At 70.9% G+C, this 110006-nt stretch carries 113 protein-coding genes, 4 tRNA genes and 1 pseudogene (1 of these 118 running past the window's edge); 35 read left to right on the top strand and 83 right to left on the bottom strand.

Annotated features, from left to right (window positions below; genetic code table 11):
- From rpsK to ACGFMP_RS20280, 30 genes are all read right to left on the bottom strand, one after another.
- Positions 1-51 carry the 5' end (the start) of a 30S ribosomal protein S11 gene (gene rpsK / locus ACGFMP_RS20425; protein ID WP_003956432.1) on the bottom strand. The gene continues 354 nt to the left of window position 1, outside the view, so the window shows 51 of its 405 coding nt (coding positions 1-51); it begins with the start codon at positions 49-51; the stop codon falls past the left edge of the window.
- A 69-nt stretch (positions 52-120) separates the two neighbouring features.
- Positions 121-501, bottom strand: coding sequence for a 30S ribosomal protein S13 (rpsM, locus tag ACGFMP_RS20420; RefSeq protein ID WP_393674081.1), 381 nt, complete (start codon positions 499-501; stop codon positions 121-123).
- Positions 502-688: 187 nt separating this feature from the next.
- Positions 689-802, bottom strand: a complete 114-nt coding sequence (gene rpmJ, locus ACGFMP_RS20415) for a 50S ribosomal protein L36 (RefSeq protein ID WP_003956441.1) — start codon at positions 800-802, stop codon at positions 689-691.
- 29 nt (positions 803-831) lie between these two features.
- Positions 832-1053 (bottom strand): translation initiation factor IF-1, encoded by a 222-nt coding sequence (gene infA, locus ACGFMP_RS20410; RefSeq protein WP_003956442.1) that lies wholly within the window; start codon positions 1051-1053, stop codon positions 832-834.
- 131 nt (positions 1054-1184) lie between these two features.
- The gene (gene map, locus ACGFMP_RS20405) at positions 1185-2021 is read right to left on the bottom strand and encodes a type I methionyl aminopeptidase (RefSeq protein ID WP_393674080.1); all 837 of its coding nucleotides are present in this window, start codon (positions 2019-2021) and stop codon (positions 1185-1187) included.
- A gap of 141 nt (positions 2022-2162) precedes the next feature.
- Positions 2163-2816 carry an adenylate kinase gene (locus tag ACGFMP_RS20400; RefSeq protein WP_393674078.1) on the bottom strand — a complete coding sequence of 218 codons (654 nt, stop codon included), beginning with the start codon at positions 2814-2816 and terminating at the stop codon, positions 2163-2165.
- Complete coding sequence (gene secY / locus ACGFMP_RS20395; protein WP_393674076.1) at positions 2816-4132, bottom strand: preprotein translocase subunit SecY; 1317 nt, start codon at positions 4130-4132, stop codon at positions 2816-2818. The genes ACGFMP_RS20400 and secY overlap by 1 nt, the downstream gene beginning before the upstream one ends.
- 191 nt (positions 4133-4323) lie before the next feature.
- Entirely contained in the window at positions 4324-4776 is a 453-nt protein-coding gene (gene rplO, locus ACGFMP_RS20390) for a 50S ribosomal protein L15 (RefSeq protein WP_393674074.1), read from the bottom strand.
- Positions 4777-4778: 2 nt separating this feature from the next.
- The gene (gene rpmD, locus ACGFMP_RS20385; protein WP_031524772.1) at positions 4779-4961 is read right to left on the bottom strand and encodes a 50S ribosomal protein L30; all 183 of its coding nucleotides are present in this window, start codon (positions 4959-4961) and stop codon (positions 4779-4781) included.
- Positions 4961-5566: a 30S ribosomal protein S5 gene (gene rpsE / locus ACGFMP_RS20380; protein ID WP_031524774.1), complete on the bottom strand. Its 606-nt coding sequence runs from the start codon at positions 5564-5566 to the stop codon at positions 4961-4963. Before rpsE ends, rpmD begins: the two co-directional genes overlap by 1 nt.
- A 52-nt stretch (positions 5567-5618) precedes the next feature.
- Positions 5619-6002 carry a 50S ribosomal protein L18 gene (rplR, locus tag ACGFMP_RS20375; protein ID WP_393674072.1) on the bottom strand — a complete coding sequence of 128 codons (384 nt, stop codon included), beginning with the start codon at positions 6000-6002 and terminating at the stop codon, positions 5619-5621.
- Positions 6003-6004: 2 nt separating this feature from the next.
- Positions 6005-6544 carry a 50S ribosomal protein L6 gene (gene rplF / locus ACGFMP_RS20370; RefSeq protein ID WP_327289205.1) on the bottom strand — a complete coding sequence of 180 codons (540 nt, stop codon included), beginning with the start codon at positions 6542-6544 and terminating at the stop codon, positions 6005-6007.
- Between the two features lie 21 nt (positions 6545-6565).
- Positions 6566-6964 carry a 30S ribosomal protein S8 gene (rpsH, locus tag ACGFMP_RS20365; RefSeq protein WP_329182408.1) on the bottom strand — a complete coding sequence of 133 codons (399 nt, stop codon included), beginning with the start codon at positions 6962-6964 and terminating at the stop codon, positions 6566-6568.
- A 212-nt stretch (positions 6965-7176) separates the two neighbouring features.
- Positions 7177-7362, bottom strand: a complete 186-nt coding sequence (locus tag ACGFMP_RS20360; RefSeq protein WP_073492416.1) for a type Z 30S ribosomal protein S14 — start codon at positions 7360-7362, stop codon at positions 7177-7179.
- Positions 7363-7364: 2 nt separating this feature from the next.
- The gene (gene rplE, locus ACGFMP_RS20355; protein WP_251485174.1) at positions 7365-7925 is read right to left on the bottom strand and encodes a 50S ribosomal protein L5; all 561 of its coding nucleotides are present in this window, start codon (positions 7923-7925) and stop codon (positions 7365-7367) included.
- On the bottom strand, positions 7925-8248 hold the full coding sequence (gene rplX, locus ACGFMP_RS20350) for a 50S ribosomal protein L24 (RefSeq protein WP_393674069.1): 324 nt from the start codon (positions 8246-8248) through the stop codon (positions 7925-7927). The genes rplE and rplX overlap by 1 nt, the downstream gene beginning before the upstream one ends.
- A gap of 3 nt (positions 8249-8251) precedes the next feature.
- Positions 8252-8620: a 50S ribosomal protein L14 gene (rplN, locus tag ACGFMP_RS20345; protein WP_031524788.1), complete on the bottom strand. Its 369-nt coding sequence runs from the start codon at positions 8618-8620 to the stop codon at positions 8252-8254.
- Between the two features lie 118 nt (positions 8621-8738).
- Positions 8739-9026, bottom strand: a complete 288-nt coding sequence (gene rpsQ, locus ACGFMP_RS20340) for a 30S ribosomal protein S17 (protein WP_033177803.1) — start codon at positions 9024-9026, stop codon at positions 8739-8741.
- Positions 9026-9259 (bottom strand): 50S ribosomal protein L29, encoded by a 234-nt coding sequence (gene rpmC, locus ACGFMP_RS20335; RefSeq protein ID WP_033177802.1) that lies wholly within the window; start codon positions 9257-9259, stop codon positions 9026-9028. Before rpmC ends, rpsQ begins: the two co-directional genes overlap by 1 nt.
- Positions 9259-9678 carry a 50S ribosomal protein L16 gene (gene rplP / locus ACGFMP_RS20330; RefSeq protein ID WP_033177801.1) on the bottom strand — a complete coding sequence of 140 codons (420 nt, stop codon included), beginning with the start codon at positions 9676-9678 and terminating at the stop codon, positions 9259-9261. The genes rpmC and rplP overlap by 1 nt, the downstream gene beginning before the upstream one ends.
- A 5-nt stretch (positions 9679-9683) precedes the next feature.
- Positions 9684-10514, bottom strand: a complete 831-nt coding sequence (gene rpsC / locus ACGFMP_RS20325) for a 30S ribosomal protein S3 (protein ID WP_393674066.1) — start codon at positions 10512-10514, stop codon at positions 9684-9686.
- A complete protein-coding gene (rplV, locus tag ACGFMP_RS20320; protein ID WP_073492408.1) occupies positions 10514-10861 on the bottom strand; it encodes a 50S ribosomal protein L22 in 348 nt (115 codons plus the stop codon). Before rplV ends, rpsC begins: the two co-directional genes overlap by 1 nt.
- 44 nt (positions 10862-10905) lie before the next feature.
- The gene (rpsS, locus tag ACGFMP_RS20315; RefSeq protein WP_033177798.1) at positions 10906-11187 is read right to left on the bottom strand and encodes a 30S ribosomal protein S19; all 282 of its coding nucleotides are present in this window, start codon (positions 11185-11187) and stop codon (positions 10906-10908) included.
- 12 nt (positions 11188-11199) lie between these two features.
- Complete coding sequence (gene rplB / locus ACGFMP_RS20310; RefSeq protein ID WP_251485168.1) at positions 11200-12036, bottom strand: 50S ribosomal protein L2; 837 nt, start codon at positions 12034-12036, stop codon at positions 11200-11202.
- Between the two features lie 47 nt (positions 12037-12083).
- Entirely contained in the window at positions 12084-12410 is a 327-nt protein-coding gene (rplW, locus tag ACGFMP_RS20305) for a 50S ribosomal protein L23 (RefSeq protein WP_393674063.1), read from the bottom strand.
- Positions 12410-13066: a 50S ribosomal protein L4 gene (gene rplD / locus ACGFMP_RS20300; RefSeq protein ID WP_393674061.1), complete on the bottom strand. Its 657-nt coding sequence runs from the start codon at positions 13064-13066 to the stop codon at positions 12410-12412. The genes rplW and rplD overlap by 1 nt, the downstream gene beginning before the upstream one ends.
- A 4-nt stretch (positions 13067-13070) precedes the next feature.
- On the bottom strand, positions 13071-13715 hold the full coding sequence (rplC, locus tag ACGFMP_RS20295; RefSeq protein ID WP_327289212.1) for a 50S ribosomal protein L3: 645 nt from the start codon (positions 13713-13715) through the stop codon (positions 13071-13073).
- A 13-nt stretch (positions 13716-13728) separates the two neighbouring features.
- Entirely contained in the window at positions 13729-14037 is a 309-nt protein-coding gene (gene rpsJ, locus ACGFMP_RS20290; protein ID WP_014144312.1) for a 30S ribosomal protein S10, read from the bottom strand.
- A 772-nt stretch (positions 14038-14809) separates the two neighbouring features.
- Entirely contained in the window at positions 14810-15628 is an 819-nt protein-coding gene (locus tag ACGFMP_RS20285; protein WP_393674058.1) for an isocitrate lyase/phosphoenolpyruvate mutase family protein, read from the bottom strand.
- 68 nt (positions 15629-15696) lie between these two features.
- A complete protein-coding gene (locus ACGFMP_RS20280; protein WP_393674057.1) occupies positions 15697-16176 on the bottom strand; it encodes an NUDIX hydrolase in 480 nt (159 codons plus the stop codon).
- Positions 16177-16222: 46 nt separating this feature from the next.
- Between ACGFMP_RS20280 and cpt the strand changes: the two genes are divergently transcribed.
- Positions 16223-16753, top strand: coding sequence for a chloramphenicol phosphotransferase CPT (gene cpt / locus ACGFMP_RS20275; protein WP_393674055.1), 531 nt, complete (start codon positions 16223-16225; stop codon positions 16751-16753).
- 15 nt (positions 16754-16768) lie between these two features.
- On the opposite strand, the gene ACGFMP_RS20270 is transcribed toward cpt, so the two are convergent.
- Positions 16769-17344 (bottom strand): hypothetical protein, encoded by a 576-nt coding sequence (locus ACGFMP_RS20270; RefSeq protein ID WP_393674054.1) that lies wholly within the window; start codon positions 17342-17344, stop codon positions 16769-16771.
- A gap of 161 nt (positions 17345-17505) precedes the next feature.
- Between ACGFMP_RS20270 and ACGFMP_RS20265 the strand changes: the two genes are divergently transcribed.
- Positions 17506-17907 carry an SRPBCC family protein gene (locus ACGFMP_RS20265; RefSeq protein ID WP_393674053.1) on the top strand — a complete coding sequence of 134 codons (402 nt, stop codon included), beginning with the start codon at positions 17506-17508 and terminating at the stop codon, positions 17905-17907.
- A gap of 15 nt (positions 17908-17922) precedes the next feature.
- On the opposite strand, the gene ACGFMP_RS20260 is transcribed toward ACGFMP_RS20265, so the two are convergent.
- Together ACGFMP_RS20260 and ACGFMP_RS20255 are read right to left on the bottom strand one after the other, a co-directional pair.
- Complete coding sequence (locus ACGFMP_RS20260) at positions 17923-18135, bottom strand: DUF397 domain-containing protein (protein ID WP_393674051.1); 213 nt, start codon at positions 18133-18135, stop codon at positions 17923-17925.
- A complete protein-coding gene (locus ACGFMP_RS20255; RefSeq protein WP_393674049.1) occupies positions 18132-18998 on the bottom strand; it encodes a helix-turn-helix domain-containing protein in 867 nt (288 codons plus the stop codon). Before ACGFMP_RS20255 ends, ACGFMP_RS20260 begins: the two co-directional genes overlap by 4 nt.
- A 286-nt stretch (positions 18999-19284) precedes the next feature.
- On the opposite strand from ACGFMP_RS20255, the gene ACGFMP_RS20250 reads away from it, so the two are divergent.
- Genes ACGFMP_RS20250 through ACGFMP_RS20240 form a run of 3 tightly spaced genes read left to right on the top strand, consistent with a single transcriptional unit; the run spans position 19285 to position 22216 of the window.
- A complete protein-coding gene (locus ACGFMP_RS20250; RefSeq protein WP_393674297.1) occupies positions 19285-19662 on the top strand; it encodes an ATP-binding protein in 378 nt (125 codons plus the stop codon).
- 12 nt (positions 19663-19674) lie between these two features.
- On the top strand, positions 19675-20241 hold the full coding sequence (locus ACGFMP_RS20245) for a Uma2 family endonuclease (RefSeq protein ID WP_393674047.1): 567 nt from the start codon (positions 19675-19677) through the stop codon (positions 20239-20241).
- A 55-nt stretch (positions 20242-20296) separates the two neighbouring features.
- Positions 20297-22216: a hypothetical protein gene (locus ACGFMP_RS20240; RefSeq protein WP_393674045.1), complete on the top strand. Its 1920-nt coding sequence runs from the start codon at positions 20297-20299 to the stop codon at positions 22214-22216.
- Here the strand turns inward: ACGFMP_RS20240 and ACGFMP_RS20235 are convergent.
- Positions 22213-22653 (bottom strand): VOC family protein, encoded by a 441-nt coding sequence (locus ACGFMP_RS20235; RefSeq protein WP_393674043.1) that lies wholly within the window; start codon positions 22651-22653, stop codon positions 22213-22215. The two genes, ACGFMP_RS20240 and ACGFMP_RS20235, sit on opposite strands and share 4 nt — an antisense overlap.
- A 480-nt stretch (positions 22654-23133) precedes the next feature.
- On the opposite strand from ACGFMP_RS20235, the gene ACGFMP_RS20230 reads away from it, so the two are divergent.
- From ACGFMP_RS20230 to ACGFMP_RS20220, 3 genes are all read left to right on the top strand, one after another.
- A complete protein-coding gene (locus ACGFMP_RS20230; protein WP_393674041.1) occupies positions 23134-23547 on the top strand; it encodes a hypothetical protein in 414 nt (137 codons plus the stop codon).
- Positions 23548-23651: 104 nt separating this feature from the next.
- The gene (locus ACGFMP_RS20225; RefSeq protein WP_393674039.1) at positions 23652-24365 is read left to right on the top strand and encodes an ABC transporter ATP-binding protein; all 714 of its coding nucleotides are present in this window, start codon (positions 23652-23654) and stop codon (positions 24363-24365) included.
- A gap of 8 nt (positions 24366-24373) precedes the next feature.
- Entirely contained in the window at positions 24374-26599 is a 2226-nt protein-coding gene (locus tag ACGFMP_RS20220; RefSeq protein ID WP_393674038.1) for an ABC transporter permease, read from the top strand.
- Between the two features lie 72 nt (positions 26600-26671).
- Here ACGFMP_RS20220 and ACGFMP_RS20215 read toward each other — a convergent pair whose 3' ends face one another.
- Entirely contained in the window at positions 26672-27880 is a 1209-nt protein-coding gene (locus ACGFMP_RS20215; protein ID WP_393674036.1) for a GDSL-type esterase/lipase family protein, read from the bottom strand.
- 147 nt (positions 27881-28027) lie between these two features.
- Here ACGFMP_RS20215 and ACGFMP_RS20210 point away from each other — a divergent pair, with 147 nt between their 5' ends.
- From ACGFMP_RS20210 to ACGFMP_RS20195, 4 genes are all read left to right on the top strand, one after another.
- Positions 28028-28732 (top strand): ABC transporter ATP-binding protein, encoded by a 705-nt coding sequence (locus ACGFMP_RS20210; protein ID WP_393674035.1) that lies wholly within the window; start codon positions 28028-28030, stop codon positions 28730-28732.
- Positions 28729-31140, top strand: a complete 2412-nt coding sequence (locus tag ACGFMP_RS20205; RefSeq protein ID WP_393674034.1) for a hypothetical protein — start codon at positions 28729-28731, stop codon at positions 31138-31140. Before ACGFMP_RS20210 ends, ACGFMP_RS20205 begins: the two co-directional genes overlap by 4 nt.
- A gap of 167 nt (positions 31141-31307) precedes the next feature.
- Positions 31308-31775 carry a GNAT family N-acetyltransferase gene (locus ACGFMP_RS20200; RefSeq protein WP_393674033.1) on the top strand — a complete coding sequence of 156 codons (468 nt, stop codon included), beginning with the start codon at positions 31308-31310 and terminating at the stop codon, positions 31773-31775.
- Positions 31776-31825: 50 nt separating this feature from the next.
- The gene (locus ACGFMP_RS20195; RefSeq protein WP_393674031.1) at positions 31826-32332 is read left to right on the top strand and encodes a GNAT family N-acetyltransferase; all 507 of its coding nucleotides are present in this window, start codon (positions 31826-31828) and stop codon (positions 32330-32332) included.
- Positions 32333-32452: 120 nt separating this feature from the next.
- Here ACGFMP_RS20195 and tuf read toward each other — a convergent pair whose 3' ends face one another.
- The 12 genes from tuf to rplK form a co-directional block, all read right to left on the bottom strand.
- Positions 32453-33646 (bottom strand): elongation factor Tu, encoded by a 1194-nt coding sequence (tuf, locus tag ACGFMP_RS20190; protein WP_393674029.1) that lies wholly within the window; start codon positions 33644-33646, stop codon positions 32453-32455.
- 82 nt (positions 33647-33728) lie between these two features.
- On the bottom strand, positions 33729-35858 hold the full coding sequence (gene fusA / locus ACGFMP_RS20185; protein ID WP_393674028.1) for an elongation factor G: 2130 nt from the start codon (positions 35856-35858) through the stop codon (positions 33729-33731).
- Between the two features lie 38 nt (positions 35859-35896).
- Positions 35897-36367, bottom strand: coding sequence for a 30S ribosomal protein S7 (rpsG, locus tag ACGFMP_RS20180; protein WP_073492360.1), 471 nt, complete (start codon positions 36365-36367; stop codon positions 35897-35899).
- A gap of 2 nt (positions 36368-36369) precedes the next feature.
- A complete protein-coding gene (gene rpsL, locus ACGFMP_RS20175) occupies positions 36370-36741 on the bottom strand; it encodes a 30S ribosomal protein S12 (protein WP_014144289.1) in 372 nt (123 codons plus the stop codon).
- Between the two features lie 279 nt (positions 36742-37020).
- The gene (locus ACGFMP_RS20170) at positions 37021-37497 is read right to left on the bottom strand and encodes a DUF1707 and DUF4190 domain-containing protein (protein WP_393674026.1); all 477 of its coding nucleotides are present in this window, start codon (positions 37495-37497) and stop codon (positions 37021-37023) included.
- Positions 37498-37569: 72 nt separating this feature from the next.
- Positions 37570-41469 (bottom strand): DNA-directed RNA polymerase subunit beta', encoded by a 3900-nt coding sequence (locus ACGFMP_RS20165; protein ID WP_393674024.1) that lies wholly within the window; start codon positions 41467-41469, stop codon positions 37570-37572.
- A 99-nt stretch (positions 41470-41568) separates the two neighbouring features.
- On the bottom strand, positions 41569-45054 hold the full coding sequence (rpoB, locus tag ACGFMP_RS20160; protein ID WP_393674023.1) for a DNA-directed RNA polymerase subunit beta: 3486 nt from the start codon (positions 45052-45054) through the stop codon (positions 41569-41571).
- Between the two features lie 638 nt (positions 45055-45692).
- Entirely contained in the window at positions 45693-46079 is a 387-nt protein-coding gene (rplL, locus tag ACGFMP_RS20155; RefSeq protein WP_393674021.1) for a 50S ribosomal protein L7/L12, read from the bottom strand.
- Between the two features lie 137 nt (positions 46080-46216).
- Positions 46217-46753, bottom strand: coding sequence for a 50S ribosomal protein L10 (rplJ, locus tag ACGFMP_RS20150; RefSeq protein ID WP_393674020.1), 537 nt, complete (start codon positions 46751-46753; stop codon positions 46217-46219).
- 365 nt (positions 46754-47118) lie between these two features.
- The gene (locus tag ACGFMP_RS20145) at positions 47119-48033 is read right to left on the bottom strand and encodes a hypothetical protein (protein WP_393674018.1); all 915 of its coding nucleotides are present in this window, start codon (positions 48031-48033) and stop codon (positions 47119-47121) included.
- Positions 48034-48276: 243 nt separating this feature from the next.
- The gene (gene rplA / locus ACGFMP_RS20140) at positions 48277-49002 is read right to left on the bottom strand and encodes a 50S ribosomal protein L1 (RefSeq protein WP_393674016.1); all 726 of its coding nucleotides are present in this window, start codon (positions 49000-49002) and stop codon (positions 48277-48279) included.
- A 196-nt stretch (positions 49003-49198) separates the two neighbouring features.
- Positions 49199-49633 (bottom strand): 50S ribosomal protein L11, encoded by a 435-nt coding sequence (gene rplK, locus ACGFMP_RS20135; protein WP_327289243.1) that lies wholly within the window; start codon positions 49631-49633, stop codon positions 49199-49201.
- Between the two features lie 427 nt (positions 49634-50060).
- Here rplK and ACGFMP_RS20130 point away from each other — a divergent pair, with 427 nt between their 5' ends.
- Positions 50061-50804: an SGNH/GDSL hydrolase family protein gene (locus ACGFMP_RS20130; protein WP_393674014.1), complete on the top strand. Its 744-nt coding sequence runs from the start codon at positions 50061-50063 to the stop codon at positions 50802-50804.
- Between the two features lie 70 nt (positions 50805-50874).
- Here ACGFMP_RS20130 and nusG read toward each other — a convergent pair whose 3' ends face one another.
- The 3 genes from nusG to ACGFMP_RS20115 form a co-directional block, all read right to left on the bottom strand.
- On the bottom strand, positions 50875-51738 hold the full coding sequence (gene nusG, locus ACGFMP_RS20125) for a transcription termination/antitermination protein NusG (RefSeq protein ID WP_393674013.1): 864 nt from the start codon (positions 51736-51738) through the stop codon (positions 50875-50877).
- A gap of 115 nt (positions 51739-51853) precedes the next feature.
- Positions 51854-52138: a preprotein translocase subunit SecE gene (gene secE, locus ACGFMP_RS20120; protein WP_393674295.1), complete on the bottom strand. Its 285-nt coding sequence runs from the start codon at positions 52136-52138 to the stop codon at positions 51854-51856.
- A gap of 107 nt (positions 52139-52245) precedes the next feature.
- Positions 52246-52318: transfer RNA gene (locus tag ACGFMP_RS20115), tRNA-Trp, on the bottom strand.
- Positions 52319-52492: 174 nt separating this feature from the next.
- On the opposite strand from ACGFMP_RS20115, the gene ACGFMP_RS20110 reads away from it, so the two are divergent.
- Both ACGFMP_RS20110 and ACGFMP_RS20105 read left to right on the top strand, forming a co-directional pair.
- Positions 52493-53731 (top strand): pyridoxal phosphate-dependent aminotransferase, encoded by a 1239-nt coding sequence (locus tag ACGFMP_RS20110; RefSeq protein ID WP_393674011.1) that lies wholly within the window; start codon positions 52493-52495, stop codon positions 53729-53731.
- 115 nt (positions 53732-53846) lie between these two features.
- The gene (locus ACGFMP_RS20105) at positions 53847-54881 is read left to right on the top strand and encodes an adenosine deaminase (RefSeq protein ID WP_393674010.1); all 1035 of its coding nucleotides are present in this window, start codon (positions 53847-53849) and stop codon (positions 54879-54881) included.
- A gap of 768 nt (positions 54882-55649) precedes the next feature.
- Here ACGFMP_RS20105 and ACGFMP_RS20100 read toward each other — a convergent pair.
- From ACGFMP_RS20100 to ACGFMP_RS20060, 9 genes are all read right to left on the bottom strand, one after another.
- Positions 55650-57470, bottom strand: coding sequence for a helix-turn-helix domain-containing protein (locus ACGFMP_RS20100; RefSeq protein WP_393674008.1), 1821 nt, complete (start codon positions 57468-57470; stop codon positions 55650-55652).
- A 71-nt stretch (positions 57471-57541) separates the two neighbouring features.
- Positions 57542-58582 carry a UDP-N-acetylmuramate dehydrogenase gene (locus ACGFMP_RS20095; protein WP_393674006.1) on the bottom strand — a complete coding sequence of 347 codons (1041 nt, stop codon included), beginning with the start codon at positions 58580-58582 and terminating at the stop codon, positions 57542-57544.
- A gap of 469 nt (positions 58583-59051) precedes the next feature.
- Positions 59052-60491: a DHA2 family efflux MFS transporter permease subunit gene (locus tag ACGFMP_RS20090; protein WP_393674004.1), complete on the bottom strand. Its 1440-nt coding sequence runs from the start codon at positions 60489-60491 to the stop codon at positions 59052-59054.
- Between the two features lie 112 nt (positions 60492-60603).
- Positions 60604-61158, bottom strand: coding sequence for a TetR/AcrR family transcriptional regulator (locus ACGFMP_RS20085; RefSeq protein WP_393674002.1), 555 nt, complete (start codon positions 61156-61158; stop codon positions 60604-60606).
- A 105-nt stretch (positions 61159-61263) separates the two neighbouring features.
- Positions 61264-61692 carry a MaoC family dehydratase gene (locus ACGFMP_RS20080; protein ID WP_393674000.1) on the bottom strand — a complete coding sequence of 143 codons (429 nt, stop codon included), beginning with the start codon at positions 61690-61692 and terminating at the stop codon, positions 61264-61266.
- Complete coding sequence (locus ACGFMP_RS20075) at positions 61692-62159, bottom strand: MaoC family dehydratase N-terminal domain-containing protein (protein ID WP_393673998.1); 468 nt, start codon at positions 62157-62159, stop codon at positions 61692-61694. Before ACGFMP_RS20075 ends, ACGFMP_RS20080 begins: the two co-directional genes overlap by 1 nt.
- Before the next feature lie 152 nt (positions 62160-62311).
- Positions 62312-62476, bottom strand: a complete 165-nt coding sequence (gene rpmG, locus ACGFMP_RS20070; RefSeq protein ID WP_004571794.1) for a 50S ribosomal protein L33 — start codon at positions 62474-62476, stop codon at positions 62312-62314.
- 83 nt (positions 62477-62559) lie between these two features.
- Positions 62560-62632 (bottom strand) — tRNA-Met (locus tag ACGFMP_RS20065).
- 46 nt (positions 62633-62678) lie between these two features.
- Positions 62679-62751, bottom strand: a tRNA-Thr gene (locus ACGFMP_RS20060).
- A 308-nt stretch (positions 62752-63059) separates the two neighbouring features.
- Here ACGFMP_RS20060 and ACGFMP_RS20055 point away from each other — a divergent pair.
- A complete protein-coding gene (locus ACGFMP_RS20055) occupies positions 63060-64316 on the top strand; it encodes an amidohydrolase family protein (protein ID WP_393673996.1) in 1257 nt (418 codons plus the stop codon).
- Positions 64317-64441: 125 nt separating this feature from the next.
- Positions 64442-65095 (top strand): NAD(P)H-binding protein, encoded by a 654-nt coding sequence (locus tag ACGFMP_RS20050; RefSeq protein ID WP_393673994.1) that lies wholly within the window; start codon positions 64442-64444, stop codon positions 65093-65095.
- 60 nt (positions 65096-65155) lie between these two features.
- Here ACGFMP_RS20050 and ACGFMP_RS20045 read toward each other — a convergent pair whose 3' ends face one another.
- Positions 65156-65740 (bottom strand): TetR/AcrR family transcriptional regulator, encoded by a 585-nt coding sequence (locus tag ACGFMP_RS20045; RefSeq protein WP_393673992.1) that lies wholly within the window; start codon positions 65738-65740, stop codon positions 65156-65158.
- A gap of 183 nt (positions 65741-65923) precedes the next feature.
- On the opposite strand from ACGFMP_RS20045, the gene ACGFMP_RS20040 reads away from it, so the two are divergent.
- Positions 65924-66391 carry a nuclear transport factor 2 family protein gene (locus ACGFMP_RS20040; RefSeq protein ID WP_393673990.1) on the top strand — a complete coding sequence of 156 codons (468 nt, stop codon included), beginning with the start codon at positions 65924-65926 and terminating at the stop codon, positions 66389-66391.
- Positions 66392-66536: 145 nt separating this feature from the next.
- On the opposite strand, the gene ACGFMP_RS20035 is transcribed toward ACGFMP_RS20040, so the two are convergent.
- Positions 66537-67376 (bottom strand): hypothetical protein, encoded by an 840-nt coding sequence (locus ACGFMP_RS20035; RefSeq protein WP_393673989.1) that lies wholly within the window; start codon positions 67374-67376, stop codon positions 66537-66539.
- Between the two features lie 122 nt (positions 67377-67498).
- Here ACGFMP_RS20035 and ACGFMP_RS20030 point away from each other — a divergent pair, with 122 nt between their 5' ends.
- The 3 genes from ACGFMP_RS20030 to ACGFMP_RS20020 all read left to right on the top strand — a co-directional run bounded on the left by ACGFMP_RS20030 (position 67499) and on the right by ACGFMP_RS20020 (position 71849).
- A complete protein-coding gene (locus tag ACGFMP_RS20030) occupies positions 67499-67630 on the top strand; it encodes a hypothetical protein (protein WP_393673988.1) in 132 nt (43 codons plus the stop codon).
- Positions 67631-68022: 392 nt separating this feature from the next.
- Complete coding sequence (locus ACGFMP_RS20025) at positions 68023-68436, top strand: hypothetical protein (RefSeq protein WP_393673987.1); 414 nt, start codon at positions 68023-68025, stop codon at positions 68434-68436.
- A gap of 11 nt (positions 68437-68447) precedes the next feature.
- The gene (locus tag ACGFMP_RS20020) at positions 68448-71849 is read left to right on the top strand and encodes a tetratricopeptide repeat protein (protein ID WP_393673985.1); all 3402 of its coding nucleotides are present in this window, start codon (positions 68448-68450) and stop codon (positions 71847-71849) included.
- Between the two features lie 9 nt (positions 71850-71858).
- Here ACGFMP_RS20020 and ACGFMP_RS20015 read toward each other — a convergent pair whose 3' ends face one another.
- Both ACGFMP_RS20015 and ACGFMP_RS20010 read right to left on the bottom strand, forming a co-directional pair.
- Positions 71859-72047 carry a hypothetical protein gene (locus tag ACGFMP_RS20015; RefSeq protein WP_393673983.1) on the bottom strand — a complete coding sequence of 63 codons (189 nt, stop codon included), beginning with the start codon at positions 72045-72047 and terminating at the stop codon, positions 71859-71861.
- A 154-nt stretch (positions 72048-72201) separates the two neighbouring features.
- Positions 72202-72283 (bottom strand) — tRNA-Tyr (locus tag ACGFMP_RS20010).
- Between the two features lie 214 nt (positions 72284-72497).
- Here ACGFMP_RS20010 and ACGFMP_RS20005 point away from each other — a divergent pair.
- Positions 72498-72986 (top strand): YajQ family cyclic di-GMP-binding protein, encoded by a 489-nt coding sequence (locus ACGFMP_RS20005; protein WP_393673982.1) that lies wholly within the window; start codon positions 72498-72500, stop codon positions 72984-72986.
- Positions 72987-73080: 94 nt separating this feature from the next.
- Here the strand turns inward: ACGFMP_RS20005 and ACGFMP_RS20000 are convergent, their stop codons facing one another.
- From ACGFMP_RS20000 to ACGFMP_RS19935, 14 genes are all read right to left on the bottom strand, one after another.
- The gene (locus tag ACGFMP_RS20000) at positions 73081-73548 is read right to left on the bottom strand and encodes a peroxiredoxin (RefSeq protein ID WP_393673980.1); all 468 of its coding nucleotides are present in this window, start codon (positions 73546-73548) and stop codon (positions 73081-73083) included.
- 88 nt (positions 73549-73636) lie between these two features.
- On the bottom strand, positions 73637-74536 hold the full coding sequence (locus ACGFMP_RS19995) for a MarR family transcriptional regulator (protein ID WP_393673978.1): 900 nt from the start codon (positions 74534-74536) through the stop codon (positions 73637-73639).
- 197 nt (positions 74537-74733) lie between these two features.
- Positions 74734-75126: a YccF domain-containing protein gene (locus ACGFMP_RS19990; RefSeq protein ID WP_393673976.1), complete on the bottom strand. Its 393-nt coding sequence runs from the start codon at positions 75124-75126 to the stop codon at positions 74734-74736.
- The gene (gene htpX, locus ACGFMP_RS19985) at positions 75126-75983 is read right to left on the bottom strand and encodes a zinc metalloprotease HtpX (RefSeq protein ID WP_393673974.1); all 858 of its coding nucleotides are present in this window, start codon (positions 75981-75983) and stop codon (positions 75126-75128) included. Before htpX ends, ACGFMP_RS19990 begins: the two co-directional genes overlap by 1 nt.
- Positions 75984-76133: 150 nt before the next feature.
- The gene (locus tag ACGFMP_RS19980) at positions 76134-77678 is read right to left on the bottom strand and encodes an NADH-quinone oxidoreductase subunit N (protein ID WP_393673973.1); all 1545 of its coding nucleotides are present in this window, start codon (positions 77676-77678) and stop codon (positions 76134-76136) included.
- Entirely contained in the window at positions 77678-79243 is a 1566-nt protein-coding gene (locus ACGFMP_RS19975) for a NuoM family protein (RefSeq protein WP_393673971.1), read from the bottom strand. The genes ACGFMP_RS19980 and ACGFMP_RS19975 overlap by 1 nt, the downstream gene beginning before the upstream one ends.
- Before the next feature lie 6 nt (positions 79244-79249).
- Entirely contained in the window at positions 79250-81238 is a 1989-nt protein-coding gene (locus ACGFMP_RS19970) for an NADH-quinone oxidoreductase subunit L (protein ID WP_393673969.1), read from the bottom strand.
- Positions 81235-81612, bottom strand: a complete 378-nt coding sequence (gene nuoK, locus ACGFMP_RS19965; protein WP_393673967.1) for an NADH-quinone oxidoreductase subunit NuoK — start codon at positions 81610-81612, stop codon at positions 81235-81237. The genes ACGFMP_RS19970 and nuoK overlap by 4 nt, the downstream gene beginning before the upstream one ends.
- Positions 81612-82274 (bottom strand): NADH-quinone oxidoreductase subunit J, encoded by a 663-nt coding sequence (locus ACGFMP_RS19960; protein WP_393673965.1) that lies wholly within the window; start codon positions 82272-82274, stop codon positions 81612-81614. Before ACGFMP_RS19960 ends, nuoK begins: the two co-directional genes overlap by 1 nt.
- Positions 82271-82882, bottom strand: a complete 612-nt coding sequence (locus ACGFMP_RS19955) for a NuoI/complex I 23 kDa subunit family protein (protein WP_393673963.1) — start codon at positions 82880-82882, stop codon at positions 82271-82273. Before ACGFMP_RS19955 ends, ACGFMP_RS19960 begins: the two co-directional genes overlap by 4 nt.
- A 2-nt stretch (positions 82883-82884) precedes the next feature.
- Entirely contained in the window at positions 82885-83847 is a 963-nt protein-coding gene (nuoH, locus tag ACGFMP_RS19950) for an NADH-quinone oxidoreductase subunit NuoH (protein WP_393673961.1), read from the bottom strand.
- Positions 83844-85046, bottom strand: coding sequence for an NADH-quinone oxidoreductase subunit C (locus tag ACGFMP_RS19945; protein WP_393673959.1), 1203 nt, complete (start codon positions 85044-85046; stop codon positions 83844-83846). Before ACGFMP_RS19945 ends, nuoH begins: the two co-directional genes overlap by 4 nt.
- Positions 85043-85705, bottom strand: a complete 663-nt coding sequence (locus tag ACGFMP_RS19940; protein WP_393673957.1) for an NADH-quinone oxidoreductase subunit B — start codon at positions 85703-85705, stop codon at positions 85043-85045. The genes ACGFMP_RS19945 and ACGFMP_RS19940 overlap by 4 nt, the downstream gene beginning before the upstream one ends.
- Positions 85696-86097, bottom strand: coding sequence for an NADH-quinone oxidoreductase subunit A (locus ACGFMP_RS19935; RefSeq protein WP_393673955.1), 402 nt, complete (start codon positions 86095-86097; stop codon positions 85696-85698). The genes ACGFMP_RS19940 and ACGFMP_RS19935 overlap by 10 nt, the downstream gene beginning before the upstream one ends.
- Before the next feature lie 258 nt (positions 86098-86355).
- On the opposite strand from ACGFMP_RS19935, the gene ACGFMP_RS19930 reads away from it, so the two are divergent.
- Both ACGFMP_RS19930 and ACGFMP_RS19925 read left to right on the top strand, forming a co-directional pair.
- Complete coding sequence (locus ACGFMP_RS19930) at positions 86356-87576, top strand: sensor histidine kinase (protein ID WP_393673954.1); 1221 nt, start codon at positions 86356-86358, stop codon at positions 87574-87576.
- A 251-nt stretch (positions 87577-87827) separates the two neighbouring features.
- Positions 87828-89183 (top strand): sensor histidine kinase, encoded by a 1356-nt coding sequence (locus ACGFMP_RS19925; RefSeq protein ID WP_393673952.1) that lies wholly within the window; start codon positions 87828-87830, stop codon positions 89181-89183.
- 140 nt (positions 89184-89323) lie between these two features.
- Here ACGFMP_RS19925 and ACGFMP_RS19920 read toward each other — a convergent pair whose 3' ends face one another.
- Complete coding sequence (locus ACGFMP_RS19920) at positions 89324-90301, bottom strand: zinc-binding alcohol dehydrogenase family protein (protein WP_393673950.1); 978 nt, start codon at positions 90299-90301, stop codon at positions 89324-89326.
- A gap of 159 nt (positions 90302-90460) precedes the next feature.
- Here ACGFMP_RS19920 and ACGFMP_RS19915 point away from each other — a divergent pair, with 159 nt between their 5' ends.
- From ACGFMP_RS19915 to ACGFMP_RS19905, 3 genes are all read left to right on the top strand, one after another.
- A complete protein-coding gene (locus ACGFMP_RS19915; protein WP_393674293.1) occupies positions 90461-91120 on the top strand; it encodes a LuxR C-terminal-related transcriptional regulator in 660 nt (219 codons plus the stop codon).
- A 168-nt stretch (positions 91121-91288) separates the two neighbouring features.
- The gene (locus ACGFMP_RS19910) at positions 91289-93247 is read left to right on the top strand and encodes a 2-oxoacid:acceptor oxidoreductase subunit alpha (protein WP_393673948.1); all 1959 of its coding nucleotides are present in this window, start codon (positions 91289-91291) and stop codon (positions 93245-93247) included.
- Positions 93240-94304, top strand: a complete 1065-nt coding sequence (locus tag ACGFMP_RS19905; protein ID WP_393673946.1) for a 2-oxoacid:ferredoxin oxidoreductase subunit beta — start codon at positions 93240-93242, stop codon at positions 94302-94304. Before ACGFMP_RS19910 ends, ACGFMP_RS19905 begins: the two co-directional genes overlap by 8 nt.
- Positions 94305-94317: 13 nt before the next feature.
- Here ACGFMP_RS19905 and ACGFMP_RS19900 read toward each other — a convergent pair whose 3' ends face one another.
- Positions 94318-94704, bottom strand: coding sequence for a winged helix-turn-helix transcriptional regulator (locus ACGFMP_RS19900; protein ID WP_393673944.1), 387 nt, complete (start codon positions 94702-94704; stop codon positions 94318-94320).
- 78 nt (positions 94705-94782) lie between these two features.
- Between ACGFMP_RS19900 and ACGFMP_RS19895 the strand changes: the two genes are divergently transcribed.
- The 4 genes from ACGFMP_RS19895 to ACGFMP_RS19880 all read left to right on the top strand — a co-directional run bounded on the left by ACGFMP_RS19895 (position 94783) and on the right by ACGFMP_RS19880 (position 99929).
- The gene (locus tag ACGFMP_RS19895; protein WP_393673942.1) at positions 94783-95652 is read left to right on the top strand and encodes an SDR family oxidoreductase; all 870 of its coding nucleotides are present in this window, start codon (positions 94783-94785) and stop codon (positions 95650-95652) included.
- A 121-nt stretch (positions 95653-95773) separates the two neighbouring features.
- Positions 95774-96814, top strand: a complete 1041-nt coding sequence (gene rarD / locus ACGFMP_RS19890; protein WP_393673940.1) for an EamA family transporter RarD — start codon at positions 95774-95776, stop codon at positions 96812-96814.
- 238 nt (positions 96815-97052) lie between these two features.
- Complete coding sequence (locus ACGFMP_RS19885; protein ID WP_393673939.1) at positions 97053-99176, top strand: acyltransferase family protein; 2124 nt, start codon at positions 97053-97055, stop codon at positions 99174-99176.
- A 189-nt stretch (positions 99177-99365) separates the two neighbouring features.
- Positions 99366-99929, top strand: coding sequence for a flavodoxin family protein (locus ACGFMP_RS19880; protein ID WP_393673938.1), 564 nt, complete (start codon positions 99366-99368; stop codon positions 99927-99929).
- Positions 99930-100034: 105 nt separating this feature from the next.
- Here the strand turns inward: ACGFMP_RS19880 and ACGFMP_RS19875 are convergent, their stop codons facing one another.
- The 4 genes from ACGFMP_RS19875 to ACGFMP_RS19860 all read right to left on the bottom strand — a co-directional run bounded on the left by ACGFMP_RS19875 (position 100035) and on the right by ACGFMP_RS19860 (position 104837).
- Positions 100035-101015: an ABC transporter permease gene (locus ACGFMP_RS19875; RefSeq protein ID WP_393673936.1), complete on the bottom strand. Its 981-nt coding sequence runs from the start codon at positions 101013-101015 to the stop codon at positions 100035-100037.
- Positions 101002-101976 carry an ABC transporter ATP-binding protein gene (locus tag ACGFMP_RS19870; protein ID WP_393673934.1) on the bottom strand — a complete coding sequence of 325 codons (975 nt, stop codon included), beginning with the start codon at positions 101974-101976 and terminating at the stop codon, positions 101002-101004. The genes ACGFMP_RS19875 and ACGFMP_RS19870 overlap by 14 nt, the downstream gene beginning before the upstream one ends.
- Before the next feature lie 151 nt (positions 101977-102127).
- Complete coding sequence (locus ACGFMP_RS19865) at positions 102128-103351, bottom strand: outer membrane lipoprotein carrier protein LolA (RefSeq protein ID WP_393673932.1); 1224 nt, start codon at positions 103349-103351, stop codon at positions 102128-102130.
- Between the two features lie 463 nt (positions 103352-103814).
- Positions 103815-104837, bottom strand: coding sequence for a polyprenyl synthetase family protein (locus ACGFMP_RS19860; protein WP_393673930.1), 1023 nt, complete (start codon positions 104835-104837; stop codon positions 103815-103817).
- A 465-nt stretch (positions 104838-105302) separates the two neighbouring features.
- On the opposite strand from ACGFMP_RS19860, the gene egtA reads away from it, so the two are divergent.
- From egtA to egtD, 4 genes and pseudogenes are all read left to right on the top strand, one after another.
- On the top strand, positions 105303-106580 hold the full coding sequence (gene egtA, locus ACGFMP_RS19855; protein WP_393673928.1) for an ergothioneine biosynthesis glutamate--cysteine ligase EgtA: 1278 nt from the start codon (positions 105303-105305) through the stop codon (positions 106578-106580).
- A 123-nt stretch (positions 106581-106703) separates the two neighbouring features.
- The gene (gene egtB / locus ACGFMP_RS19850; RefSeq protein WP_393673927.1) at positions 106704-108023 is read left to right on the top strand and encodes an ergothioneine biosynthesis protein EgtB; all 1320 of its coding nucleotides are present in this window, start codon (positions 106704-106706) and stop codon (positions 108021-108023) included.
- Positions 108023-108628: pseudogene (gene egtC, locus ACGFMP_RS19845) on the top strand (ergothioneine biosynthesis protein EgtC); the annotation flags it as partial. The gene egtB and the pseudogene egtC, both read left to right, overlap by 1 nt.
- 261 nt (positions 108629-108889) lie before the next feature.
- Entirely contained in the window at positions 108890-109867 is a 978-nt protein-coding gene (egtD, locus tag ACGFMP_RS19840; RefSeq protein WP_393674292.1) for an L-histidine N(alpha)-methyltransferase, read from the top strand.
- The last annotated feature ends 139 nt before the right edge of the window (positions 109868-110006 follow it).

Genomic DNA, 110006 nt, shown 5'->3' with positions numbered 1-110006 from the left:
TTCCTTGCGGCGCACCTTCTTGGCTGCGCCCTGACGGCCCTTAGGAGGCATGTGTCACGTTCTCCTGGTGGAGGTGGTCGGTCCTACGAGCGAAGACCGCTGGATGGGTCCTGCTGAGGACTACTTCTTGCCCGGCTTCTTCTTGCCGGCGATGGCGCGACGCGGGCCCTTGCGGGTGCGGGCGTTGGTGTGAGTGCGCTGCCCGTGGACGGGCAGGCCGCGGCGGTGCCGAAGACCCTGGTAGCAGCCGATCTCCACCTTGCGGCGGATGTCGGCCTGCACCGAACGACGGAGGTCACCCTCGGTCGTGTAGTTGTCGTCGACCCACTTGGCGAGCTTGACGAGGTCTTCCTCGGGAAGGTCGCGCACGCGGATGTCGGGGTTCACACCGGTGTTCTTCAGGATCTCCTGGGAGCGCGAGCGCCCGATGCCGAAGACGTAGGTGAGGGCGATCTCCACGCGCTTCTCGCGCGGGAGGTCAACGCCTGAAAGGCGTGCCATGTGTGTGGCTCCTGGTGAAGTCGGAGGTCTTCCGCAGTACCGGTTCCCGGCGGCCGTGTCAGGTACCGGACGGGTCCCCGGCCTCCGCCGGGGGTGTCGTCCCCTGCGTGCGGGGGACGGGTACTGCGTATGTACGTGTGTGCGTCGCGCGAATCTCTACGGCGGTGCAGAAGGAGCAGGTCGTACGTCAGCCCTGGCGCTGCTTGTGGCGCAGGTTGTCGCAGATGACCATGACCCGGCCGTGGCGGCGGATCACCTTGCACTTGTCGCAGATCTTCTTGACGCTCGGCTTGACCTTCATGGGATGTCAGGTTCTCCGGGTCTTGAGATCTACTTGTATCGGTAGACGATCCGTCCGCGCGTCAGGTCGTACGGAGACAGCTCCACGACGACCCGGTCATCCGGAAGGATACGGATGTAGTGCATCCGCATCTTGCCGCTGATGTGCGCGAGGACCTTGTGACCGTTCTGGAGCTCCACCTTGAACATGGCGTTCGGCAGAGACTCGATCACGGTGCCCTCGATTTCGATGGCGCCTTGCTTTTTGGCCATGTCCTGCTTTCGGGATCGGCTACCTTGATCGGCTCTGGGCATGCCGGAAGACATGCGAGAGCCGACGTGTCAGTCTACGACACGGCCCCCGGAAAGACGAATCCACTGTGTATGCCCATGGTGGAAGATCGTTATGCAACGGGGTCGGGTGCGGCGGTGATGCCGTACTCGGCGAGCTTGGACCGGCCGCAGTCGGGTGCGGTGAGCACCAGCGGGCCGTCCTCGGTCAGGGCGATGGTGTGCTCCCAGTGCGAGGACCACGAGCCGTCGTCGGACTTGACCGTCCACTCGTCTTCCATGACGTGCGTGTGCGGGCTGCCGAGGGTCACCATCGGCTCGATGGCCAGGCACACCCCGGGGATCAGCTTGATGCCCCGGCCGCGCTTCTTGGTGACGTAGTTCAGCAGGTGCGGGTCCATGTGCATCTCGGTGCCGATGCCGTGGCCGCCGTAGTCCTCGACGATGCCGTACTTGCCGGACGCGGGGCGCGGCTGGCGGCGGATGTAGCCCTCGACGGCCCTGGAGATGTCCTCCAGCCGGTTGCCCTTGCGGAAGGCGGCGATGCCGGCCCACATGGACTCCTCGGTCACCCGGCTCAGCTCGATCAGCTCCGGCGCGTGGCCGGTGCCCACGAAGCAGGTGAAGGCCGCGTCGCCGTGCCAGCCGTCGACGATCGCGCCGGCGTCGATGGCGATGATGTCGCCGTCCTTGAGCACGGTCTGGCGGTCGGGGATGCCGTGGACGACCACGTCGTTGACCGAGGTGCAGATGTTGCCGGGGAAGCCTCCGTAGCCGAGGAAGTTCGGCTTGGCTCCGTGGTCGGCGATGACCTTGGCGGCGATCTCGTCCAGGTCCTTGGTCGTCGCGCCGGGCACCGCCGCGGCGCGCGTCGCCTCGTGGATCGCCGCGACGACAAGACCGGCGCGCCTCATCGTGGCGATCTGCTCCGGGGTCTTGATCTCCACCATGCGGCTGACGCCTTCCTTGCATCGGGGTGTACGGGCGCTGACGGGCCAGGCGCCCGTTCAACGATACGGCCGTGGTGCCCGTCGGGGCACCACGGCCGTTTGCCGTGCTGTGCTGCCGGCCGCGCCGTGCGGCCGCGGTCGTCAGACCTCGCGCCGCAGTGCGTCCATCGCGCGCCGCGTGACCTCGGCCACCTTGCCGAGGGCCGGGATCGTCTGCACCAGGCCCTGCTGCTTGTAGTAGTCGATGATCGGCTCGGTCTTGCTGTGGTACTCCTCCAGCCGGATCCGCACCGCTTCCTCGGTGTCGTCCGAGCGCTGGTAGAGCTCGCCGCCGCAGGTGTCGCAGACGCCTTCGGCGGCCGGCGGGTTGTACTCGACGTGGAAGACGTGCCCGCCGTCGTTGCGGCACAGCCGGCGTCCGGCGATCCGCTTGACGACCTCTTCCTCGGGGACCTCCAGGTCGAGGACCGCGTCGAGGGTGACATGCGTCTTGGCGAGGAACGCGTCCAGCGCCTGGGCCTGCCCGACGTTGCGCGGGAAGCCGTCCAGCAGGAAGCCCTGTGCCGCGTCCGGCTGGAGCAGCCGGTCCTCGGCCATGCCGATGGTGACTTCGTCCGGCACGAGCCGGCCTGCGTCCATGAATGCCTTTGCCTGCTTGCCCAGCTCGGTGCCCTGGCTGATATTGGCGCGGAACAGGTCGCCCGTGGAGATGTGCGGGATCGACAGGTTCTCGGCGAGGTACGCGGCCTGCGTCCCCTTGCCCGCGCCGGGAGGCCCGACCAGGACGATACGCATCAGCGGAGGAACCCTTCGTAGTTACGCTGCTGTAGCTGGCTCTCGATCTGCTTCACCGTCTCGAGACCGACACCCACGATGATCAGGATGCTGGTACCGCCGAGTGGGAAGTTGCCGTTGCTGCCGTTGAAGATCGCGATGGCGACCGTCGGCACGAGCGCGATGAGGCCCAGGTAGAGCGCGCCTGGCCACGTGATGCGGTTCAGCACGTAACTCAGGTATTCGGCGGTGGGACGACCGGCACGGATGCCAGGGATGAACCCACCATACTTCTTCATATTGTCGGCAACTTCTTCGGGGTTGAAGGAGATCGCGACGTAGAAGAAGGCGAAGAAGACGATCAGCAGGAAGTAGGCCGCCATGTACACCGGGTGGTCGCCCTTGGTGAAGTTGCGGCTGATCCACTGGGCCCAGCCCGCGGTCGAGCCGGAGAACTGCACGATCAGCGCCGGGATGTAGAGCAGCGACGACGCGAAGATGACCGGGATCACACCGGCCTGGTTGACCTTGAGCGGGATGTACGTGGACGTGCCGCCGTACGAGCGCCTGCCGATCATGCGCTTCGCGTACTGCACGGGGATCCGCCGTTGCGCCTGCTCGACGAAGACCACCAGGCCCACCATGGCCAGGCCGACCGCGAGGACCGCGAGGAACTCCACCCATCCGCCGGCGATCTTGCCGGACACCTTGATCGCCCACAGCGAGCTCGGGAAGCCGGCCGCGATGGAGACGAACATCAGGATCGACATGCCGTTGCCGATGCCGCGGTCGGTGACGAGCTCACCGAGCCACATGATCACCACGGTGCCGGCGGTCATCGTGGTGACCATCGTGATCGTGGTGAAGATCGACTGGTTGGGCACGATGCCGCCGGCGTTGGTGCAGCCGGAGAACAGGCTGCCGGAGCGCGCGGTGGCGACCAGTCCCGTCCCCTGCAGCACGGCCAGCGCGACCGTCAGGTACCGGGTGTACTGCGTGATCTTCGTGGTGCCCGCCTGGCCCTCCTTCTTGAGGGCCTCCAGGCGTGGGATCACCACGGTCAGCAGCTGGAGGATGATGCTCGCCGTGATGTACGGCATGATTCCCAGCGCGAAGATCGTCAGCTGGAGCAGTGCGCCACCGCTGAACATGTTCACCAGGCCGAAGAGGCTGTTGTTGCCCTTCGTCTCCTTGATGCACGCGTTGACGACGGTGTAGTCGATGCCGGGCACCGGTACATGCGCCCCGAGGCGGTAGACCACCACGATGCTCAAGGTGAACAGCAGCTTCTTGCGCAGGTCGGGCGTCCTGAACGCCCGTGCGAACGCGGTGAGCACGGTGCCTCCTGCACCCCCCGCGCCAGGGCGGAAGGACGGTTTATGAGGTTTCTGACGACAGCAGCGTCGGCCAGCCTACCGGCGACGTGGCCCCGCAAGGAATGACCAACCAGGGAAGGAAAATCACAGGAACGAACGACCGGGGATGCCCAAGAGTTTCTGGGCATCCCCGGTCGTGTTCGACATCGGGCTCAGACGAGCTCGGTGACGGTGCCGCCGGCGGCGGCGATCTTCTCCTTGGCGGACCCGGAGACCGCGTCAACGGTCACCTGGAGCGCCACGGAGACCTCGCCGGTGCCGAGCACCTTGACGAGCTGGTTCTTGCGCACCGCACCCTTGGTGACCAGGTCGGCCACCGTCACCTCGCCACCCTCGGGGTAGAGGGAAGCGAGCTTGTCCAGGTTGACGACCTGGTACTCGGTGCGGAACGGGTTCTTGAAGCCCTTGAGCTTCGGGAGGCGCATGTGGAGGGGCATCTGCCCGCCCTCGAAGCGCTCCGGAACCTGGTAGCGGGCCTTGGTGCCCTTGGTGCCACGACCGGCCGTCTTGCCCTTGGACGCCTCGCCGCGACCCACACGGGTCTTGGCGGTCTTGGCTCCGGGGGCGGGACGGAGGTTGTGGATCTTGATCGGGTTGTCACCCATGATCAGTCGACCTCCTCGACCGTGACGAGGTGGCGGACGGTGTGGACCATGCCGCGGATCTCCGGGCGGTCCTCCTTGACCACGACGTCGTGCAGGCGCTTGAGCCCGAGCGAACGCAGGGTGTCACGGTGGTTCTGCTTGCTGCCGATGTAGGACTTGGTCTGCGTGACCTTCAGGCGCGCCATCACACACCCACTCCGGCACGAGCCCGAAGCAGGGCGGCGGGCGCGACGTCCTCGATCGGCAGGCCGCGGCGGGCCGCGATCTCCTCGGGCCGCTGAAGGCCCTGGAGCGCCGCCACCGTGGCGTGCACGATGTTGATCGCGTTGTCGGAGCCGAGGCTCTTGGACAGCACGTCGTGGATGCCCGCGCACTCCAGCACGGCGCGCACCGGGCCACCGGCGATCACACCGGTACCGGGGGAAGCCGGCTTGAGCAGGACGACGCCCGCTGCCTTCTCACCCTGGATCGGGTGCGGGATGGTGCCCTGGATACGGGGGACCTTGAAGAAGTGCTTCTTGGCCTCCTCAACACCCTTGGCGATGGCGGCCGGCACCTCCTTGGCCTTGCCGTAACCGACACCCACGGTGCCGTCACCATCGCCCACCACGACCAGCGCGGTGAAGCTGAAGCGACGACCACCCTTCACAACCTTGGCGACGCGATTGATCGCGACGACACGCTCGACATAGGCGGTCTTCTCGGCCTGCTGGCCGCCGTCCCGCCGGTCCTTACGGTCCCGTCGCTCGCCGCCACCGGCACCGCTTCCGCGGCGCTGGGGTCCAGCCATTGGAATTACCTCTCGATTCTTTAGCGTTTCTCCGCTAGCAAACGGAACCGGGCTAGAACTTCAGACCGGCTTCGCGGGCGGCGTCCGCCAGGGCGGCGATGCGCCCCGCGTACTGGTTGCCGCCACGGTCGAACACGACAGCCTCGACGCCCTTGGCCTTCGCACGCTCGGCCACGAGCTGGCCGACCTGCTTCGCCTTGGCGCTCTTGTCGCCTTCGCCGCCGCGGATGGACGCGTCGAGGGTCGACGCCGACGCGAGCGTGTGGCCCGCGAGGTCGTCGATGACCTGCGCCACGATGCCCCGGTTGGACCGGGTCACGACCAGGCGCGGACGCTCGGTCGTACCGGAGATGCGCTTGCGCACCCGGATGTGGCGACGCTTGATCGCAGCACTCTTGTAGGCCTTGCCCTTGGCGATCTTCACACCGAATGCCATGGCTACTTACCCGCCTTTCCGACCTTGCGGCGGATGACTTCGCCCGCGTACTTGACGCCCTTGGCCTTGTACGGGTCGGGCTTCCGCAGCTTGCGGATGTTGGCGGCGACCTCGCCGACCTTCTGCTTGTCGATGCCCTCGACCGAGAACTTGGTGGGGTTCTCGACCTTGAAGGAGATGCCTTCGGGGGCCTCGACGAGGATCGGGTGGCTGTAGCCCAGCGCGAACTCCAGGTTGGAGCCCTTCGCCTGGACGCGGTAACCCACACCGCTGATTTCGAGCTGCTTGCTGTAGCCCGCGGTCACGCCGGTGATCATGTTCGCCACCAGCGTGCGGGACAGGCCGTGCAGGGCCTTCGAGACACGCTCGTCGTTGGGGCGGGTGACCAGCAGAGTGCCGTCCTCGCCCTTGGCGATGTCGATCGGCGCGGCGACGGTGTGGGTGAGCGAGCCCTTGGGGCCCTTCACCGCGACCGTGCGGCCGTCGATGGTGACGTCCACTCCGGCGGGAACCGAGATGGGCAGCTTGCCGATGCGCGACATTGCTATACCTCGCTTTCCCGGTTACCAGACGTAGGCGAGGACTTCCCCACCCACGCCCTTCTTCTGAGCCTGCTGGCCGGTGAGCAGACCGTGCGACGTGGAGATGATCGCCACGCCGAGGCCGCCGAGCACCTTCGGCAGGTTGGTGGACTTCGCGTAGACCCGCAGACCCGGCTTGCTGATCCGCTTGATACCCGCGATGGAGCGCTGACGCTCCGGGCCGAACTTCAGCTCGAGGACGAGGTTCTTGCCGACCTCGGCGTCCTCGACCTTCCAGCCCGTGATGTAACCCTCCTGCTGGAGGATCTCCGCGATGTGCGACTTGATCTTGCTGAACGGCATCACGACGTCGTCGTGGTACGCCGAATTCGCGTTACGCAGACGGGTCAGCATGTCTGCGATGGGGTCGGTCATGGTCATGAGGTGGCCCTGGGCCTCTCTCGCCGGGGTTTCCTGGTGCTCCATCCCTCTCCCCCGGGCGAAGCCGGGGACGGGTGCGGTGCGGTGGACCTACGGCGTAGTAAGTCGATGCGGGCGGCGGGCGCCCAACCCTTCTACCTTACGGGAAGAAAGGGCGGGGTCCCGCCGTCCATCTGCTTACCGAGAGTTCCTGGTCGAGTCCCTTACGGGACTTACCAGGAGCTCTTGGTCACGCCCGGCAGCTCGCCACGGTGGGCCATCTCACGAAGGCACACGCGGCACAGGCCGAACTTGCGGTAGACGGAGTGCGGCCGGCCACAGCGCTGGCAGCGGTTGTAACCGCGCACAGCGAACTTGGGCTTGCGAGCGGCCTTAGCGATCAGAGCCTTCTTCGCCACGGTCAGTTCTCCTTGAACGGGAAGCCGAGGTGACGAAGGAGGGCACGACCCTCGTCGTCGTTGGTCGCCGTGGTGACCACGGTGATGTCCATGCCCCGGACCCGGTCGATCTTGTCCTGGTCGATCTCGTGGAACATGACCTGCTCCGTGAGACCGAAGGTGTAGTTGCCCCGGCCGTCGAACTGCTTGGGGGACAGACCGCGGAAGTCGCGGATACGCGGCAGCGCGAGCGACAGCAGACGGTCGAGGAACTCCCACATGCGGTCGCCGCGAAGCGTGACGTGGGCACCGATCGGCTGGCCCTCACGCAGCTTGAACTGCGCGATGGACTTACGGGCCTTGGTGACCTGCGGCTTCTGACCGGTGATCGTGGCGAGGTCGCGGATGGCGCCCTCGATCAGCTTGGAGTCGCGGGCGGCGTCGCCCACACCCATGTTGACCACGATCTTGGTGAGACCGGGGATCTGCATGACGTTCTCGTAGGAGAACTGGTCACGCATCTTGCCCGCGATCTCCTCGCGGTAGCGCGCCTTGAGACGCGGTGAAGTGGTGGTGGCAGTCATCAGATGTCCTCACCGGTCCGCTTGGCAACGCGGATCTTGTTGCCCTCGTCGTCGAAGCGGTAGCCGACGCGGGTCACGACCTTCTTGCCGTCCTTCTCAACAACCAGCTGCACGTTGCTGACGTGGACGGGCGCCTCGGTGGTGATGATGCCGCCGGTCTTCGAACCGCGGTCGGTCGCGCCGGCCTTGGTGTGCTTCTTGACCCGGTTGACACCCTCGACGAGGACGCGGTCCTGAGCCGGGAAGGCCACGATGACCTTGCCCTGCTTGCCCTTGTCCTTACCGGTGATGACCTGGACCAGGTCGCCCTTCTTGATCTTCATCGGTTACAGCACCTCCGGCGCGAGCGAGACGATCTTCATGAACTTCTTCTCGCGCAGCTCGCGGCCCACCGGGCCGAAGATACGGGTGCCGCGGGGGTCGCCGTCGTTCTTGAGGATGACGGCGGCGTTCTCGTCGAACCGGATGTACGAGCCGTCGGCACGACGGCGCTCCTTGACGGTCCGGACGATGACCGCCTTGACGACCTCGCCCTTCTTCACGTTGCCACCGGGGATCGCGTCCTTGACGGTGGCGACGATGACGTCACCGATTCCCGCGTAGCGGCGACCCGAGCCACCGAGAACACGGATGCAAAGGATCTCCTTGGCACCAGTGTTGTCGGCGACACGAAGTCGCGACTCCTGCTGGATCACGTCTATCTCCTGTTTGTCGCGTCGGTTCCCGGCGGGGGGCCGCGCCTTGCGGTGCGGCCCCGCCGCCGAGCCTGACGGAACGGTCCTGAGCGGATACCCGCTCAGGGATTACTGGGCCTTACTTGGCCTTCTCAAGGATCTCCACGACGCGCCACCGCTTCGTGGCAGAGGTCGGCCGGGTCTCCATGAGGAGGACACGGTCGCCGATGCCCGCGGCGTTCTGCTCGTCGTGCGCCTTCAGCTTGTTGGTGCGGCGGATGACCTTGCCGTACAGGGCGTGCTTGACACGGTCCTCGACGGCCACGACAACGGTCTTGTCCATCTTGTCGCTGACCACGAGGCCCTCACGGGTCTTGCGGAAGCCGCGCTGCTCGGTGCTGGTCTCAGTCACATTCTTCTCGCTCATCAGGCGCTCTCCACCGTCTCCACCGTCTCGATGCCCAGCTCGCGCTCACGCATGAGGGTGTAGATCCGGGCGATGTCCTTGCGGACGACCCTGAGCCGGCTGTTGTTCTCAAGCTGTCCTGTGGCCGCCTGGAAGCGGAGGTTGAACAGCTCCTCCTTGGCCTCACGCAGCTTGCCGACGAGCTCCTCGTCGCCGAGCTGGCGCAGCTCGGTCGCCTTGGTACCGGCCGCCATCACGACTCACCTGCCTCGCGCCGCACGATGCGGCACTTCATCGGAAGCTTGTGCGCGGCGCGGGTGAGCGCCTCGCGGGCAACCTTCTCGTTCGGGAAGGACAGCTCGAACATCACCCGACCGGGCTTGACGTTCGCGATCCACCACTCGGGGGAACCCTTACCGGAACCCATGCGGGTCTCGGCCGGCTTCTTGGTGAGCGGACGGTCCGGGTAGATGTTGATCCAGACCTTGCCGCCACGCTTGATGTGCCGGGTGATGGAGATACGAGCGGACTCGATCTGCCGGTTGGTCACATACGCGGGGGTGACGGCCTGCAGGCCGTACTCGCCGAACGCCAGCTCCGTGCCGCCCTTGGCCATGCCACGGCGGGTGGGGTGGTGCTGCTTGCGGTGCTTGACCCTACGGGGGATCAGCATGGTACTTAGCCTTCCGTTCCGGGGGTCTCCGCGGCCGGGGCCTCAGCGACGGGCGCGTCGGCCTTGGGGGCCTGCGCACCTTCCGTCTGAGGACGACGGCCACCACGGCCACCGCGCTCGCCACCGCGGCGCTGCGGACGCTCGTTGCCACCACCGCGGGCGGGACGGTTGCCCGCCCTGGCGGCCGCGTTGTCGGCACGGACTTCGGCGATGTTCTTGACGTCGCCCTTGTAGATCCAGACCTTCACGCCGATCCGGCCGAAGGTGGTCTTGGCCTCGAAGAAGCCGTAGTCCACGTTCGCCCGCAGCGTGTGCAGCGGGACGCGGCCCTCTCGGTAGAACTCCGAGCGGGACATCTCGGCGCCGCCGAGACGGCCGCCGCACTGGATCTTGATGCCCTTGGCGCCGGCCTTCAGCGTGCCCTGCATGCTCTTGCGCATGGCACGGCGGAAGGAGACGCGGGAGGACAGCTGCTCGGCGACGGCCTGGGCCACCAGCTGAGCGTCCATCTCGGGGTTCTTGACCTCGAGGATGTTCAGCTGGACCTGCTTGCCGGTCAGCTTCTCCAGGTCGCCGCGGATACGGTCGGCCTCCGCGCCGCGGCGGCCGATGACGATGCCCGGCCGGGCGGTGTGGATGTCGACGCGGACGCGGTCGCGGGTGCGCTCGATCTCCACCTTGGAGATGCCGGCCCGCTCCATGCCCTGCGTCATCATCTTGCGGATGGCGACGTCTTCCTTGACGTAGTCCTTGTACAGCTTGTCGGCGTACCACCGGGACTTGAAGTCCGTGGTGATGCCGAGCCGGAACCCGTAAGGGTTAACCTTCTGGCCCATTACCGGGTCCCTTCCTTGCTGGCGACGACCACGGTGATGTGGCTGGTCCGCTTGCGGATCCGGTAGGCACGGCCCTGGGCGCGCGGCCGGAACCGCTTCAGGGTCGGGCCCTCGTCCACGTACGCCTCGCTGATGTACAGCGACTCGGCGTCCGTGTGGTCGTAGTTGTGCGCGGCGTTGGCGATGGCGCTGTCGAGCACCTTGCCGACCGGCTCGCTCGCGGCCTGCGGGGTGAAACGCAGGACCGCCTGAGCCTCCGTGGCATTCATGCCACGGATGAGGTCCACCACACGGCGGGCCTTCATGGGCGTGACGCGGATGTACCGCGCCTGGGCCCTGGCTTCCATGGTCGTCCCTTCAGTGTCTGTCTTCGTCACGGTTTTCAGCCCGCTCAGCGACGCCGCGACTTGCGGTCGTCCTTCTCGTGCCCGCGGAAGGTGCGGGTCGGTGCGAACTCGCCGAGCTTGTGGCCGACCATCGACTCAGTGACAAACACCGGGACGTGCTTACGGCCGTCGTGCACCGCGATCGTGTGGCCCAGCATCGCCGGGATGATCATCGAGCGGCGGGACCAGGTCTTGATGACGTTCTTGGTGCCTGCTTCGTTCTGGACGTCCACCTTCTTGATCAGGTGGTCGTCGACGAAGGGCCCCTTCTTGAGACTGCGCGGCATCTAAACCCGCTCCTAGCGCTTCTTGTTCGTCTTGCGGCGGCGGACGATGTACTTGCTCGATGCCTTCTTCGGCGAGCGAGTACGACCTTCCTTCTGACCCCACGGGGAGACCGGGTGGCGACCACCGGAGGTCTTGCCCTCACCACCACCGTGCGGGTGGTCCACCGGGTTCATGGCGACACCGCGGACGGTCGGGCGTACGCCCTTCCAGCGCATACGGCCGGCCTTGCCCCAGTTGATGTTCGACTGCTCGGCGTTGCCGACCTCGCCGATGGTGGCGCGGCAGCGGACGTCGACCATCCGGACCTCGCCGGACGGCATGCGAAGGGTGGCCATGTTGCCTTCCTTCGCCAGCAGCTGGACCGAAGCGCCCGCGGAGCGGGAGATCTTCGCGCCGCCACCGGGCCGGAGCTCGATCGCGTGGATCGTGGTACCGACCGGGATGTTGCGCAGCGGCAGGTTGTTGCCCGGCTTGATGTCGGCGTTGGCGCCGTTCTCGATCCGGTCGCCCTGCTGCAGCTTCGCGGGGGCGAGGATGTAGCGCTTCTCGCCGTCCGCGTAGTGCAGCAGCGCGATGCGCGCGGTGCGGTTGGGGTCGTACTCGATGTGCGCGACCTTGGCGGGCACGCCGTCCTTGTCGTGCCGACGGAAGTCGATGACACGGTAGGCGCGCTTGTGGCCACCACCCTGGTGGCGAACGGTCACACGACCGGCGTTGTTACGGCCGCCCTTGCTGTGCAGAGGGCGGACCAGCGACTTCTCCGGCGTGGACCGCGTGATCTCGACAAAGTCGGCGACGCTGGAGCCACGACGGCCCGGGGTCGTCGGCTTGTACTTGCGGATACCCATTTCTCAGTCCTCGGATGATTCCGGACTTCTGAACGGCCAGTCCCCCGTTAGGAGACCGGGCCGCCGAAGATGTCGATTCGGTCGCCCTCGGCGAGGGTCACGATGGCGCGCTTGGTGTTGGCCCGCTTGCCGAAACCGGTGCGGGTGCGCTTGCGCTTGCCCTGCCGGTTGATCGTGTTGACCCCGGTGACCTTGACCTGGAAGACCGTCTCGACGGCCTGCTTGATCTGGGTCTTGTTGGCGCGCGGGTCGACGACGAAGGTGTACTTGTTGTCGTCCAGCAGCGCGTAGCTCTTCTCGGAGACCACGGGCTTGATCAGCAGGTCACGGGGGTCCGTGAAGGTCTTGCTGGTGATCTCGGTGTGCTCGGCCATCAGGCGTCGCTCCCTTCCAGCTCGGCATCCTCGACACCGGCGCCGGTGAAGCGGTCGAACGCGCCCTTGGTGAAGACCACGTCGTCCGAGACGAGCACGTCGTACGTGTTCAGCTGACCGGCCTCCAGGATGTGGACCTGGGGCAGGTTGCGTGCGGACAGCCAGCCGGCCTCGTCGGCCCGCTCGATGACCAGGAGCACGTTCTTGCGCTCGCTGATCTTCCCGAAGAGCGTCTTCGCGGCCTTGGTCGACGGCGACTCGCCCTCGATCACGCCGGTGACGACGTGGATGCGGTTGTGGCGCGCCCGGTCGGTCAGGGCACCGCGCAGGGCGGCCTTGACCATCTTCTTCGGGGTGCGCTGCGAGTAGTCCCGCGGCGTCGGACCGTGCACGACGCCACCGCCGGCGAACTGCGGCGCGCGGGTCGAGCCCTGGCGGGCGCGGCCCGTGCCCTTCTGGCGGTACGGCTTGCGGCCACCACCACGGACCTCGCCACGCGTCTTGACCTTGTGCGTGCCCTGACGGGCGGCGGCCAGCTGCGCGACGACGACCTGGTGGATCAGCGGGATGCTGACCTTGGCGTCGAAGATCTCTGCCGGGAGCTCTACGGTCCCGGTCGTGTCGCCCGCGGGCGACAGGATGTCAATGGTGCTCATATCCTCAAGCCCCCTTGGCCGCGGTGCGGACCAGGACGAGGCCGCCGTTCGGGCCCGGGATCGCGCCCTTGATGAGCAGCAGTCCCTTCTCCGCGTCAACGGCGTGGACGGTCAGGTTCTGAGTGGTGACCCGCTCGTTGCCCATACGGCCCGCCATGCGCATGCCCTTGAAGACACGCCCAGGGGTGGCGCAGCCGCCGATGGAACCCGGCGAGCGGTGCTTGCGCTGGACGCCGTGGCCGGCGCCGAGGCCCTTGAAGTTGTGACGCTTCATGACACCGGCGAAGCCCTTGCCCTTGCTCTTGCCGGTCACGTCGACCTTGATACCGGCCTCGAACACCTCGGCGGTGATCTCCTGGCCGAGCGTGTACTCGGCCGCGTCGGCGGTACGCAGCTCCACGAGGTGGCGGCGCGGGGTGACGTCGGCCTTGGCGAAGTGGCCCTTGAGGGGCTTGTTCACCTTGCGAGGGTCGATCTCGCCGAAGGCGATCTGGACCGACTCGTAGCCGTCGGCGTCATTCGTACGGACCTGGGTCACGACGTTCGGGCCGGCCTTGACCACGGTCACCGGGACGACACGGTTGTTCTCGTCCCAGACCTGGGTCATGCCGAGCTTCTCGCCCAGGATGCCCTTGATCTGCTTGGTCATCTTTCCGCGCCTCTCAGAGCTTGATCTCGATGTCGACGCCGGCCGGAAGGTCCAGGCGCATCAGCGAGTCAACGGTCTTGGGCGTCGGGTCGAGGATGTCGATCAGGCGCTTGTGCGTGCGCATCTCGAAGTGCTCGCGCGAGTCCTTGTACTTGTGCGGCGACTTGATGACGCAGTACACGTTCTTCTCAGTGGGCAGCGGCACCGGGCCCGCGACCTGCGCACCAGTACGCGTCACCGTCTCGACGATCTTCTTCGCCGAGGAGTCGATGACTTCGTGGTCGTAGGCCTTGAGCCGGATGCGGATCTTCTGTCCCGCCATGGCTACTCCGTAGTCCTTGTCTCTATTCAGCTCCGGCATCCGCTTGCTCCGACCCACGCGGTCGGGCGTGTCGCGCCCCTCGCCATGATTTTCCGCATGCGGAATTCCCTGACCAGGGGGTTGCGTGGGAGATAACACCCACCGGATGCCTGGTCGGAGCCGCACTGACACTTCCCGGAAGATTCCCGTACGTCCGCCCCAGCGCTGCCCACCTGGGCAGTTAGGGCGACGAGTACCGTGGGACTCGCTTCCGGTCCTCCCGACGGGAGGCGCGCAGCATCGGCGCTCGACCGAGCAACTTGGGTAGTCTGCCATACGGCCTGCGGCCCGCGCCAATCGAGCCGGGTAGCTTACCCCTCTGCTCCTGCCGCGCAAACGCAGTCCCCATCCCGGGCCCGCCCTCTCGGGGCACCCTTGCCCCACGAGCCTCCCGGGGGTCGTGGGTACCCCCAGCCCCTTGGCGGTTGCCCCCCTCGGCAAGGGGCGCCCCCCACGGCCGTCACGTGGCGACGAACCGCACCACCCCAGGGGCGCGGGGAACTGCGCGACAAGCCCCCACCGGGGGCGCGGGTCGTCACCGGCCCGAAGGGGCTGATCGGTCCGATCCGGACCACCGGCCGGTGGGTGGTTGCTCGCGCCGTTCCCCGCGCCCCTAAGTGGTTGCCGCTTTCCGCAAGGACGCCGCTGGGGGGCACCCCCTTGCGGAAGGGGAGCCGCACACGCCCCGTGGCCGGGGATGGGTGCCGGCCGAGGCAATCGGCGGAGGAGCTGGTCAGCGGGTCGGGGACAGGAGTGCGTTCAGCTCCGGGTAGGCGATGGCGTCCGCCAGGGCACCGTAGCTGCCGCTCGCGGCAAGTTCGCGAGCGGCATTGCGGGCGACGGCGTACGCGGCCTCCGCCACGGCCGACCCGAGGCTGACCCGGGCCGCACCGGCGGCGCCCATCTCGGCGACGGTCGGGGCGCCCGGCCCCGCCAGCACGTTCAGCGGCACGCTGATGCCCTCGGCGAGCGCCGCGACCACGCCGGTGTCGGTCACACCGGGGACGAAGATGCCGTCCGCGCCGGCGTCGACATACCGGCGCGCCCTGGACAGGGTCTCCCCGAGCCGGGCGTCCGCCTCCCCGACCCCCCGCAGATACGTGTCGATCCTGGCGTTGACGAAGAGGCCGGCGCCCGCCTGGTCGGCGGCATGGCGGGCGGCGGCGAGCCGCACGGCGAACTCTTCCGGCGCCCTGGCCCCGTCCTCGATGTTCACGCCGACGGCACCGGCCGCGAGCACCCCGGCGACGGTCTCGGCGACGCCGTCCGCGTCCTGCCCGTAGCCGCCCTCGATGTCGGCGGTCACCGGCACGGCGACGGCGGCGGCTATGGCGGAGATCAGCGCCAGCGCCCTGTCCCGGGTGAGCGCGTCACCGTCGGGGGCGCCAAGCGACCAGGCGACGCCGGCGCTCGTGGTGGCGATCGCGGGTGCGCCCGCGGATTCGATGACGCGGGCGCTGGCGACGTCCCACGCGTTGGTGAGCGCGAGCGGCGCCGAGGGCGTGTGCAGGGAGCGGAAGAGACGCGCTTTGTCCGACTGTCCAGTGATCATGCGAGCAGTCAAACACCGCCCCGTGGCCGTCTTCTGGCGAGAATCCGACATCCACGTCGACCCGGCCGTCAGCCCGTGACGTACCCGAGGTCCACCGGCGTCACGGGCGCCCCCTCGGCGCGTACGGTCGCGAGCAGGGCGGGCAGCTGCGGCGGCCACAGCGCCTCGGTGGCCGCGGCCAGCTCGTCCGGCGACCACCAGCGCCCGCGCTGGATGCGGTCGGCCGCGTGGGACTCCGCGAGGTCGCCGACCGGATCCCGCCGGGGCCCGTACGCCAGGAAGATGTGCTCATGCTGGCGCACCTTCACCCCGACCCGGGTGAAATCGTGCTCCCACAGGCACAGCAGGGGCCCCAGGTCGAGGTCGGCCCAGCCGGTCTCCTCGCGCAGCTCCCTCAGCGCCGCCTGCTCCGGTGTCTCGCCCGGGTCCATGCCCCCGCCGGGCATCGCCCAGTGGATCCCGGCCTCCTCGTTGTCGTAGCGGAACATGTAGACGGCGCCCGCCGGGTCGAGCACCGCGACCCGTGCCGCCTGCCTGGGTATACGCATCGGACCAGCCTGCCAGAGCCGTCACGGCGCCCGTAGTGTGTCCGCAATGACGACTCAGGTGATCGTTCTGAACGGCGGTTCCAGTTCGGGCAAGACCTCGCTGGCCCGCAGCCTCCAGGCGGTCCTGCCGGAGCCGTGGCTGGCTTTCAGCGTGGACGACTTCGTGGACGCCCTGCCCGCCTCGCTCAAGGACTCCGACGCCGGGATCGCCTTCGGCTCCGACGGGGGCGTGTCCGTGGGCCCCGCCTTCCGCACCCTGGACGCCGCCTGGACCGCCGGTGTCGCCGCGATGGCCCGCGCGGGCGCCCACGTCATCGTGGACGACGTCTTCCTCGGCGGCCCCGACTCCCAGGCCCGCTGGCGGCAGGCCCTGGGCGACCTGCCCGTGCTGTGGGTGGGCGTCCGCTGCGACCCCGACGTCGCCGAGGCCCGCGAGGCCGCCCGCGGCGACCGCACCGCCGGTATGGCCGCGCTCCAGGCCGACCTGGTGCACCGGGGCGTGAGCTACGACCTGGAGGTCGACACCACCTCCGCCGACCCCGCGGAGTGCGCCGGGGTCATCGCCGTGCGGGTGTAGGCGCTCCCGCTGCCCCTACGAGGTCCCGATATCGGACACCTTCGTGCAGGTGAGACGGCCCGTGACGGTCACGTGGCCGCCGGAAGTGTCCGTCGCGTCGAGTTCGGCGCCGGCGGCGGTGACCGTCCACACACCGCCCTGCTTCCCGGCGGACAGGCCCTTGGCCCCGATGCCGATGAAGATCCGGTTGTCCGGGGTGATCAGCACGGCCGTGCCCGTCGGCCCGATGTTCACGCTGAATGACGGCGTGGTGGAGTCGTCGTCCCCGTCGGGCGCGGTCGCCGAGAGGAGCTTGCCCGCGTGGGTGGTGCAGCCGACGTTCATGGTCACGTCGAAGCCGCCGCTGGACGCGCCGGTGTAGTCCACACGGCCGTGTGTGCCGCCGGAGCCGGCGCTCGCACTCGCGCTCGCGGTGTCGGACGCGGTCGGCGTCGCGGACGCGGGCCCGGACGCGATCGGTGCGCCCGGCGCCGACGTATCCACCGTGACCGTCACCGTCTTGTCATCGTCGGACGAGGAGCATCCGGTCAGCCCGGCCACCACCGCAACCGGCAGCAGTAAACGCGCCAACACCCCTGCGGAAAACCGCACTTGTCCCCCTCGATCACCTACCGCGTCGCGTACGACGGCACGCTATACGACCCCCCGCCCCCGGCCTGACCAGCCGCGGCCCGCGGCTCCTCGTGAGCGGCTGCGGGCGATGACCGGTTCGTTCAAGAGCGGACCGGCCCGCAGCGGCTAGCGTCGGTCCCATGACCGACACCACGCGGGAGTCCCGCCACGTCAGCGTCCGGATCGCCGTGCCGATGGAGGACGTCTACGCCTATGCCTCGGACCCGGCCAACCTGCCCGCCTGGGCGCACGGCCTCAGCGGCTCGATCATGCGGTCGGGCGACGAATGGGTCGCGGAGTCCCCGATGGGCCGCGTCACCGTCGCCTTCACCCCGCACAACGCCCTGGGCGTCCTCGACCACGACGTGACCCTGCCGACGGGCGAGACCGTCCACAACCCGGTCCGCGTCCTGCGCGACGGGCCCGGCAGCGAGGTCGTCTTCACACTGCGCCGCCGCCCGGACATGACCGACGCGGACTTCGAGCGCGACGCCGCCACGGTCACGGCCGACCTGGACCGCCTCAGGCAGCTCCTGGAATGACCGGCCGCGCTCCCGTCAGACGTCGTACGTGCTCGCGTACGCCAGGAAGGAGGCCCAAGCCTCCGTGCTGAAGCTGAACCGAGCGCCCTCCGGGTCCTTGGAGTCCCGCACGAGGATCGCCCCGGAGGACGCGGCGACCTCGACGCAGTCGTTGTTGTTGCTGCCGCTGTAACTGCTCTTGGTCCACTCGGGCGCGGAACTTCCTCCAGCGGATGGCTTGAGGCTCATATTTGTCCCCGCACTTTCTCGATGAAGGCCAGCGACTCACGCGGCGTGAGGGCCTGGGCTCGGATGATGCCATAACGGAGCTCCAAGATCTGAACCTCCTTGGGCTCCGAAACGAGGCGTCCGACGAGTTGGCCTTCGACGTGGCCCAGCGTCGTACCTTCCTTGAGCTTGAGGACCTGGAGTTCACCACCCATCCCGGCGTGGTCCTCGCGGTCCGTCGGCATCACCTGGATCTCCACGTTGCGCAACTCCCCGAGTTCCAGCAGGCGGTCAAGCTGGCGGCGCAGCACCGCCCGGCCTCCGATGGGCCGCCGCAACGTGACCTCCTCCTGGACGAAGGTGAGTGTGGCTAGCGGCATCCGGCCGAATATCGCCTGCCGGGCCATCCGCGCTGACACGTATCGCTCCAGGTCGTCAGCAGCCATCGCCGGACGCCTGACGGCGAACAGCGCGTTCGTGTACTCCTCGCTCTGGAGCAGGCCGTGGATGTTGTGGTTGCCGTATGCGCCCAACTCGACGGCGTCGGCCTCCAGCTTGGTGAGGTCCCGAACCTTCTTCGGGTACCGCGCTTCCGCCACGTCCGGCTTCATGGCCGCAAGTTTGCCGCCCGCCTTCAGGACGCGATCCGCGTTGTCGAGGAAGACCGGCTTCGGGACGCGGACGCCCCGCTCCACCTTGGAGACCATCTCCTCGCCGTAGCCGATCGCGGCGCCGAATTCGGCCTGTGTCAGGCTCGCGGCCTCGCGCCACGCCTTGATCTGGCGGCCTACCGTCTTCATGACGCCCGTGGAGTCGTCCTCCAGGCCTGAGTCCCAGTCCGGCCCGTCGGAGCCGTCCGTCGTGTGGTCCCTGCTGTCGACCATGCCGACCCCCGTCGAGTCGATGCGTAGGTAATGCGTAGTTCGCGGCATACAGAGTATGCACGGACATTTGTGCGCGTCAGGTGAATCGACGGAACGTCACCCGTTCCGGTCCGTACGGACCCGTACACGCACGTACAACCGGCGGCCGGGCGGGCCGCGTACCCGGACACCGGGTCACAGGGCGGGCAGACTCGCTGGTCACGGGGGTGTGGGCGCGGCCACTCTCGGTGAGGTGAGCCATGACATCCGTACCCCCGAACTCGCCGCCCCCGCACGGCGGTTCAGCATGCAACTGCCCTGCACCCGCCGCGGGGCCCAGCGGGCGCGCCTGCTGGCCGTCGCCCAACTCGGCGGGTGGGAGCTGCCGTACGACACCGCCGCGCAGATCGTGGCCGAACTCGCCGCGAACGCCGCGGTGCACGGCCGCGTGCCCGGCCGGAATTTCCGGCTGACGCTGGACGCCGAGGTGCCGGGCCGCCTCCGTATCGAGGTGAGCGACGCCCGCGGCGAACGCCTCCCGGCGATCCCCCGCGACGCCGGGACCGACGCCGAGTCCGGGCGCGGCCTGCTGATGGTCGCCGCCCTGGCCACCCGCTGGGGGGTGACGTCGGGCCCCTTCCCGTCCAAGACGGTGTGGGCCGAGGTCGACCTCAGCCGGGAATGACGAGGAGGCGCCATGGCGATGAGAAAGCGCTCCTACCTGGCGATGCGCGCCATCGTCGAGCGGATGCAGCCCGCCGTCCCCGGCAAACTGGAGATCACCAGGGAAGGGATCGTCCACGACAGGGTGTCCCCCAGCGCGGCGCATGAGCTGACCGCGGCCCGGGTCAGCCGCCGGCTGGAGAAGGTCATGCCGGAGGGCCTGCTCGCCCACACGGGCACGCCCGACGTGGAGGACGTCCACGAGGGCGTGATGCGGCACCCGGACGTCATGGTCATCGCGGAGGCCGACATGGAGGTCGAGGGGTCCTTCGACCCCGGCAGCCTGCTCGCGGCCGTCGAGGTGGTGTCCCGGTCCGACCCGGACAACGACTGGGTCGGCAAGATGCAGGACTACCCCTTGCTGGGCATCCCGGTCTACGTCCTCTTCGACCCGCGTACCGGCGAGGGGGCTGTTCTGTCCGACACCCACTCGACGCCGAACGGCCCGCGGTACGCGACCCGTACGGACTTCGTGTACGGCGAGGACGTCACGATCGGCGAGTGGACGATCTCCACGGACAATCTGCCGCGGTACCGCTGAACCAGGCGTCGTCCTACAGTCGGTGGCATCCGACCGTCGGTCACGGAGGCAGGCCATGCGATCACCGGACGAACTGGACCGCGTCGACTGGCACGCACTGACCCACGCCTACGGCCCTGCGGACAATGTGCCGGGCAACATCAGGGCGCTCTACTGGGGCGGCGAGGAGGCCGCGGAGGAGGCGATGGGCGAGCTGTGGAGCACCATCCGCCACCAGAACCCGGCCTTCACCGCGTCCGCGCCCGCCGTGCCCTTCCTCGTGCACGCGCTGGTCCACGTCGGGGCCAGGCGCGCCGACCTGCTGATGCTGCTCGCGACACTCGCCGACCACTACCCCGAGGACGTCCACTCTCCTTACTGGACGGGCAGTCCTGTCGAGGCGACATGCGCCGAGGTGTGCCGGGAGCTGCCGCAGCTGCTGCCCTGCCTGCGCGATCCCGAGCGCGGCGTGCGCCGGGCGGCGATGCGGGTGGTCGCCGCGGTGGCCGACCTGTTGCCGGCGCCGCGGCGGGAGGCCCTGGCAGCGGAGGCCGACGCGCTGTACGCCGGTGATCCCGTACCGGCGGTGCGGGCCGACGCGATGGTCCTGCGGGTCCGGCTGGGCGGGGCCTCGGCTCCGCTCGACAGCCCGCTGCCCGAGGTCCGGCTCGCCGCCGCCATGGTCGCCGCCGAGCGGTCGGGGCCGCCCTACCCGCCCGAGGTGATCGAGGTGCTGGCCACCGAGGGCGCCGACCGCGGCCAGGAGGACGAGGACTTCGACGCGGACTTCGACGCGGAGGACTTCGACGTCGAGGACGACGACTTCCCGTGGCCGGGGGGCGCCGGCGGCGGGCAGGGTGAGGTCACCGACCTGCTCCTGCAGGACCCGGACGCCGCCCTGTCCGTCGCCGCCCGCTGGATCGCGGAGGGCGACCTGGGCGCCCACGGGTCCTGGCTGGCCGAGGAGGTCGCCAACAAGTGGCGTGACCGGGAGCCCGCGGTCATCGACCTGATGCTCGCGTCGCTGCCGCACCAGGACGGCGAAGGGGCGCTCGCCAACCGCCTCGACGGCATCGGCCGCTGGATCGCGCTGCACCCGCAGCCCGGCACGGGCCTGCGGGACACGCTGTACGGGTACGCCCTGCGCGCCACGTCGCTGTCCGCCCGGCCCGCGCTGCTCGCCCTGGTGCGCGCCCGTGATCCGCGCGCACTCGACCTGCTGCGCGACAACCCGTACCCCTCGACCCTGCGCGCGGCGTCGGCCCACTTCCCGGGCGCCGCCGACCGGCTCCTGCCCGTGATCCGCCGCGAGCTGGCGAAGGAGCCGGACGGGAGCGAGGTCGTCGCCCTCATCGAAGCGCTCGGCGGCCTCGGTACCGAGGCGATACGCGCGGCCGCGCCCGAATTGGTCGCGTGCCTGCGGTCCGGAAGCGGCGCCATCACCGCCTCCCGCCACATCGGCCTCGCCGGCCTACGGACGCCGGAGATCGAGTCCCTGCTGCTGAGCGGCATGGGGCACCGCGACGCGAAGACCCGCGCGGCGGCGGCCCTCGCCCGCTACCGGCTGACCGGCGACGCGGGGCCGACCCTGGACGTCTTCGCGGCCCTGCTCTCCTCCCCCGGCGAGGCCCCCTGGCACCTCTCCGCCCTGGAAGCCCTCGGTCCCGCCGCGGCCCGGCTCCTCCCCCTCGTCGAGCCGCTGCTGACCGAGTCCTACGAGCCGACGCGGGTCGGCGCCGCCGAGGCCTGCTACTGGCTCACCGGCTCCCCCGACCGCAGCGTCCCGCTCCTCACCGCCGCGGTCGACGCCACCCCGCTCGGCCTGCGCGCCCTGAAGTCCCTCGCCGCCATCGCCCCGGTGTCCCCGCTCCTGCACCCCGCCCTCCAGGAGTTCGCGACCTCCCCGCACCGCCTCATCGGGCCCGAACTGTTCGAAGAGGTCCACCCCGACGAGCAGCTCCGCACCCTGGCCCACCGCCTGCTCGCGCTCGGCTAGCCGATCCGCTCGGCCAGGGCGACGATGATCCCCGAGGGGCCGCGGAGGTCGCAGAGCCGGTAGGCGTTCTCGTACTGCGCCACCTCGCCGAGGAGTTCGGCGCCATGGCCGCGCAGGCGGGCGATCGTGTCGTCGATGTCGTCGACGGCGAACATGACCCGGTGCAGGCCCAGGGTGTGGGGCGGCGGGTTGAGCGGTCCCGTGGTGATCGCCTCGGGGTTGTGGAATTTCGTCAGCTCCAGCTTCCCGTGGCCGTCCGGGGTGCGCATCATCGCGATGGCGGTGCGGACGCCGTCCAGGCCGGTCATCCGGTCCGCCACGATTCCCTCGATCTGCCCTTCGCCCTCCATCTCCATGCCGAGCTCGGTGAAGAAGGCGACGGCGGCCTTCAGGTCGTCGACGACGATGCCTACGTTGTCCATCCGCTCGATTGCCACGGGGTGCTCCTTCTTCGTCACTCGGTCCGTTCCGGATACTGCTACCCCTGGGACGGAGCCGGTGCCGCATTCTCGACACCCGGACGGGGCGACCTCGCGGCCGCCGCAGGCTCGGCGACGGCCGCACCACCCCGCCGACGAAGTGGAACCCGGCGCGCGCCCGGCGTGAAAGCCGGGACCTCAACCCGCCCCGGCGCCGGAAAGAACCCACCATCCGGAAACGGAATCCCTGCCCGTGAACTGACGGTAAATCAGATGTTAACGGCTCCCAAAAACCGCCTTCCCTCAGCGGCTGACGCAGCCTAAGATCCTGAGTTGCCACGAGCCGGAGCACTACGAGCGTCAAAGTATTTTCGTCAGGTGACACATTTCCGTCACCTGATCCGGTGGACGCCCGATCCGACTCAAAGCGGCCCATTTGGCTGCGGCCGGCTGTCGCCGATCGCAGCTGCAGAGCAGCACAATCGAACGGGAGAGAACGTGCAGACGGTCAAAAGGTTTGGGACGATCGCGGCAAGCGTCGCCATCGCGGGAGCCCTGCTGGGCAGCGGTGCCACAGCTCACGCCAACGCCGGAGAGAACGTGACCTCCGTGTACGGCATGAAGTGCTCGGGCAGCGCGTATTCCTACTGGGTGTACAGCTTCAGCCTGCTGAGCAACAACAACGAGAACGTCGGCGTCAGGGACGGCTGCTCCGACGGCAACGGCGTCTACTCGCTCTACGACCGCGTCAACGACCACGGCCTGCGGCTCGACGACACCAACGGCTACGGGACGACCGTGTACAGCGGCAACAGCACCAGCAACTACGTCCAGAAGGTGACGGGCTGCCTCAACATCTACCTGACCCCGGACCAGTGCGGCCCGGACGACCGCCCGGGCGACGGCCGCTGACATCGTGAACCTCGGGGGCGGAGGCCTTCCGCGCTCCGCCCCCGAACGCTCCTTCGCGCCGTGATGGCGGAGGCCGCCGCAAGAACTACCTGAAAGCGCGTCAAATGACCGATCTCGACACTGGGCTTCCCCCCGTATCCGCATCCGTACTGAAAGTGCGGGACCTTCACTTCACCATACGAAAGCGCTCGCTTTTCAATGGCCTGAATCTCAGTGTCAGCCCCGGTGAATCGGTGGCGATCACCGGGCCGAGCGGCTCGGGTAAAAGCACCCTGCTGTCGTCGATCCTCGGACTGGTCAAGCCGGACAGCGGAAGCATTCTTGTCGCGGGCACCGACGTCACGAAACTTCGGCGCTCACAACTGGCAAAACTGCGGAGTGAAACCATCGGCGCCGTCTTCCAATTCGGCGAACTGCTCCCTGAACTCAGCCCCCTCGACAATGTGGCCCTGGCGGCGCTGCTGTCACGGTCGGACCGCCGGGGGAGCTTCGAGCGGGCGCAAGCCCTCCTCGATGAGCTGGGTGTACCACGGGCGACCACGACGCAGGAGCTCTCCGGCGGCGAGCACCAGCGCACCGCCGTGGCCCGCGCGCTCATCAACTCACCCAGACTCCTGCTGGCCGACGAACCCACCGGCGCCCTGGACCCGGATACGGCGGAACGCACCGCCGAACTGCTCTTCGACCTTCCCCGGCGTCACCGCTGCGGACTGCTGCTCGTCACGCACGACAGGCACGTGGCGGCGAAGGCCGACAGGATCCTGCATCTGGAAGGGGCCGCGCTGGTCCCCGCCGGCGGGCGGGCGACGGTGGCATGAAAAAGGTGATGAGAGGCGGCCTCCGGCGGCGCCTGCTGTCCATAGGGCGCGAAGCGGGGCGTCGTTCGGAAGCGGCGCCCGCCCGGTTCGCGGCCCTCGCCGTGTCGACCTTCGTCCTGGCGCTCTGCATGAGTGCTCTCGTCTTCGCACACGCCGCCTACCACGGCAAGGAGGTGCGGCGAGAGGCGAGAACCCCGGTTCGCCAGGCCCAGGGGGTCGACGCCAGGCAATCCACCGCGTGGCTCGTCGGCACGGACGACCTCAAGGGCCGGCGGGGCTTCACCATCGTGTACATCCAGCCGCACACGGCCGATGCCCCACTCCCTCCCGGAGTGAGCCACTGGCCGAAACCGGGCGAGGCCGTGCTCTCGCCGGGGCTGCTCGCGGCCGGCGCGCACGAGGGAATCGCCGACCGCTACGGACGGCTCGCCGGGACCATCGGACGGGAAGGCCTCGAAGACCGTGGCGAGTGGCTCGCCTACATCCGCCCCGTGGTGGACATGAAGGTCGAGCGGCCCGTCGAGCTGGTCACCGGGTTCGGTCCCGAGGCCGGCACACCCAACGACGGCCTGCAGCCAGGCACGGCACGCGACGACGACAAGCCGCAGTGGATGTTCATGGCCCTCCTCCTGGGCCTCCTGCTCCTTCCGGGCCTCGTCCTGCTGTTCGTCGGCATCTACGCGGGAGCCCACGGCCGTGACCGCAGAAGTGCGCTGACGGACGCGCTGGGAGGGATGCGGCGTGACCGCGCCCTGCTCGCCATCGGCGAGACGGCACTGCCCACACTCCTCGGCGCCGTCCTGTCCGTCCCGGCCATCGCCGCGATCATGCTCAACGACGTCAAGGTCCCCTACGTCGGCTACGCGCTCGCCTCCGCGGACCTGCGCCCATACGCCGGGGTCGCCCTGCTGGCCCCCCTTGCCGCGCTGGTCATCGCACTCGGCTCGGCGGTCCTCGCGGACCTGATGTCGGGCCGGGCGCGCGGGAACAGATTCCGCGCGATGCCCCGAGGAGTGTGGCAGCGCCGCATCGCGGTGCTGTGTCCGCTGGCGATCCTGCTCGCGGCCCGCGGGCCGGAAATGGCCGGCCAGAACACCGAGCACCGGGTGTGGATCACCTGGATCGGCCTCGCGCTCGTCGTGCTCACCATGCCCGCGGGGGTCGCCGCGATCGTCGTCGGGCTGGGGCGGGTCCTTGAGCGAAAAGGCCGCGAGCGGGGGTGGGCCGGCGCTCTGATCGGCGGCCGCCGGATCAGTTCCCACCCGGCGGCCACGGCCCGGCTGATCACGGGTGTCGTCGTCGCGCTCATCGTCTTCACCCAGGCCATCGCCTGGCAGGGGCTTTTCGGAACATACAACTCGCAGATCGAGAAGGTCCTCAGCGACGCCGACCGGAGCATTTCCGAGATCGGCCCCAGGGGAACGGTGTCCGTCACCGAAGTCGAGGCCTTTCTCCAGCAGCTGCCCGCGGGAGACGCGCCGATCGTGGTGACCGCGCCCAGCGGGGAGAACGGCGGCCCGATCGGTGTGCGGGGCGGCTGTCCCGCCTTGCAGAGCCTCCATCTGCCGTGTCCTGCCACCGCGGTCCGCGTCGACCAGGTGCTGGATCGCCGGATGCAGCAGCTGATCCGCTGGGACGGACTGGGCGGCACGTACCTGGAGGTCACGCGCGCCGACCAAGCCGGGGTCGCCCGGCAGTCGGAGCTCACGGACCAGACCAGCACCCTGGTGGTGATCGGGACCGGCGCCCGCGGCCCCTCCGCTGCCGCGCTCAAGGAACTCTCCTTCAGGACCTTCCCCCGTGGCGCCCAGGTTCGCTTCCCCGGGGAGGAGTGGCTGACCAACAGCGTCCCCGACCGCGACCAGGGCCGATGGGTGCGGTTGTGGGGTGTGGTGGGCATCGGGATCCTGGTGCTGGCCATCGGCGTGAGCGGAATGGCCGAATTCCTGCGAAACGGCCGTGCGCTGGCTCCTTTGACGGTCCTGACCGGGGGGCATCGCGTCTTCAGCAGCAGTGCCGCCTGGGCGATCACCGCGCCGCTCGCCGTCGCCGGACTCCTGGGCACGCTGGTCGGCTCCTGGCTCGCCAGACCGGTGTCGAGACCGGGCAGCACCACGTACATTCCGGCGGAGCTGATGGCGTCGACTGTCGCCGTGGTCCTGGCCATGGCAGCCGCGCTCGGCCTGTGGGCGGCCGGCGTCGCCTGGAAACAGGCGCACACCTGGCGGGCATGACAAGCGGCTGCCGTCGCGCGAAGGAACGGCACCGCGCCGCCCCCGCGGTCCTGAGGGCGGCGCGGCCGGGAGTCAGGGTGTCGCGCAGGTCGCGGTCGGAGTCGGGGTCGGGGAACCGGAGGCCAGGAAGCCGAAGGTCGTCGAGGCTCCGGCAGCGAGGGTGCCGTTGTAGGACGCGCTGTGGATGACGACGGTGCCGTCGGGGTTGGTGACGGCGGTGCCGTTCCACACCTGGGTGACCTGGACGCCGGAGAGCGTGACCGTCCAGCTCGTCAGGGCCTTCACCGCGGTGACGGTCACCCCGGCCTGGAAGCCGCCCTGCCAGGAGTTGCTGACGCTCAGCGCCGCCGTGCAGGCCGCACCGCCGGTGCCGCCGGTACCGCCGGTGGACCCGGAGGTCGTGCCGGTGGACGTGCCCGTCGAGGTGCCGGTGGACGTACCGGTGGACGTCCCGGTGGACGTGCCCGTCGAAGTGCCGGTGGAGGTGCCGGTGGACGTGCCCGTCGAGGTGCCGGAACCCGGCGTCAGCAGCGCCGCCAGCGGCGGATACCAGCGGGCGGCCATCTTCGCGATGCCCGCGTCGTTCGGGTGGACGCCGTCCCCGGTGTCCGTCGCGTCGTTGAAGCCGGTCCACTGGTCAACCACGGTCACCGGTGACTGCGCGGTGCTGACGGACTGCGCCCAGGCCGGAATCTGCGCGTCGAAGTCGATCACGCGCTGCGCGCACTCCCCACAGGTCGGCGGGTTCATCGGGATGATCTCGGCGACCAGCACCTTCATGTTCGGGTTGCTCGTCCGCATCTGGCCGACCATCTTCGTGAAGGCGGCCAGGATCTGCGCCGGGGCGATGTTGCTCCAGACGTCGTTCGTGCCGAGGTGCATCAGCACGATGTCCGGCGATGTCGCGGACAGCCAGGCCGGCAGCTGGTTCTGGTTGGCGATGTTCGTGGCCAGGATGCCGCCGTGGCCCTCGTTGTCACCGTCGTAGGACACCCCGCAGCCCTGCGGCGGGAGGGTGCCGACGAAGTCGATGTTCGTGTAGCCCGCGTTCTGGAGCTGGTTCCAGAGCAGGGCGCGCCAGCAGCCGGGCGAGCCGGTGATCGAGTCGCCGAGCGGCATGATCCGTACGGGGGCCGCGGCGGCCGCCGCCGGGGCCGGGGCGGCACTGGCGGAGCGGGCGCCGCCGACCGCCACGAGGGCGCCGATGGCCAGCAGCAGCAAGGCGAGCAGTAATCTCGACGCCCGCAGCGCGGGCCGGGCGAGGGGGAATTCGCGGGACATGACCGGGTCCTTCCGGGTGGGGGAAGCTCCGATGTATGGGAGCGCTCCCATAGGCGTATCGACCGAGGCACCCACGCGTCAAGACGCGTACCGCACTAGGGTCGGCCGGACACACCCCTGCACACGTCAGAACGTCACGGAGGCGCGATGCGCGCGACAACCAACGGCACCGCGCTGCTCCGGCTGCGCAAGGTCAGCCGTACATACGGCTCGCGCCGCGCCCTGCACCCCCTCGACCTGGACCTCAAGGCCGGCCAGTGCGTCGCCCTCTACGGGCAGAACGGCTCCGGCAAGTCCACGCTGCTGCGGATAGCCGGCGGCCGGGACGCCCCCACCAGCGGCGACGCGCTCTTCGCCGGGCGCGCGGTCAGCGAGGACGACCCGGAGGTGAGGGCCAGGGTCGCCGTCGTCGGCGACACCGTCGCCTGCTACCCGGACCTCACCGTCCGCGAGCACCTGGAGCTGGTCACCGTCGCGCACGCCGTGGACGACGCCGACGCCTGGATCGACCAGGTGCTCGCCGACCGCCGGCTGTCCGACCACGCCCGCGCACTGCCTGGCTCGCTCTCCTCCGGCCAGCTCCAGTCCCTGCTGCTGGCCGCGGCCCTCGTACGCCCGCGCGACCTGCTCATCCTCGACGAGCCGGAACAGCGCCTCGACCCGGCGGCCAGGCGCCGCCTCGCCGACCTCCTGGTCGCGGAGAAGGCCGATGGCGTCGCCGTCCTGCTCGCCACCCACCAGCCGGACCTGGCCGAGGCAGTCGCCGACCGGATGATCGCCCTGGCCGACGGCCAGGTCATCGCCGACGGGCCGCCCTCGGCGGTGCTCCGCGAGCTGGGCGTCCGCGCATGAAGGACGGCCTGCGGCCCGCACCGACCGCCAACCCCACCCCCTCCGACCCGGTCGGCCCCGCCCCCACCGACCCGGTCGGCCCCGCCCCCACCGACCCGGGCACCCCCGGTCACCCCGCCACCGACACTGCACCCACCGCACCCGGCGAGGGCGGCGCGGTCGCCGAGCCGTTCGGCCCCGCGCCCACCGGCCCGGACACAACGCCCGCCACCAGCGCCCCGGCGCCCACCGCCACCGAGCCGGGCGGGGACGGTCTTCCCGCCACCGACGCGGCACCAGCTGCCCCCGGCCAGAGCGACACCCCTACCGAGCCGTTCGGCCCCGCGCCCACCGGCCCGGACACAACGCCCGCCACCAGCGCCCCGGCGCCCACCGCCACCGAGCCGGGCGGGGACGGTCTTCCCGCCACCGACGCGGCACCAGCTGCCACCGGCCAGAGCGACACCCCTACCGAGCCAGTCGCCCCCGCGCCCACCGGCCCGGACACGACGCCCACCACCGACGCCCCGGGCACCCCCGGGCACCCCGCCACCGACGCGGCACCCACCGCCCCCGGCGAGGGCGGCGCGGTCGCCGAGCCGTTCGGCCCCGCGCCCGCCGACCCGGGCGCCCCCGGGCACCCCGCCACCGACGCGGCACCCGCCGCCCCCGGCGAGGGCGGCGGCGCCCTCGGCGCCATGGGGCGGGCCGGGGCGGATGAGGCCGCCGTCCCCAGCGGGAGCGACGTCGTCGTCGATGAGGACGAGGACGAGGATGTTCCCTGGTCGGAGGAGGATGACGACCGCACCGACGAGACGCTGGCCTGGTTGCGGCGGAAGCGGCGGGCGCATCGGCGGGCCAGGGGGCGGGAGCTGGCCGTCCTCGTCTACACCGTGCTCATCGCGGTGGCCGGCTACGGCTCCAGCTTCGCCGTCAGCTTCCTGCGCGGCCTGGAGGACGGTTCCGGCTACGCCGACGCGGCCCGCGACCTGCGGGCCGCGATGCCCGCGCTCTTCGCCCTGCTCACCGTCGGCACCGCCGTCCTGGCCGCGCGTGACGCGCTGTGGCGCGGGCCCGTGGTCGTACCGGGCCCTGCCGTGGGGTGGCTGCTGGCGCAGCCGGTGCGGCGCGGCCGGGTGCTGCGCCCGTGGTTCCGGCTGTCCGCGGGCCTCGCGCTGATCCCCGGCGTGCTGGCCGGTGTCGCCGGCGCCTCGGTGCTGCGGGTGACGGGGCTGGCTCCGCTCGGCACCGCGATACTGGCCGCGCTGCCGGCGGCCCTGTGCCTGCCGCTGCTGGGCGTGGCGCTCGGCATGGCGGTGGAGCGGCACCCCGGGGCGGCCCGTGCGGTACGGCGGTGGACCGCCCCCGCCGTGCTGCTGCTGGCCGCGCTCGTCGCCCAGACCGTACTGGCCACCAATGGCCACCGCTCCCCCGCGGTCGAGCAGGTCGAGCTGTGGAGCGGCCCGTGGGGCTGGGCGGGACAGCCCGTGGTGGACGCGATCGGCGGCACCGCACCGGCCTGGCCCGCCGCCGTCGCCCTCCTCGCCGCCGCCACCGCGGCCGCGCTGGCAGTGGCCTACCGCGACGCGGCCCTCGTCCCCACCGCCCGGCTGCGCGAGCGCGCCGCCACCGCGACGACCGTCTCCTCCGTCGCCTGGTCGCTCGAACTGCGCGCCGCCAAGCTGGCGATCATGGACGCGGGCGGCGGCACACCGGTGCGCCAGGTGCGGCTCCGGCCGCCGCGCGGCCGCTACGGGCGGCACCTGGTCGTCACCTGGCGCGACCTGCTGACGCTGCTGCGCACCCCCGGCAGGCTCGGCAAGGCCGCGCTGTGGACGGCGGCCGGCGCCGCCGTCGCCGGCCTCGGCGCCGACCTCGGCGGCGAGCGCCGCTGGGTCGGCTTGGTCATCGGCCTGCTGCTCGGCTACCTCGCGGTCGGCGCCCTCGCGGAGCCCGCCCGGCTGGAGACGGACGACATACGGCGGGCCGCCTGGGCCCCGTACCGCTTCCGTACCCTGATGCTCCACCACGGGGTGGTGCCCGCCCTGCTCGGCGCGCTGCTCGGCCTGCTGGCCGCCGTCCCCTACGCGCTCTCCGGGCACACCTGGACGCTGCTCCTGCTGCCGCTGTGCGCGCCGCCCTTCACCGCGGCCGCGCTGGTCTCGGCAAGCCGCGGCCCGGCCCGCACGCAGCTGCTCTTCCTCGGCGGCGGCTCACCGGTCGGCGGCCCCGGGCCCTTCCTCTACGTCGCCTGGTACGCGGCGGGCCCGCTCGTGGCGCTGACCACCCTGACGCTCGCCCTGGCGCCCGTGCTGCGCCACGGCGGCACCGGCTCGTCGGTGGCGCAGGCGGCATGCGTCTGCGTCCTCCTGACGGGGCTCCTGCTGCTGCTGACGACCCGCATGGCGGACCGCCTGGTCCGCCACTGAGCGCGGGGACCACCGCCCGTGGCGCCCGGTACCGCGAAACCCGGCAGCACACCCCGCGACTTTGTCGTATCGTCCATCGGCACGGGGCGGCGGGCTGATCCACCGGGATGCGCGGGACCGGCCCCGGTCCCGGAGTCCCCGACCCAGCCACAGGAGCCACCGTCCACATGATCTCCCTGCGCGACGTGCGTGACAGCGACCTTCCGATCTTCTGGGAACACCTGTCGGACCCGGCCGCCCAGCACGTGGCGGCCGTCACCAGGCCTTACCACTACGACAGGGCCCGGTTCGACATCCACTGGGCCCGCGTCATGTCCGACCCGGGCGTCCTGATCCGCACGGTGCTCGCCGACGACGAGGTGGTCGGCCACGCCGGGGTGTACGGACCGCAGGAGGAGCGCGAGGTCACGTACTGGATCGACCGGGCGCACTGGGGCCGGGGTGTCGCCACCGCGGCGCTCGCGGCGCTGGTCGACCTCGACCCCACCCGCCCGATGTACGCCCACGCGGTGGCCGACAACGCGGGCTCGATCCGTGTCCTGGAGAAGTGCGGCTTCGTCCTCTGCGGACGCGACAGGGGCTTCGCCCAGGCCCGCGACGCCGAGGTCGACGAAGTCCTGCTCACCCTGCGCTGACGCCTGCGGGAGCACCCCGCCCTGCATGAGGGGTAGGGCACAGTGGGCCCATGGACGTGTACAAGACGATGGCGACGCATCTGGAGACCGCCCGGCTGACGCTGCGGCCGTGGACCGACGCGGACGCCGGGGATCTTCGGGAGCTGTTCGGGGAGCGCGGCACCGGCATGCCGGACATGGCGGAGGCCAAGCGGGACGTCGAGGTGCTGCGGGAGCGCACCGAGTCCTCGGGCATCGCGCTGCTGCCCGTGCAGCGCCGGGCCGAGGGCGACTTCATCGGCTACTGCGGCCTGGTCATCGGCCGGTCCACCCTGGAGGAGCCGGAGATCGCCTACGAGCTCTTCCGCCGCGTCCACGGCTTCGGCTATGCCACCGAGGCGGGGCAGGCGGTGGTGGAGGCCGCCGCGGCGACCGGCAGGGAACGGCTGTGGGCGACCGTACGGACGTGGAACACGGCGTCCTTCCGCGTACTGGACAAGCTCGGCTTCACCCGCGACCGCGTCACCGAGGACGAGCGCGGCGAGCTCGTATGGCTGACCCGCACGCTCGCCGGCTAGCACCCGCGGCTCTCACCGGCCGGGCCGGCGCCCGGCCCGGAAGGCGCCCGCCGGAAACGGAAAGGTCCCGCACCACCCGAGGGGGGTGCGGGACCTTTCCGTGTGGAACCGGGTGCCGAGTTACTTGTTGATCTTCGTAACCTGGCCGGCGCCGACCGTCCGGCCACCCTCACGGATGGCGAACTTCAGGCCCTCCTCCATGGCGATCGGCTGGATCAGCGCGACCGTCATGGCGGTGTTGTCGCCCGGCATGACCATTTCGGTGCCCTCGGGGAGGGTCACGACGCCGGTCACGTCGGTGGTCCGGAAGTAGAACTGCGGACGGTAGTTGTTGAAGAAGGGGGTGTGACGACCACCCTCGTCCTTCGACAGGATGTAGGCCTGGGCCTCGAAGTCCGTGTGCGGCGTGACCGAACCGGGCTTGATGATGACCTGGCCGCGCTCGACATCCTCGCGCTTGATGCCACGGAGGAGCAGACCGACGTTCTCACCGGCCTGGCCCTCGTCGAGCAGCTTGCGGAACATCTCGATACCGGTGACCGTGGTGGTGGTCTTCTCGGTCTTGATGCCGATGATGTCGACGGTCTCGTTGACCTTGAGGATGCCACGCTCGATACGACCGGTGACGACGGTGCCACGACCGGTGATCGTGAAGACGTCCTCGATCGGCATCAGGAACGGCTTCTCGACGTCACGCGCGGGAGTCGGGATCGCCTCGTCCACGGCCTTCATGAGGCCGAGGAGCTTCTCGCCCCACTCCTTGTCGCCCTCGAGCGCCTTGAGCGCCGAGACCCGCACGACCGGAAGGTCGTCACCCGGGAACTCGTACTCGGAGAGCAGCTCGCGGACCTCGAGCTCGACGAGCTCGAGGATCTCCTCGTCGTCCACCATGTCGGCCTTGTTCAGGGCGACGACGATGTACGGGACACCGACCTGGCGGGCCAGGAGCACGTGCTCCTTGGTCTGCGGCATCGGGCCGTCGGTCGCGGCGACCACCAGGATCGCGCCGTCCATCTGGGCGGCACCGGTGATCATGTTCTTGATGTAGTCCGCGTGACCGGGGCAGTCGACGTGGGCGTAGTGACGCGACTCGGTCTGGTACTCGACGTGCGCGATGGAGATGGTGATACCGCGCTGGCGCTCCTCAGGAGCCTTGTCGATCTGGTCGAAGGCCGAGGCCTCGTTCAGGTCCGGGTACGCGTCGTGCAGCACCTTGGTGATCGCCGCGGTAAGGGTCGTCTTACCGTGGTCGATGTGACCGATGGTGCCGATGTTGACGTGCGGCTTAGTCCGCTCGAACTTCGCCTTCGCCACTGGGTTCCTCCTGGGGGTGGATCTGTACGCCTTGCTTCATCGGCGCCAGGTGATCTTTGCTGGAACGCAAGCCTACGGCGGGTTATTCGCCCTTGGCCTTCGCGATGATCTCCTCGGCGACGTTCCGCGGAACCTCGGCGTAGGAGTCGAACTGCATGGAGTAGCTGGCCCGGCCCGAGGTCTTGGACCGCAGGTCACCGACGTAGCCGAACATCTCCGACAGCGGAACCAGGCCCTTGACGACCCGGGCACCGCTGCGCTCCTCCATGGCCTGGATCTGGCCACGGCGGGAGTTGAGGTCGCCGATGACGTCACCCATGTAGTCCTCGGGCGTGGTGACCTCGACGGCCATCATCGGTTCGAGAAGCACAGGGCTCGCCTTGCGGGCGCCCTCCTTGAACGCCTGCGAACCGGCGATCTTGAACGCCAGCTCGGAGGAGTCGACCTCGTGGTAGCCACCGTCGAGAAGGGTGATGCGGACACCCACCATCTCGTAGCCCGCGAGGATGCCGAACTTCATGGCCTCCTGCGCACCGGCGTCCACCGACGGGATGTACTCGCGGGGGATGCGGCCACCGGTGACCTTGTTGACGAACTCGTAGGTCGCGTCGCCGCCTTCCAGCGGCTCCATCATGATCTGCACCTTGGCGAACTGACCGGTACCACCGGTCTGCTTCTTGTGGGTGTAGTCGATGCGCTCGACCGTCTTGCGGATGGTCTCGCGGTACGCGACCTGCGGCTTGCCGACGTTGGCCTCGACCCGGAACTCCCGGCGCATCCGGTCGACCAGCACCTCGAGGTGCAGTTCGCCCATGCCGCCGATGATGGTCTGGCCGGTCTCCTCGTCCGAGTGGACTTGGAAGGAGGGGTCCTCCTCCGAGAGACGCTGGATGGCGACACCCAGCTTCTCCTGGTCACCCTTGGACTTGGGCTCGATGGCGACCTGGATCACCGGCGCCGGGAAGTCCATGGACTCCAGGATCACCGGGTTCTTGTCGTCGCACAGCGTCTCACCGGTGGTGGTCTGCTTCAGGCCCATGACGGCGATGATGTCGCCGGCGCCCACCGAGTCGATCTCCTCACGCTTGTTCGCGTGCATGCGGTAGATCTTGCCGATGCGCTCCTTCTTGCCCTTCACCGAGTTCAGCACCGCTGAACCGGCCTCGAGGCGGCCCGAGTAGACCCGGACGAAGGTGAGCTTGCCCAGGTGCGGGTCGCTCATGATCTTGAACGCCAGGCCGGAGAACGGCTCGTCGTCCGACGGGCGGCGCGTGACGATCTCCTCGGCGTTGCCGACGGCGTGGCCTTCGATGGCCTCGACGTCCAGCGGCGAGGGGAGGTAGCGCACGACCGCGTCGAGCAGGGGCTGGACGCCCTTGTTCTTGAACGCGGTGCCGCAGAACACCGGGGTGACGGTGACGGAGTCCTTGCCGCCCTTGGACGCCAGGGTGATCCGGCGGATGGCCGCGATCAGCTGCTCCTGGGTGGGCTCCTGGCCCTCCAGGTACAGCTCCATCATGTCGTCGTCGTTCTCCGCGACGGCTTCGAGCAGCTTGCCGCGCCACTCGTCGGCCGCCTCGGTGTGCGTGGCCGGGATGTCGACGACGTCGTACATCTCGCCCTTGGTCGCTTCGAGGGACCAGACCAGCGCCTTCATCTGGACGAGGTCGACGACACCCTTGAAGTCGGCCTCGGCACCGATCGGCAGCTGCATGACCAGCGGAACCGCACCGAGGCGGTCCACGATCATGTCGACGCAGCGGTGGAACTCCGCGCCGGTACGGTCCAGCTTGTTCACGAAGCAGATACGGGGCACGCCGTAGCGGTCGGCCTGCCGCCACACCGTCTCGGACTGCGGCTCCACACCGGCGACACCGTCGAACACGGTGACGGCACCGTCGAGGACGCGGAGCGAACGCTCCACCTCGACGGTGAAGTCCACGTGGCCCGGGGTGTCGATGATGTTGATGGTGTGGTCGACATCGTCGAGCGGCCAGTGACAGGTCGTCGCGGCGGACGTGATCGTGATACCGCGCTCCTGCTCCTGCTCCATCCAGTCCATCGTGGCAGCGCCGTCGTGGACTTCACCGATCTTGTAGGAGACACCGGTGTAGAACAGGATCCGCTCGGTGGTCGTCGTCTTGCCCGCGTCGATGTGGGCCATGATCCCGATGTTGCGGACCCTGGCCAGGTCAAGCGAAGTGGTGGCCATGTGGCTCAGTCTTCTCTCGGTTTCGATGGGGGTGGTGACTACCAGCGGTAGTGCGCGAAGGCCTTGTTGGACTCGGCCATCTTGTGCGTGTCCTCGCGGCGCTTCACGGAGGCGCCGAGGCCATTGCTGGCGTCGAGGATCTCGTTCATGAGGCGCTCGGTCATGGTCTTCTCGCGACGGGCGCGGGAGTACCCGACCATCCAGCGCAGCGCCAGGGTGTTCTGGCGGCCCGGACGGACCTCGACCGGCACCTGGTAGGTCGCACCGCCGACGCGGCGGGACTTGACCTCGAGGGTCGGCTTGATGTTCTCCAGAGCGCGCTTGAGCGTGATGACCGGGTCGGCGCCGGCCTTCTCGCGCACGCCTTCCAGAGCGCCGTACACGATGCGCTCGGCAGTGGAGCGCTTACCGTGCAGGAGGATCTTGTTGACGAGAGACGTCACCAGCGGGGAGCCGTAAACCGGGTCGATGATGACCGGGCGCTTCGGGGCGGGGCCCTTACGAGGCATTCTTACTTCTCCTTCTTGGCGCCGTAGCGGCTGCGAGCCTGCTTACGGTTCTTGACGCCCTGCGTGTCGAGGGAGCCGCGGATGATCTTGTAGCGAACACCCGGCAGGTCCTTCACACGACCGCCACGCACGAGCACGATCGAGTGCTCCTGCAGGTTGTGGCCCTCGCCCGGGATGTAAGCGGTGACCTCGATACCACTGGTAAGGCGCACACGGGCGACCTTGCGCAGGGCCGAGTTCGGCTTCTTCGGGGTGGTCGTGTACACACGCGTGCAAACGCCACGACGCTGGGGGGATCCCTTGAGCGCGGGCGTCTTGTTCTTCTCGACCTTGTCCTGCCGGCCCTTTCGGACCAGCTGCTGGATCGTAGGCACCGTTTCTCCGGTTTCTGTGTGCCGATCTCGATAAAACTAACCTGGGGACCGACCCACGCGGTCGGGTGTGTCGCGGACCCCGCACGTCCCCGTCCGTGAGGTGGGGAAGTGCGTGTGTTCGGGTGTCGCGGCCTCGGTGCCCCCACGCGGTCACAAGGCACGCGCGAGAACCCGGGCACACCCCAGGCACAAGGTCAGAGCCTACCTACCGCATCGGCTGCGGTCAAAACACATGCATACGGGCGGGATTCCCGCTGCTCACGGCCACATCTCGGCCACTCACGGTCCTGGCGAGAAGGCGATGAACGCGACGATCAGCATCACGAACGCCACGACTTCCACATACCCCAGGATCAGCCCGGCGAGCGCCAGGCCGTCCCCGTCCTGCCCGGTCTGCCGGATCCGGTTCCTCGCCACATGGCCCAGCACGATCGCCGGAAGCGACGTCATACCCCCGGTGAACGGAGCCGCAATTCCGCACACCAGCGACGCGATGGCCTGCCCGTTGGTCCCCGGCGGCACCGCGGTCATCGGCATGTAGGGAGCCGGGATGTACGGCGGCGCCTGCGGCAGGAAGGCCGGCGGCACCACAGCTCTCGGAATGTCCGCCGTGACCTCGTCCAACTCGCCGTACGTCCGGGCCTGGTAGGCGAGCCCGACACGGTCCTCGTACTCCGGCTGCGTGAGCCGCCCCTCGGTGAAAGCGTCCTTGAGGACGTTCACCGCTCTCTCCCGATCCGCATCCCCGGCCAGCATGTCTCCATGATGCCGCAGAGCGGCCGCCCCGTAACGGAGCGACCGCTCTGTGACCAGCTTGGGACGTAACTATCAGCCGTTGTACGGGCCGTAGTCGTAGTCCTCCAGCGGGACGGCCTGGCCGGAGCCGGTGCCGAACGGGCTGTAGTCGATGTCGTCGTAGCCGACGGCCGAGTACATCGCGGCCTTGGCCTCCTCGGTCGGCTCCACCCGGATGTTGCGGTAGCGGGAAAGACCCGTACCGGCCGGGATGAGCTTGCCGATGATGACGTTCTCCTTCAGGCCCAGCAGCGAGTCCGACTTGGCGTGGATCGCCGCGTCGGTCAGCACCCGGGTGGTCTCCTGGAAGGACGCCGCCGACAGCCACGACTCGGTGGCCAGCGACGCCTTGGTGATACCCATCAGCTGCGGACGACCCGAGGCCGGGTGACCGCCCTCGGAGACGACCCGCCGGTTCTCGGTCTCGAACCGGCCCCGCTCGACCAGCTCGCCGGGCAGCAGCTCGGCGTCGCCGGACTCGATGATCGTCACCCGGCGCAGCATCTGCCGGATGATGATCTCGATGTGCTTGTCGTGGATCGACACACCCTGCGAGTTGTAGACCTTCTGCACCTCGGCGACCAGGTGGATCTGCACCTGGCGCTGGCCCAGGATCCGCAGCACGTCGTGCGGGTTGGTCGCACCGTAGGTGAGCTTCTGGCCGACCTCGACGTGGTCGCCCTCGCCCACCTGCAGCTTGACGCGCTTGGAGATCGGGTAGGCCAGCTCCTCGGAGCCGTCGTCAGGGGTGACGACGAGCTTCTTGGTCTTCTCGGTCTCCTCGATCCGCACCCGGCCTGCCGCCTCGGAGATCGGGGCGACACCCTTCGGGACACGGGCCTCGAACAGCTCGACCACACGCGGCAGACCCTGCGTGATGTCGTCACCTGCCACACCACCGGTGTGGAAGGTACGCATGGTCAGCTGGGTGCCGGGCTCACCGATCGACTGGGCGGCGATGATGCCGACCGCCTCGCCGATGTCCACCAGCTTGCCGGTGGCCAGCGAACGCCCGTAGCAGTACGCGCACGTACCGACCGCGGACTCGCAGGTGAGGATCGAACGGGTCTTGACCTCTTCGACCCCGTGCCGCACGAGCTGGTCGATCAGCACATCGCCCAGGTCGACGTTGGCCGGCGCGATGACCTTGCCGTCCACCACGACGTCCTCGGCGAGCATCCGCGCGTACACGCTGGTCTCGACGTCGTCCGTCTTGCGGAGCGTGCCGTCCTGGCCGCGCTCTGCGATCCGCAGCTTCAGACCGCGCTCGGTGCCGCAGTCCTCCTCACGGATGATCACGTCCTGCGAGACGTCCACCAGACGACGGGTCAGGTAACCCGAGTCGGCGGTACGCAGCGCGGTGTCGGCCAGACCCTTACGGGCACCGTGGGTGGAGATGAAGTACTCCAGCACGGACAGGCCCTCACGGAAGGACGCCTTGATCGGCCGCGGGATGGTCTCGTTCTTGGCGTTCGAGACCAGACCGCGCATACCCGCGATCTGACGCATCTGCATCATGTTTCCGCGGGCGCCCGAGTCGACCATCATGAAGATCGGGTTGGTCTTCGGGAAGTTGGCGTTCATCGCCGCGGCAACCTCGTTGGTCGCCTTGGTCCAGATGTTGATCAGCTCGTCCGAGCGCTCCTGCTTGGTGATCAGGCCGCGCTCGTACTGCTTCTGGACCTTCTCGTCCTGTGCCTCGTAGGACGCGATGATGGCCTTCTTCGCCTCCGGCACCACGATGTCGGTGACCGACACGGTGACACCGGAACGGGTCGCCCAGTGGAAGCCCGCCGCCTTCAGGTTGTCGAGCGTCGCCGCCACGATCACCTTCGGGTAGCGCTCGGCGAGGTCGTTGACGATCTCGGAGAGCTGCTTCTTGCCGACCGCGTAGTCCACGAACGGGTAGTCCTCGGGCAGCAGCTCGTTGAAGAGCGCGCGGCCCAGGGTCGTCCGCAGCCGGAAGCTGTCGCCGAGCTGGTAGGGCTGCTCGCCCTCGCCGGGCTCCGGCGGCAGCCAGCCGCGCGGCGGGACGGTGCCCACCGGGAAGCGGATGTCGACCTGCGCCTGCATCGCCAGCTCACGGTTGTCGAACGCCATGATCGCCTCGGCGGTGGCGCCGAACGCCCGGCCCTCTCCGGTGACCGCGCGCTCCTCGGAGTCCGTGGTCAGGAAGAACAGGCCGAGCACCATGTCCTGGGTCGGCATGGTGACCGGGCGGCCGTCGGCCGGCTTCAGGATGTTGTTCGAGGACAGCATCAGGATGCGGGCCTCGGCCTGCGCCTCCGCGGACAGCGGCAGGTGCACGGCCATCTGGTCGCCGTCGAAGTCCGCGTTGAAGGCGGTGCAGACCAGCGGGTGGATCTGGATGGCCTTGCCCTCGACCAGCTGCGGCTCGAAGGCCTGGATACCCAGGCGGTGCAGGGTCGGCGCACGGTTCAGCAGCACCGGGTGCTCGGCGATGACCTCTTCCAGCACGTCGTAGACGACCGTGCGGCCGCGCTCGACCATGCGCTTGGCCGACTTGATGTTCTGCGCGTGGTTCAGGTCCACCAGGCGCTTCATCACGAACGGCTTGAAGAGCTCCAGCGCCATGGCCTTGGGCAGGCCGCACTGGTGCAGCTTGAGCTGCGGGCCGACGACGATCACCGAACGGGCGGAGTAGTCGACTCGCTTGCCGAGCAGGTTCTGACGGAAGCGGCCCTGCTTGCCCTTGAGCATGTCGGACAGCGACTTCAGCGGGCGGTTGCCGGGTCCGGTGACCGGGCGGCCGCGCCGGCCGTTGTCGAAGAGCGCGTCCACGGCCTCCTGGAGCATGCGCTTCTCGTTGTTCACGATGATCTCGGGCGCGCCGAGGTCGAGAAGCCGCTTCAGGCGGTTGTTGCGGTTGATCACGCGGCGGTACAGGTCGTTCAGGTCGGAGGTCGCGAAGCGGCCACCGTCCAGCTGCACCATCGGACGCAGGTCCGGCGGGATCACCGGGACGCAGTCCAGCACCATGCCGTTGGGCTTGTTGGTGGTCTGCAGGAACGCCGAGACGACCTTGAGGCGCTTGAGCGCACGGGTCTTCTTCTGGCCCTTGCCGGTACGGATGATCTCGCGGAGGCGCTCGGCCTCCTGGTCCAGGTCGAAGGACTCCAGGCGCTTCTGCAGCGCCGCGGCACCCATCGAGCCCTGGAAGTACGTGCCGAAGCGGTCGCGCAGCTCGCGGTAGAGCAGCTCGTCGCCCTCCAGGTCCTGGACCTTGAGGTTCTTGAACCGGGCCCAGACCTCGTCGAGGCGGTCGATCTCGCGCTGCGCGCGGTCGCGCAGCTGCTTCATCTCACGCTCGGCGCCCTCACGGACCTTGCGGCGGACGTCGGCCTTGGCGCCCTCGTTCTCCAGCTCGCCGAGGTCGGCTTCCAGCTTCTTCTGCCGGCCCTCGACGTCGGCGTCGCGGCGCTGCTCGACCTGCTGGCGCTCCACGGAGACCTGCGCCTCCAGGGAGGGCAGATCACGGGTGCGGCGCTCGTCGTCGACCCACGTGATCATGTAGGCCGCGAAGTAGATGACCTTCTCGAGGTCCTTCGGGGCGAGGTCGAGCAGGTATCCCAGCCGGGACGGGACACCCTTGAAGTACCAGATGTGGGTGACGGGAGCGGCAAGCTCGATGTGGCCCATCCGCTCACGACGCACCTTGGCGCGAGTGACCTCGACGCCGCAGCGCTCGCAGATGATGCCCTTGAAGCGGACCCGCTTGTACTTGCCGCAGTAGCACTCCCAGTCCCGGGTGGGGCCGAAGATCTTCTCGCAGAAGAGCCCGTCCTTTTCCGGCTTGAGGGTGCGGTAGTTGATGGTCTCCGGCTTCTTCACTTCGCCGTGCGACCAGGTCCGGATGTCGTCCGCGGTGGCGAGGCCGATCCGCAGCTCATCGAAGAAGTTGACGTCGAGCACTGTGTCGTCAATCCCTCTCAGGGTTGATTCTCAAATGGTCTGAACGGGTCGTGGGGGCCGCCCGGGCTCCCCTTCCAAAGGGGTCCGGGCGGCGACCCGTCAGACCTCTTCGACGCTGCTCGGCTCGCGCCGGGACAGGTCGATTCCGAGCTCTTCCGCGGCGCGGAACACGTCCTCGTCGGTGTCGCGCATCTCGATGGACATACCGTCCGAGGACAGCACCTCCACGTTGAGGCAGAGCGACTGCATTTCCTTGATGAGCACCTTGAAGGACTCGGGAATGCCGGGCTCGGGGATGTTCTCGCCCTTGACGATGGCCTCGTAGACCTTCACGCGGCCGAGTACGTCGTCGGACTTGATGGTCAGCAGCTCCTGGAGCGCGTATGCGGCGCCGTACGCTTCCAGCGCCCACACCTCCATCTCGCCGAATCGCTGCCCGCCGAACTGCGCCTTACCACCCAGCGGCTGCTGGGTGATCATCGAGTACGGTCCGGTGGACCGGGCGTGCAGCTTGTCGTCCACCAGGTGGTGGAGCTTCAGGATGTACATGTAACCGATCGAGATCGGCTCGGGGAACGGCTCGCCGGAGCGGCCGTCGAAGAGCCGGGCCTTGCCGGACGGCAGGACCATGCGGTCGCCGTCGCGGTTCGGGACCGTGGACTCGAACAGTCCGCGGATCTCGTCCTCACGGGCGCCGTCGAAGACCGGCGTCGCCACGTTGGTGCCGGGCTCGACCCGGTGGGCGTCGATCGCCTCCAGGCGGCGCGCCCACTCGTCGGCGACACCGGAGACGTCCCAGCCCTGCTTGGCGAGCCAGCCGAGGTGGATCTCCAGCACCTGTCCCGGGTTCATCCGGGACGGGACACCGAGCGGGTTGAGGATGATGTCGACCGGGCTGCCGTCCTCCAGGAACGGCATGTCCTCGACGGGGAGGATCTTGGAGATGACGCCCTTGTTGCCGTGGCGTCCGGCCAGCTTGTCGCCGTCGGTGATCTTGCGCTTCTGCGCCACGTACACGCGCACCAGCTGGTTCACACCGGGGGGCAGCTCGTCGCCCTCCTCGCGGTCGAAGACCCGGACGCCGATGATCTTGCCGACCTCGCCGTGCGGGACCTTGAGCGAGGTGTCGCGGACCTCACGGGCCTTCTCGCCGAAGATCGCGCGCAGCAGCCGCTCCTCCGGGGTCAGCTCGGTCTCGCCCTTCGGGGTGACCTTGCCGACCAGGATGTCGCCGGCGACCACGTCGGCGCCGATCCGGATGATGCCGCGCTCGTCGAGGTCCGCCAGCACCTCCTCGGAGACGTTCGGGATGTCCCGGGTGATCTCCTCGGGGCCCAGCTTGGTGTCACGGGCGTCGACCTCGTGCTCCTCGATGTGGATCGAGGACAGGACGTCGTCCTGCACGAGGCGCTGCGACAGGATGATCGCGTCCTCGTAGTTGTGGCCTTCCCACGGCATGAACGCGACCAGCAGGTTCTTGCCGAGGGCCATCTCGCCCTCCTGCGTGGAGGGGCCGTCGACCAGGACCTGGGTGGCGACGACGCGGTCGCCCTCGTTCACCACGACCTTCTGGTTGAAGGAGGTGCCCTGGTTGGAGCGGGAGAACTTGGCCACCCGGTAGGTGGTGTACGTGCCGTCGTCGTTGGTCACCGTGACGTAGTCGGCGGAGACCTCCTGGACCACACCGTCCTTCTCGGCCTTGATGACGTCGCCGGCGTCGACCGCGCAGCGGTACTCCATGCCGGTGCCGACCAGCGGCGCCTCGGCCTTGATCAGCGGCACGGCCTGGCGCATCATGTTCGCGCCCATGAGGGCACGGTTGGCGTCGTCGTGCTCGAGGAACGGGATCATCGCGGTCGCGACCGACACCATCTGGCGCGGCGAGACGTCCATGTAGTCGACGTCGTCACCGGGGATGTAGTCGATCTCGCCGCCGCGGCGGCGGACCAGCACGCGGGACTCGGCGTACCGCATGTCCTCGGACAGCGGCGCGTTGGCCTGCGCGATGACGAAGCGGTCTTCCTCGTCCGCGGTCAGGTAGTCGACGTCGTCGGTGACGACACCGTCGACGACCTTGCGGTACGGCGTCTCGATGAAGCCGAACGCGTTGACCCGGCCGTAGGAGGCCAGCGAGCCGATCAGACCGATGTTCGGGCCTTCGGGCGTCTCGATCGGGCACATGCGGCCGTAGTGCGAGGGGTGCACGTCACGGACCTCGAAGCCGGCCCGCTCACGGGACAGGCCACCGGGGCCGAGCGCGTTCAGACGGCGCTTGTGGGTCAGGCCCGACAGCGGGTTCGTCTGGTCCATGAACTGCGACAGCTGGCTGGTGCCGAAGAACTCCTTGATGGAGGCGACGACCGGCCGGATGTTGATCAGGGTCTGCGGCGTGATCGCCTCGACGTCCTGGGTGGTCATGCGCTCGCGCACGACCCGCTCCATACGGGCGAGACCCGTACGGACCTGGTTCTGGATCAGCTCGCCGACGTTGCGGATGCGGCGGTTGCCGAAGTGGTCGATGTCGTCGACCTCGACCATGATCGAGCGGCCGGACTCGCCGACCGTCTCGGTCTCACCGGCGTGCAGCTTCACCAGGTACTTGATCGTGGCGAGGATGTCGTCGGTGGTCAGCACGCCGGCGTCCAGCGGCTCGTCCGCGCCGAGCTTCTTGTTGACCTTGTAGCGGCCGACCTTGGCGAGGTCGTAGCGCTTCGGGTTGAAGTAGAGGTTCTCCAGCAGGGTCTGGGCGGCCTCCTTGGTCGGCGGCTCGCCCGGACGCAGCTTGCGGTAGATGTCGAGCAGTGCGTCGTCCTGGCCCTGGGTGTGGTCCTTCTCCAGGGTGGCGCGCATCGACTCGTACTCGCCGAACTCCTCGAGGATCTGCTCGGTGCTCCAGCCGAGCGCCTTGAGCAGCACCGTGACCGACTGCTTGCGCTTGCGGTCGATGCGGACACCGACCATGTCGCGCTTGTCGATCTCCATCTCCAGCCAGGCACCCCGGGACGGGATGATCTTGGCGGAGAAGATGTCCTTGTCGGACGTCTTGTCGATCGAGGAGTCGAAGTAGACACCCGGCGAGCGGACCAGCTGCGAGACGACGACACGCTCGGTGCCGTTGATGCAGAAGGTGCCCTTGTTGGTCATCAGCGGGAAGTCGCCCATGAAGACCGTCTGGGACTTGATCTCGCCGGTCTCGTTGTTGGTGAACTCGGCGGTGACGAAGAGCGGCGCACCGTAGGTGAAGTCGCGCTCCTTGCACTCGTCGAGCGAGTTCTTCGGCGGCTCGAAGCGGTGGTCACGGAAAGTGAGCGACATCGACCCGGAGAAGTCCTCGATCGGGGAGATCTCCTCGAAGATCTCCTCCAGACCTGACTTCCTGGGGACATCCTGCCCACTGTCCAGGGCCGCCTCGACCCGAGCCTTCCACGCGGCATTGCCGAGCAGCCAGTCAAAGCTCTCGGTCTGGAGCGCGAGGAGGTTCGGAACTTCGAGCGGTTCACGGATCTTCGCGAAAGAGATGCGCAGCGGGGCGGTGCTGGCGCCGTTGTTCGAATTGGTGGTCGAGGCGTTGCGCGAGGCGGCCAAGAGGGGGTCCTTCCGAGGGCTCGGACTCACTACGCGCGTACCGGTCCGCCCCTGAGGACCAGAAGAAAACCCTGATGACGGGCCTCTTCAGCAGTGCTCAGACGTGGGCATGCTCCTGGTGACGGGCCAGGCAGCAGCTAACAGGCAGCGCAAAGGGTCAGTGTAGCCACTTGGCACACTGATGTCCAGAGCCATGATTCGGAGTACCGAATCGTCGCCCCCTCTGCCCGTCTCGCGGGTCCCAGCCTCGGAATCTGGAACCCCATCCGTCAACCCTGCCGTCGTGCTGCATAGCCATGCATTCCCGCATCGCCGCCGATCCATGCATCGGACCCGGACCGAAGTCCCGGGCGATGTCGTGACCGATGTCGCGGCGCGTCCTGAGAATTGCGCGCCGCGTGCCATACGTCAAGGCCCCAGCCCCGTGGACATGTTCGCAGACGTGCTCTCAGCAGGAGAGATCACCTTACCGGGCCGGTACGACAACGCCGGCACGGCCCGCCGGAGGCGCACGAACGACCGAGGGCGGCCACCCTTTCGGGTGGCCGCCCTGCGGCGTGTGGAGCACTGGCTCCGGGGTCCTGCTGCTGTCACAGGGCGTGGCCGAAACCGCGCCGTGCAACGGGTGTCACAAGGAGTTACTTGACCTCGACCGAGGCACCGGCGGCCTTGAGCGCGTCGGCACCCTTGTCCGCGGCCTCCTTGGCGACCTTCTCCAGGACGGGCTTGGGGGCGCCGTCCACGAGGTCCTTGGCTTCCTTCAGGCCGAGCGAGGTCAGCTCACGCACGACCTTGATGACCTGGATCTTCTTGTCACCGGCGGCGGTGAGGATGACGTCGAACTCGTCCTGCTCCTCCGGCGCGTCCGCGACGACACCCGGGCCCGCGGGGCCGGCAACGGCGACGGGGGCGGCGGCGGTGACGTCGAACTTCTCCTCGAAGGCCTTCACGAACTCGGCGAGCTCGATGAGGGTGAGGGTCTCGAACTGGGCGAGCAGTTCGTCCTGGCTGAGCTTGGTCGCCATGAGGGCGGTCCTTCCACTAAATCGGCAGGTGCCGGATGTACAAGTCGGCGGGCGTACGGTCGGCCCGCGTCGGCCGGTGCCCTGCGGCACCGACCTGCGACCGGTGCCTTGCGGCGCCGGTCATCGTGCGAGCCGAATTACTCGGCACCGCCCTGCTCGGCCTCGGCCTTCTTGGCACGAAGCGCCTCCGCGGTGCGGACGAACTTCGCGGGGAGCGCCTGGAAGAGCGCGGCAGCCTGGGACTGCTTGCCCTTCATGGCACCCGCCAGCTTGGCGAGCAGAACCTCGCGGGACTCGAGGTCCGCAAGCTTCTTGATCTCGTCGGCGGACAGCGCCTTGCCGTCAAGGACACCGCCCTTGATGACGAGGTTCGGGTTGTCCTTGGCGAAGTCGCGCAGACCCTTCGCCGCCTCGACCGGGTCACCGGTCACGAAGGCGACAGCAGACGGACCCGCGAACAGGTCGTCGAGCTGGTTGATCCCGGCCTCGTTGGCCGCGATCTTGGTCAGCGTGTTCTTCACCACGGCGTACGTGGCGTTCTCACCGAGCGAACGGCGCAGCGTCTTGAGCTGCGCCACGGTGAGACCGCGGTACTCGGTCAGCACAGCGGCGTTCGAGGAGCGGAACTGATCCGTCAACTCGGCAACCGCGGCAGCCTTGTCAGGCCTCGCCATGAGTCTCGGCCTCCTTCCGGGGTGATTGCGGACCGCACGGAATTGAAGGAGGCGACGTGGCAATGACAAACGCCCCGGCGCAGGCGCACGGGGCGTGACTCCACGGAGTTTCCTCCGGAGTTCATCCACGAATCACCTGCGCGGGCCGTCCGCGTGCTGCGGATCCTTCGGTCACCCCACCCGTTTCCGGACACGGTGACGACCAGCGGTCTTTGGCTTCCCGGGAAGCGTACGGGACCGCGGCCCCGCGGAGCAAATCGCCCGCGGGGCCGCGGTCCCGCACCCGCCTGTCCTGTGGCCAGACCGTCCTGTGGCCGGGCAGGCGCCGGTTCATGAGCCGGGAGATCGGCTCATCGACCGGGAGGTCAGTTCATGAGCTGCGTGACGTCGACGGTGTCGAACGCCGACGGCGCCTTGACGTTCACCGCGGTGCCGAAGTCCGAGTAGTAGGTCCTGGTCTTCATCACCCCGGCCTTCGTGGAGGCCGTGACGACCGCCTCGACCGGCAGGTTGTCCTGCGACACCCACAGGTCGACCGTCTCCGTGGTGACCCCGCTCTTGGCGAGCATGTCGCGCAGCTGCGCCTGGTCCGCGGCGCTCAGGTTCGGCAGCGTCTTCCCGGTGATCTCGGTCAGGTCGACGGTGCCCGTGTAGTGCGTGGTCCGCACGCCCCTGACGGTCTCCGTGCCGACGGTCCTGGTGTCGGGCGACGCCAGGGCGGCGTCCACGCTCTTGACCGGGTTGTTGTTCTGGATCGTGTCCTTGAGGTACGTGCCCGAGGTGCCGGTGAACTTGGCCAGATCGGCGTAGGTGTACTTGATCCAGTGCTTGCCGTTGAGCTGCGGGGCCATCGCGGGCCCCATGTTCACGAAGTACGCGTCCGGCAGGTAGCGCGCGTTCATGCTGGTCGGCGCGCCGGCCTCGCGCAGCGAGTCGGCCACGGCGCCGCCGGTGTAGGTGATCGTCATGTCACCCACGAGACCGCTCCCCCAGTCCAGGGCGCCCTTGGTGTTCATCGACATCGAGGTGCCGACCGAGATCGTCGAGTCGACCTTCGCCGAGTGGACGCCCGTGGCGGTCTTCTTCACCAGGTCCAGCGCGGTGATCGCGTGCGCCGCCCCTGACAGCGGTGCGGACGCCTTCCCGGAGCCCGTGGCCACCGGCACCGACGTCTTCTCGTCGCCCCCCGACGCCGACGAGCCGAGCGGCCCGCAGGCCGCCAGTGCGAGCAGTGACACCGCGGCGAGGGCCGCGGACGTCACGCTCTTCGTTCCACGCATGATCTGTCCCCCCTTATGGGGACACCACGTCCCCTGAAACCAGCGGAACACTAACCCACCCCCCTGACAAGACCGCAGGGCGGGTTGTACCAGGACCCTTACGGACCCGCTACGGACTCCGGGTGCACAGGGGTGCGCGGGGCGGGTGCGGACCGGGCAGGGGCGCCTACCGGCCCGGATGCGAAACGCCCCGCACCCCCGGGTGGACCGGGAGTGCGGGGCGTGGGGTTTCGCGCCCGGGCGTCAGATCGACGCCGGGTCCTCCTCGACCAGGAGGTTGCGGGTGCGGTTGGGGTCGATCTGGATGCCGGGGCCCATGGTGGTGGACACGGCCGCCTTCTTGACGTAGCGCCCCTTGGCGGCGGACGGCTTCAGACGCAGGATCTCGTCCAGGGCCGCCGCGTAGTTCTCCACCAGGCGGGTCTCGTCGAAGGAGACCTTGCCGATGATGAAGTGCAGGTTGGAGTGCTTGTCGACGCGGAACTCGATCTTGCCGCCCTTGATCTCGGTGACCGCCTTCGCCACGTCGGGCGTCACGGTGCCGGTCTTCGGGTTCGGCATCAGACCACGCGGGCCGAGGACGCGGCCGAGGCGGCCGACCTTGCCCATGAGGTCCGGGGTGGCGACGACGGCGTCGAAGTCCAGCCGGCCCTTCGCCACCTCGTCGATCAGTTCGTCGGAGCCGACGATGTCGGCTCCCGCGGCTTCCGCGGCCGCAGCACGGTCACCGGTCGCGAAGACCAGGACCCGGGCGGTCTTGCCGGTGCCGTGCGGAAGGTTCACGGTGCCACGGACCATCTGGTCGGCCTTGCGCGGGTCCACACCCAGGCGGAAGGCGACCTCGACGGTCGAGTCGAACTTGGTGGTCGCGGTCTCCCTGGCGAGACGGACAGCCTCCAGGGGCGCGTACAGGCGCTCCTGGTCGATCTTGGCGTCCGCAGCGCGGAGAGACTTGCTGCGCTTGCTCACGGTTCTGCTCCTACGGTCTTGAATGGAGTCGTGGTGCGGGCCGAGCAGGCCCTGCCACAGCTGTGCTTCTCAGACGGGCGTCAGCCGATGCCCTTATCGCTCGGGCGTCAGCCCTTGCCGTTTTCGCTCGGGCTTCCTGCTCACTCGCTTCGCGGACGGCCTCGTTCCTCGGCCGGCCACTGCGCGAGCTCGGGCGTCAGCCCTCGACGGTGATGCCCATCGAGCGCGCGGTGCCCGCGATGATCTTCTCGGCGGCGTCGAGGTCGTTCGCGTTCAGGTCGGGGAGCTTCGTCGTGGCGATCTCCCGCACCTGGGCGCGGCTGAGCTTGGCGACCTTCTTGACGTGCGGCTCGCCGGAGCCCTTGTCGACACCCGCGGCCTTGAGGATCAGCTTGGCCGCCGGCGGGGTCTTGGTGATGAAGGTGAAGGAGCGGTCGTCGTAGACCGTGATCTCCACCGGGATCACCATGCCGCGCTGCGACTCGGTCGCCGCGTTGTAGGCCTTGCAGAACTCCATGATGTTCACGCCGTGCTGGCCCAGCGCGGGGCCGACCGGCGGCGCCGGGTTGGCCGCGCCGGCGTTGATCTGGAGCTTGATCAGCCCCGTGATCTTCTTCTTCTTGGGAGGCATTGCTCTCTCCGGGTCCTGTTGAGAGTTTTTTCGTGCCTGCGAGCAGGCATACCGCACCACGATAGCCGGTAACGTCCCCGGCCCTGAAATCCGCGGGCCCCGACCCCTCTCCGAGGGCCCTCGGGGTCTTTCACCGCACCCCGTCGTCACCATGTGTGAGCACTCGATTACACGGGCATCTACCGTACGGGCGGGCCGAGTTGGCGTGGCCTTTGGTCACACGAGTCGTTGTCCGGCTCAACCGCTGCACCTGCACCAGCCCATGCGGTAGCTGAAATTCCGGTCTACGCGGGAAGAATTCTTGGCATGAACACTTCCCGTGGCTACCTACCGGCTGGTACCAAGTGGGTGCAGCGTTCCCCCACTTGGAGGTTCCGTGAGACTGACCAGGCCTTTAGTCGCCCTCGCCGCACTCGCGTTCGCCCTCGTGGCGGCTCTGGTGCTGACCGGACCCGCACAAGCCGCAGGACCGGCGTACGTCGCGCTCGGTGACTCGTACTCGGCCGGGAACGGCGCCGGCAACTACATCAGCTCCAGCGGCAACTGCCACCGCAGCAACAGCGCCTACCCGGCGCTGTGGGCCGGCGCCCACAGCCCGTCCTCCTTCACCTTCGCCGCCTGTTCCGGTGCGGTGACCAGCGACGTGACCGGCAGCCAGCTCGGCGGGCTCAACTCGTCCACCGGCCTGGTCACCGTCACCATCGGCGGCAATGACGCGGGCTTCTCCGACGTCATCACCACCTGCGTGACCGGCTCCGACAGCACCTGCGTCAACCGGGTCAACACCGCCGAGGCCTTCGTCAGGAACACCCTGCCCGGGCGCCTCGACACCGTCTACAACGCCATCCACGCCAAGGCGCCCAACGCCCGGGTCGTCGTCCTCGGCTACCCGGACATGTACACCCTCAACGTCTTCTGCATCGGCATGAGCGCCACCAAGCACCAGAAGATCGACGAGGCAGCCGACGTCCTCGACTCCACCACGGCCTCGGTCGCCGCCGCCCACGGCTTCGTCTTCGGCGACGTCCGCTCCACCTTCAAGGGCCACGAACTCTGCTCCGGCGACGACTACCTGCACTCCCTGGTCATCTCACCGAGCTGGGAGTCCTACCACCCCACCGCCACCGGCCACTCCGCCGGCTACCTCCCCGTCCTGAACGCCAACGACTGACCCGCACGCGCGAGAGAGCCCCTGCTCAGCGGGAAACCGCTGGTCAGGGGCTCTCTCGGAAGCTGCGGAACTAGTTCTTCTGGATCTGGTCGAAGCTGAGCTCGACCGGGGTCTCGCGGCCGAAGATCTCGACCAGGCCCTTGACCTTCTTGGAGTCGGGATTGATCTCGTTGATCGTGGCCTGCAAGGTCGCGAAGGGGCCGTCGGTGACGGTGACCGAGTCGCCGACCTCGAAGTCCAGGACCTGGACCTCGACCTTGCGGGGCTGGGCGGTGCCCTCCGCGATGGCGGCGGCCTCGGCCGCGGCCTCGACCTCGGGGGCGAGCATCTTGACGATCTCGTCCAGGGTCAGCGGATACGGGTCGTACGCATTGCCGACGAAGCCGGTGACACCGGGGGTGTTCCGGACGACGCCCCAGGACTCGTTCGTCAGGTCCATGCGGACCAGGACGTAGCCGGGGAGCTTGTTCTGCCGGATGGTCTTGCGGTCGCCGTTCTTGATCTGAACGACTTCCTCCTGCGGGACCTCGGCCTGGTAGATGTACTCCTCGACGTTCAGCGAGACGGCACGCTGCTCCAGGTTGGACTTCACCCGGTTCTCGTAGCCCGCGTACGTGTGGATGACGTACCACTCGCCGGGCAGGGTGCGCAGCTCCTCGCGGAACGCGGCCACCGCGTCGACGGGGGTCAGCGGCGCCGCGGCCTCGTCGGAATCCTCCTCCGAGGCGTCCTCCTCGGACTCCCCGCCCTCTGCGGACTCCTCCGACTCGGACTCCGAATCCCCGTGGACGGCGGCCTGCTCGGCGGATTCGCCCTCGGCCAGGTCGGCGGCAACCGCCTGGTCGACGTCTCCGTCGGCGGCCTCGACGATGTCGAGCGCGGTTTCGGCGCCCTCGACGGACTCGTCGGCGTCGTACACGTTCGGGTCAGACACGGTGACTGCTTCTTCCTGACTTCAGAGGTGGCACTGCGGGCGGGGCGGCCAGCGGCCAGCGCCCTCCGCGCGGACTGGGGGAACCCAGCCGAAGACGGCCCAGCCGGAAGGCGACTCAGCCGAAAACGGAGGAAATAAGCTTCCCGAAGCCCCAGTCAACCACGGCCACGAATCCGATGACGACCACAACGAAGACAATCACCACAGTGGTGTACGTGGTGAGGTCGTTGCGGCTGGGCCAGACGACCTTGCGGAGCTCCGCGATGATCTGGCGGTAGAAAAGCGCGAGGCGACCCAGCGGGCCCTTCTTGCCGCGCTTGCCTCCGCGGCGGGGCTTCCGGTCGGAGTCCTTGTCGTCCTGAGTCGCGTCAGGCTCAGGGACCTCGATGGAGTCCGTGATCTCAGTCACTCGTCCTCACCTGACTCCGGGTCGTGGCCGTGCCGCGCCCGTCGCGCGGTACGGCGAGTGCTTACCTGCCTGCCCACGTCCAGGTCGGACGTGTGGAGCAGGGCCGGAGGGACTTGAACCCCCAACCGCTGGTTTTGGAGACCAGTGCTCTACCAATTGAGCTACGACCCTTCGACAGACACTCCCAACGTACCGCAGGCGACATCGCCGGGAGGGCCATCGACGGTTGAGTGTACGTGCTCGGACGCTCCCCGTCGAACGGCTGGCACCGGATCGCCTCCGAACGTGTCCATTCGGGTTCAAACCCCGGTGCCGGGCGGGGTATGCGTCTGGGAGCATGCAGTCATGACCGCAGCCACTCCCCCTGTACCGCCTGCTACCGACCGGCGGGTGTCGGCCCGTATCGGTTCGATCTCCGAGTCCGCCACCCTCGCCGTGGACGCCAAGGCCAAGGCCCTCAAGGCCGCCGGGCGCCCCGTGATCGGCTTCGGCGCCGGTGAGCCCGACTTCCCGACCCCCGGCTACATCGTCGACGCCGCCGTCGAGGCCTGCCGCAACCCGAAGTACCACCGCTACACCCCGGCCGGCGGGCTGCCGGAGCTCAAGGCGGCCATCGCCGCCAAGACGCTCCGCGACTCGGGCTACGAGGTGGACGCCTCGCAGGTGCTGGTCACCAACGGCGGCAAGCAGGCCATCTACGAGGCCTTCGCCGCGGTGCTCGACCCGGGCGACGAGGTCATCGTGCCCGCCCCCTACTGGACCACCTACCCCGAGTCGATCCGGCTCGCCGGCGGCGTCCCGGTCGACGTCGTCGCCGACGAGACCACCGGCTACCGGGTCACGGTCGAGCAGCTGGAGGCGGCCCGCACCGAGCGGACGAAGGTGCTGCTCTTCGTCTCGCCGTCCAACCCCACCGGCGCGGTCTACAGCGAGGCCGAGTCCGAGGCGATCGGCCGCTGGGCCGTCGACCACGGCCTGTGGGTGCTCACCGACGAGATCTACGAGCACCTCGTCTACGGCGACGCCACCTTCACCTCGCTGCCGGCGCTCGTCCCCGAGCTGCGCGACAAGTGCATCGTCGTCAACGGAGTGGCCAAGACGTACGCCATGACCGGCTGGCGGGTCGGGTGGATCGTCGGCCCCAAGGACATCGTGAAGGCCGCGACGAACCTCCAGTCGCACGCCACCTCGAACGTCAACAACGTGGCCCAGGCCGCGGCACTGGCCGCCGTCACCGGCGACCTCGACGCGGTCGCCGAGATGCGCACCGCCTTCGACCGCCGCCGCCAGACCATCGTGCGGATGCTCAACGAGATCGACGGCGTCGTCTGCCCCACCCCCGAAGGCGCCTTCTACGTCTACCCCTCGGTGAAGGCCCTGCTCGGCAAGGAGATCCGCGGCAAGCGCCCGGCCACCTCCGTCGAGCTCGCCGCCCTCATCCTCGACGAGGCCGAGGTCGCCGTCGTCCCCGGCGAGGCCTTCGGCACCCCCGGGTACCTGCGGCTCAGCTACGCGCTCGGCGACGAGGACCTGGTCGAAGGCGTCTCGCGGATGCAGAAGCTGCTCGGCGAGGCCACGGACTGACCTGCGGTTCCGCGGCCCGCGCGACGCCCGGCCCGCATCCGTTTACGTGTGCGGGCAAGCCCCCGTTCGGAGAAAATGGTTCCGGGCGGGGGCTCGCGTATAGCAGGATCTTGGAATGGCACGCGAAGTACGTACGGGGCCGGGCCGGGACATCCGGCTCCTACCCAAGGCACACCTCCATCTGCACTTCACCGGCTCCATGCGCCCGGCCACCCTCATGGAACTGGCCGACAAACACGGCGTCCACCTCCCCGAGGCGCTGACCTCGGACGAGCCCCCCAAGCTGCGGGCCACCGACGAACGCGGCTGGTTCCGCTTCCAGCGGCTCTACGACGCCGCCCGCTCCTGCCTGCGCACCCCGGACGACATCCACCGGCTGGTGCGCGAAGCCGCCCAGGAGGACGCCGCCGACGGCTCCGGCTGGCTGGAGATCCAGGTCGACCCGACCTCCTACGCGCCCAGGCTCGGCGGGCTCATCCCGACCATGGAGATCATCCTCGACGCGGTCCACAGCGCCTCCCGCGACACCGGGGTCGGCATGGCCCTCGTGGTCGCCGCGAACCGCATGAAGCACCCCCTGGACGCCCGCACCCTGGCCAGGCTCGCCGTCCGGTACGCCGACCAGGGCGTCGTCGGCTTCGGGCTGTCCAACGACGAACGCCGGGGCCTCGCACGCGACTTCGACCGCGCCTTCGCCATCGCCCGCGACGGCGGCCTGCTCGCCGCCCCGCACGGCGGCGAGCTCGCGGGGCCCGCCAGCGTCCGCGACTGCCTCGACGACCTGCACGCGCAGCGCGTCGGTCACGGGGTGCGCGCCGCCGAGGACCCCAAGCTGGTCCGCCGGCTCGCCGAATCCGGTGTCACCTGCGAGGTCTGCCCGGCCTCCAACGTCGCCCTCGGCGTCTACGACAAGCCCGAGGATGTGCCGCTGCGGCTCCTCTACGACGCCGGCGTCCCCATGGCCCTCGGCGCCGACGACCCCCTGCTCTTCGGCTCCCGCCTCGCCGCGCAGTACGAGATCGCCCGCGACGTGCACGGCTTCACCGACCAGGAGCTCGCCGAGCTGGCCCGGCAGTCGGTGCTCGGCTCCCGGGCGCCGGACGATGTGCGCCGGCGGATGCTCGACGGGATCGACGCCTGGGCGCAGTGACCCTCGGGGGCACCCCCCGTGGTCTCGCCCGCCCCCCGTCCGGGCGAGACCCCCGGAGAGCAAGGAATCACGCGGAGCGGTTCCGGCGCACCTGCCCGGGTGCACACCGGGGGCGGTGCGGCGCTCCCGATGCACAGCGGCTGCCCTGTGGGACGTGGGGAGCCGGGGCCGCCGGGCGGGCGGCCGCATCGTCCTTGCGGTGGGTGGGGCTGCTGCCCGGACGCCGGTCACGGGCGGGGCCCTCCGGTGGGTGGGCCTACTGCCCGGTGGCGTGCGCCGCGCAGGGTGCTCTTCGCTGCGCGGGGCAGCTGCCCCGACGCCTGGTCACGGACGGGGCCCTCCGGTGGGTGGGCCTACTGCCCGGTGGCGTGCGCCGCGCAGGGTGCTCTTCGGTGCGCGGGGCAGCTGCCCCGACGCCTGGTCACGGACGGGGCCCTCCGGTGGGTGGGCCTACTGCCCGGTGGCGTGGGCCGCGCAGGGTGCTCTTCGCTGCGCGGGGCAGCTGCCCCGACGCCTGGTCACGGGCGGGGCCCTCCGGCGGGCAAGGGACCTGCCCGGTGGCGTGGGCCGCGCAGGGTGCTCTTCGCTGCGCGGGGCTGCTGCCCTGGGGCCTGGTCACGGACGGGGCCCTCCGGTGGGTGGGCCTACTGCCCGGTGGCGTGGGCCGCGCAGGGTGCTCTTCGGTGCGCGGGGCTGCTGCCCTGGGGCCTGGTCACGGGCGGGGCCCTCCGGCGGGCAAGGCGGCGACTCCGCGCGGTTTCGGGGGTGTTACTCCAGGGGCAGGGAACGGGCCATGTGCGCCGCCAGCGCGAGGTCGTGGACCCCGCACAACCCGTTCGCGGACTCCTGGGTCCGGCCCGCGGCCGGGTCAGGGTGCGAGATCAGCGGCTGCCGCACCTGCGCCTCCGCGCGCCTCAGGCGGGTCGCCACCGTCTTGGGGTGCACTCCGAGGCGGGCGGCCGCGCTCGGCGTGTGCTGGCCCGCCTCGATCCACGCGACGACCGTCGTCAGCAGGTCCTCGTCCAGCCGCGCCAGGTACTCCTCGGCCCAACGCCGTGGCCCGGCGTCCGCCAGCAGCTCCTCGAAATCCGGAGCGGGCCGCGGGTCCCGCTCCGAGCCCCCGCCCCCGGCCAGCGCGTCCACACGCAGCGCCACGTCCAGCCGGATCCGGTGGGCCAGCCGGCCGAGGTCCAGCCCCAGTGCCTCCCCCACCGTCTCCGCCCGCTGCCGCACCGTGTTGCGGTGGAAGCCGGCAAGCCGCGCAGCCCCGATCGGGCCGTACGCCAGCCACAGCCGCATCCCGTCGAGCCACTCGGCGCGCCGACCCGGCGGCCAGCCGTCGAACGGGGCCAGCACCTCCGCGGCCCACCGCCTCGCCGGCACCGCGGGCAGCAGCCGCACCAGCTCGACGTCGGGCGTGAAGACCGCGAAGCCGTCGGGGCTCGACCCGGCCGCGGCCAGCGCCCGCGTCGCCTCGCCGTGCGCGTCCGCGAGCCCGTCCAGCGGCACCGGCCGGCTCGCCCCGAGCCTGAAGCCCTCCCGGCCGGTGACCAGGCCGCGCAGCAGCGTCTCCGTGGGGGCGTCGGGCGTCGCGACGATGATCACCTGGTGCTCGTCGACCGGGCAGCCGACGACGAGGCCGGCATCCCCCAGGTGGTAGTGGCACGCCGACACCAGCGTGTCGCGGTGCGCCGCCCTGCCGCCGACGACGTAGACCCGCGCCTCCTGCGCCGTCAGCACCGCCGGGCTCATCGCCAGCGGGTGCGCCGCCCGCCGCGCCGCCAGCACCTGCCCCGCCATCAGCATCTGCAGCACCGACGCGCGGATCGGGGCGCGCTCGGCGTCGGCCGCTGCCCGCAGCCGCAGCCACGACGACAGCAGCAGCTCCGCCCTCGTCACCGCCTCGGTGACCGGCTGCGGCCAGCCGGCGGTACGCGCACGCGCCACAGCCAGCACGTGGTACGGCGGCACCGGGCCGAGCGCGTAGAGCCGTACGTTCCACTCGCCCACATCCGCGGCCGCGGCCTGCGTCGTGCCCTCGGCCAGTGCGGTGACCCGGTCGGCGGGCAGCGTCAGGCCGCCGGCGAGCGGGGGCGGCGGCCGGTGCGGGGCGAGCAATACGGCCTGGCCGCCGGTCATCCGCGCCAGCCAGCCCAGGATCCCGGCCGCGGTGCCGGGCGCCGCCTCCAGCTGCGTCGCGTACTCCAGCAGGTCCAGGAGGCGGCGGCCCGCGGCCGCCTCCTCGTCGGCCAGCAGCTGGGCGAGGCGCGGCACCGTACAGGTCTCCCGGTCGGTCAGCAGCACCGGCAGCCGGTGCCGGCCGGCCGCCTCCAGGACCTGCGGCGGTGCCGGTTCGCCCACCGCGAGCGCCGCGGCCCCGGCCCGCGCGAGGGCGCGGATGTCCGCGTCCTGCGCGGCAGGCGTCGTCATCACGGCCAGCACGTCGCGCCAGCCGCGGTCGCGGGCAGGGGTGATCGCCGGGTCGGCAGGCCAGACCCCCGCGACGGGCCGATCCCCCTCGCCGGCCACCCGCCCGGTGCGGCGGAGCCGGTCGGGGGCCGAACCGATCAGCGTGTCAAGGGTGAGCACGGGGTCTCCCGCGGGGCGCCGGGGGTCGTATCTCGTATCACCGAGGAGAACAGGAAAAGCCGGGCATGACGCTAGAGCTGCACACCGACCATCACCGGCTCGTTCACGAGGGTCACTCCGAAGGCCGCCCTCACCCCGTCGCGGACCTCGCGGGCCAGGGCCAGCAGGTCCTCGGTGGTGGCCTCGCCGCGATTGGTCAGCGCCAGCGTGTGCTTGCCGGAGATCCGGGCCGGGCCGGTGCCGTAGCCCTTGGTGAAGCCGGCCTTGTCGATCAGCCAGGCCGCGGACGTCTTCGTACGCTCACCGTCCGCGGGGAAGGCCGGCGGGGCCGCGTCCGGGCCGAGGCGGTCGTGCACGCGGTCCGTGAACGCGGCGAACTCCGCGGCGCTCAGCACCGGATTGGTGAAGAAGGAGCCGGCGGACCAGGTGTCGTGGTCGGCCTCGTCCAGCACCATGCCCTTGCCCGCGCGCAGCGAGAGCACGGTCGCGGCGGCCTTCTCCAGCGGCACCCGCTCGCCGGCCTCCACGCCGAGGGCGCGGGCGGTCTCCGCGTACTTCAGCGGGGCGGACATCCCGCCGGCGTCCTCGAGTGCGAAGCGGACGCGCAGGACGACGTAGCGGGACGGGTCCTCCTTGAAGCGGCTGCTGCGGTAGGAGAAGGCGCAGGCCTCGTTGGGGAGGGTGACCGTCTCGGCGGTCCTGCGGTCGTAGGCGAGGACGTCGGTGACGGTGCTTGACACTTCCTGGCCGTAGGCGCCGACGTTCTGGATCGGGGTGGCGCCGGCTGAGCCGGGGATGCCGGCCAGGCACTCGATGCCGGCCAGGCCCGCGCGCACGGTCGCGGCGACGGCCTCGCTCCAGGGCTCGCCGGCGGCGAGTTCGAGGGCGGTGCCGTTGAGGATCACGCCCTGGGTGGCGATGCGGATCGCGGTGCCGTCGAAGCCCTTGTCCGCGATGACGAGGTTGCTGCCGCCGCCGATGAGGAGGACGGGCTCGCCGCGGGAGTCGGCCTCGCGGACGGCGGCGATGAGGTCGGCGTCGGTGCGGGCCGTGACCAGGCGGGATGCGGGGCCGCCGAGGCGGAAGGTTGTGTACGGGGCGAGAGGGTGCACGGGGTCAGCCTAGGGGGGCGGGGGGCGGGGGTTCCGGAGGAGGGGGGCGAAATTAGCATATTTACGGCGCGGCACCCTCTTGCTTGGTTCGGCAGCCTCTTCCGAGCGCCACAAATATACGAACAATTTCGCCCCCCTCCTCCTCCACCCCCACCCCCCTCCTGCTCCACCCCCACCCCCTCCGTCGGGCGACAGCCGGGATCCGCTGCCCTCAGGGCGCCTACACGGCAAAAGGGCCCCCTCTGTCGGGGTGACAGCCAGGACCCGCTGTCCTCAGGGCGCCTACACGGGAAAGGGCCCCCTCCGTCGGGCGACAGCCAGGATCCGCTGCCCTGGCGGCGCCTACACGGCAAAAGGGCCCCCTCCGTCGGGCGACAGCCAGGACCCGCTGCCCTGAGGGCGCCTGCACGGCAGAAGGGGCGGGTGGCCGGGGTGGGAACCCGGACACCCACCCCTGAGGGGGTGCTGGTCAGGCCACCGGCTGGAGCCTCGGCGCTTCCGCCGCGTCCGGCTTCGGGGTCCTGCGGGAGGGCGCCTTCGGCAGCAGGAGGGCCGCCGCGAAGGCCGCGGCCAGGATCGCGGCGCCCACCCAGAGTGCGGGCAGCAGGCCGTCGACGAACGCCGCTCCAGACCCGTAGCCGCCCTGGGCCGCGAAGATCGAGCCGAGTACGGCGATCCCGAGCGCGCCCCCGACCTCACGCAGCGCGTTGTTGGCTCCGGACGCGATCCCCTGCTCCGCGGGGATGACGCTGGACATGACCAGGCTGGTCGCGGGGGCCACGAAGAGCGCCATGCCGGCTCCCGAGATCACGAGCGCGGGCAGCTGTGCCAGGTAGGACACGTCGGGCGACATGATCAGCGCGAACCACCCGAGGCCGATGGCCTGGAGCGCCAGTCCTGCGGCGACGACCGGCTTGGCGCCGATGCGGTCGGAGAGGATGCCGGCGATCGGCGCGACGATCATCGGCATGCCGGTCCAGGGCAGCATGCGCAGCCCGGCCTCGGTCGGGGTGTAGCCGAGCACGGTCTGGAGGAACTGGCTGAGCAGGAAGATCGACCCGAACATCCCGGTGAACATCAGCGAGCTGGCGACGTTGATGGCGGTGAAGCCGCGGCCGCGGAAGAGCCGCATGGGCAGCATGGGCTGCCGGGCCGTCATGCCGTGCCGGACGAAGGCCAGGACCAGGGCGGCGCCGCCGATCAGGCCGGTGAGGACGCGGACGCTGCTCCAGCCGTGGGAGGTGGCGTTGACCAGGGCGAAGACGATGCCGAAGAGTCCGAGGCTGATCAGTACGGTGCCGCGGCCGTCGAGGCGTGCGCCGGGTGCGGTGGACTCGGCCAGCCGCAGGCGGGCCAGCGGGATGAGGAGCAGGCCGATCGGGACGTTCAGCCAGAAGATCCACTGCCAGGAGATGTGCTCGGTGAGGCTGCCGCCGATCAGCGGTCCCGAGGCGATGGCCAGGCCGTTGACGGCGCCCCAGATGCCGAAGGCGGTTCCGCGGCGCTCCGGGGGCACCGCCGCGCTGAGCAGGGTGAGGGTGAGCGGCATCATGATGGCCGCGCCGACGCCCTGGACGGCCCGGAAGGCGATGAGTTCGTTGATGCCGGGCGCGAGGGCCGCGGCAGCCGAGGCGCCGGTGAAGATCGTCAGGCCGGTGATGAAGAGCTTGCGGCGGCCGAACCTGTCGCCGAGCGAGGCTCCGAACATGAGCAGGACGGCGAAGGTGAGCGTGTAGGCGTTCACCGTCCATTCGAGGTCGGACAGGGCGCCGCCGAGGTCCTTCCTGATGGAGGGCAGCGCGGTGGTGACGACGAGGTTGTCCAGGGCCGCCATGAATCCCGCGACGCTGGTGATCACCAGCGCCCAGGCCGCGGTGGCGGGCCTCCGAGTTGCGGTGGTCTTGTCCATTGCCATGCTCTCCTTAACTCCCCTGTCGGGAGGCATTCACCATGGTTAGTTATTGATGACTAACTTCTGCGGGCAAAAAAACGGCCGGCCACCAGGGCGGGCCGGCACGCGCTCACTCCGGACGTGCGGTCTCGTAGAACCCCTCCCAGACTCGGTGACCTGCGGGAAAACCCAGCGCCACCAGGGTGTTCACGAGCATTCCGTAGGCGAGGAAGGTCGTGGTCTCGTCGACGTCCGCGGCGAACTCCAGCTGGACGGTGTCCCACAGGGCCAGCCAGGACTCGCGTACCGCCTCACCGAATGCCTTGTCCCCCGACGCTTCGGCGGAGGCCACCGCGACGTAGGTCTGCATCTGCATCAGCAGCCGGTCGGGGTCCTCGTGGATCATGCGCTGGTAGGCGACCGCCATGCTGCCGAGCTTCTCGTCCGGCGCCACACCGTCCGCCGCCTCCTCGAAGAGCCGGCGGGTGCCCTCGATGCAGTACCGGGAAGCGGCAAGGAAGATGGCCTGCTTGTTCGGGAAGAGGCGGAAGAGGTACGGCTGCGAGACACCCACGCGGCGGGCGATCGCCTCGGTGGAGGTGCCCTCGTAACCGCCGCGGGCGAACTCGCTCATCGCCGCGCGGATGACGCTCTCGCGTCGCTCGTCTGCGCTCATCCTGACCATGGGCATGAAGTTAGTGGCCAATCACTACCTTGTCAACCGCTGCGGAACCGAGCGCGGCGAGGACCCGTCCGGCCACGGGCCGGCGGTCCTCGCCGCGGGGGTGTTTCAGCGGAGCCTGACCACCGCACGGGACATGCCGAGCACCTTCTGACCTGCCGACATCGCGATCAGGTCGACCCGGACCCGGTTGTCCTCCAGCTTCGCGGCCACCTTCGCGGTGACCTCGATCAGCGCGCCCTCGTCGTCGTTCGGCACCACGACCGGCTTGGTGAAGCGGACACCGTATTCGACGACCGCGCCCGGGTCGCCGACCCAGTCGGTCACCACGCGGGCCGCGGACGCCATCGTGAACATGCCGTGCGCGATCACGTCGGGCAGCCCGACCGAGCGGGCGAACTTCTCGTTCCAGTGGATCGGGTTGAAGTCGCCGGACGCGCCCGCGTACTGCACCAGCGTCGCCCTGCTCACGGGGAAGCTCCGCGGGGGCAGCTCGGTGCCGACCTCGACCTCGTCGTACGCCACCGTCGCCGTCATCACGCGTCTCCGTCCTGCGCCGGGTCGGCCGCACGGGCGACCAGCTTGGTCCAGGCGGTCACCACGTGCTCGCCCGACTCGTCGTGGACCTCGCCGCGGACGTCGAGGATGTCGTTGCCCGCCATGGACTTGACCGACTCGATCGTGGACGTGACGGTGAGCCGGTCGCCGGCCCGCACCGGGCGCGTGTACGCGAACTTCTGGTCGCCGTGCACCACCCGGCTGTAGTCGAGCCCGAGCTCCGGGTCGGCGATGACCACTCCGGCCGCCTTGTACGTGATCGCGAACGCGAAGGTCGGCGGCGCGATCACATCCGGGTGGCCGAGAGCCTTGGCGGCCTCCGGGTCCGTGTACGCCGGATTCGGGTCGCCGATCGCCTCGGCGAACTCGCGGATCTTCTCCCGGCCCACCTCGTAGGCGGGGGTGGGCGGATAACTCCGCCCGACGAAGGACTGGTCCAGAGCCATCGGCACCTCGGGTGTGCGGAAGGTGGGCAAGTGGGCAAGTGGCAGTGGATGATCACCAGGTCGGGGAAAGCACCGCGAGGCCGTCCCCGATGCTTCCGGGGACGGCCTCGCGGTTACGGCCTGATACTGCTGCTGTTGTGGCGCAGGGGGCGTCAGCGCGTCTCGCGGTGCGCGGTGTGCGCGTTGCAACGCGGGCAGTGCTTCTTCATCTCAAGGCGGTCCGGGTCGTTACGCCGGTTCTTCTTGGTGATGTAGTTCCGCTCCTTGCACTCCACGCAGGCCAGCGTGATCTTCGGGCGGACGTCGGTGGCGGCCACGTGAGTGCTCCTTGACGAACGGGTATATGAACACAGGAAGAGTAGCCGATCGAGGGACCGATCCCGCAATCGGCTACGCAGAGTAGCGGCGACCGGACTTGAACCGGTGACACAGCGATTATGAGCCGCTTGCTCTACCGACTGAGCTACGCCGCTGCGACGAACCGACCCCCGCCGAAACGGCGGGGAACCGATCCATCAGAGCCCCAATACGGAATCGAACCGTAGACCTTCTCCTTACCATGGAGACGCTCTACCGACTGAGCTATTGGGGCGAGCGAGGAAGACATTACACGCTCCGCTGCGATACGTGAAATCCGTATCCGGCCGGGCACATCGGGCTCAGCGGACACCCGGACCCGGGTCACATCAGTACGACTAATGCACTCCTCCCGGGTGTCCCGCCGCCGCCTACCGGACCTGCGAGCGGCCGACCCCTAGGCTCGACCATGCGTGACCATCCCGTGATTCCCGTGGTCCCCGGCTGGTCGCATCCCGTACCCCGAGTCCAGCCTCCACCGCCTCCACGCCCGCCCCGCTCCCCCTTCCCGGGCGGGAGGCACCCCAGCCCCGGAGGAGCGTGATGACCGACAGCCCGCGCGGCACCGCCGCCGAGACCGCCACCCTGCTGCTGTGCGGCGCCCGCCTCACCGACGGGCGCACCGTCGACGTCCGGCTGAGCGGTGCGCGGATCGAGGCGGTCGGCACCGCGGGCAGCCTCGCCGCGCCGGTCCCCGCGGGGCGCCAGGGCACCGGGGCCCGGATCGACCTGCGCGGCTATCTGCTGCTACCCGCCCCCGCGGAACCGCACGCCCATCTCGACCTCGCCCTGACCGCCGCCACCGCGGGACCGCCCGCGAGCGACATCGCCGACGTCCAGCGCCGCGCCACCGAGGCCGCGCTGCTCCAACTCGGCCACGGCGCCACGGCCGTACGCAGCCATGTGCGCGTCGGCGACGTCCACGGGCTGCGGGCCCTCGAAGCGGTGCTCCAGGCCAGGCGGGCGCTGCGCGGCCTCGTCGACGTCCATGCCGTCGCCGTACCGCGGCTGCTCACCGGGACCGCGGGCGCCGACGGGCTCGACGTGCTGCGGGACGCGCTGAAGATGGGCGCGTCCGCGGTCGGCGGCTGCCCCGACCTCGACCCGGACCCCAGCGGGCACGCCGAGGCCGTCATCGCGCTGGCCGGCGAGTTCGGTGTGCCGGTCGACCTGCACACCGCCGCGGACGACCCGGCCCGCCTCGCCCGGCTCGCCGCCATGGCCGGCGGCCTGCGCCCCGGCGTCACCCTCGGCCCCTGCCACGGCCTCGGCACCCTGCCGCCGGACGCGGCCAGGTCCGCCGCCGAACGGCTCGCCGCCGCCGGGATCTCCGTCGTCACCCTCCCGCAGGGCGGCTGCGGGGGCCTGGAGACGGTCCGCCGCGGCGCCGCAGGGCTGCACGCCCCCGTACGCCTGCTGCGCCGCGCCGGAGTCCCCGTCGCCGCCGGCAGCGGCGCCCTCGCCGACCTCGCCAACCCCGTCGGCCGCGGCGACCCCTTGGAGGCCGCCTTCCTGCTGGCCTCCTACGGCGAATGCGACGCGATGCGGTCCTACGAGCTGATCAGCGGCAGCGCCCGCGCCGTCATCGGGCTGCCCGAGGTCCGCGTCGAGGCCGGCTTCCCGGCCGAACTCCTCGCCGTACGCGGGGACACCGTCGAGGGCGTCCTCGCCCTCGCCTACAGCCGGATCGTCATCCACCACGGCCGGGTCGTCTCCCGCACCAGCGCCGTCCGCGAGTACTGCGACACCTCCGCCGACCCCGCGCTCGACCTCCCGCGCCAGTCCCACCGGGAGGCGTAGCCGGCAGGCGTGGTCGGCACGCGTGGTCGGCACGCGTGGTCGGCAGGCGTGGTCGGCAGGCGTAGTCCGCAGGCGCGGCGGCGCGTCCTCGCCCCGCGGCAGGACCGACGACGTACGGTCGGGGCATGCGCACCGTAATTGCCGGCGGACACGGTCAGATCGCCCTGCGCCTGGAGCGCCTCATCTCCGCCCGGGGCGACTCGGCAGTCGGCCTCATCAGGAATCCCGCCCAGGCAGACGACCTCCGCGAGGCCGGCGCCGAGCCGGTCGTGCTCGACCTGGAGTCGGCGACCGCCGACGACGTCGCCGCGGCGCTGGCCGGCGCGCACGCCGCCGTGTTCGCTGCGGGCGCGGGCCCCGGCAGCAGCGTGGAGCGCAAGCAGACCGTCGACCGCGACGCGGCCGTGCTGCTCGCGGACGCCGCCGAGCGCGCGGGCGTGCGCCGCTTCCTGGTGGTGTCCTCGATGGGCGCGGACGCCAAAGCCGAAGGCAAGGACCCGGTGTTCACCGCGTATCTGCGGGCGAAGGGCGCGGCGGACGACGCGATCCGCGCGCGTACCGCGCTGGACTGGACGATCCTGCGCCCCGGCGCGCTGACGGACGACGCGGGCACCGGCCGGGTGCTGCTCTCGGACCGCACGGGCCGCGGCCCCGTACCCCGGGACGACGTCGCCGCGGTGCTGCTCGCCCTGCTCGACGCACCGGCGGCCGCCGGGCGCACGCTGGAGCTGATCTCCGGTGACACCGACATCGCCGCGGCGGTCGGGCAACTCGCCTGACCCGGCCGAGCGCCCGCGGTCCCGGGTCGCCACCCGCGGGACGGGTCACACGCGGCGGCGTCAGGCGGGCGGTTCGAAGCCCTGCCGCATGATGCGCAGCAGCCGTCGGGCGTGGTCCGCGTCCGTCGCTGTCATGGCGGCGCCGCTGACCAGCGCGAGCAGATCGCCGACGGCGATGCCGGTGCGTACGGCCCCGGCGGCGCGGGCCCGCGCGAGCAGCCCGTCCGCGGTCGATCGCATCGACCCGTGCCAGCGCTCGAAGAGTTCGCTGCGCGGCTGTTCCGGGCCTTCGGTGACCGCGAGCGCCAGCGCGCGCTTGGTCGCGACGTGCACGACGAAGTCGTCCAGCCACGCGAAGAGCGCGTCACCCGGCGGGTGCAGGTCCGACAGGGCGGCCGCGCCCCGGCACAGCTCGGCGACCTCGTCCGCGTAGACGGCCACCAGCAGGTCGGCGCGGGTCGGGAAGTGCCGGTAGAGGGTGGCGTTGCCGAGCCCCGCCTGCCGCGCGACCTCGTCGAGGGCGACGTCCGGGCCGTACTCCGCGAAGAGCTCTTTCGCGGCGGCGAGCAGGAGTTCCGCGTTGCGTGCCGCATCCGCCCGCCGGGGGCGCCGGGGTGCGGGTGGCGGTCCGCCGACCTTGGTCATGGGGGCTCCGGGTGCTGAAAGGACCTGCGGTGGAAGGGCGTTGCCGTGGGGTGGTGATGCCGGGCGAGGGATGCGCGTCGCGAAGAGGGTTGTCCTGGAGGGGGTGTTGTGAAGTGGGGACCTCCCCGTTACGGTACCGAGCATAAACGGGGAACTCCCCGTCTTTACTCCGAGGGGGAACCGATGGCCCTGACCCACGAGGACCGGACGGCTGTCACCGAACTGATCTCGATGCACGGCCACCTGGTCGACAGCGGGCGCTTCGACCGCATGGGCGAACTCTTCACCGAGGACGCGATCTACGACGTCGGCGACCTCGGCGGTCCGCAACTGCGGGGCCTCGCCGCCGCCCGCGACGCGGCACTCGCCCTGGGCGACGGCAACCCGCTCGGCCACCACGTCACCAACATCGTGCTGACCGAACTCGGCGACGGGCAGATCCGCGCGCTCTCCAAGGGCATCGGCGTCACCACGGAGGGCACCTGCGGCACCGTCACCTACGACGACACCGTCTCCCGGACGGAGGACGGCTGGCGCATCACACACCGCAGGGTCCTGGCGCATCGCGCCCCCCTGGGGGCCGATCGGCGCCCTGACGCGGCCGGGGCCGGAGTCGACCTGCCCTCGGCGGGGGCGGCCGCCGCGGGCTGAGGCGGAGGAGCGGGACCGGCTCCCTTTGCGGCGGGGCCGCCCGTGCGGGCGGGGCCGGTTCCCCTCGCGGCGGGGCCGCCCGTGCGGGCGGGGCCGGTTCCCCTCGCGGCGGGGCCGTCCGTGCGGGCGGGGACCGGCTCCGGGGTCAGGCCGGGAGGAGGGCCAGCGAGCCGGACAGCACCTGGAGGGAGACCCGGTGGGCCGCGGTGTCGTCCCGCGGCACCTGCACGCTGACGTTGGCCGAAGTCGCGTCCGAGGTGACCGCGTAGCCGGTGCCGTGGGCCGGCAGCCGCAGCGTCATCGAGGCGGACGTGGCCTGCACCGACAGCGCCCCGGGGGCGCCGGAGAAGCCGATGTCGGCGCTGCCCGAGGTGACGCGGACATGCGCGTTCGGGGACCGCAGCGCCACCGCGGTGAGCCGGTCGGACGCGGTCGTGACATCCAGCGGGCCGCCGATGCCGGACAGGTCGGTCTCCCCCGAGGTCTGGCGCAACCACAACCCCGTACTGGTCGGCAGACGCAGCGTCAGGTCGCCCGCGCACGGCTCGGGGAGGCCCGGGTCGTCACCGCACACCACGGTCAGGGTGCGCTGGCCCGACTCCGAGCCGATCTTCGTACGCACCCCCTGATCCCTGCCGTCCGCACCGCGGAAGGTACCGCTGACCGTGTGGGCGTCGCCGTCGGCACTGACGTGGATCCGGCCGGAGACGCCGTCCAGTACCACGGTGTCGACGTCGCCCGCGTGAAGGTCCCCCGCATGGAGGTCGCCGCCGTCCCGGTGAGCCGGGGGGAAGTCGGAGCCGCCGCTGTCGCACCCGGCGAGTACGAGCCCGAGGGCGGCGGCGAGCACGATCCTCAGCGGAACGCCTGCGGTGGTGCGGCGCAGTGTCCGTCCGGCCGGTCGCGGGGTAACGGCAGCGGTGTCCATGGCCGCCGTCTGCCCCGCCGCCGCGGCACGAACCCGCTCGGGCTGGTTGACGGACACACATTCGGGTGATCCGCCCGGCGTGTCGCGACACGCGGCGGCCTTGTGGATTCACCGTGAGAATCAGGCGGATGGTCTGCCACGACAGGGTGGGACATCCGCGGCGTGGTGGGAGGTGTGCCGTGATCTCGAACGGGTTGTGGCGGACGGTGCTGCGGGCGATCGAATCCCAGGAGATGACAGCCCGGCTGATCGCCATTCTGATCACGATGGGTGCCTGCGCGGCCCTCTTCGCGTGGCTCTGGCGGGCGTGACACCGTTTCTGCGGCTTGCCGGTGGCGTATCGGATGCCCCTGCCGGGTGGCCTTCACCGGGCGCCAGCTCCGGACGGCGGTTCCGGCTGGTGGTTCCGGCTGAGGGTTCCGGGCGGCCTTTCGGGCGGCACCGGCTCGTCGGCGGTGCCCGGACGGCCGCTCAACGTCCGGCGCCGCGGCCCCGGATGGACCCCCGTCGGCGCGGCGACGTCAGGCCGACTCCCTGCACCGCGCCCAGCGCGCCATGCCGTACCGACCGGGCCGCCTTCGGGGCGTACTCGGTCGGGGCGCCGGTCGGTGCGACGGGCACCCGGGCGCCGCGGGTGGAGGACTACGATGATTGGCCCTGGTCGGGCACGAGTTGGGGGATGGCGATGTTGGCGGAAGCCTTGATGGTTCTGGCGTCGACGGGCGGGGGCGCCGTGGTGCAGGCGGCCGGTACGGACGCGTGGCAGGGGTTCCGCGGCCGCGTGGCCCGGCTGGTCGGCCGGGGCGACGCGGCGCGGGAACAGGTGGAGCTGGAACGCCTCGACCGGACACTCGCCGAGGTGGAGGCCGCCGGTGACGGCCAGGAGAGGGAGCGGCTGAGGGTGGCCCACGCGGCCGCCTGGCAGGCGCGGTTCGAGGCGCTCTTCGAGGAGACGGCGGAGCCGGACCGCGAGCGGATCGCGGCGGAGTTGGAGTCCCTGGTCTCGGAAATCGCCGCGGCGGGCGAGGCCGCTCACGTGCACAACGACTTCCGGAACGCGACGTTCCAGGGGCCGGTGCTGGGCAGCGGCACCCAGAACAACCACTACCACCGGTAAGGCGGGCGGCGATGGGGGGCAAGGGCAAGGCCAGAGGGGGCGGGCGCGCCAAGAGCAGGAAGGGGCCGACGAGGCCGGCCGGCCCCGGTGGCCGCGCGGGCGTCGCGCCGCACAACGACTTCCGGAACGGCCAATTCGCCGGGCCCGCCCAGGGAAGCGGCACGCAGCACAACACCTTCGTCCAGCAGTACGCGCCCGTCCCGACGGCCTTGGCGTCCCTGCCGCCGCTGCCACCCGAGTTCACCGGCCGCGACGACGACCTCGCCTTCCTCCTCGACGTCCTCGACCCGCTGCACACCGACCGCCCGGCCGTCGCGGTCCTGGCCGGGCTGGCGGGGGTGGGCAAGACGACTCTGGTCCATGCGGCCGGCCACGCCGCGCAGGCACGGGGCTGGTTCACCGGCGTACTGCTCGTCGGGCTGCGCGGATACGACCCGAGCCCGGCCCAGCCCGAGAACATCCTCGACGCCCTGCTCCGCTCACTCGGGGTGGACGCCGAGCACATCCCGCCGACCGCGGCCGAGCGGGAGGCCCTCTACCGCTCGCAACTCGACGCCCGAGGACGGGCCGGCGAGCGGCTGCTGGTGATCGCCGACAACGCGTCCAGCGCCGAGCAGGTGCGGCCGCTGCTGCCGCCCGGCCGGCACGGGCTGCTGGTGACCTCCCGCCGCTCGCTGCCAGGGCTGGGCCGCCTGCGCACCCTCAACCTCCTCCAGCCAGGCGACGCGGTGGCCCTCCTGGACGCCGCCTTGCGCAATGCCAACCCCGACGACTCCCGGGTGACGGACGACCCCGACGCGGCGGAAAGGGTGGCCTTGGCCTGTGGCTGCCTGCCGCTCGCCCTGCAGATCACGGCCGCCCTGCTGGCGACCGACCCCGGCCAGCCGCTCTCCGAGCGGGCGGACCGGATCACCGGCGGGGAGCGGCGGCTGGAAGGCCTTGACGACGGGGAGCGCAGCCTGCGTGCCGCCTTCGACCAGTCCTTCGACCGTCTGCCGCCCCAGCAGGCCGAGCTCTTCGCCCTGCTGTCCCTGAACCCGGGACCCGACATCTCCACGAAGGCGGCGGCCGCGCTGTCCGGCCAGCCCGAGGGGAACACGGACCAGCTCTTGGGCCAACTGGCCATCGCGCACTTCATCCAGCGCAGCGCCACCCGCGGCCGCTGGCAGATGCACGACCTGCTCAGGGACTACGCGGTCGAGCAGGCAGCCGCCCGCATCGCCGAATCCCGTCCGGCGCGCCGCCGCCACGACCAGGCCCGCGCCCGCCTCACCGTCTACTACGTCCGCAAGGTCCAGGCCGCGGACACCCACCTGAACTACTCGGGCGAGGTGGCCGCGTCGCCGGTCTTCGACAGCCGCTCGCAGGCACTGGACTGGCTGGATGCCGAGCGCTCCAATCTCATCGGCATCACACACGCCGAGCGGACCAACTCGGTGGCGATGCACCTGGCGTCCAGTCTCGGCCGCTATCTGGAATTCCGCAGGCAGCTCCACGACCAGGTGGCACTCCAGTCCCTGGCCCTTGACATCTGCCGCGCCACGGGCGACCACCGCAACGAGCCCGCCACCTGGAACAACTTCGGCAATGCCCTACGTACGGTGCGGCGGTTCGACGAAGCCATCGCCGCGCACAAAACCGCCCAGAAACTCTTCAGGCAGAACAACGACCCTCACGGCGAGGCCATCGCCTGGAACGCCCTCGGCAATGCCCTTCGCGACACGCGGCGCTTCGAGGAGGCCATCACCGCCCACGAAACGGCCCGCACCCTGTTCTTGAAGGACGACAACCCGCACGGCGAATCAGCGGCCTGGAACAACCTCGGCAACACCCTCCAGGAAGCGCGACGCTTCGAGGAGGCCATCACCGCCCACAGGAGAGCGCTCGAGCTCTACCAGCAGCACAACAACCCCCACGGCGAAGCCGCCACCTGGGACAACCTCGGCAACACCCTCCAGGAGACACGGCAGCTCGACGAGGCCATCAGCGCCCACGAGACCGCGTTGCGCCTCCACCGGCAGCACAACAACCCCGATGGTGAGGCCTCCGCCTGGAACAACCTCGGCGACACCCTGCAACAGGCACGGCGCTTCGAAGAAGCCATCACCGCACACAAGACCGCACTCGACCTCCACCAGCGGCACAAGAACGCCCATGGCGAGGCCGTCACCTGGAACAACCTGGGCAATACCCTGCAACGGGCGCGGCGCACCAAGGAGGCCGTGGCCGCCCACAGGGAGGCGCTCGCCCTCTCCCAGCGGGACAACAATCCCCACAGTGAGGCCATCGCCTGGAACAACCTCGGCAACACCCTGCTCGAATCGCGGCGCTTCGAAGAAGCCATCACCGCACACAAGACCGCACTCGACCTCCACCGGCAGCACAACGACCCCCGCGGTGAGGCCATCGCCTGGAACAACCTCGGCGCCGTGCTGAGGGAGGCGCGGCGCTTCGACGAGGCCGTCACCGCGCACAAGACCGCACTCGACCTCTTCGAACGTCACAACGACCCCCACGGCGAGGGCGCCACCTGGGACAACCTCGGCGACACCCTTCAGCAGGCACGGCGCTTCGAAGAAGCCATCACCGCGCACAAGAAGTCCATCGCCGTTTTCGAGCGTCACAACGACCCCTATGGCGGGGCCGCCACCTGGAACAACCTCGGCTACACCCTGCAACACGCACGGCGCTTCGAAGAAGCCATCACCGCACACGAGACCGCACTCGACCTCCACCGGCAACACAACAACCCCCGTGGCGAAGCTTCCGCTTGGGACCATCTCGCCAATGCCCTGCGCGAGGCCGGGCGCGTCGACGAGGCCATCACCGCACACGAGACCGCGATCGACCTCCACCGGCAACACCACGACCCCCACAGCGAGGCCATCGCCCGGAACAACCTCGCCACCTCGCTGAGGGATGCACAACGCTTCGACGAGGCCATCACCGCACACGAAGCCGCCCTCGCCCTCTTCGAGCAGCACAACGACCCCCGTAGCAAGGGCGTGACCTGGAACAACCTCGGCAACACCCTTCACGAAGCGCGACGCTTCGAAGAGGCGGTCGCCGCCCACGAGCAGTCCCTCGCCCTCCACCAGCAGCACGACACTCCCCACAACGAGGCCGTCGCCTGGAACAACCTCGGCACAGCCCTGCGGGAGCTGGGGCGCTTCGAGGAGGCGATCCCGATGGGCGAGCGCGCCGTCACGATGCTCGACGAAGCCAGGGACCCGTTGCGGACGGGCGAGGCGCTGGCGGAACTCGCCACCACCCTGGCCGCAGCCGACGCCGACCCCGAAAGGGTGCGGACCCTCTGGCTGCGTTCCGCGGCCGAGTACGAGCAGGCCGGGGCCGCCGACGAGGCGGCCGCCTCCCGTGAGAAGGCCCGCGCGGATCGCGACGACTGCCGGTGAGGCGCGTCGCTACCTCTTCAGGGCCCGGTAGCGCTTCATGAGCGCCGTGATCTTGGCAGGGTCGGCCCCACCGTTGAGTTCCGTCAGAAGGTCGTCAGGACACAGCTCGTACAGATCCCCCCACCAGCGGCGGCCACTGTTGTCCCAGACGCGATAGCCGCCGGGCACGCCCCGCGCGACATACCGTCTCCTGCTCATCTCGCCCCCCTGCCGGCTGCTGCCACAGCTCGGCGCATACAACGCGGCCGTGGTCGGTGGGTTCCGCCGGCGCCGCGGACAGCGCATCGCCCACCTCTGCCGAAACAAAAAGGCCCTGACCTGCATCGCTGCAGGCCAGGGACCTTTTTCCATGTGGCGGCACGTGGATTCGAACCACGGTAGGCTAAGCCGACGGATTTACAGTCCGCTCCCATTGGCCGCTCGGGCATACCGCCATGGAGTGCCGCCCTGGACGTGCTCCGCTGTTCGCGGTGGTCCGTGGCGACGACGTAAACGATACCCGATGCGCAGGGGTGGTCCGCCACCGGATTGATCAGCGCGCTGGGGGGTGTGCGGTGGCTAGGCTGGTGGGTCACGGGCCGGCGACGGGCCGTGGAAGTGATGGACCGATGGAACGCCGATGGAACACAGTCAAGGAGCCCACTGAACATGGCCGACTCCAGTTTCGACATCGTCTCGAAGGTCGAGCGGCAGGAGGTCGACAACGCCCTCAACCAGGCCGCGAAGGAGATCTCGCAGCGCTACGACTTCAAGAACGTCGGGGCGTCGATCGCGTGGTCGGGCGAGAAGATCCTGATGGAGGCGAACTCCGAGGAGCGCGTGAAGGCGATCCTGGACGTCTTCGAGACGAAGCTGGTCAAGCGCGGGATCTCGCTCAAGGCGCTGGACGCCGGCGAGCCGCAGCTGTCCGGCAAGGAGTACAAGATCTTCGCGTCGATCGAGGAAGGCATCTCGCAGGAGAACGCCAAGAAGGTCGCGAAGATCATCCGCGATGAGGGGCCGAAGGGCGTGAAGGCCCAGGTGCAGGGTGACGAGCTGCGGGTCAGCTCGAAGAGCAGGGACGACCTCCAGGCGGTGCAGGCGCTGCTCAAGGGCAAGGACCTGGACTTCGCCCTGCAGTACGTCAACTACCGCTGAGCGCTCGGCACCGCGCGGAGGGCCGTCGGGGCGCCAGGCACCCGGGCGGCCCTCCGGCATGCGGCAGGCGGGCGGCCCGGGGCGTCAGCGCGGCTCAGTGCGCGGCCTGGAGTTCCTTCACGACGGCGAGCGCGTCGTCGATGTGGCCGCCGATGTTCATCATCGAGGAGAAGGCGTGCCGGATGACGCCCTCCCGGTCGATGACGAAGGTGGTGCGGCCGGGCACCACGCCGGCCAGGGTGGCGGCGCCGTACTGCTTGCGCACGGCCCGGCCCGCGTCCGACAGCAGCGTGAAGGGCAGTTCGTGCTGCCCGGCGAACTTCTCGTGCGACGCGACGGAGTCGGAGCTGATGCCGATGACCACGGCTCCGGCGTCCGTGAAGCTCTCGTAGCTGTCGCGGAAGCTGCACGCCTCGGCGGTGCAGCCGCGGGTGTTGTCCTTGGGGTAGAAGTAGAGCACCACGACGCTCCCGCCGAGGACGTCGCTGAGGGTGACGGGTTCGCCCGCCTGGTTGGGAAGCGTGAAGTCCGGTGCCTTGTCGCCTGCTTGCAGGGTGCCCACGGCCATCTCCTCGACGTCTCGGCAGCGTTGCCGGTCGGTCCTCATCCTCGTACACCGCTGGGCGCAGCCGCCGTCAGGGGCCCTTCGCTCAGTCGTCGGCCCGCAGCAGGGCGGCCAGCAGGCCCGCGAGCTCGGCCCGGCCGTCGGCGCCGAGGGCGGTGGCGGTCTCGGCTTCCGCGGCCTCCACGACGTGGCGGGTGGCGAGCAGGGCGGCCCGGCCGGGTTCGGTGATCCGCAGGGCGTAGCGGCGGCGGTCCTGCGGGTCGCGGTCGCGGGCGACCCGGCCGGCCCGCTCCAGGTCGTCCACCACCTGGAGCACCGCCTGCTCGCTGATGGCCAGCCGCCGGGCGAGCAGCTGCTGCGAGCAGGCGGCGTCGGCGAGTACGGCCAGTGCGCCGAAGTGCCTGGCCTGGAGTCCGCTGCCGGTGAGCGCCGCCTCGATGCGGTGGCGTACGAGGTGGTGTGCCTGGGTGATCAGCGAACCGGTGCGGCCGGGGGCGCCGGGGCCGGGCGCGGGACGGGACAGCAGCGCGGACAGCAGGGCGTCGAGGCGGTCGCGCTCGGCTGCGGACAGGTCGGCGGTGAGCTGGTCGTCGGCGGCGCTGACGGCGGGGTCCATGGCCTTGACCGCGGCCCTGCCGCCCGCGGTGAGCGCCAGGACGTAGGAGCGCCGGTCGTCGGGGTTGCGCGCCCTGGTGACCTGGCCTGCCGCCTCGAAGCGGTCGATCAGCTTGACCATGGTGGTGCGGTTGATGCCGAGCCGGTCGCCGAGGTCCTGCTGCGAGTAGGCGGCGCCGGGTTCGCCGAGCGCGTCGAGCACGTGGAAGTCGCGTGCGCTGCCCGCACCGTCGGCGGCCTCGTCGAAGGTGGGTGCGAGCCGGTTGGCGAGGACGTGGGCGCGACGCAGCAGATACGCGGCGTAGCCGGTGAGACCGGGGGGCAGTTGCGCGCCCGCGGTCCGCGTGATGAGCGCGTCGACGTCAGACAACCGTGCACCTCCGCGCCAGACACTAGCAGGGCACGGCCGTCTGACCAGGGGCTGGACGTGACCGTCCCGCCCTGGCCCGGCAGGCGCGACGGGTGTGGCGCGGGAGACTGGGCGGGCTGTGGCGGCGGGCCCGGCCCGCCTCCGTACGGCTCACCCGATGCGGCTGGCGGCAGCCCGCCGGCGGCGACCGCGGTGGCTCAGCGGACCCCGAAGGGCTGGTCGCTGGGGACGATCTCGCGGCCCAGCGGCATCAGCGACAGCGGGATGAGCTTGAAGTTCGGGATCGCGAGCGGGATGCCGATGATCGTGATGGCCAGCGCGATGCCGGTCACGATGTGTCCCAGGGCCAGCCACCAGCCGGCCAGGACCAGCCACAGCACATTGCCGACCAGGGATCCGGCGCCGGCGTCCCGGCGCTCCACCGTGGTGTAGCCGAAGGGCCAGAGCGCGTACACACCGATGCGGAAGGCCGCGATGCCGAAGGGGATTCCGATGATGGTGATGCACAGGATGAGCCCGGCCAGGAAGTAGCCCAGGCACATCCACAAACCGCACAGCACCAGCCAGATGATGTTCAGAACAGTTCTCATCAGGGACGCCCTGCCATCCGTTCGAGGCGGGTGATGCGCTCAGCCATCGGGGGGTGGGTCGAGAACAGCTTGGACGCGTCACCCGGGCGGAAAGGGTTTGCGATCATCATATGGCTGGCGGTCTCCAAGCGCGGCTCGGGCGGCAGCGGCAGCTGCTTCGTCCCCGCGTCGAGCTTGCGCAGGGCGGAGGCCAGGGCCAGCGGGTCGCCGGTCAGGCGGGCGCCGGAGGCGTCGGCCTCGTACTCCCTGGAGCGGGAGACGGCGAGCTGGATCAGGGACGCGGCGATCGGGCCGAGGATCATCATCAGCAGCAGGCCGAGGATGCCGGGGCCCTCGTCGTCGTCGGAGCGGCCGACCGGGATGAGCCAGGCGAAATTGACCAGGAAGACGACGACGGAGGCGAGGGTGCCCGCCACCGACGAGATGAGGATGTCGCGGTTGTAGACATGGCTCAGCTCATGGCCGATGACCCCGCGCAGCTCGCGCTCGTCGAGGATGCCCATGATGCCCTCGGTGCAGCAGACCGCGGCGTTGCGCGGGTTGCGCCCGGTGGCGAAGGCGTTGGGCGCCTCGGTCGGCGAGATGTACAGCCGGGGCATCGGCTGCCTTGCGGCCGTCGAAAGCTCGCGCACGATGCGGTAGAGCGCGGGTGCCTCGATCTCGCTCACCGGCCGGGCGCGCATCGCGCGTAGCGCCAGCTTGTCGCTGTTCCAGTACGCGTACGCGTTCGTGCCCAGGGCGATGACGAGCGCCACGATGAGCCCGGTCCGGCCGAAGAAGCTGCCGATGACCAGGATGAGTGCGGACAGACCGCCAAGGAGTACGGCGGTCTTCAACCCGTTGTGCCGGCGGTGCACGTGCGCCCTCCAGATTCTGCGAAGTGCCCGGGGATCCTTCCCCCCAAGCAAAACCTCCTGCTCTGCTCAACGCCAGCGGGGCGCCGCCAGTTCCCTTGTGCGTACCGCCGGGTACGGACAGCTACCGGCCCTGGAGGCGCCGCGGGCGGGTCAGAGCAGGGTGCCCTGGGCGTACCGCAGGATCAGCTGCGGGGCGCCTGACAGGGCGATTCCGGCCAGCGCGGTCAGAGCGACGGCCAGGGTGAGCCCGACCGGGGTCCCGGCCTCGGCGGCCGCGGCGGCGGAGGCCTGCGGGGCGGGTACGCCTGTGCCGGTGCGTTCACCGGTCCGCTCGCCTGCCGGGGTGAAGAGCAAGGCCGTCCAGCGCAGGTAGTAGACGAGGGCGATGACGACGTTCACGGCCATGATCACCGCGAGCCAGCCGTGCTGGGTGCCGACCGCGGAGGAGAAGACGGCCACCTTCGCGAACAGCCCGATCACGCCGGGCGGCAGCCCCGCCAGGCACAGCAGGAAGAAGGCCAGCGCGAGCGCGGCGGCGGGGCGGGACGCGTACAGGCCCCGGTAGTCGGCGAGGCGGCTGTGCGGGGCGGTGCGCTCCACCAGGGCGACCACCGCGAAGGCGCCGAGGTTGACCACGCCGTACATCAGCGCGTAGGCCACGGTGGTGCCGATCTCGTGGGCCGGGCGGTCGGCGGACGCGGCCGCGGCGAGCGGGACCAGCAGGTAGCCCGCCTGGCCGACCGAGGACCAGGCCAGCAGCCGCACCGCGCCGCGTGGCGCGCCGGGCCGCTGCCGCAGGGCGCCGACATTCCCCACGGTCATCGTGAGCGCGGCCAGCACCCCGATCGCCGGGCCCCACACACCGGTGTACGGGCGGAAGGCGACGACGGTGACCAGGATCAGCCCGGAGAAACCGGCCGCCTTGCCGACGACCGACAGGTACGCGGCGACCGGCAGGGGCGCGCCCGCGTAGGTGTCAGGCACCCAGAAGTGGAAGGGGGCGACGGCCAGCTTGAAGGCGAAGCCGACCAGGGTGAGGGCGACCCCGGCCCTGGCCAGGGTGTGCAGCTGGCCGGGGGTGTGGGTGAGGCCGTCGGCGACGGCGGCCAGGTGCAGGGTGCCGGTGGCGGCGTAGACGAAGCTGATGCCGAGCAGCGAGACGGCGGTGGCGGTCACCGAGGTCAGGAAGAACTTGAGGGCGGCCTCGCTGGACAGCCGGTCGTCGCGGCGCAGGCCGACCAGCGCGAAGGCGGGCAGCGTCGTCACCTCCAGGGCGACGATCAGCGTGGCCAGGTCGCGGGAGGCGGGCAGCAGCGCGGCGCCCGCGGCCGAGGACAGCAGCAGGAACCAGTACTCGCCGGCCGGGACGCGTTCCAGGGTGCCGATGGACAGCAGCGCGGTGAGCAGGGCCCCGCCCAGCACCAGGGCCTGGACGACCAGGGTGAAGTGGTCGGCCGCGTACGAGCAGCCGCCGGTGCCCGCCCCGGCCTGGCAGAAGGTGCTGCGGTGTCCGGCACGCAGCGGGATCAGGGTGAGGGCGGCGGCCAGCAGGCCCGCGGCGGTGACCCAGCCGAGCAGCGGCTTGCGCTCCTGCGGCAGGAACAGGTCGGCGACCAGGACGGCCACGGCCAGCGCGGCCGGGATGACGACGGGGGTGACCGCCACCCAGTCGACGGGCTGCACGAGGGACGACATCAGTGGCCTCCGAGCAGGGAGCGTACGGCCGGGTCGGTGAGCCCGAGCAGGGCGGCGGGCCACAGGCCCGCCAGGACGGTGAGGGCCGCCAGCGGTGTCCAGGCGGCGAACTCGTAGCCCCTGACGTCGGCGAGCGCGGGTCGCAGCTCGGCGGTGTCGTGGTCGCCCATGCAGACCCGGCGGACCACGGTCAGCAGGTAGCCGGCGGTCAGCAGGGTGCCGAAGGCGGCGACGGCGGTGAAGGTGAGGTAGGCGGGGCGGCTCAGGCCCGCGCCGGGCTCGAAGGAGCCGAACATCGCCAGCATCTCGCCCCAGAACCCGGCGAGGCCCGGCAGCCCGAGCGAGGCGACCGCGGCGAAGGCGAGCAGGCCGCCGAGGCGTGGGGCGCGGCCGTAGAGGGCTGCCCCGGTGCGGCCGGCGAGCTGGTCGAGGTCGCTGGAGCCGTAGCGGTCCTTGACCGCGCCGACCAGGAAGAAGAGCAGGCCGGTGATCAGGCCGTGGGCGATGTTGGCGAAGAGCGCGCCGTTGACGCCTGTGGGGTTCATGGAGGCGATGCCGAGCAGCACGAAGCCCATGTGGCCGACCGAGGAGTAGGCGATGAGCCGCTTGAGGTCGCCGCCGTTGCCCTGGCGGGCCAGCGCGAGGCAGGCGAGGGAGCCGTAGACGATGCCGACGACGGCGAAGGCGGCCAGGTAGGGGGCGAAGGTCCGCATGCCGCCGGGCGCGTCGGGCAGCACGATCCTGACCAGGCCGTAGGTGCCCATCTTCAGCAGCACGCCGGCCAGCAGCACGGAGCCGACGGTGGGTGCGGCGGTGTGGGCGTCGGGGAGCCAGCTGTGCAGCGGCCACATCGGGGCCTTGATCGCGAGGCCGATCCCGATGGCGAGGACGGCGATCAGCTGCGTGGAGTGACTGAGGTGTGACCCGTTGTCAGTGGCGAGTGTCACCATGTCGAATGTGCCCGCTTTGATCCCGATGAGGAGCAGGCCGAGCAGCATGATCACGGAGCCGAGGAGGGTGTAGACGATGAAGCGCAGGGCCGATCGTTCCCGGTCGCCGCCGCCCCAGCGGGCGATGAGGAAGTACATCGGGATGAGGACCATCTCGAAGGCCAGGAAGAAGAGCATCAGGTCGAGCACGGCGAAGGTGGCCAGCGTGCCCGCTTCCAGCAGGAGCAGCAGCGCGACGAAGCCCTTGGCCGAGCCGCCGGCCGGCAGGTGGAAATAGGAGTAGAGCGCGCACAGGAAGGTCAGCAGCGCGGTCAGTACCAGGAGGGGGAGGGAGATGCCGTCGATGCCGAGGTGGAGGTGGATCCTCAGCGCGGGGATCCAGTCGAGGTCGGTGCTCGCCTGCATCCTCGCCGGGTGGTCGTGGTCGAAGCCCGCGGCCAGGACGATCGACAGGATCAGGACGGCGCCGGTCACGGTCACGCCGTGCCGCAGTACGGCCTGGTCCGGGCCGCGGCCGCGCAGACCGGGCGGCGGCGGGAGCAGGGCGCCGGCCGCGCCGAGCAGCGGCAGCACCACGATCGCCGCGAGGACGTACTGGAGGGCGGTGTCGTTCACTGGTTCTCAGCCTCCGACGGCGACGAGGACGGCGAGCACCACGGCGCCGGCCAGCAGCGCGCTGAGGTAGGTCTGGACGTTTCCGTTCTGGGCCCTGCGGACGGCCGCGCCGAGCAGCCGCGGGGTGCCCCCGGCGGCGCGGACGTAGGTCTCGATGACCTCGCGGTCCAGGAAGCGCACCAGGCTCGCGGCGGCGAGCACCGGGCGGACGAAGAGCGCGCTGTAGACCGCGTCGAGGCGGAAGCCGTGTGCGGCGAGCGGGTGCAGCGGGCCGAGCAGCAGCCGGCCCGGGTCGCCGGGGTCGTCGGCCGCGGCGATGTCGCCGTAGATCTCCTGGTGGGTGGCGATGGCCTCGGCCTCGACGAGGGCGGGTTCCTCGTCGGGGTCGGCGGTGACCACGGCCCCGACGGGTACGGCCCGGCGGGTCGCGGCGGTCGCGGACCAGGCGCCGTAGGTGACCAGCACGCCGACCAGGGCGAGTCCTGCGCCGAGGACCGAGGTGACCAGGGTCGGGCCGAGCGGGGCGCCGCCGAACCAGTCGGGCAGCTCGCGGTAGGTGAGGCCGCCGAAGGCGAGGGTGGGGACGGCCAGCACCCACAGCACGCTGGTCATCACGACCGGCTGCCTGCCGTGGTCGGGGGCCTCGGGGCCGCTGCCGCGGAAGGCCAGCAGGAAGAGCCGGGTCGCGTAGCCGGCGGTGAGCAGGGCCGCCGCCAGTCCCGCGACCAGCACCGTCCAGCCGACTGCGGACGGCACGTGCGCGGTGTCGCCTGAGGCGGCGTGCTCGGCGGCCCGCAGGACGGACTCCTTGGAGAAGAAGCCGGACAGCGGGGGGAGCGCGGCGAGGGCGGCGAGCGCCAGGCCCATGGTCCACATGGCGTCGGGGACGCGCTTGCCGAGCGAGCCCATCCGGGACATCGCGGTGAGCGAGTTGGTGCCGGCGGCGTGGATGACGACGCCCGCGCCCAGGAAGAGCAGGGCCTTGAAGGCACCGTGCGAGAGGAGGTGGAAGACGGCGGCGTCGCGGTTGCCGACGGCCAGGGCGCCGGCCATGTAGCCGAGCTGGCCGATGGTGGAGTAGGCCAGCACGCGTTTGATGTCGTCCTGCGCGAGGGCGGCGAGCGCGGAGCCGACCATCGTCACGGCGGCCATCGCGCCGAGCACGGCGAGCGCGGCGGCCGACGCGGTGAAGACCGGCAGCAGCCTGGCCACCAGGTAGATGCCGGCCGCGACCATGGTGGCCGCGTGGATCAGCGCGGACACCGGGGTGGGGCCGGCCATCGCGTCGGGCAGCCAGGTGTGCAGCGGGAACTGCGCGGACTTGCCCGCGACCCCGGCGAGCAGCAGCAGCGCGGTCACGGTCGGGTGGTGCAGCTGCCCGTGGGCGGCGGCGGCCAGGATGCCGTCGATGCGGAAGGTGTGCGCGTCGGTGGCGAGCGCGAACACCCCGATCAGGAAGGGGACGTCGCCGAGCTTGGTGACCAGGAACGCCTTGATCGAGGCGGCGCGGGCGGTCTCGGTCTCCCAGTAGTGCCCGACGAGGAAGTAGGAGCAGATGCCCATCACCTCCCAGCCGACGAGCAGCACCATCAGGTCGCCGGTGTAGACGACCAGCAGCATCGCGGAGGTGAAGAGCGAGACCAGGGCGGCGTACGACGGGTAGCGCGGGTCGTGGCGCAGGTAGGAGACCGAGTAGAGCTGCACGCAGGTGGCGACCAGCCCGACCAGGACGGCGACCAGCACCGAGAAGCCGTCCAGGTGCAGGGACAGGTCGATCGGCACGGACCCGGTGACGGTCAGCCGGTGCGAGGCGTCGGTGGGCGCGCCGGTGCCCTGCCGGGCGGCGGTGATCGCGGCGAGCACGAAGGCGGCCGCGGTGGGCAGCACGGCCAGCGGGCGCACGAAGCCGGGCGAGCGCCGGCCGAGCAGGAGTCCTGCGGCGCCGCCCAGGAAGGGCAGGAGGGGGACGAGCGCGGCAAGGGCGGTCAGGGTCACGCGGTGGCCTCGGCCTTCTCGTCATCGGCCGCCGCGGCGGGCGTGGCGTCGGGTGCGTCCGGTCCGTGCGGTTCCGCGAGGCCGGTGAGCCGGTCGATGTCGGAGCTGCCGCGGTGGCGGAAGACCAGCAGCACGATCGCCAGGCCGAGGCCGATCTCCGCGGCGGCGATGGTGATGGTGAAGAGGGTCAGCGCCTGCCCGGCGTGCAGCGAGTCGCGCAGCCAGACGTCGAAGGCGACCAGGTTGAGGTTGACGGCGTTGAGCATCAGCTCGACGGACATCAGGACGAGGATCGCGTTGCGGCGGGCGAGCACGCCGTAGAGGCCGACGCAGAACAGGAGGACGGCGAGGACTGCGGGATAGGCGAGGTGCATCAGCTGTGCTCCTTGCCGGCGGCGGGGGCAGGGCCGGGGACGTCGGCGGGGGCGGTGGCCGGAAGCTCGGCCGGGGCGGCGGGGCCGCCGGTGCGGGCGCCCGCCGGGCCGGCCGGGCCGCCGGTGTCGCGGCGGGACAGCACGATCGCGCCGACCAGCGCGGCGAGCAGCAGCACCGACAGCGCCTCGAAGGGCAGCACCCAGTGCCGGAAGAGGCTCTCGCCGGTGGCCCGGGAGGAGCCCTGGACGACACCGTGCAGGTTGATCCAGGTGGTGCGGAAGGCGTCCACGACCACCCACACCAGGGCAGCGGCGGCGGCCACCGCGACCGCCAGGGCGACCCACCGGTTCTCCGAGTCGGCGTCAGGGGACCGGCCGATGGGCGCCTTGGTCAGCATCAGGCCGAAAAGCAGCAGGACGACGACTGAGCCCACGTAGATCAGCACCTGCACCCAGGCGATGAACTCGGCGGTGAGCAGCAGGTATTCGACGGCCAGGCCGCCGAGCGCGACGACCAGCCACAGGGCGGCGTGCACCAGCTGCCTGGTGGTGACGGTCAGCAGGGCCGCGCCGAGGGTGGCGAGGCCGATGAGCACGAAGGTGATCTCCACGCCGGTCGGGGACAGGAAGCCGGGGTGGTGGGCGGCGGCGCTGAGGTTCACGCGTCACCCTTCCCCTGCTCGTCGCTCCGGTCGTCGCCCTGCTCGCCGGTCGTGTCGTCACGCCGGGCCGCCGCGGCGGCAGCGGCAGCCTTCTCCGCCGTCTTGCGTGCCGCTGCGACCTCCTTGGGCTCCTCCGCCGCGGGGTCGAGCGCGGGCGGCGCGGGCACCGTCCACATCCAGTCGCGCAGCTTGTCGCGTTCGTGGGTGAGGTCGAGGATGTCCGTTTCCGCGTACTCGAACTCCGGTGACCAGAAAAGCGCGTCGAAGGGGCACACCTCGATACAGATACCGCAGTACATGCACAGGGAGAAGTCGATGGCGAAGCGGTCCAGGACGTTCCGGCTGCGCTCCCGCCCGCCGGGCGCGGCCGGCGGCGCGGTCTCCTTGTGGGAGTCGATGTAGATGCACCAGTCCGGGCACTCGCGCGCGCACAGCATGCACACCGTGCAGTTCTCCTCGAACAGCGCGATCACGCCGCGGCTGCGCGGCGGGAGTTCGGGCTGCGCGTCGGGGTACTGGGCGGTGACCGTGCGCTTGGTCATGGTCCGCAGGGTGACGGCCAGGCCTTTGGCGAGTCCTGATCCGGGAATGCCGGAGAAAGGTGCCATGGCTACGAGATCACCACCTTGACGACGCCGGTCAGGGCGATCTGGGCGAGGGACAGCGGGATGAGCACGGTCCAGGCGAGCTTCTGCAACTGGTCCTCGCGCAGCCGCGGGTAGCTCACCCGCAGCCAGATCACGACGAAGGCCAGCAGCGCGGTCTTGACCAGCGTCCACACCCACCCGGCGCTGCCCGCCCACGGACCGTGCCAGCCGCCGAGGAAGAGCACCGTGGTCAGCGCGCACAGCACGACGATTCCGGCGTACTCGGCGAGCAGGAACAGCGCGAAGCGCAGCCCGGTGTACTCGGTGTAGGCGCCGAAGATGATCTCGGAGTCGGCGACCGGCATGTCGAAGGGCGGGCGCTGGAGTTCGGCGAGTCCCGCGGTGAAGAAGACGAGGCCGCCGATGAGCTGCCAGGGCGTCCACCACCAGTGGTAGCCGTCCACGATGCCGGGCAGCGACAGGGTGCCGGCCGCCATCGCCACCGAGGCGGCGGTCAGCAGCATCGGCAGCTCGTAGGCCATCAGCTGGGCGGCCGTCCGCAAGCCGCCGAGCAGGGAGAACTTGTTCGCCGACGCCCAGCCGGCCATCAGCGAGCCGAGCACGCCGACGCCCATCACGGCCAGCACGAAGATCAGCCCGGCGTCGATGGTCTGCCCGACGAAGCCGTCGGGGCCTACCGGGATCGCGATGAGCACCAGCAGATACGGCAGCAGCGCCACGGCCGGCGCGAGCTGGAAGATCCGGCGGTCGGCGTCGGCCGGGACGATGTCCTCTTTCTGGGCGAACTTCACCCCGTCGGCGACGAGCTGCGCCCAGCCGTGGAAGCCGCCGGCGTACATGGGGCCGAGCCGGCCCTGCATGTGCGCCATGACCTTGTGCTCGGTCTGGCCGACCAGCAGCGGGAGGACCAGGAAGGCGACCAGGACGGCGACCAGCCGCAGGATGGTGTCGAGCCAGTCGTTCATGCGGGGTCGCCTCCTTCCGCGGGGGGTTCACTCGGGGGTTGCTTCCTGGCCTCGCCCTGCCCGCCGGGTTCCGCGGCGGGCGGGCCCTCGGGGCGGTCGGCGTCCTTGGGAGCCGGGGCGTCTTTGAGAGTTGCGGCTTCCTTCGGGGCTGGGGCTTCCTCCGGGGCTGGGCCGTCCTTGGGAGCCGGGCCGTCCTTCGGGGCCGGGCCGTCCTTGGGAGCCGGGGCGTCCTTGGGGGCCGGGGCGTCCTTGGGGGCCGGGGCATCCTTCGGAGCCGGGGCATCCTTCGGAGCCGGGGCATCCTTCGGAGCCGGGCCGTCCTTGGGGGCCGGGGCGTCCTTGGGAGCTGGGCCGTCCTTCGGGGCCGGGGCGTCCTTGGGAGCTGGGGCGTCCTTCGGAGCCGGGGCATCCTCCGGAGCTGGGGCTTCTTCCGGAGCTGGGGCTTCTTCCGGGGCCGGGGCGTCCTTCGGGCTCTCGGGTGCGGCGGCCGGGCGCTGCCAGGGCGCGTCCGGGGTCTGGCTCGCCGAGCCCTCGGTCACGCTGCGGGTGCGCCGGGCCGGGCGTTCGCCCGGGGCGGCGGCGCCGCGGGCGGCGCGTGCCGGGCGGGCCGGGGCCGGGGGCAGCTGGCCCTTGAGCGGGCCCCACTCGTTCGGGTCCGGCACCCCCGGCGGCAGCATCTGCCGCCGCTTGGGGCCGCCGTCGTGCGACTCGCCTGGCTCCTTCGCGCCCGGCCACGCCTTCGCGACCCGGGCTGCGAGCACGAAGTCCTTGCGCAGCGGGTGCCCCTCGAACTCCTCGGGCAGCAGCAGCGGCAGCAGCCCGGGGTGCCCGGTGAAGCGGACGCCGAACATCTCGTACGTCTCCCGCTCGTGCCAGCCCGCGCCCGGGTACAGGCCGGTCGCGGTGGGCAGGGCGGGGGCGTCGTGCCCGACGGTCGTACGCAGCAGCAGCCGCCGTACGCCGCCGGCGCCGGCCGCGCCCAGGGCCACCACGTGCGCGCACACGCGGAAGCCGGTGCCCGGCTCGTCGACCGCGCTGAGCCAGTCGAAGAAGGTGCAGCCCAGCTCGTCGCGCGCGGTGGCCAGCGCCGCCACCCACGACCCGGGCGGCACATCGACGGTCAGCAGGTCGTAGGCCTCCTCGGCGGCGGCGCCCTCCCCGAAGAGTTCCGCGGCCTCGCGCGGCAGCCATCCGGTCACGGCGTGTCCCCCGGGCCGGAGCCGGCGGCGGGCGCGGGCGGCGGGGTGACGAGGCCGCTGGTCAGGGCCCGCACCGACGGCTTGGCGGCCGTCGCCGACCCGTAGCGCTCGCCCAGCGACTCGCGGGCGATCTTCTCCTGGAGCTTGAGGATGCCCTGGAGCAGCGCCTCGGGCCGCGGCGGGCAGCCGGGGACGTAGACGTCGACCGGGATGATCTGGTCGACGCCCTTGGTCACGGAGTACGAGTCCCAGTACGGACCGCCGCAGTTGGAGCAGGCCCCGAAGGAGATGACGTACTTCGGCTCCGGCATCTGCTCGTAGAGCCGCTTGACGGCCGGCGCCATCTTGTCCGTCACCGTGCCGGACACGATCATCAGGTCGGCCTGCCGCGGGCCGGGCGCGAAGGGGATCACGCCGAGCCGGATGAAGTCGTGCCGGGACATGGACGCGGCGATGAACTCGATGGCGCAGCAGGCGAGCCCGAAGTTGAAGACCCACAGGCTGTAGCGGCGGCCCCAGTTCAGGACGACCTTCATCGGCTCGGGTGCCAGCCGGGCCAGCGGGCCGAGCCGGCGCGGCTGGGGAAGCAGTTCGGGGGGAGCGACGGAGGCGCCGCCCTCGGCGGCCGGTGCCGCCGCTGCGGCCGGGGTCAGGTCCATTCCAGGACGCCCTTCTTCCAGGCGTAGAGCAGCCCGACCGCGAGGAAGCCGATGAAGACGAACATCTCCACCAGCGTCGTACCCCCGAAGCCGGGTGCGGCGAAGACCGTCGCCCAGGGGAAGAGGAAGATCGCGTCGACCGCGAAGATCACGTAGAGGAACGAGTACACGTAGTACCGGATCTGGGTGTGCGCCCAGTCCCCGCCGACCGGGTCGACCCCGCACTCGTAGGTGAGCATCTTCTCCGGCGTCGGCACGACCGGCCGCAGCAGGCGGCCGGAGGCGAAGGCGACGGACACGAAGAGCACTCCGACGACCGCGACCAGGCCGACGACCGAGTAGCCGTGGAAATAGTCCACGTCCGTCCGCCCCTCGTTGACTCGTCCACTCATCGACCGGTGGTGTCCAGTGATCCGGTTGGATCTTTAGCCGATCTATACGGAGGGAGTCTAGGCCCTGGCCTGACCGGCTCCGGCCGAGGTGTCCCTCCAGCCGGACGGCCCCCTTCCGTACCGCCCGCCCCCGGCCCGCGCGCGGCCGTCGTCCGGCACATGCGCGGCCCGCGCGCGACCCACCTGGGGATAACCCCACCCCGCTCCGGCCCACTCACCCCATGGCGCCGGAACCCGTTTCCCCGGCAGGCTGGGACCATGAACGCCTCGCCGCCCTCCGCATACCGCGCCACCCCGGCCACGGCGGCCGACTCGGCCGACCAGGCCGACAGCGCCGCACTGCCGCCGCCGCGTTTCGCCTTCGACGGCGTGACGTGGAGGGAGATCCTCAACCTGCTGCTCAATCTCCCGATGTCGATCATCGGCTTCGTCTACGTCGTCACGGCGCTGACGCTCGGCGCGGGGCTCTCGGTCACCGTGATCGGCCTGCCGCTGCTCGCGTTCGGCCTGCTCGGCTGCCGGGTGCTCGGCACCGTGGAGCGGGCAAGGGCGAGGGCGCTGCTGGGGGTGCGGGTGGACGAGCCGCGCACACTGGGGCCCGGCACCCTCGGCTTCCTGCCGTGGTTGTGGGTGACCCTGAAGGATCCGGTGGCCTGGCGGCACGCGCTGTATCTGGCGATCCGGCTGCCGTGGGGCATCATCACCTTCACCGTGACGCTGACCTCGCTCTTCGTGGCCTGGCCTGTGCTGCCTTTCCTCTCCCGCGGGATGTCCGCGGTGGACCGGGCACTGGTGCGCGGGCTGCTGCAGCCGTCCGACGAGCTGGAGCGGCGGATCGCGGAGCTGGAGTCCGACCGGGGTGTGGTGGTCGACACCGCGGCCGCCGACCTGCGCCGCATCGAGCGCGACCTGCACGACGGCGCGCAGGCCCGACTCGTCGCCCTGGCCATGGACCTCGGCCTGGCCAAGGAGAAACTCCTCGAAGACCCCGAGGCCGCCGCCCGCATGGTCGACGAAGCACACGGCGAGGTCAAGGTCGCCCTCCAGGAACTCCGCGACCTCGCCCGCGGCATCCACCCCGCCATCCTCACCGACCGCGGACTCGACGCCGCCCTCTCCTCCGTCGCCACCCGCTGCACCGTCCCCGTCACCGTCACCGTCGACCTCCCCGCCCGACCGGCGGAGGCGATCGAGGGCATCGCCTACTTCACCGTCTCCGAACTCCTGCAGAACGTCAGCAAGCACAGCGGCGCCCCGCGCGCTTCCGTGGACGTGTGGCGCACCACGGACCGGCTGATGATCCAGGTGCGCGACGAAGGCCACGGGGGCGCGGACGTGTCCGCGGGCTCCGGCCTGGCGGGCCTGGCGGAGCGGCTGGACTCCGTCGACGGCCTCTTCGTGGTCAGCTCCCCGGCGGGCGGGCCGACCGTCGTCACGGCCGAGCTCCCCTGGCGGGACCGCGACTTCCGGCGGCCGTAAAAGCGGTCGTGGCGCCGCCGTGGTGCGGCCGTGGTGCGGCCCTGGCGCGGTGGCCGCGCCCGTCGCCGTGCCGGTCGCGGCTCCCCCCCCGAGCACGGCGCTCGGGGGCGGAAGCGCGTCGCGGCACGATGCGACCGCCTGTCCCGGGCGGCCTCGCGGGGGCCGGGTGGGGGCCGGGTGGGGATAGCCCCACCCCGAAGAGGCCGATCCGCACCATGGGGTGACCGGCCGGGAAAGCCCAGAGTGGACGTATGACGAGCAGTGCGGAAAGGACGGTCCCGACCATGGCGTACGGCTACCAGCACGAGGAGCGGGCGGCGCGCCACCGCCTGCCTGCCGCGGTACGCGCACCCTTCGAGGCCAGGACGTGGCGCGAGTTCGGCTACGCGCTGCTGAACCTGCCGATGGCCATCACCGGCTTCGTGTGGACCGTCACGATGCTCTCGCTCAGCGCGGGCCTGCTGATCACCTTCGTCGGCCTGCCGCTGCTGGTGCTGACCCTCGGCGGCTGCCGGGCCATCGGCCGGGTCGAGCGCGCCAGGGCCCGCACCCTGCTGCTGCTCGACGTGGACGAGCCAGGGCCGACCCGCGCCAAGAGCCGCGGCTTCCTGGCCAGGGCCGGCGCCCAGCTCGGCAGCGGCGTCAACTGGCGGCACGTCGTCTACACGCTGCTGCACTTCCCGTGGGGCATCGTCACCTTCTCGGTCTCCCTCAGCCTGTTCACCTACGGGTGGGGGCTGCTGACCTACCCGCTGTGGCGGTGGGTCTTCCCGGTCTACTTCGGGGAGGACGGCCTGCAGGTCTACGGCAGCGGCGACGGTCACCACGGCTGGTGGCTGCACACCCCGGCCGACATGCTGCTGAGCGTGGTCGTCGGCGGGACCCTGGTGCTGAGCACGCCCTGGGTGATCCGCGGTATGGCCCACGTGGACCGGATCCTGGTCCTCGGCCTGCTCGGCCCCTCCCGCCTCGACGACCGGGTGACCGAGCTGGAGTCCGACCGGGGTGTGGTGGTCGACACCGCGGCCGCCGACCTGCGCCGCATCGAGCGCGACCTGCACGACGGCGCACAGGCCCGACTCGTCGCCCTGGCCATGGACCTCGGCCTGGCCAAGGAGAAACTCCTCGAAGACCCCGAGGCCGCCGCCCGCATGGTCGACGAAGCACACGGCGAGGTCAAGGTCGCCCTCCAGGAACTCCGCGACCTCGCCCGCGGCATCCACCCCGCCATCCTCACCGACCGCGGACTCGACGCCGCCCTCTCCTCCGTCGCCACCCGCTGCACCGTCCCCGTCACCGTCACCGTCGACCTCCCCGCCCGACCGGTGCCGGCCATCGAGGGCATCGCCTACTTCACCGTCTCCGAACTCCTGCAGAACGTCAGCAAGCACAGCGGCGCGGGACGTGCCTCGGTCGACGTGTGGCAGGTCGAGGACCGGATGATGGTGCACGTGTCGGACAACGGGCGCGGCGGCGCCTCCCTGTCGGCCGGCTCCGGGCTGGCGGGGCTGGCCGAGCGCCTCGACTCGGTGGACGGCGTCCTGGTCGTCGACTCGCCGCCCGGCGGCCCGACCCGGATCACGGCCGAGCTGCCCTGGCGGGCGTGACCCGTATCCCCCTGGCCCGCTCCCCCGGCCGCCCCGCGCGCCCCCGTCCGGTCCACCGGGCGGGGGCGCCGTGTCGCCGGGCCGTCCCTGGGGCGCCGTGTCACCGGGCGGTCCCCGGGCAGGCGCGGTCCTGCCGGCTCTCAGCCGAGCTGCGGGTCCACCGCGATCAGGGTCTTGCCCACGTTGCGGCCGGCCTGCATCGCGATGAGCGCTTCGGCCGCCCGCGGCAGGGGCAGTTCGGCCGTGACGTCCAGCCGGATCGCGCCCGACGCGAGCAGCGCGAAGGCCGACAGCGCGTGGCCGCGGACCGTGCGGGGGGCGCGGCGGGCGAGGTCGCCGATGTTGTAGCCGGTCAGGGAGCGGTTGCTCTTCCAGAACGGCAGCACGGGCAGTGTGAGGTCCGGCTCCCGCGCCGCCTCGCCGTAGACGGCCAGCCGGCCGAAGGGCGCCAGCAGGGCGAGGCTGGCGAGCCTGGTCCTGCCGCCGATCGGGTCGAGTACGACGTCGAGGTCGCGCAGCCGTTCGGCGAAGTCGTCCCGCAGGTGGACGGCGTCGTAGCCGAAGCGCTTGGCGTACGCGGCCTTCTCCGGCGAACCCACCGTCCCGTGGACGGCGGCGGCGCCGAGTGCGCGGGCGATCTGCGCCGCGGCCGATCCGACCCCGCCGGCCGCCGCGTGGATCAGCACGGTGTCGCCGGCCCGCAGCCGGGCCGCGCCGGTCAGCACTCCGTAGGCGGTGGTGAGGACGAGGGCGGCGCCGCCGCCGTCACGCGGGGATATGCCGTCGAGCGGGAAGACGAACTCGGCCGGGGCGACGGCGTATTCGGCGTAGCCGCCGCCGTCGGGCAGGTAGGCGGCGACCGGGTCGCCGACCGCGAGGCCGCTGACGCCGGGGCCGAGGGCGGCGATCTCGCCGGAGACCTCGAGTCCCGGCACGTCGATGCCGCGGGCCCCCTGCGGTGGGCCGAAGTCGCCGAGCACGTGCTGGAGTTCGCCGTAGTTGACACCGGCGTACGCGACCCGGACCAGCACCTGCCCCGGTCCGGCCGCCGGGGTCGGCAGCTCCAACTGCCGCAGGACCTCGGGGCCGCCGTTGACATCGAATCCGACCGCGTGCACGCGTGCTCCTCTCGCTGGCCGCCGCGAACCGTCGCGGCGCCCACCCGGCTGCCGGGCGCAACCTTGCCCATGGCAACCGTATTCCCCATTCACCCGCCGATGCTGGGATGCTGGGCGGGTCAGTCGGACACGGGGGAGCGCGGAACGGTGGAGGACAAGGTGCGAGTGGTCATCGCCGAGGATTCGGTACTGCTGCGGGATGGCCTGACGCGGCTGCTGACCGATCGCGGCCACGACGTGGTGGCCGGCGTCGGCGACGCCGTGGGACTGATCAAGGCGGTCGACGAGCTCGCGAGCCAGGGCGCCGCACCCGACGTGGTGGTCGCCGACGTACGGATGCCGCCCACCCATACGGACGAGGGCGTCCGCGCCGCGGTGCAGCTGCGCCGGGACCACCCGGAGGTGGGGGTGCTGGTGCTGTCTCAGTATGTGGAAGAGCAGTACGCGACCGAGCTGATCGCGGGCAGCAGCCGCGGGGTCGGATACCTGCTCAAGGACCGGGTCGCGGACGTCCGCGAATTCGTGGACGCCGTGGTCAGGGTGGCCGAGGGCGGTACAGCCCTGGACCCCGAGGTGGTCGCGCAGCTGCTGGGCCGCAGCCGCAAGCAGCATGTACTCGCCAATCTCACTCCGCGAGAACGCGAGGTGCTCGGCCTGATGGCGGAGGGGCGGACGAACTCGGCCGTCGCCAGGCAGCTGGTGGTGAGCGACGGAGCGGTGGAGAAGCACGTCAGCAACATCTTCCTCAAGCTGGGACTGGCCCCGAGTGACGGGGATCACCGTCGGGTCCTGGCCGTCCTCACCTACCTCAACTCCTGAGGTACACGGCCTTCGCGCGGCCGTACGTCTCGGATGACGAGACGTCGTCTCACGATGCAGGACAATCGGCGGTACGCGCGCCTTCCAGTTACCGGTACGTCCGGGGAAGGCGACCCTTACCGCCGTACGATGACCGGTGAGCCGCCGCCTCGAAGGAGGTCCGTTTCAGTGACCAGCCAGGTCAGCAGCCCCATCACCGCGGGCACCGCGGAAGAGCCGTCCGTCGTCGTCGACGTTCTCGGTGACCAGCGCAAACCGGCCAAGGAGACCAGGCGCCTCGACCGCGTGATCATCCGGTTCGCCGGTGACTCCGGCGACGGTATGCAGCTCACCGGCGACCGCTTCACGTCGGAGACGGCGTCGTTCGGCAACGACCTGTCGACGCTGCCGAACTTCCCGGCGGAGATCAGGGCGCCCGCAGGGACGCTGCCGGGGGTGTCGTCCTTCCAGCTGCACTTCGCGGACCACGACATCCTCACGCCGGGTGACGCCCCCGACGTGCTGGTCGCGATGAACCCGGCCGCCCTGAAGGCGAACCTGGGCGACCTGCCGCGGGGCGCGGAGATCATCGTGAACACCGACGAGTTCTCCCGGCGCGCGATGGCCAAGGTCGGCTGGTCGGCGAACCCGCTGGAGGACGGCTCGCTGTCCGCCTTCGCGGTCCACCCGGTCCCGCTGACCACGCTGACCCTGGAGGCGCTGAAGGACTCGGGGCTGGCGCGCAAGGACGCCGAGCGGGCGAAGAACATGTTCGCGCTGGGCCTGCTGTCCTGGATGTACCACCGTCCGACGGCGGGCACCGAGGCGTTCCTGGCGAAGAAGTTCGCGAAGAAGCCCGATATCGCCGCGGCCAACGTGGCGGCCTTTCGCGCCGGCTGGAATTTCGGCGAGACCACCGAGGACTTCGCGGTCTCCTACGAGGTCGCGCCCGCGTCGGCGGCATTCCCCGCCGGCACCTACCGCAACATCTCGGGAAACCTGGCGCTGTCCTACGGGTTGATCGCCGCGTCCAAGCAGTCGGGGCTGCCGTTGTACCTGGGGTCGTATCCCATCACCCCGGCGTCGGACATCCTGCACGAGCTCTCGCGGCACAAGAACTTCGGCGTGCGCACCTTCCAGGCCGAGGACGAGATCGCCGCGATCGGGGCGGCGCTGGGCGCCGCGTTCGGCGGGGCGCTTGCGGTCACGACGACGTCGGGGCCCGGGGTGGCGCTGAAGTCCGAGACGATCGGCCTCGCGGTGTCGCTGGAACTGCCGCTGCTGGTGATCGACATCCAGCGCGGCGGCCCGTCGACCGGGCTGCCGACGAAGACCGAGCAGGCCGACCTGCTCCAGGCGATGTACGGGCGCAACGGCGAGGCCCCGGTGCCGGTGATCGCACCGGCCACCGCGGCCGACTGCTTCACCGCCGCGCTGGAGGCGGCCAGGATCGCGCTGACCTACCGCACCCCGGTCCTGCTGCTCTCCGACGGCTACCTGGCCAACGGCTCCGAGCCGTGGCGCATCCCGCAGACCGGTGAACTGCCCGACCTGCGGGTCGAGTTCGCCTCCGGCCCGAACCACACCAAGGCCGACGGCACCGAGGAGTTCTGGCCCTACCTGCGGGACCCCGAGACGCTGGCGCGCCCGTGGGCGGTGCCGGGCACCCCCGGGCTGGAACACCGGATCGGCGGCATCGAGAAGCAGGACGGGACGGGGAACATCTCCTACGACCCGGCCAACCACGACCTGATGGTCCGCACCCGGCAGGCGAAGATCGACGGCATCGCGGTGCCCGACCTGGTGGTGGACGACCCGTCGGGGACGGCCCGCACCCTGGTCCTGGGCTGGGGGTCGACCTACGGGCCGATCACCGCGGCCGCGCGCCGGATCCGCGCCGCGGGCGGGCAGGTCGCGCAGGCGCACCTGCGCCACCTGAACCCCTTCCCGGCGAATCTCGGCGAGGTGCTCAAGAGCTACGAGCGGGTGGTCGTGCCGGAGATGAACCTCGGCCAGCTCGCGCACCTGCTCCGGGCGAAGTACCTGGTCGACGCCCGGTCCTTCACGCAGGTGACGGGACTGCCGTTCAAGGCCGAGCAGCTCGCGGCCGCGGTCATGGCGATCATGGAGGAGAACGCGGATGTCTGAGGCGCTGGCACTGGTCCCCAAGGCGGCCGCCAAGCAGAGCATGAAGGACTTCAAGTCCGACCAGGAAGTACGCTGGTGCCCCGGCTGCGGGGACTACGCCGTGCTGGCCGCGGTCCAGTCCTTCATGCCGGAGCTGGGGCTGGCCCGGGAGAACGTGGTGTTCATCTCCGGGATCGGCTGCTCCTCGCGCTTCCCGTACTACATGAACACCTACGGGATGCACTCCATCCACGGCCGCGCCCCGGCCATCGCGACCGGCCTCGCCACCTCGCGGCGGGATCTGTCGGTGTGGGTCGTCACCGGTGACGGCGACGCGCTGTCGATCGGCGGAAACCACCTGATCCACGCGCTGCGCCGGAACGTGAACCTGAAGATCCTGCTGTTCAACAACCGGATCTACGGGCTGACCAAGGGGCAGTACTCCCCGACGTCGGAGACCGGGAAGATCACCAAGTCCACGCCGATGGGGTCGCTCGACGCCCCCTTCAACCCGGTGTCGCTGGCGATCGGCGCGGAGGCGGGCTTCGTGGCCCGCACGATCGACTCGGATCGCAAGCACCTCCAGTCGGTGCTGCGGGCCGCCGCCGACCACCCCGGCACGGCACTGGTCGAGATCTACCAGAACTGCAACATCTTCAACGACGGCGCCTTCGACGCGCTCAAGGACAACGCCACCGCCCAGGAGGCGGTCATCCGCCTCGAGCACGGGCAGCCGATCCGCTTCGGCGCCCCGGCCGCCGACGGCCTCGGCTCCAAGGGCGTCATCCGCGACCCCTCGACCGGCGACCTGGTGGTCGTCGAGGTCACCGACGACGTCGCGAGCCGTGTCCTGGTGCACGACGCGCACACCGCCAACCCGACGACGGCCTTCGCGCTGTCCCGCCTCGCCGACCCCGACACCCTGCACCACACCCCCATCGGGGTGCTGCGCAGCGCCCGGCGCCCGGTCTACGACACGGACATGGCCGACCAGCTCGACCAGGCCGTGGCCCAGCAGGGCGAAGGCGACCTGGCCTCGCTCCTCGCCGGCACCGACACCTGGACGGTGCCCGAGTAGCGGCGGCGGCGCCTCAGACGGAGACCGAAGGCGCCGCGCCACGCTCGGCGTCGTACGCCGACTGCGCCGCGGCCACCGCCTCGACGCGGGAGGAGGTCCAGGCAGCCAGTGCCCGGACCTTCCCCGCGGCCTCCTGCCCGAGCGCCGTGAGGTCGTAGTCGACGTGCGGCGGTATGACGGGGCGCGCGCGGCGGCGGACGAAGCCGTCCCGCTCCAGGGTCCGCAGCGTCTGCGTCAGCATCTTCTCGCTCACGTCGCCGATGCCGTCCCGCAGCTCGCTGAAGCGCAGCGTGCCTGCGTCATGCAGCGCGGCGAGCACCAGCACGCCCCAGCGACTGGTGACATGTTCCAGAATGGCCCGCTCAGGGCAGCTCACCTTCACGTCTGTACCGTACTTCAAGGTGGGTACTTTCCATAAGTTAGTGCCCCGGATACGGTGGTCACGACCGCAGGAACACACTCCACCGGGAGACCCACCGTGAGCATCGTCGTCACCGGAGCCACCGGCCAGCTCGGCCGCCTCGTCATCGCAGACCTGCTGGAGCGCGGGGTCGCCCCCGCCGGGATCGCCGCGGTGGCGCGGGACGAGGGGAAGGCCGCGGATCTCGCCGCCGCCGGCGTGGAAGTGCGGATCGCGGACTACGACCGGCCCGAGACCCTCAAGGGCGCCTTCGCCGCCGGCGACCGGGTGCTGATGATCTCCGCGAACGAGGTCGGCCGCCGCGTCCCCCAGCACACCGCCGTGGTCGACGCGGCCGCGGAGGCGGGCGTGGCGCTGCTGGTGTACACCGGCGTCCTCGGCGGCCCGGCCGCCGACTTCCTCCTCGCCGACGAGCACAAGGCCACCGAGGAGCACATCCTCGCCTCGGGGCTGCCCTACGTCTTCCTCCGCAACGGCTGGTACACCGAGGTCTACACGGCGAACCTGCCCGCGGTCCTCGAACACGGCGTGGTGATCGGCAACGTGGGCGACGGCCGGGTCGCCACCGCGGCGCGGGCGGACTACGCGGCCGCCGCGGCGGCGGCGGTCTCGGGCGAGGGCCACGAGAACCGGGTGTACGAGCTGAGTGGCGACGTCGCCTGGAGCTTCCCCGAGTACGCGGCCCTCATCACGGAGCTGTCGGGCCGCGAGGTCGCCTACAGCGACGTGAGCGCGGAGGAGCGGCAGGAGATCCTGGTCGGCGTCGGGGTGCCGGCGGACTTCGTCGCGGTACTCGTCGACCTGGACCAGGCCATCGGGCGCGGCCTGCTGGCCGGCACCAGCGGTGAGCTGGCCCGGCTGATCGGCCGCCCGACCACGCCGCTGCGCGAGACGGTCGCGGAGGAGCTGCGCAGGCTGCGCGCGTAGCCCCGGGGGCGGGCGTCAGGACCAATCCGCGATACGGGCCTGGCAGCGCGGCGGCCTGACCGCTACCGTCGGACTGCCATCCGTACCCGCACCGCGTACGGCGGCGTGGGGAGGACGGGCGATGGGCGACAAGCGCGCAGGACTTGCGTACGGTTTCGCGGCCTACGGGCTGTGGGGCCTGTTCCCGCTCTACTGGCCGCTGCTCGAACCCGCGGGGGCGATGGAGATCCTGGCCCACCGGATGGTGTGGTCGCTGGTGGTGGTGTCCGTCCTGCTGCTGGCGCTGCGCCGGTGGGCGTGGATCGCCGAGCTGATACGGCAGCCGCGCCGGCTCGCCCTGATCGCGGTCGCCGCGACCGTGGTCTCGGTCAACTGGGGCATGTACATCTGGGCGGTCAACGCCGGCCACGTCGTCGAGACCTCGCTCGGCTACTTCATCAACCCGCTGGTCACCATCGCACTGGCCGTCCTCGTGCTGAACGAGCGGCTGCGGCCCGTGCAGTGGACCGCGGTCGGCATCGGCTGCGCGGCCGTCGCCGTCCTGGCCTTCGGCTACGGGCGACTGCCCTGGATCGCGCTGACCCTGGCGCTGTCCTTCGGCACCTACGGCCTGGTCAAGAAGAAGATCGCCATGGGCGGCCTGGAGTCGCTGGCCGCCGAGACCTCCGTGCAGTTCCTGCCCGCCTTCGCCTTCCTGCTGGTCCTCGGCTCGCGCGGCGACTCGACCTTCACCCACCACGGCCCCGGCCACGCCGGCCTGCTGGCCCTTTCCGGCCTGGTCACCGCGGTGCCCCTGGTCTGCTTCGGCATGTCGGCCAACCGCCTGCCGCTGTCCACCCTCGGGCTGCTCCAGTATCTGGCCCCGGTCTTCCAGTTCCTGATCGGCATCCTCCACTTCCACGAGACGATGTCCACCGAGCAGTGGGCGGGCTTCCTGCTGGTCTGGGCGGCCCTCGCCCTGCTGACGGTCGACGCCATACGCAACGCCCGCCGCACCAGGGCCGACCTGGCGTCCGCCGCCGCGTCCGCCGCTGTCGCCGCCGGTGCCGGTGCCGGTGCCGGTGCCGTCACTCAAGCCGCTGCCGGCGCCGAGGCCGGTCCTGACGTCGCTGCCGCCGCTTCCCTCGACTATTCGGCTGACGGAGTACGGGATTCCGCGTGATGTGGAATTCATTCCCGCGCGGAACATTGAATTCTCGCATTGACGTGCGATACGACCGTCGGACATAATCCCTCAGCGTCAGTGAAACACACCCAGCCCGCATCGGGTTGTGGCCACGGAACCGACCTCCCCGATTCCGTTCACCCGGAATTCACATCCGGTATTCCCCACGTATCGGCGTCATTTCCTGGGCTGCGCATTCCCACCGGGACCAGGGCAGGACGCGAGGAAAAGCACAGTGACGACTCCCTCCCGCGTGTCCTCGCGCGGGATTCCGGCCCCCCGGCGCGGCGGCCGGCAGGCGGTGACCCGATCCGGGGCGCACCCGGTGCGGCTCGACATCCAGGGGCTCCGGGCGGTCGCGGTGTCGCTCGTCGTCCTCGCGCACGCCGGGGTGGGCGCGGTCGGCGGTGGGTACATCGGGGTCGACGTCTTCTTCGTCGTCTCCGGTTTCCTCATCACCTCCCTGCTGCTGCGCGAGTTGTCCGGAACCGGCCGAATATCGATCCGCGCCTTCTACGCCCGCCGCACACTGCGGCTGCTGCCCGCCTCGACGCTCGTCGTCCTCGCCACGCTCGCCGGCTCCTGGCTCTTCCTGTCGAAGATCCGCTTCGAGGAGTACGCGGGCGACGCGCTGAGCAGCGCCCTGTACACGGTGAACTTCCGGCTGGCCGCGGGCGGCACCGACTACCTCAACGAGACCAGTCCCCCCTCGCCCTTCCAGCACTTCTGGTCGCTGGCCGTCGAGGAGCAGTTCTACCTGGTCTGGCCGCTGCTCCTGCTGCTCGGCTGGCGTGCGGGCCGCCGCCGGGTGCTTCCCGCGGTGCTGCTCACCGCCCTGTGCCTGGTGTCCTTCCGGCTGAACCTCACGCTCACGCACGACTCGCCGTCCTGGGGGTACTTCGCGTCGCACCCCCGCTTCTGGGAACTCGGCGCGGGGGCACTGCTCGCCCTCGGCGCCGGGCACCTGGACCGGCTGCCCGCCCCGCTCTGCGCGGCCATGACCTGGACCGGCCTGGCCTGCGTCCTGGCGGCTGCCCTCGGCTACAGCAGCGACACCCGCTTCCCCGGGCCCTTCGCGCTGCTGCCGGTGTCCGGGGCCGTCCTGGTGCTGGCCGGCGGCTGCTCGCCCGATCCCTACGGCGCCGGGTGGCTGCTCGCCAGACGGCCGGTCGCCGGGCTCGGCGGGCTGTCCTACGGCTGGTATCTGTGGCACTGGCCGCTGCTCGTCATCGGGCCCGAGGCGCTGGGCATGACCGCGGGCGTCGGACCGGCCCTGCTGCTGTGCGCGGTCGCCCTGGCCGCGGCCTGGGCGACGCTGCGCCTGGTGGAGAACCCGGTGCGCTTCCACCCGGCCTTCCGCGGCCGGCCGGGACGCGCGCTGCGGCTCGGCGGCGGCCTGTCGGCGGGCGCCGCCGCCATCGCGCTGACCGCGTCGCTCTTCCCACCGGCCATCGAGGCCGGACGCCCGGCGCCCGACCTGAGGCAGCAGATCACCGTGGCGGCGGACCCGCTGCGGCAGCTGGACCGGCTCCTGGAGACGTCAGGCAGCGTCCTGCCCGGCAACCTCACACCGGCCCTCGACCGGATCCGGCCCGTACGCTCGGCGGTCTACCGCGACGGCTGCCACGTGGACTATCAGGGCACGCAGCCGCCACCCGGCTGCGTCTACGGCGACCCCGCCGCGTCCACGGCCGTCGTGCTCTTCGGCGACTCCCACGCGGCCCAGTGGTTCCCCGCGCTCGACCGGCTGGCGCGGGAGCGCCACTGGAAGCTGGTGTCGCTGACGAAGGCGTCCTGCAAGACCGCAGCCGTGACGATCGTCTACCACGGCGGCCCCTACACGGCCTGCGACGTGTGGCGGGAGCGGGCGATGGCCCGGATCGACAGCCTGCACCCCGCACTGGTGCTCGTGTCGTCCTCGGACGCGGGCGACCCCGTCCACCCGGCGGCCGACCTCCTGCGGCAGTGGACCGACGGGTACCGCTCCGTCTACGAAAGGCTCGGGAATTCAGGGGCCCGTGTCGCCGCGCTGCTGGACACGCCCTGGCCGACATCGGACGCCGTCGACTGCGCGGCGAACCACCCGACGCGACTCGGGCAGTGCGCCAACCACCTGCCCGGGGCCGTCCACGACCCGACCCGGCAGCAGGCGGCCGGGGACGCGGCGAGGTCGGCCGGCGCCTCGGTGATCGACCCCGTGCCCTGGTTGTGCACCCGCGCCGGCAGCTGCCCGATCCTGCTGGGCAACACCCTGGTCTACCGCGACGACAGCCACCTGTCCGAAGGCTGCGCCGACGCCCTCGCCCCGCTACTCGGCCACCGCCTGACCGAACTCTTCGGGCCGGACCTTCGCCCCTGACCGTCGCTGTCGGCCGGCCGCCGCAGGCCGAGGCGTCGACCGGCCGCATGAACCGGCCCAAGGCCCGAGCCCGCGGCCCGGCCCCGGAGGACCGCCCCGGCGGCCGGGGCGCCGGTCCCCACCTCCCGAGGCGCCGCCGGCACCGGCCTCGACTTGACTCCAGGATTGATGCGCGCGCAATATATGCACATGCATGACTTCTCGGGGCGACGATTCCTCTTCCTGCTCGGCAGCACCCGCACGGGTGGGAACACCGAATCACTCGCGCAGCAGGCAGCCGACCAGCTGCCCTCCCATGTGGAGCAGCACTGGGTGCGGCTCGCGGACATGCGGCTGCCGGACTTCGCCGACCTGCGGCACGACGGCGACGGCTCGTATCCGGCGCCCACCGGCCACGCCCGTACCCTGCTGGACGCCACGCTCGACGCGACCGACCTGGTCATCGCCTCGCCGCTGTACTGGTATTCGGTCTCGACGCCGACCAAGCAATACCTCGACCACTGGTCCGGCTGGATGCGCGTCCCCGGACTGGACTTCCGGGCCCGGATGGCCGGCCGCACCCTGTGGGGCGTCACCGCCCTCGCGGGCGCCGACCACACGGACGCCGACCCGCTGGTCGGCACCCTCGCGAAAACCGCCCGCTACATGCGGATGGACTTCCGCGGAGTGCTGCTGGCCAGCGGGAGCCGGCCCGGCCAGATCAGCGCCGACGAGGATGCGGCACTGCGCGCGAAGACTTTCTTCACGCCGTGAAATCCCGGCCCTACGGGGCCGCCTCGGGCGCGGGTCCCTCGCGGGGGGAGGGACCCGCCCCGGCGCCCCGGCCCGACGAGGCGCCAGGGCGGGACGGGCGCCCGATTACGCCGTCACGTCGCGGGTGGTGAAGCGCGCCCAGGCGGCCGAGCCGAAGACGGCCGCGTAGACCAGCTGGAGGGCGAGATTCTTGAGGATGCCGCTCCAGATGACGGGTGCGCGCATGACATCGGCGAAGCTCAGCCAGTAGTGCGGGAAGAGGTAGGGCTGGAGCGCGTGCAGCTGCGGGATGTTGTTGATGATCTGGATGGTGATCAGCAGCCCGACCGTGGCGGCCATCGCACTGATGCCGCTGTCGGTGAGGGTCGAGATGAACAGCCCCAGCGCGCCGAGGCCGATGAGCGAGGCCGCGACCAGCAACGCGATCAGCAGGCCGCGCAGGATGCCGTCGGACAGCGGGACGGTGTTGCCGGACAGCAGGGTCACGTCGCCGACTGGGAAGAGCGTGAAGCCGACGATGACCGCGGACAGCACCACCACCAGGGTCGCGGCGACGCAGAAGGTCAGCACCGAGGCGTACTTGGCGAGCAGCAGGCGGGTGCGGCCGGCCGGGGCGACCAGCAGATAGCGCAGGGTGCCGGTGCTGGCCTCACCCGCGAGGGAGTCGCCGGCGACCACGCCGATGGACATCGGGAGGAAGAAGGGCAGCGTCGCGGCGAGCGAGGCGAAGGCGAGGAACAGGCCGTTGTTGCTGATCTGTTCGAGGAATGCCGGGCCGCCGCCGTCATTGCCGCCGACCGAGCCGCCGCCGCGGGTCTCGATCCGCACCGCGATACCGACCAGCACCGGCACCCCGGCGAGCACCCCGAGCAGTGCAAGGGTCCTGGCCCGGCGGAAGACGATCAGCAGCTCGGACCCGAAAAGGCCGAGCGACCACACCGCCCGGGCCCGCCGGGATTCGGGCGGAGCCGGGACGCGCGCCCGGTCGTGGCGCGCTGCGGGGGCGGTCCGCTCCCCCTCGTCGTGCGCGCCGGCAACCGTCCCGGTGTCCGCACCGGTGCCTGCGGAGGTCTCAGCCCGCGACATCGAAACCCTCCCCTGTCAGTGCCACGAACGCGTCCTCGAGCGAGGCCCGCTGTATCCCGAAGCCGCGCACCCGCACACCGGCCGCGACCAGTGCGGCGTTCAGCTCCGCCAGGTCGGGCGGTTCGGCCGGCAGCTCGCCGGTCACCACACCGCTGTGCGGATCGGTGTCCAGCTCCGTCACCCCATGCCCGGTCAGCACCCGGACGGCCTCGGCCGGGTCGGGAGTGGTGACCGCCAGCCGGCCGCGGGTGCCCGCGGACAGGTCGGCGACCGGCCCCTGGGTGATCAGCCGGCCGCGGGCCATCACGGCGGCATGGGTGCAGACCTGCTCGATCTCGTCCAGCAGGTGCGAGGAGAGGAAGACGGTGGTGCCGTCCTCCGCCAGCTCCCTGACCAGGGCCCGGATCTCCCGCATGCCCTGCGGGTCGAGGCCGTTGGTCGGCTCGTCCAGCACCAGCAGCTCGCGCGGCTGGAGCAGTGCGGAGGCCAGTCCGAGCCGCTGCTTCATGCCGAGCGAATACGCCTTGGCCTTCTTCGCCGCCGCCGCGGTCAGCCCGACCCGGTCGAGCGCAGAGCCCACCCGGGCCCTGCGGGTCCGCGGATCGGCCGTCGGGTCGGCGGCGTCGTAGCGCAGCAGATTGTCCCGGCCGGACAGGAAGCCGTAGAGCGCGGGCCCCTCGATCAGTGCGCCGACCTTCGGCAGCACGGCACGGGTGGAGCGCGGCATGGGCCGCCCCAGCACGCGGGCGGTGCCCGCGGTCGGCTCGATCAGGCCCATCAGCATCCGGATCGTGGTCGTCTTGCCCGAGCCGTTCGGCCCGAGGAAGCCGAACACGCTGCCGCGCGGCACCCGCAGGTCGAGGCCGTCCACGGCGAGCGTGCCCCGATACTGCTTGGCCAGGCCGCGGGTCTCGATCACCACGTCGGGCGTCGGACCGTCCGCGTCGGGCGGCTGTCCCATCGCTCTCCTTCGTCAGCGGGGCGGAATCGGCGCGGGACCGGCCCGGGAATCCGGCAGGAGTCGGCCGGGCGGCGGCCCACCCGGGCGGCCGGACCGGACCGGCCCGGCCGCCCGGGTGCGGTGGCCCCGCCGGGTGGCGGGGCCACCGGTGTCATCGCGCGGCGCTGTTCGCGGCCGCGGTCAGCGCGGACTGGTCGACCGCACCGGCGTAGATCGAGCCGTCCTGCGTCAGCAGCACATTGACCAGCCGGGTGTGGAAGAGGGTGCCGGAGCCGAAGGCGCCGCTGACCTGCTTGCCGAAGCCGCCGAGCATGTCCGCGGGGCCGCCCTTGTGATTCTTGTGACCGTCGGACGGCAGCGCGCCCTTGCTCTTGAAGACCGCCACGGTGTCCCAGCCGGAACCGCTGTAGCTGGGTTCGCCGAGGCCGGACATCGGGGCGTGCGAGCTGTCCTTGCTGGCCTTGTCGCTCTCCTCGGTCACCTTCACTCCCTTGGGCGGGGTGAAGGTGAAGGTGCTCGCGGCCGGCTTGCCGAAACTCACCTTGGTGTAGGCGGCCTCGAAGGCCGCCTTGCCGTTGCCCTTGGGCTGCAGCGTGAACTTCAGCGGCACCCCGGTCTTGGAGTCGACCGCGATCCTTATCGAGTCGATCGTGGTGTCCGGCGCGTTCTGCGGGCGGATCAGCAGCACGTAGGCGCTGCGCCCTGCCACCCTGGCGGTGCCGTCTGCGGTGAACGACGCGGTGCCGTCGGACGCCTTGATGATCTGCTCGGCGGCGGCCTGCGGCGTCGAGGGGAAGTCGTCGGGCAGCTGCCGGTGGGACTGGGCCTTGGCGTCCCTGGCCGGCAGCGTGGAGTGATACGCCTCGTTGGACGAGCTGTCATACGCCCACACCTGGGAGCCGTTGTGGATCACGCTGTACTCGGCGGCGGGCTCGATGATCGAGACCTTCTGCCGGTCCTGGCCGTCGGCCGCGACATGCAGGGTGTGGCTGCCGATCAGCAACTGGGTGAACTGGCGCTGCGGGTCGGCCCGCGAACCGTCGGGCGAGCCGAACGCAGGCGGCGCCGCCGCGCCGCCGAACATGCCGCTCGCGGTGCCCCCCGACAGGGCCGAGGGCAGGCCCAGGTCGGTGCTGATCTTGACCGTGCCGTCCACGGTCTGGGTGTCGGAGGCGGCGATCCTGGTCAGGATCTGCTGGGCGGTGAGGGATGGCAGAGACGGGTCGCCGCTGTCCGCGAGCGCTGGGACCAGTCCGATGGTCGCGGCGGTCACGCCCACGACCGCCACAGGGACGGCATAGCGCAGTGCCTTGCGCCTGCGCTGCCCTCCCTCGGGCTCGTGCGCCTCCGGCTGTGCCGGTTGGATCAGTGCCATTGCGTCTTTACCTCCGTCGTCAGCGGCGGTTCGCTGTCCTGCACTCGTCCACTCCCCCGGCCATTGTCGCCCGGTCCGCCCCGAAGTGGTGTGTATCCATCCCACCAAATCGGCCGCTCCGCCACATCAGCCCCGGGGGCCAACTCCGTGTACGCCTGCGGGATGACACTCCCGCGTCCCGTACACGTTCCGGAGTAGCGCCCCTGACCCTCTCTCAGGGGCGCCCGACCCGGCGGTGAAAGCCGGGGACGGCGGCGGCCGGCGAAGGACGGCAGCGGCGGTCGGCGCGGGCCGTACGGCATCGGCGGCCAGGCGCCGCGTGCTCAGCAACGCCCGGTGCGCAGGCAGCGCCTGCTCAGCCCGCCCGGTGCACCACGGCGTCGCACAGTCCGGCCAGCGCGCAGGCAGCACCTGCTCAGCCCGCCCGGGGGCGCAGGCGGCGAGTGCGCCGCCCGCCGCGTGCTCAGCCCGCCCGGTGCACCACGGCGTCGCACAGCCCGGCCAGCGCCTGCTTGGCCGGCCCCTCGGGCAGCGGCGCCAGCGCGGCCCGCGCCTCCGCGGCGTACCGCAGCGAGTCCTGCCGCGCCTGGTCGAGCGCCGGGTGGGCCCGCAGCAGGCCCAGCGCCTCGGCGTGCAGCGTGTCGTTCGTGAGGTCGCCGTCGAGCAGCTCGATCAGCCGCCGGTCGTCGGCCGAGACGGCGCCGCCGGCCTGCGCGTAGCGCTTGCGCACGTGCAGCACCGGCAGCGTGGGGATGCCCTCGCGCAGGTCGGTGCCCGGGGTCTTGCCCGACTCGTGGCTGTCGCTTGCGATGTCGAGGACGTCGTCGGCGAGCTGGAAGGCGATGCCGATGCGCTCGCCGTACTGGGTCAGCGTGTGCACCACGGACTCGTCCGCGCCCGACATCATCGCGCCGAACCGCCCGGAGACCGCCATCAGGGAGCTGGTCTTGCCGGCCAGCACCTCCAGGTAGTGGTCCAGCGGGTCGCGCCCGTCGCGCGGGCCGACCGTCTCCAGGATCTGCCCGGTGACCAGGCGTTCGAAGGACTCGGCCTGCACCCGGACGGCCTCGGGGCCGAGGTCGGCGAGGATGTGCGAGGCGCGGGAGAAGAGGAAGTCGCCGGTCAGCACGGCGACCGAATTCCCCCAGCGGGTGTTGGCGCTGGGCACGCCGCGGCGGGCGTCGGCCTCGTCCATGACGTCGTCGTGGTAGAGCGTGGCCAGGTGGGTGAGTTCGACGACCACAGCGGACGGCACCACGCCGGGGGCGAACGGGTCGCCGAACTGGGCGCCGAGCATGACCAGGAGTGGCCGGAAGCGCTTACCGCCCGCCTGCAGCAGATGCCGCGCGGCGTCCGTGATGAAGGGGACGTCGCTCTTGGTGGCCTCCATGAGGCCCTGTTCCACCGCCGCGAGTCCTGCGCCGATGTCGGCGTCCAGAGCGGGGTCCCACACGCTCAGCCCGAAGGGTGGCCCGACGACGTTCACGAGGGGTGCTCCTGTCGCTGATCTGGCTTCTGGCGGGGTGCTGGGACGGCGCTTCGCGGGCGGCTCCGCTGGCGCTGACGTGGTGCTCGGCTCGTATTGCGTACACGGGCAGCGTAGCCGGTCGGCTGTGGATCACCGCCGGGGCATCGCCCTACGCCAAGCCGCGGGGAGGCCGCGGCAGGACAGCGGCGGGGACGGCACGGCGGACCGTACGGGAGGCCGTGCACCATCACTCCGCGTATGATCCTGATCACGGTGATTCAGGGTGCTATGGCCCGCCCGTCGCATGGACGCCGGGTGCCGTCAGCCAGACCTGGGAACGTTCATGAATACGTAAGACCATCTCGTCACAGGGCCAACTAAAATTGCGGCAGCAACATGTGACATGTCCTCGCATCGGGGTAGACCGCAAAGGGAAAAAATCCCGCGGAAATCTCCGAAGGAGAGCGAACAGGAGGTGGATCGATGACAGCCGACCTGCTGGAGGACGAAGCGGAAGCCCACGTTCGGGGCGTCTGTTTCAAGACCGGACCGCCCGCACGCACCGGGGTGGAACTGGAGTGGTTGGTGCATGACCGCTCGGATCCCCGAATAGTGATGACGGCCGACCGGCTGGACGCGGCACTCGCGCCGGTCGAAGTGCCCGGTGCGATGCCCCGGGGCAGCAGAATCACCCGCGAACCGGGTGGCCAGGTGGAGCTGAGCTCCCCGCCCGCCGATTCGCTCACCGAATGTGTCGAGGCGATGGCCGCCGATGTCGCGGCCCTGCGCGAGGCGATGGACCGGGCCGGCCTGGTCCTCACCGGCCGCGGCCTCGACCCCTACAGGACCCCGCCCAGGCTCCTGGACGACCCCCGCTACGCGGCGATGGAGGGCTTCTTCGACCGCGAGGGGCCATGGGGGCGCACCATGATGCGCCGCACCGCGTCCCTCCAGGTCAACCTGGACAGCGGGGACGACTCCCGGTCCGTCACCGGCTACCGGCGGCGCTGGGAGCTCGCGCACCGGATCGGCCCGGTCCTGGTGGCGGCCTTCGCCAATTCGCCGCTCAGCGACGGGCGCCCGACCGGCTGGGTCTCCACCCGGCAGGCGACCTGGGCGGCCATGGACCCGGGGCGCACCCGCGCACCCGGCCACGACCAGGAGCCGCGCGCCGCCTGGGCGCGCTACGCGCTGGACGCGCGGGTGCTGTGCGTCCGCGGGGCCGCGGACGCCGAAGGCGCCCGTGGGGCCGCAGGCGCCGCCGACTGGAGCGCGCCCCCGGGCCTCACTTTCCGCGGCTGGCTGCGCGGCGCCGTCCCCGGCCTGCGCCGGCCGACAACCGACGACCTGGACTACCACCTCAGTACGCTCTTCCCGCCGGTGCGGCCGCGCGGCTGGCTGGAGCTGCGGATGACCGACGCCCAGGACGGCGACGGCTGGGTGGTCCCGACCGTGCTCACGGCGACCCTGCTGGACGATCCGGTCGCCGCCGACGCCGCGTTCGCGGCCACGGAATCCCTGTGCCCGGACGGGCAGCCGCTCCCGCCCGACGAGGTCTGGCGGCGAGCCGCCAGGGTCGGCCCGGCCGACCCCGACCTCGGCAAGGCCGTCCGCTCCTGCTTCACCGTGGCGGAGAGCGCGCTGGCGCGCTCCGACGCTCCCGCGGCGCTGCGCGCGGCGGTCGCCGGATTCGCCGAGCGGTACGCGGACCGCGGCCGATGTCCCGCACACGACCAGTTGGACGCGCTGTCACGCGTCTGACCTTCCGGAAGGTATGTCGTGACAAACCCTCGCACCACCAGTACCAGCAGTACGGCCCCGACGGCTACCACTCCAGCCACTCAGGGCACACCTGCCGCTTCCGCCACCCGGTCACCGTCCGGCATGGCGCTCGCGGCCCTCGAAGCGGCCCGGCGGCGGACGGAGACGCTCACCGACAGTGTCGACGAGCACGACCTGACCGCCCAGCACTCCCCCCTGATGTCCCCGCTGGTGTGGGACCTCGCCCACATCGGCAACCAGGAGGAGCTGTGGCTGGTCCGTGAGGCCGGCGGGCGTCCGGGACTGCGCCCCGACCTCGACCACGTCTACGACGCGTTCCGTACGCCGCGCGCCGACCGCCCCGCCCTGCCGCTGCTCGGCCCGGCCGAGGCCCGCGCCTACCTCGCCGCGGTGCGCGAGCAGACCACGGAAGTGCTCGGCACCGTCGACACCAGCCCCGACCAGCCGGAACGCCTGCTCGCCAACGCCTTCGTCTTCGGCATGCTCGCCCAGCACGAGCAGCAGCACGACGAGACGATGCTCGCCACCCACCAGCTCCGCACCGGCCCACCGGTGCTGGACGCGCCGGAGCCGCCGCCCGCGCCCGCCGACGCGGCGCTGCTGCCCGCCGAGGTCCGCATACCCGGCGGCCCCTTCACCATGGGCACCAGCACCGAGCCGTGGGCGCTGGACAACGAGCTGCCCGCGCACACCGTGGACGTGCCCGGCTTCTGGCTGGACACCGTGCCGGTCACCAACGGCGCGTACGCCGAGTTCATCGCCGCGGGCGGCTACGACGACCCGGCCTGGTGGACCCCCGAGGGCTGGCGGCACGTCCACGAGGCCGGCCTGGTCGCGCCGCTGTTCTGGGAGCCGGACGGCGAGGGCTGGACCCGCCGCCGCTTCGGCCGCACCGAGCCCGTACCCGCGGACGAGCCGGTGCTGCACGTGTGCTGGTACGAGGCCGACGCCTACGCCCGCTGGGCGGGCCGCAGGCTGCCCACCGAGGCCGAGTGGGAGAAGGCAGCCAGGCACGACCCGGCCGCCGGCCGCTCCCGCCGCTACCCCTGGGGCGACGCGGACCCCGGCCCGGAGCACGCCAACCTCGGCCAGCGCCACCTGCGCCCCGCCCCCGCCGGCAGCTACCCCGCGGGAGCCGCGCCCAGCGGCGTCCGGCAGCTGGTCGGTGACGTGTGGGAGTGGACCGCGTCCGATTTCGCCCCCTACCCCGGCTTCGCGGCCTTCCCCTACAAGGAGTACTCCGACGTCTTCTTCGGCCCCGACTACAAGGTGCTGCGCGGCGGCGCCTTCGGCGTCTCGCCGGTGGCGGCCCGGTCGACCTTCCGCAACTGGGACTACCCCGTACGGCGGCAGATCTTCGCGGGCTTCCGCACCGCGAGGGACGGCGGCCCCGACGAGGCGCGCGGGGACGGGCGCGGCTGATGTGCCGGCATCTGGCCTACGTCGGACCGCCGGTGTCGCTCGACCGGCTGCTGGTCAGGCCCACGCACGGCCTGTACGAGCAGTCGTGGCGGCCCCGGCGGCAGCGCCACGGCACGGTCAACGTCGACGGCTTCGGCGTCGGCTGGTATCCGCCCGACCAGGACGACGGCACCGGCTTCGTGCAGCCCGTCCGCTACCGGCGCGCCCTGCCCGTATGGGCGGACGCCAACTTCGCCGAGCTCGCCCCCGCGATCCGCAGCGGGGCGGTCCTGGCCGCGGTGCGCTCGGCGACCGAGGGGACCACGCAGGAGGAGTCGGCCGCCGCGCCCTTCAGGGACGGCCGCTGGCTCTTCAGCCACAACGGGGCCGTCAGGGACTGGACCCGGCTGCCCACCGGGCTGAGCGACGCGGAGCTGCTCGGCCTCGACGCGCGCAGCGACTCGGCGGCGCTGTGGGCGATGCTCACCGCGCTGCTGCGGCAGGGCCAGCCGCCCGGCGGTGCGCTGGCGTCGGTCGTCCGGCGGGTCGCCGCGGCCCGCCCGGACGCCCGGCTGAACCTCCTGCTCACCGACGGCCGCACCATCGCGGCCACCGCCTGGGGCGACACCCTCTGGTACCGCACAGGCCCCGGTGCGGCCCTGGTCGCCTCGGAGCCGGACGAGGAGCCCGCCGCCGCGCCCGCGGCCCGGCAGCGGCCCTTGTCCGGCCCCGGGCACCCCGACGGGGGAACGGGGGCGGGGCAGGGCCCCGCGTTCGGCGAATGGCGGGAAGTCCCCGACCGTTCGCTGCTGCTGGCCACCACCGCAGGAGTACGGATCATTCCGCTGCGTCCCCCGGGGGCCGCCGACCGCAAGGAGCGACACCGCATGCCCGAGAGCCGCTTCACCCTCGACGACCGGCTGCCCGCCGGCTACTTCACCGACTCGCTGCACGCCGACGTACGCAAGGGCCTGAGCCGGCCGCCCCGCACCCTGCCGCCGAAGTGGTTCTACGACAAGCGCGGCAGCGACCTCTTCGAGGAGATCACCCGGCTGCCCGAGTACTACCCGACCCGCGCGGAGCAGGAGATCCTCACCCGGCGCGCCCCCGAGATCGCCGCGCTGACCCGGCCGAGCACCCTGATCGAGCTGGGCTCCGGCTCGTCCCGCAAGACGCGCCTGCTGCTCGACGCGCTCACCGCGGGCGGCAGCCTGGTCAGGTACGCGCCCCTCGACGTGAGCGGTTCCGCGCTGGCGGAGGCGGGCGAGGCGATCTGCCTCGACTACCCGGGGCTGGAGGTCACCGCGACGGTCGCCGACTTCGAGGGCGGCCTGCCGGTGTCGGACGAGCCGGGGCCGCGGCTGCTGGCCTTCCTCGGCAGCACCATCGGCAATTTCGACGCCGGCCAGCGGCGCGCCTTCTACCGCACCTTGTCGCTCGCGCTGAGCAGCGACGACGTGCTGCTGCTCGGCGCCGACCTGGTCAAGGACCCGGATGTGCTGGTCCGCGCCTACGACGACGCGCAGGGCGTCACCGCCGAGTTCAACAAGAACGTCCTCCACGTGCTCAACCGCGAGCTGGGCGCCGACTTCGACCCCGCCGCCTTCGACCACGTCGCCCTGTGGAATCCCGACGAGGAGCGCATCGAGATGCGGCTGCGCGCCCGCACCGCCCAGACCGTCAAGATCCCCGAGCTCGACCTGAACCTCGAACTCTCCGCGGGCGAGGACCTGCGCACGGAGCTGTCCTGCAAATTCCGCCGCGAGTCGCTGACCGAGGAACTCCACGAGGGCGGCTTCACCGTCCGCCAGTGGTGGACCGACCCCGGTGACCGCTTCGCCCTGCTGCTCGCGGTCCCCAACTGAGGGCCGTCCCCGGCTGAGGGGGGCCGCCGCAGGCGGCCGCACGCGCACGCGCCGCGGGGGGGGGGGGGGGGGGCCCCCCCCCCCCCCGGCCGGGGGGGGCCCGCGGGGGGGCCCGGCCGACAACCCCCCCCGGGGGGCG

This window comes from Streptomyces sp. NPDC049040 (genome assembly GCF_043197715.1).
In the GTDB taxonomy this organism is placed as follows: Bacteria; Actinomycetota; Actinomycetes; order Streptomycetales; family Streptomycetaceae; genus Actinacidiphila.
Note: the sequence above shows the minus strand (reverse complement) of the source record. Positions and strands in the feature narration are given on the sequence as shown.

What these genes read in the sequence shown, in the direction of transcription:
- rpsM (WP_393674081.1), bottom strand. Translation starts at nt 501, where the DNA reads ATGGCACGCCTTTCAGGCGTTGACCTCCCGCGCGAGAAGCGCGTGGAG.
- rpmJ (WP_003956441.1), bottom strand. Translation starts at nt 802, where the DNA reads ATGAAGGTCAAGCCGAGCGTCAAGAAGATCTGCGACAAGTGCAAGGTG.
- infA (WP_003956442.1), bottom strand. Translation starts at nt 1,053, where the DNA reads ATGGCCAAAAAGCAAGGCGCCATCGAAATCGAGGGCACCGTGATCGAG.
- map (WP_393674080.1), bottom strand. Translation starts at nt 2,021, where the DNA reads ATGGTGGAGATCAAGACCCCGGAGCAGATCGCCACGATGAGGCGCGCC.
- ACGFMP_RS20400 (WP_393674078.1), bottom strand. Translation starts at nt 2,816, where the DNA reads ATGCGTATCGTCCTGGTCGGGCCTCCCGGCGCGGGCAAGGGGACGCAG.
- rplO (WP_393674074.1), bottom strand. Translation starts at nt 4,776, where the DNA reads ATGGGTGACAACCCGATCAAGATCCACAACCTCCGTCCCGCCCCCGGA.
- rpmD (WP_031524772.1), bottom strand. Translation starts at nt 4,961, where the DNA reads ATGGCGCGCCTGAAGGTCACGCAGACCAAGTCCTACATCGGCAGCAAG.
- rpsE (WP_031524774.1), bottom strand. Translation starts at nt 5,566, where the DNA reads ATGGCTGGACCCCAGCGCCGCGGAAGCGGTGCCGGTGGCGGCGAGCGA.
- rplR (WP_393674072.1), bottom strand. Translation starts at nt 6,002, where the DNA reads ATGGCATTCGGTGTGAAGATCGCCAAGGGCAAGGCCTACAAGAGTGCT.
- rplF (WP_327289205.1), bottom strand. Translation starts at nt 6,544, where the DNA reads ATGTCGCGCATCGGCAAGCTGCCCATCTCGGTTCCCGCCGGAGTGGAC.
- rpsH (WP_329182408.1), bottom strand. Translation starts at nt 6,964, where the DNA reads ATGACCATGACCGACCCCATCGCAGACATGCTGACCCGTCTGCGTAAC.
- rplE (WP_251485174.1), bottom strand. Translation starts at nt 7,925, where the DNA reads ATGACTGCCACCACCACTTCACCGCGTCTCAAGGCGCGCTACCGCGAG.
- rplX (WP_393674069.1), bottom strand. Translation starts at nt 8,248, where the DNA reads ATGAAGATCAAGAAGGGCGACCTGGTCCAGGTCATCACCGGTAAGGAC.
- rpsQ (WP_033177803.1), bottom strand. Translation starts at nt 9,026, where the DNA reads ATGAGCGAGAAGAATGTGACTGAGACCAGCACCGAGCAGCGCGGCTTC.
- rpmC (WP_033177802.1), bottom strand. Translation starts at nt 9,259, where the DNA reads ATGGCGGCCGGTACCAAGGCGACCGAGCTGCGCCAGCTCGGCGACGAG.
- rplP (WP_033177801.1), bottom strand. Translation starts at nt 9,678, where the DNA reads ATGCTGATCCCCCGTAGGGTCAAGCACCGCAAGCAGCACCACCCCACC.
- rpsC (WP_393674066.1), bottom strand. Translation starts at nt 10,514, where the DNA reads ATGGGCCAGAAGGTTAACCCTTACGGGTTCCGGCTCGGCATCACCACG.
- rplV (WP_073492408.1), bottom strand. Translation starts at nt 10,861, where the DNA reads ATGGAAGCCAGGGCCCAGGCGCGGTACATCCGCGTCACGCCCATGAAG.
- rpsS (WP_033177798.1), bottom strand. Translation starts at nt 11,187, where the DNA reads ATGCCGCGCAGTCTCAAGAAGGGGCCCTTCGTCGACGACCACCTGATC.
- rplB (WP_251485168.1), bottom strand. Translation starts at nt 12,036, where the DNA reads ATGGGTATCCGCAAGTACAAGCCGACGACCCCGGGCCGTCGTGGCTCC.
- rplW (WP_393674063.1), bottom strand. Translation starts at nt 12,410, where the DNA reads ATGGCCGAGCACACCGAGATCACCAGCAAGACCTTCACGGACCCCCGT.
- rplD (WP_393674061.1), bottom strand. Translation starts at nt 13,066, where the DNA reads ATGAGCACCATTGACATCCTGTCGCCCGCGGGCGACACGACCGGGACC.
- rplC (WP_327289212.1), bottom strand. Translation starts at nt 13,715, where the DNA reads ATGACCAAGCAGATCAAGGGCATCCTGGGCGAGAAGCTCGGCATGACC.
- rpsJ (WP_014144312.1), bottom strand. Translation starts at nt 14,037, where the DNA reads ATGGCGGGACAGAAGATCCGCATCCGGCTCAAGGCCTACGACCACGAA.
- ACGFMP_RS20285 (WP_393674058.1), bottom strand. Translation starts at nt 15,628, where the DNA reads ATGATCACTGGACAGTCGGACAAAGCGCGTCTCTTCCGCTCCCTGCAC.
- ACGFMP_RS20280 (WP_393674057.1), bottom strand. Translation starts at nt 16,176, where the DNA reads ATGCGTATACCCAGGCAGGCGGCACGGGTCGCGGTGCTCGACCCGGCG.
- cpt (WP_393674055.1), top strand. Translation starts at nt 16,223, where the DNA reads ATGACGACTCAGGTGATCGTTCTGAACGGCGGTTCCAGTTCGGGCAAG.
- ACGFMP_RS20265 (WP_393674053.1), top strand. Translation starts at nt 17,506, where the DNA reads ATGACCGACACCACGCGGGAGTCCCGCCACGTCAGCGTCCGGATCGCC.
- ACGFMP_RS20260 (WP_393674051.1), bottom strand. Translation starts at nt 18,135, where the DNA reads ATGAGCCTCAAGCCATCCGCTGGAGGAAGTTCCGCGCCCGAGTGGACC.
- ACGFMP_RS20255 (WP_393674049.1), bottom strand. Translation starts at nt 18,998, where the DNA reads ATGGTCGACAGCAGGGACCACACGACGGACGGCTCCGACGGGCCGGAC.
- ACGFMP_RS20250 (WP_393674297.1), top strand. Translation starts at nt 19,285, where the DNA reads ATGCAACTGCCCTGCACCCGCCGCGGGGCCCAGCGGGCGCGCCTGCTG.
- ACGFMP_RS20245 (WP_393674047.1), top strand. Translation starts at nt 19,675, where the DNA reads ATGGCGATGAGAAAGCGCTCCTACCTGGCGATGCGCGCCATCGTCGAG.
- ACGFMP_RS20240 (WP_393674045.1), top strand. Translation starts at nt 20,297, where the DNA reads ATGCGATCACCGGACGAACTGGACCGCGTCGACTGGCACGCACTGACC.
- ACGFMP_RS20225 (WP_393674039.1), top strand. Translation starts at nt 23,652, where the DNA reads ATGACCGATCTCGACACTGGGCTTCCCCCCGTATCCGCATCCGTACTG.
- ACGFMP_RS20220 (WP_393674038.1), top strand. Translation starts at nt 24,374, where the DNA reads ATGAGAGGCGGCCTCCGGCGGCGCCTGCTGTCCATAGGGCGCGAAGCG.
- ACGFMP_RS20215 (WP_393674036.1), bottom strand. Translation starts at nt 27,880, where the DNA reads ATGTCCCGCGAATTCCCCCTCGCCCGGCCCGCGCTGCGGGCGTCGAGA.
- ACGFMP_RS20210 (WP_393674035.1), top strand. Translation starts at nt 28,028, where the DNA reads ATGCGCGCGACAACCAACGGCACCGCGCTGCTCCGGCTGCGCAAGGTC.
- ACGFMP_RS20205 (WP_393674034.1), top strand. Translation starts at nt 28,729, where the DNA reads ATGAAGGACGGCCTGCGGCCCGCACCGACCGCCAACCCCACCCCCTCC.
- ACGFMP_RS20200 (WP_393674033.1), top strand. Translation starts at nt 31,308, where the DNA reads ATGATCTCCCTGCGCGACGTGCGTGACAGCGACCTTCCGATCTTCTGG.
- ACGFMP_RS20195 (WP_393674031.1), top strand. Translation starts at nt 31,826, where the DNA reads ATGGACGTGTACAAGACGATGGCGACGCATCTGGAGACCGCCCGGCTG.
- fusA (WP_393674028.1), bottom strand. Translation starts at nt 35,858, where the DNA reads ATGGCCACCACTTCGCTTGACCTGGCCAGGGTCCGCAACATCGGGATC.
- rpsG (WP_073492360.1), bottom strand. Translation starts at nt 36,367, where the DNA reads ATGCCTCGTAAGGGCCCCGCCCCGAAGCGCCCGGTCATCATCGACCCG.
- ACGFMP_RS20170 (WP_393674026.1), bottom strand. Translation starts at nt 37,497, where the DNA reads ATGCTGGCCGGGGATGCGGATCGGGAGAGAGCGGTGAACGTCCTCAAG.
- rplL (WP_393674021.1), bottom strand. Translation starts at nt 46,079, where the DNA reads ATGGCGACCAAGCTCAGCCAGGACGAACTGCTCGCCCAGTTCGAGACC.
- rplJ (WP_393674020.1), bottom strand. Translation starts at nt 46,753, where the DNA reads ATGGCGAGGCCTGACAAGGCTGCCGCGGTTGCCGAGTTGACGGATCAG.
- ACGFMP_RS20145 (WP_393674018.1), bottom strand. Translation starts at nt 48,033, where the DNA reads ATGCGTGGAACGAAGAGCGTGACGTCCGCGGCCCTCGCCGCGGTGTCA.
- rplK (WP_327289243.1), bottom strand. Translation starts at nt 49,633, where the DNA reads ATGCCTCCCAAGAAGAAGAAGATCACGGGGCTGATCAAGCTCCAGATC.
- ACGFMP_RS20110 (WP_393674011.1), top strand. Translation starts at nt 52,493, where the DNA reads ATGACCGCAGCCACTCCCCCTGTACCGCCTGCTACCGACCGGCGGGTG.
- ACGFMP_RS20105 (WP_393674010.1), top strand. Translation starts at nt 53,847, where the DNA reads ATGGCACGCGAAGTACGTACGGGGCCGGGCCGGGACATCCGGCTCCTA.
- ACGFMP_RS20090 (WP_393674004.1), bottom strand. Translation starts at nt 60,491, where the DNA reads ATGGACAAGACCACCGCAACTCGGAGGCCCGCCACCGCGGCCTGGGCG.
- ACGFMP_RS20085 (WP_393674002.1), bottom strand. Translation starts at nt 61,158, where the DNA reads ATGGTCAGGATGAGCGCAGACGAGCGACGCGAGAGCGTCATCCGCGCG.
- ACGFMP_RS20080 (WP_393674000.1), bottom strand. Translation starts at nt 61,692, where the DNA reads ATGACGGCGACGGTGGCGTACGACGAGGTCGAGGTCGGCACCGAGCTG.
- ACGFMP_RS20075 (WP_393673998.1), bottom strand. Translation starts at nt 62,159, where the DNA reads ATGGCTCTGGACCAGTCCTTCGTCGGGCGGAGTTATCCGCCCACCCCC.
- ACGFMP_RS20055 (WP_393673996.1), top strand. Translation starts at nt 63,060, where the DNA reads ATGACCGACAGCCCGCGCGGCACCGCCGCCGAGACCGCCACCCTGCTG.
- ACGFMP_RS20050 (WP_393673994.1), top strand. Translation starts at nt 64,442, where the DNA reads ATGCGCACCGTAATTGCCGGCGGACACGGTCAGATCGCCCTGCGCCTG.
- ACGFMP_RS20045 (WP_393673992.1), bottom strand. Translation starts at nt 65,740, where the DNA reads ATGACCAAGGTCGGCGGACCGCCACCCGCACCCCGGCGCCCCCGGCGG.
- ACGFMP_RS20040 (WP_393673990.1), top strand. Translation starts at nt 65,924, where the DNA reads ATGGCCCTGACCCACGAGGACCGGACGGCTGTCACCGAACTGATCTCG.
- ACGFMP_RS20025 (WP_393673987.1), top strand. Translation starts at nt 68,023, where the DNA reads ATGGTTCTGGCGTCGACGGGCGGGGGCGCCGTGGTGCAGGCGGCCGGT.
- ACGFMP_RS20020 (WP_393673985.1), top strand. Translation starts at nt 68,448, where the DNA reads ATGGGGGGCAAGGGCAAGGCCAGAGGGGGCGGGCGCGCCAAGAGCAGG.
- ACGFMP_RS20015 (WP_393673983.1), bottom strand. Translation starts at nt 72,047, where the DNA reads ATGAGCAGGAGACGGTATGTCGCGCGGGGCGTGCCCGGCGGCTATCGC.
- ACGFMP_RS20005 (WP_393673982.1), top strand. Translation starts at nt 72,498, where the DNA reads ATGGCCGACTCCAGTTTCGACATCGTCTCGAAGGTCGAGCGGCAGGAG.
- ACGFMP_RS19990 (WP_393673976.1), bottom strand. Translation starts at nt 75,126, where the DNA reads ATGAGAACTGTTCTGAACATCATCTGGCTGGTGCTGTGCGGTTTGTGG.
- ACGFMP_RS19980 (WP_393673973.1), bottom strand. Translation starts at nt 77,678, where the DNA reads ATGTCGTCCCTCGTGCAGCCCGTCGACTGGGTGGCGGTCACCCCCGTC.
- nuoK (WP_393673967.1), bottom strand. Translation starts at nt 81,612, where the DNA reads ATGCACCTCGCCTATCCCGCAGTCCTCGCCGTCCTCCTGTTCTGCGTC.
- ACGFMP_RS19955 (WP_393673963.1), bottom strand. Translation starts at nt 82,882, where the DNA reads ATGGCACCTTTCTCCGGCATTCCCGGATCAGGACTCGCCAAAGGCCTG.
- nuoH (WP_393673961.1), bottom strand. Translation starts at nt 83,847, where the DNA reads ATGAACGACTGGCTCGACACCATCCTGCGGCTGGTCGCCGTCCTGGTC.
- ACGFMP_RS19940 (WP_393673957.1), bottom strand. Translation starts at nt 85,705, where the DNA reads ATGGACCTGACCCCGGCCGCAGCGGCGGCACCGGCCGCCGAGGGCGGC.
- ACGFMP_RS19935 (WP_393673955.1), bottom strand. Translation starts at nt 86,097, where the DNA reads ATGAGTGGACGAGTCAACGAGGGGCGGACGGACGTGGACTATTTCCAC.
- ACGFMP_RS19930 (WP_393673954.1), top strand. Translation starts at nt 86,356, where the DNA reads ATGAACGCCTCGCCGCCCTCCGCATACCGCGCCACCCCGGCCACGGCG.
- ACGFMP_RS19925 (WP_393673952.1), top strand. Translation starts at nt 87,828, where the DNA reads ATGACGAGCAGTGCGGAAAGGACGGTCCCGACCATGGCGTACGGCTAC.
- ACGFMP_RS19905 (WP_393673946.1), top strand. Translation starts at nt 93,240, where the DNA reads ATGTCTGAGGCGCTGGCACTGGTCCCCAAGGCGGCCGCCAAGCAGAGC.
- rarD (WP_393673940.1), top strand. Translation starts at nt 95,774, where the DNA reads ATGGGCGACAAGCGCGCAGGACTTGCGTACGGTTTCGCGGCCTACGGG.
- ACGFMP_RS19880 (WP_393673938.1), top strand. Translation starts at nt 99,366, where the DNA reads ATGCATGACTTCTCGGGGCGACGATTCCTCTTCCTGCTCGGCAGCACC.
- ACGFMP_RS19875 (WP_393673936.1), bottom strand. Translation starts at nt 101,015, where the DNA reads ATGTCGCGGGCTGAGACCTCCGCAGGCACCGGTGCGGACACCGGGACG.
- ACGFMP_RS19870 (WP_393673934.1), bottom strand. Translation starts at nt 101,976, where the DNA reads ATGGGACAGCCGCCCGACGCGGACGGTCCGACGCCCGACGTGGTGATC.
- ACGFMP_RS19865 (WP_393673932.1), bottom strand. Translation starts at nt 103,351, where the DNA reads ATGGCACTGATCCAACCGGCACAGCCGGAGGCGCACGAGCCCGAGGGA.
- egtA (WP_393673928.1), top strand. Translation starts at nt 105,303, where the DNA reads ATGACAGCCGACCTGCTGGAGGACGAAGCGGAAGCCCACGTTCGGGGC.
- egtB (WP_393673927.1), top strand. Translation starts at nt 106,704, where the DNA reads ATGGCGCTCGCGGCCCTCGAAGCGGCCCGGCGGCGGACGGAGACGCTC.
- egtD (WP_393674292.1), top strand. Translation starts at nt 108,890, where the DNA reads ATGCCCGAGAGCCGCTTCACCCTCGACGACCGGCTGCCCGCCGGCTAC.